96 protein-coding genes, 2 pseudogenes and 2 riboswitches (1 of these 100 only partly in view) are annotated in these 107,597 nt (G+C 61.7%); of the genes and pseudogenes, 46 read left to right on the forward strand and 52 right to left on the reverse strand.

Annotated elements, in window-relative coordinates; all coding sequences use genetic code 11:
* Positions 1-450, reverse strand: the start of a protein-coding gene (gene mraY / locus QRN54_RS32410) for a phospho-N-acetylmuramoyl-pentapeptide-transferase (RefSeq protein WP_003941316.1). Its footprint begins 627 nt before the window's first position; 450 of the gene's 1,077 nt are visible here — the first part of the coding sequence; the start codon lies at positions 448-450; its stop codon lies beyond the left edge, outside the window.
* An 85-nt stretch (positions 451-535) separates the two neighbouring features.
* Between mraY and QRN54_RS32415 the strand changes: the two genes are divergently transcribed.
* Positions 536-1,069, forward strand: a complete 534-nt coding sequence (locus QRN54_RS32415) for a MarR family winged helix-turn-helix transcriptional regulator (protein WP_054825961.1) — start codon at positions 536-538, stop codon at positions 1,067-1,069.
* Positions 1,070-1,161: 92 nt separating this feature from the next.
* On the opposite strand, the gene QRN54_RS32420 is transcribed toward QRN54_RS32415, so the two are convergent.
* From QRN54_RS32420 to QRN54_RS32470, 11 genes are all read right to left on the reverse strand, one after another.
* Positions 1,162-1,938 carry an enoyl-CoA hydratase gene (locus tag QRN54_RS32420; protein WP_285183990.1) on the reverse strand — a complete coding sequence of 259 codons (777 nt, stop codon included), beginning with the start codon at positions 1,936-1,938 and terminating at the stop codon, positions 1,162-1,164.
* A complete protein-coding gene (mmsB, locus tag QRN54_RS32425; protein WP_003941308.1) occupies positions 1,938-2,831 on the reverse strand; it encodes a 3-hydroxyisobutyrate dehydrogenase in 894 nt (297 codons plus the stop codon). Before mmsB ends, QRN54_RS32420 begins: the two co-directional genes overlap by 1 nt.
* A 23-nt stretch (positions 2,832-2,854) precedes the next feature.
* Positions 2,855-3,913 carry an enoyl-CoA hydratase/isomerase family protein gene (locus QRN54_RS32430; protein ID WP_042923165.1) on the reverse strand — a complete coding sequence of 353 codons (1,059 nt, stop codon included), beginning with the start codon at positions 3,911-3,913 and terminating at the stop codon, positions 2,855-2,857.
* A complete protein-coding gene (locus QRN54_RS32435; protein ID WP_007726145.1) occupies positions 3,910-5,070 on the reverse strand; it encodes an isobutyryl-CoA dehydrogenase in 1,161 nt (386 codons plus the stop codon). The genes QRN54_RS32430 and QRN54_RS32435 overlap by 4 nt, the downstream gene beginning before the upstream one ends.
* A gap of 14 nt (positions 5,071-5,084) precedes the next feature.
* On the reverse strand, positions 5,085-6,635 hold the full coding sequence (locus tag QRN54_RS32440; protein ID WP_042445510.1) for a CoA-acylating methylmalonate-semialdehyde dehydrogenase: 1,551 nt from the start codon (positions 6,633-6,635) through the stop codon (positions 5,085-5,087).
* 129 nt (positions 6,636-6,764) lie between these two features.
* Positions 6,765-7,487 (reverse strand): copper homeostasis protein CutC, encoded by a 723-nt coding sequence (locus QRN54_RS32445; protein WP_050655248.1) that lies wholly within the window; start codon positions 7,485-7,487, stop codon positions 6,765-6,767.
* A 1-nt stretch (position 7,488) separates the two neighbouring features.
* Positions 7,489-8,268 carry a glucosamine-6-phosphate deaminase gene (gene nagB / locus QRN54_RS32450; protein WP_007726140.1) on the reverse strand — a complete coding sequence of 260 codons (780 nt, stop codon included), beginning with the start codon at positions 8,266-8,268 and terminating at the stop codon, positions 7,489-7,491.
* Positions 8,256-9,497 (reverse strand): N-acetylglucosamine-6-phosphate deacetylase, encoded by a 1,242-nt coding sequence (locus QRN54_RS32455; RefSeq protein ID WP_285183991.1) that lies wholly within the window; start codon positions 9,495-9,497, stop codon positions 8,256-8,258. The genes nagB and QRN54_RS32455 overlap by 13 nt, the downstream gene beginning before the upstream one ends.
* On the reverse strand, positions 9,494-11,167 hold the full coding sequence (gene ptsP / locus QRN54_RS32460; RefSeq protein WP_285183992.1) for a phosphoenolpyruvate--protein phosphotransferase: 1,674 nt from the start codon (positions 11,165-11,167) through the stop codon (positions 9,494-9,496). The genes QRN54_RS32455 and ptsP overlap by 4 nt, the downstream gene beginning before the upstream one ends.
* Positions 11,167-11,436, reverse strand: coding sequence for an HPr family phosphocarrier protein (locus tag QRN54_RS32465; protein ID WP_065456343.1), 270 nt, complete (start codon positions 11,434-11,436; stop codon positions 11,167-11,169). The genes ptsP and QRN54_RS32465 overlap by 1 nt, the downstream gene beginning before the upstream one ends.
* A 2-nt stretch (positions 11,437-11,438) precedes the next feature.
* A complete protein-coding gene (locus QRN54_RS32470) occupies positions 11,439-12,782 on the reverse strand; it encodes a PTS transporter subunit EIIC (RefSeq protein WP_003941307.1) in 1,344 nt (447 codons plus the stop codon).
* Positions 12,783-13,109: 327 nt separating this feature from the next.
* Here QRN54_RS32470 and QRN54_RS32475 point away from each other — a divergent pair, with 327 nt between their 5' ends.
* The gene (locus QRN54_RS32475; protein ID WP_003941324.1) at positions 13,110-13,340 is read left to right on the forward strand and encodes a PTS sugar transporter subunit IIB; all 231 of its coding nucleotides are present in this window, start codon (positions 13,110-13,112) and stop codon (positions 13,338-13,340) included.
* The gene (locus tag QRN54_RS32480; RefSeq protein ID WP_019749215.1) at positions 13,337-13,795 is read left to right on the forward strand and encodes a PTS sugar transporter subunit IIA; all 459 of its coding nucleotides are present in this window, start codon (positions 13,337-13,339) and stop codon (positions 13,793-13,795) included. Before QRN54_RS32475 ends, QRN54_RS32480 begins: the two co-directional genes overlap by 4 nt.
* 55 nt (positions 13,796-13,850) lie before the next feature.
* Here the strand turns inward: QRN54_RS32480 and QRN54_RS32485 are convergent, their stop codons facing one another.
* From QRN54_RS32485 to QRN54_RS32495, 3 genes are all read right to left on the reverse strand, one after another.
* On the reverse strand, positions 13,851-14,600 hold the full coding sequence (locus tag QRN54_RS32485) for a GntR family transcriptional regulator (RefSeq protein WP_007726130.1): 750 nt from the start codon (positions 14,598-14,600) through the stop codon (positions 13,851-13,853).
* Positions 14,601-14,750: 150 nt separating this feature from the next.
* Complete coding sequence (locus QRN54_RS32490; protein ID WP_285183993.1) at positions 14,751-15,524, reverse strand: SWIM zinc finger family protein; 774 nt, start codon at positions 15,522-15,524, stop codon at positions 14,751-14,753.
* Positions 15,521-18,337, reverse strand: coding sequence for a DEAD/DEAH box helicase (locus QRN54_RS32495; protein ID WP_285183994.1), 2,817 nt, complete (start codon positions 18,335-18,337; stop codon positions 15,521-15,523). The genes QRN54_RS32490 and QRN54_RS32495 overlap by 4 nt, the downstream gene beginning before the upstream one ends.
* Positions 18,338-18,400: 63 nt before the next feature.
* Here QRN54_RS32495 and QRN54_RS32500 point away from each other — a divergent pair, with 63 nt between their 5' ends.
* The 4 genes and pseudogenes from QRN54_RS32500 to QRN54_RS32520 all read left to right on the forward strand — a co-directional run.
* The gene (locus QRN54_RS32500; protein ID WP_285183995.1) at positions 18,401-19,321 is read left to right on the forward strand and encodes an NADP-dependent oxidoreductase; all 921 of its coding nucleotides are present in this window, start codon (positions 18,401-18,403) and stop codon (positions 19,319-19,321) included.
* A 387-nt stretch (positions 19,322-19,708) separates the two neighbouring features.
* On the forward strand, positions 19,709-20,968 hold the full coding sequence (locus QRN54_RS32510) for a tyrosine-type recombinase/integrase (protein ID WP_011133407.1): 1,260 nt from the start codon (positions 19,709-19,711) through the stop codon (positions 20,966-20,968).
* On the forward strand, positions 20,965-23,451 hold the full coding sequence (locus QRN54_RS32515) for a tyrosine-type recombinase/integrase (RefSeq protein ID WP_011133408.1): 2,487 nt from the start codon (positions 20,965-20,967) through the stop codon (positions 23,449-23,451). The genes QRN54_RS32510 and QRN54_RS32515 overlap by 4 nt, the downstream gene beginning before the upstream one ends.
* 26 nt (positions 23,452-23,477) lie before the next feature.
* Positions 23,478-23,978 (forward strand): annotated as a pseudogene (locus tag QRN54_RS32520) (HNH endonuclease family protein); the annotation flags it as partial.
* 1 nt (position 23,979) lies between these two features.
* Here the strand turns inward: QRN54_RS32520 and QRN54_RS32525 are convergent.
* Positions 23,980-25,212: a metal-dependent hydrolase family protein gene (locus QRN54_RS32525; RefSeq protein WP_007726122.1), complete on the reverse strand. Its 1,233-nt coding sequence runs from the start codon at positions 25,210-25,212 to the stop codon at positions 23,980-23,982.
* 158 nt (positions 25,213-25,370) lie between these two features.
* On the opposite strand from QRN54_RS32525, the gene QRN54_RS32530 reads away from it, so the two are divergent.
* Complete coding sequence (locus tag QRN54_RS32530; RefSeq protein WP_007726121.1) at positions 25,371-26,006, forward strand: TetR/AcrR family transcriptional regulator C-terminal domain-containing protein; 636 nt, start codon at positions 25,371-25,373, stop codon at positions 26,004-26,006.
* Here QRN54_RS32530 and QRN54_RS32535 read toward each other — a convergent pair.
* The gene (locus QRN54_RS32535; RefSeq protein WP_020908339.1) at positions 25,993-27,567 is read right to left on the reverse strand and encodes a molybdopterin-dependent oxidoreductase; all 1,575 of its coding nucleotides are present in this window, start codon (positions 27,565-27,567) and stop codon (positions 25,993-25,995) included. The two genes, QRN54_RS32530 and QRN54_RS32535, sit on opposite strands and share 14 nt — an antisense overlap.
* Positions 27,568-27,694: 127 nt before the next feature.
* Between QRN54_RS32535 and QRN54_RS32540 the strand changes: the two genes are divergently transcribed.
* Both QRN54_RS32540 and QRN54_RS32545 read left to right on the forward strand, forming a co-directional pair.
* The gene (locus QRN54_RS32540) at positions 27,695-28,513 is read left to right on the forward strand and encodes a shikimate 5-dehydrogenase (RefSeq protein ID WP_285183996.1); all 819 of its coding nucleotides are present in this window, start codon (positions 27,695-27,697) and stop codon (positions 28,511-28,513) included.
* Between the two features lie 13 nt (positions 28,514-28,526).
* On the forward strand, positions 28,527-28,988 hold the full coding sequence (locus tag QRN54_RS32545) for a DUF6328 family protein (RefSeq protein ID WP_003941357.1): 462 nt from the start codon (positions 28,527-28,529) through the stop codon (positions 28,986-28,988).
* A gap of 1 nt (position 28,989) precedes the next feature.
* Here the strand turns inward: QRN54_RS32545 and QRN54_RS32550 are convergent, their stop codons facing one another.
* Positions 28,990-29,826, reverse strand: a complete 837-nt coding sequence (locus tag QRN54_RS32550) for a sulfurtransferase (RefSeq protein ID WP_285183997.1) — start codon at positions 29,824-29,826, stop codon at positions 28,990-28,992.
* 22 nt (positions 29,827-29,848) lie between these two features.
* Positions 29,849-30,472 (reverse strand): LysE family translocator, encoded by a 624-nt coding sequence (locus QRN54_RS32555; RefSeq protein ID WP_003941342.1) that lies wholly within the window; start codon positions 30,470-30,472, stop codon positions 29,849-29,851.
* A 102-nt stretch (positions 30,473-30,574) separates the two neighbouring features.
* Between QRN54_RS32555 and QRN54_RS32560 the strand changes: the two genes are divergently transcribed.
* From QRN54_RS32560 to QRN54_RS32570, 3 genes are read left to right on the forward strand one after another with little or no spacing between them, the layout of a single operon-like run.
* On the forward strand, positions 30,575-31,048 hold the full coding sequence (locus tag QRN54_RS32560; RefSeq protein WP_003941284.1) for an Lrp/AsnC family transcriptional regulator: 474 nt from the start codon (positions 30,575-30,577) through the stop codon (positions 31,046-31,048).
* Positions 31,049-31,084: 36 nt separating this feature from the next.
* Positions 31,085-32,323, forward strand: coding sequence for a benzoate/H(+) symporter BenE family transporter (locus tag QRN54_RS32565; RefSeq protein WP_116056446.1), 1,239 nt, complete (start codon positions 31,085-31,087; stop codon positions 32,321-32,323).
* Complete coding sequence (locus QRN54_RS32570) at positions 32,320-32,769, forward strand: acyl-CoA thioesterase (protein WP_285183998.1); 450 nt, start codon at positions 32,320-32,322, stop codon at positions 32,767-32,769. Before QRN54_RS32565 ends, QRN54_RS32570 begins: the two co-directional genes overlap by 4 nt.
* Here QRN54_RS32570 and QRN54_RS32575 read toward each other — a convergent pair.
* A complete protein-coding gene (locus tag QRN54_RS32575) occupies positions 32,766-33,794 on the reverse strand; it encodes a phosphotransferase family protein (RefSeq protein ID WP_285183999.1) in 1,029 nt (342 codons plus the stop codon). The genes QRN54_RS32570 and QRN54_RS32575 overlap by 4 nt on opposite strands.
* Positions 33,795-34,015: 221 nt before the next feature.
* Between QRN54_RS32575 and pdhA the strand changes: the two genes are divergently transcribed.
* Genes pdhA through QRN54_RS32600 form a run of 5 tightly spaced genes read left to right on the forward strand, consistent with a single transcriptional unit; the run spans position 34,016 to position 39,182 of the window.
* On the forward strand, positions 34,016-35,104 hold the full coding sequence (gene pdhA, locus QRN54_RS32580) for a pyruvate dehydrogenase (acetyl-transferring) E1 component subunit alpha (protein ID WP_285184000.1): 1,089 nt from the start codon (positions 34,016-34,018) through the stop codon (positions 35,102-35,104).
* Positions 35,101-36,078 carry an alpha-ketoacid dehydrogenase subunit beta gene (locus QRN54_RS32585; RefSeq protein ID WP_030536836.1) on the forward strand — a complete coding sequence of 326 codons (978 nt, stop codon included), beginning with the start codon at positions 35,101-35,103 and terminating at the stop codon, positions 36,076-36,078. The genes pdhA and QRN54_RS32585 overlap by 4 nt, the downstream gene beginning before the upstream one ends.
* Complete coding sequence (locus QRN54_RS32590) at positions 36,075-37,283, forward strand: dihydrolipoamide acetyltransferase family protein (RefSeq protein WP_215516002.1); 1,209 nt, start codon at positions 36,075-36,077, stop codon at positions 37,281-37,283. Before QRN54_RS32585 ends, QRN54_RS32590 begins: the two co-directional genes overlap by 4 nt.
* A gap of 10 nt (positions 37,284-37,293) precedes the next feature.
* Complete coding sequence (locus QRN54_RS32595; protein ID WP_042447902.1) at positions 37,294-38,499, forward strand: MFS transporter; 1,206 nt, start codon at positions 37,294-37,296, stop codon at positions 38,497-38,499.
* Between the two features lie 29 nt (positions 38,500-38,528).
* The gene (locus QRN54_RS32600; RefSeq protein ID WP_007726101.1) at positions 38,529-39,182 is read left to right on the forward strand and encodes a hypothetical protein; all 654 of its coding nucleotides are present in this window, start codon (positions 38,529-38,531) and stop codon (positions 39,180-39,182) included.
* A gap of 394 nt (positions 39,183-39,576) precedes the next feature.
* Here QRN54_RS32600 and QRN54_RS32605 read toward each other — a convergent pair whose 3' ends face one another.
* The 4 genes from QRN54_RS32605 to QRN54_RS32620 form a co-directional block, all read right to left on the reverse strand.
* Positions 39,577-41,007 (reverse strand): NAD(P)(+) transhydrogenase (Re/Si-specific) subunit beta, encoded by a 1,431-nt coding sequence (locus tag QRN54_RS32605; protein ID WP_214924605.1) that lies wholly within the window; start codon positions 41,005-41,007, stop codon positions 39,577-39,579.
* Positions 41,007-41,330: an NAD(P) transhydrogenase subunit alpha part 2 gene (locus QRN54_RS32610; protein ID WP_003941319.1), complete on the reverse strand. Its 324-nt coding sequence runs from the start codon at positions 41,328-41,330 to the stop codon at positions 41,007-41,009. Before QRN54_RS32610 ends, QRN54_RS32605 begins: the two co-directional genes overlap by 1 nt.
* The gene (locus tag QRN54_RS32615) at positions 41,330-42,439 is read right to left on the reverse strand and encodes a Re/Si-specific NAD(P)(+) transhydrogenase subunit alpha (RefSeq protein WP_285184001.1); all 1,110 of its coding nucleotides are present in this window, start codon (positions 42,437-42,439) and stop codon (positions 41,330-41,332) included. The genes QRN54_RS32610 and QRN54_RS32615 overlap by 1 nt, the downstream gene beginning before the upstream one ends.
* A 527-nt stretch (positions 42,440-42,966) precedes the next feature.
* Entirely contained in the window at positions 42,967-44,505 is a 1,539-nt protein-coding gene (locus QRN54_RS32620) for an AMP-binding protein (RefSeq protein WP_285184002.1), read from the reverse strand.
* Between the two features lie 191 nt (positions 44,506-44,696).
* Between QRN54_RS32620 and QRN54_RS32625 the strand changes: the two genes are divergently transcribed.
* A complete protein-coding gene (locus tag QRN54_RS32625) occupies positions 44,697-45,515 on the forward strand; it encodes a maleylpyruvate isomerase family mycothiol-dependent enzyme (RefSeq protein WP_214924599.1) in 819 nt (272 codons plus the stop codon).
* A 34-nt stretch (positions 45,516-45,549) separates the two neighbouring features.
* Entirely contained in the window at positions 45,550-46,173 is a 624-nt protein-coding gene (locus QRN54_RS32630) for a Type 1 glutamine amidotransferase-like domain-containing protein (RefSeq protein WP_003941379.1), read from the forward strand.
* Between the two features lie 57 nt (positions 46,174-46,230).
* Here QRN54_RS32630 and QRN54_RS32635 read toward each other — a convergent pair whose 3' ends face one another.
* Positions 46,231-46,557: a hypothetical protein gene (locus QRN54_RS32635; protein ID WP_003941297.1), complete on the reverse strand. Its 327-nt coding sequence runs from the start codon at positions 46,555-46,557 to the stop codon at positions 46,231-46,233.
* Between the two features lie 574 nt (positions 46,558-47,131).
* Here QRN54_RS32635 and QRN54_RS32640 point away from each other — a divergent pair.
* A complete protein-coding gene (locus QRN54_RS32640; RefSeq protein ID WP_007726096.1) occupies positions 47,132-47,401 on the forward strand; it encodes a GNAT family N-acetyltransferase in 270 nt (89 codons plus the stop codon).
* Positions 47,402-47,562: 161 nt separating this feature from the next.
* Entirely contained in the window at positions 47,563-48,789 is a 1,227-nt protein-coding gene (locus tag QRN54_RS32645) for an MFS transporter (RefSeq protein WP_039972654.1), read from the forward strand.
* Here the strand turns inward: QRN54_RS32645 and QRN54_RS32650 are convergent.
* A complete protein-coding gene (locus QRN54_RS32650; protein WP_007726092.1) occupies positions 48,782-50,350 on the reverse strand; it encodes a carboxylesterase/lipase family protein in 1,569 nt (522 codons plus the stop codon). The two genes, QRN54_RS32645 and QRN54_RS32650, sit on opposite strands and share 8 nt — an antisense overlap.
* A gap of 104 nt (positions 50,351-50,454) precedes the next feature.
* Positions 50,455-50,550: riboswitch (TPP riboswitch) on the forward strand.
* Here QRN54_RS32650 and QRN54_RS32655 point away from each other — a divergent pair.
* The 7 genes from QRN54_RS32655 (at position 50,538) to QRN54_RS32685 (ending at position 56,946) form a co-directional block, all read left to right on the forward strand.
* Positions 50,538-51,281 carry a TenA family protein gene (locus tag QRN54_RS32655; protein ID WP_007726090.1) on the forward strand — a complete coding sequence of 248 codons (744 nt, stop codon included), beginning with the start codon at positions 50,538-50,540 and terminating at the stop codon, positions 51,279-51,281. It overlaps the preceding riboswitch by 13 nt.
* Positions 51,281-52,309 (forward strand): ABC transporter substrate-binding protein, encoded by a 1,029-nt coding sequence (locus tag QRN54_RS32660; protein WP_030536827.1) that lies wholly within the window; start codon positions 51,281-51,283, stop codon positions 52,307-52,309. The genes QRN54_RS32655 and QRN54_RS32660 overlap by 1 nt, the downstream gene beginning before the upstream one ends.
* Positions 52,287-53,090 carry an ABC transporter permease gene (locus tag QRN54_RS32665; RefSeq protein WP_003941393.1) on the forward strand — a complete coding sequence of 268 codons (804 nt, stop codon included), beginning with the start codon at positions 52,287-52,289 and terminating at the stop codon, positions 53,088-53,090. The genes QRN54_RS32660 and QRN54_RS32665 overlap by 23 nt, the downstream gene beginning before the upstream one ends.
* Positions 53,091-53,098: 8 nt before the next feature.
* A complete protein-coding gene (locus QRN54_RS32670) occupies positions 53,099-53,893 on the forward strand; it encodes an ABC transporter ATP-binding protein (protein WP_030536826.1) in 795 nt (264 codons plus the stop codon).
* A gap of 288 nt (positions 53,894-54,181) precedes the next feature.
* The gene (locus QRN54_RS32675; RefSeq protein ID WP_003941373.1) at positions 54,182-54,739 is read left to right on the forward strand and encodes a LysM peptidoglycan-binding domain-containing protein; all 558 of its coding nucleotides are present in this window, start codon (positions 54,182-54,184) and stop codon (positions 54,737-54,739) included.
* Between the two features lie 165 nt (positions 54,740-54,904).
* Positions 54,905-55,387 carry a hypothetical protein gene (locus QRN54_RS32680; RefSeq protein WP_003941346.1) on the forward strand — a complete coding sequence of 161 codons (483 nt, stop codon included), beginning with the start codon at positions 54,905-54,907 and terminating at the stop codon, positions 55,385-55,387.
* A 212-nt stretch (positions 55,388-55,599) separates the two neighbouring features.
* Positions 55,600-56,946, forward strand: coding sequence for a T3SS (YopN, CesT) and YbjN peptide-binding chaperone 1 (locus QRN54_RS32685; protein ID WP_007726081.1), 1,347 nt, complete (start codon positions 55,600-55,602; stop codon positions 56,944-56,946).
* Positions 56,947-56,967: 21 nt separating this feature from the next.
* Here the strand turns inward: QRN54_RS32685 and QRN54_RS32690 are convergent, their stop codons facing one another.
* The 3 genes from QRN54_RS32690 to QRN54_RS32700 all read right to left on the reverse strand — a co-directional run bounded on the left by QRN54_RS32690 (position 56,968) and on the right by QRN54_RS32700 (position 60,812).
* A complete protein-coding gene (locus QRN54_RS32690) occupies positions 56,968-58,335 on the reverse strand; it encodes an acetamidase/formamidase family protein (RefSeq protein ID WP_161121639.1) in 1,368 nt (455 codons plus the stop codon).
* A gap of 113 nt (positions 58,336-58,448) precedes the next feature.
* On the reverse strand, positions 58,449-59,567 hold the full coding sequence (locus QRN54_RS32695) for a methyltransferase (protein ID WP_030536822.1): 1,119 nt from the start codon (positions 59,565-59,567) through the stop codon (positions 58,449-58,451).
* 129 nt (positions 59,568-59,696) lie between these two features.
* Positions 59,697-60,812: a Glu/Leu/Phe/Val family dehydrogenase gene (locus QRN54_RS32700; protein ID WP_060938982.1), complete on the reverse strand. Its 1,116-nt coding sequence runs from the start codon at positions 60,810-60,812 to the stop codon at positions 59,697-59,699.
* Between the two features lie 219 nt (positions 60,813-61,031).
* Here QRN54_RS32700 and QRN54_RS32705 point away from each other — a divergent pair, with 219 nt between their 5' ends.
* Together QRN54_RS32705 and QRN54_RS32710 are read left to right on the forward strand one after the other, a co-directional pair.
* Entirely contained in the window at positions 61,032-61,544 is a 513-nt protein-coding gene (locus tag QRN54_RS32705) for an Lrp/AsnC family transcriptional regulator (protein WP_003941343.1), read from the forward strand.
* 46 nt (positions 61,545-61,590) lie between these two features.
* Complete coding sequence (locus QRN54_RS32710) at positions 61,591-62,052, forward strand: 6,7-dimethyl-8-ribityllumazine synthase (RefSeq protein WP_003941401.1); 462 nt, start codon at positions 61,591-61,593, stop codon at positions 62,050-62,052.
* A gap of 56 nt (positions 62,053-62,108) precedes the next feature.
* Here the strand turns inward: QRN54_RS32710 and QRN54_RS32715 are convergent, their stop codons facing one another.
* Both QRN54_RS32715 and QRN54_RS32720 read right to left on the reverse strand, forming a co-directional pair.
* The gene (locus QRN54_RS32715; protein ID WP_285184003.1) at positions 62,109-62,315 is read right to left on the reverse strand and encodes a hypothetical protein; all 207 of its coding nucleotides are present in this window, start codon (positions 62,313-62,315) and stop codon (positions 62,109-62,111) included.
* Positions 62,316-62,443: 128 nt separating this feature from the next.
* Positions 62,444-62,971: a DUF3558 domain-containing protein gene (locus QRN54_RS32720; RefSeq protein ID WP_308190172.1), complete on the reverse strand. Its 528-nt coding sequence runs from the start codon at positions 62,969-62,971 to the stop codon at positions 62,444-62,446.
* Between the two features lie 180 nt (positions 62,972-63,151).
* Here QRN54_RS32720 and QRN54_RS32725 point away from each other — a divergent pair, with 180 nt between their 5' ends.
* The 3 genes from QRN54_RS32725 to QRN54_RS32735 all read left to right on the forward strand — a co-directional run bounded on the left by QRN54_RS32725 (position 63,152) and on the right by QRN54_RS32735 (position 66,698).
* On the forward strand, positions 63,152-64,828 hold the full coding sequence (locus QRN54_RS32725; protein ID WP_019749255.1) for an NAD(P)/FAD-dependent oxidoreductase: 1,677 nt from the start codon (positions 63,152-63,154) through the stop codon (positions 64,826-64,828).
* Between the two features lie 9 nt (positions 64,829-64,837).
* Positions 64,838-66,274 (forward strand): ATP-binding protein, encoded by a 1,437-nt coding sequence (locus tag QRN54_RS32730; protein ID WP_003941311.1) that lies wholly within the window; start codon positions 64,838-64,840, stop codon positions 66,272-66,274.
* A 70-nt stretch (positions 66,275-66,344) separates the two neighbouring features.
* A complete protein-coding gene (locus tag QRN54_RS32735; protein ID WP_003941317.1) occupies positions 66,345-66,698 on the forward strand; it encodes a UBP-type zinc finger domain-containing protein in 354 nt (117 codons plus the stop codon).
* A 1-nt stretch (position 66,699) separates the two neighbouring features.
* Here the strand turns inward: QRN54_RS32735 and QRN54_RS32740 are convergent, their stop codons facing one another.
* Positions 66,700-67,026 (reverse strand): hypothetical protein, encoded by a 327-nt coding sequence (locus QRN54_RS32740; RefSeq protein WP_007726060.1) that lies wholly within the window; start codon positions 67,024-67,026, stop codon positions 66,700-66,702.
* A 41-nt stretch (positions 67,027-67,067) separates the two neighbouring features.
* Positions 67,068-67,574 carry a DUF3558 family protein gene (locus QRN54_RS32745; protein WP_007726058.1) on the reverse strand — a complete coding sequence of 169 codons (507 nt, stop codon included), beginning with the start codon at positions 67,572-67,574 and terminating at the stop codon, positions 67,068-67,070.
* Positions 67,575-67,738: 164 nt separating this feature from the next.
* Here QRN54_RS32745 and QRN54_RS32750 point away from each other — a divergent pair, with 164 nt between their 5' ends.
* Positions 67,739-68,794 carry a 2,3-butanediol dehydrogenase gene (locus QRN54_RS32750; RefSeq protein WP_003941279.1) on the forward strand — a complete coding sequence of 352 codons (1,056 nt, stop codon included), beginning with the start codon at positions 67,739-67,741 and terminating at the stop codon, positions 68,792-68,794.
* On the opposite strand, the gene QRN54_RS32755 is transcribed toward QRN54_RS32750, so the two are convergent.
* The 3 genes from QRN54_RS32755 to QRN54_RS32765 all read right to left on the reverse strand — a co-directional run bounded on the left by QRN54_RS32755 (position 68,784) and on the right by QRN54_RS32765 (position 71,044).
* On the reverse strand, positions 68,784-69,107 hold the full coding sequence (locus QRN54_RS32755) for a 4Fe-4S dicluster domain-containing protein (protein WP_007726052.1): 324 nt from the start codon (positions 69,105-69,107) through the stop codon (positions 68,784-68,786). The genes QRN54_RS32750 and QRN54_RS32755 overlap by 11 nt on opposite strands.
* Entirely contained in the window at positions 69,104-70,693 is a 1,590-nt protein-coding gene (locus tag QRN54_RS32760; protein ID WP_007726050.1) for an FAD-dependent oxidoreductase, read from the reverse strand. The genes QRN54_RS32755 and QRN54_RS32760 overlap by 4 nt, the downstream gene beginning before the upstream one ends.
* A gap of 105 nt (positions 70,694-70,798) precedes the next feature.
* Positions 70,799-71,044 (reverse strand): hypothetical protein, encoded by a 246-nt coding sequence (locus QRN54_RS32765; protein ID WP_020908376.1) that lies wholly within the window; start codon positions 71,042-71,044, stop codon positions 70,799-70,801.
* Between the two features lie 223 nt (positions 71,045-71,267).
* Between QRN54_RS32765 and QRN54_RS32770 the strand changes: the two genes are divergently transcribed.
* Positions 71,268-71,648, forward strand: coding sequence for a helix-turn-helix domain-containing protein (locus QRN54_RS32770; protein WP_003941392.1), 381 nt, complete (start codon positions 71,268-71,270; stop codon positions 71,646-71,648).
* On the opposite strand, the gene QRN54_RS32775 is transcribed toward QRN54_RS32770, so the two are convergent.
* From QRN54_RS32775 to QRN54_RS32795, 5 genes and pseudogenes are all read right to left on the reverse strand, one after another.
* Complete coding sequence (locus tag QRN54_RS32775) at positions 71,645-73,438, reverse strand: AMP-dependent synthetase/ligase (protein WP_285184004.1); 1,794 nt, start codon at positions 73,436-73,438, stop codon at positions 71,645-71,647. The two genes, QRN54_RS32770 and QRN54_RS32775, sit on opposite strands and share 4 nt — an antisense overlap.
* Positions 73,435-73,878 (reverse strand): MarR family winged helix-turn-helix transcriptional regulator, encoded by a 444-nt coding sequence (locus tag QRN54_RS32780; protein ID WP_007726042.1) that lies wholly within the window; start codon positions 73,876-73,878, stop codon positions 73,435-73,437. Before QRN54_RS32780 ends, QRN54_RS32775 begins: the two co-directional genes overlap by 4 nt.
* Before the next feature lie 103 nt (positions 73,879-73,981).
* On the reverse strand, positions 73,982-74,113 hold the full coding sequence (locus QRN54_RS32785) for a putative transporter small subunit (RefSeq protein ID WP_003941363.1): 132 nt from the start codon (positions 74,111-74,113) through the stop codon (positions 73,982-73,984).
* 27 nt (positions 74,114-74,140) lie between these two features.
* Positions 74,141-75,793, reverse strand: a complete 1,653-nt coding sequence (locus QRN54_RS32790; RefSeq protein ID WP_285184015.1) for a sodium:solute symporter family protein — start codon at positions 75,791-75,793, stop codon at positions 74,141-74,143.
* 388 nt (positions 75,794-76,181) lie between these two features.
* Positions 76,182-77,575, reverse strand: a pseudogene (locus tag QRN54_RS32795) (plasmid pRiA4b ORF-3 family protein).
* Positions 77,576-77,804: 229 nt separating this feature from the next.
* Here QRN54_RS32795 and QRN54_RS32805 point away from each other — a divergent pair.
* Entirely contained in the window at positions 77,805-78,401 is a 597-nt protein-coding gene (locus tag QRN54_RS32805; protein WP_162114807.1) for a T3SS (YopN, CesT) and YbjN peptide-binding chaperone 1, read from the forward strand.
* A 1,569-nt stretch (positions 78,402-79,970) separates the two neighbouring features.
* Here QRN54_RS32805 and QRN54_RS32810 read toward each other — a convergent pair.
* Together QRN54_RS32810 and QRN54_RS32815 are read right to left on the reverse strand one after the other, a co-directional pair.
* Positions 79,971-81,794: a lipase family protein gene (locus QRN54_RS32810; protein WP_197494226.1), complete on the reverse strand. Its 1,824-nt coding sequence runs from the start codon at positions 81,792-81,794 to the stop codon at positions 79,971-79,973.
* Between the two features lie 1,314 nt (positions 81,795-83,108).
* Positions 83,109-84,209, reverse strand: coding sequence for an LLM class flavin-dependent oxidoreductase (locus QRN54_RS32815; protein WP_162114806.1), 1,101 nt, complete (start codon positions 84,207-84,209; stop codon positions 83,109-83,111).
* Positions 84,210-84,505: 296 nt separating this feature from the next.
* Between QRN54_RS32815 and QRN54_RS32820 the strand changes: the two genes are divergently transcribed.
* Positions 84,506-85,507: an MBL fold metallo-hydrolase gene (locus QRN54_RS32820; protein ID WP_285184006.1), complete on the forward strand. Its 1,002-nt coding sequence runs from the start codon at positions 84,506-84,508 to the stop codon at positions 85,505-85,507.
* Between the two features lie 42 nt (positions 85,508-85,549).
* Here QRN54_RS32820 and QRN54_RS32825 read toward each other — a convergent pair whose 3' ends face one another.
* Positions 85,550-86,470, reverse strand: coding sequence for a universal stress protein (locus QRN54_RS32825; protein WP_007729266.1), 921 nt, complete (start codon positions 86,468-86,470; stop codon positions 85,550-85,552).
* Positions 86,467-87,912 carry an amino acid permease gene (locus tag QRN54_RS32830; protein WP_003940657.1) on the reverse strand — a complete coding sequence of 482 codons (1,446 nt, stop codon included), beginning with the start codon at positions 87,910-87,912 and terminating at the stop codon, positions 86,467-86,469. Before QRN54_RS32830 ends, QRN54_RS32825 begins: the two co-directional genes overlap by 4 nt.
* A 160-nt stretch (positions 87,913-88,072) precedes the next feature.
* Between QRN54_RS32830 and QRN54_RS32835 the strand changes: the two genes are divergently transcribed.
* Both QRN54_RS32835 and QRN54_RS32840 read left to right on the forward strand, forming a co-directional pair.
* Positions 88,073-89,866, forward strand: a complete 1,794-nt coding sequence (locus tag QRN54_RS32835) for an alanine racemase (protein ID WP_285184007.1) — start codon at positions 88,073-88,075, stop codon at positions 89,864-89,866.
* 31 nt (positions 89,867-89,897) lie between these two features.
* Positions 89,898-90,740 (forward strand): hypothetical protein, encoded by an 843-nt coding sequence (locus QRN54_RS32840; protein ID WP_285184008.1) that lies wholly within the window; start codon positions 89,898-89,900, stop codon positions 90,738-90,740.
* On the opposite strand, the gene QRN54_RS32845 is transcribed toward QRN54_RS32840, so the two are convergent.
* Positions 90,741-91,715: a TauD/TfdA dioxygenase family protein gene (locus QRN54_RS32845; protein WP_134999875.1), complete on the reverse strand. Its 975-nt coding sequence runs from the start codon at positions 91,713-91,715 to the stop codon at positions 90,741-90,743.
* Positions 91,716-91,826: 111 nt separating this feature from the next.
* Between QRN54_RS32845 and QRN54_RS32850 the strand changes: the two genes are divergently transcribed.
* Positions 91,827-92,375: a nuclear transport factor 2 family protein gene (locus QRN54_RS32850; RefSeq protein ID WP_285184009.1), complete on the forward strand. Its 549-nt coding sequence runs from the start codon at positions 91,827-91,829 to the stop codon at positions 92,373-92,375.
* A gap of 3 nt (positions 92,376-92,378) precedes the next feature.
* Here QRN54_RS32850 and QRN54_RS32855 read toward each other — a convergent pair whose 3' ends face one another.
* Complete coding sequence (locus QRN54_RS32855; RefSeq protein ID WP_047269827.1) at positions 92,379-92,612, reverse strand: hypothetical protein; 234 nt, start codon at positions 92,610-92,612, stop codon at positions 92,379-92,381.
* Between the two features lie 280 nt (positions 92,613-92,892).
* Here QRN54_RS32855 and QRN54_RS32860 point away from each other — a divergent pair, with 280 nt between their 5' ends.
* Positions 92,893-94,386 (forward strand): stealth family protein, encoded by a 1,494-nt coding sequence (locus QRN54_RS32860; protein WP_020970156.1) that lies wholly within the window; start codon positions 92,893-92,895, stop codon positions 94,384-94,386.
* Positions 94,387-94,437: 51 nt separating this feature from the next.
* On the opposite strand, the gene QRN54_RS32865 is transcribed toward QRN54_RS32860, so the two are convergent.
* From QRN54_RS32865 to QRN54_RS32875, 3 genes are all read right to left on the reverse strand, one after another.
* Entirely contained in the window at positions 94,438-95,805 is a 1,368-nt protein-coding gene (locus QRN54_RS32865; protein WP_047269826.1) for an NtaA/DmoA family FMN-dependent monooxygenase, read from the reverse strand.
* A 20-nt stretch (positions 95,806-95,825) separates the two neighbouring features.
* Positions 95,826-97,172, reverse strand: a complete 1,347-nt coding sequence (locus QRN54_RS32870; protein WP_285184010.1) for an LLM class flavin-dependent oxidoreductase — start codon at positions 97,170-97,172, stop codon at positions 95,826-95,828.
* A riboswitch (SAM riboswitch) is annotated at positions 97,155-97,268 on the reverse strand. It overlaps the preceding gene by 18 nt.
* A 78-nt stretch (positions 97,269-97,346) precedes the next feature.
* A complete protein-coding gene (locus tag QRN54_RS32875; protein ID WP_204856379.1) occupies positions 97,347-98,252 on the reverse strand; it encodes a phosphodiesterase in 906 nt (301 codons plus the stop codon).
* A 339-nt stretch (positions 98,253-98,591) separates the two neighbouring features.
* Between QRN54_RS32875 and QRN54_RS32880 the strand changes: the two genes are divergently transcribed.
* Together QRN54_RS32880 and QRN54_RS32885 are read left to right on the forward strand one after the other, a co-directional pair.
* Positions 98,592-99,965, forward strand: coding sequence for a dicarboxylate/amino acid:cation symporter (locus QRN54_RS32880; protein ID WP_003940669.1), 1,374 nt, complete (start codon positions 98,592-98,594; stop codon positions 99,963-99,965).
* Positions 99,966-100,137: 172 nt separating this feature from the next.
* Entirely contained in the window at positions 100,138-100,497 is a 360-nt protein-coding gene (locus tag QRN54_RS32885; protein ID WP_003940648.1) for an excalibur calcium-binding domain-containing protein, read from the forward strand.
* Between the two features lie 52 nt (positions 100,498-100,549).
* Here QRN54_RS32885 and QRN54_RS32890 read toward each other — a convergent pair whose 3' ends face one another.
* Complete coding sequence (locus QRN54_RS32890; protein ID WP_285184011.1) at positions 100,550-101,677, reverse strand: alpha/beta hydrolase; 1,128 nt, start codon at positions 101,675-101,677, stop codon at positions 100,550-100,552.
* Positions 101,678-101,789: 112 nt separating this feature from the next.
* Here QRN54_RS32890 and QRN54_RS32895 point away from each other — a divergent pair, with 112 nt between their 5' ends.
* Complete coding sequence (locus QRN54_RS32895) at positions 101,790-104,972, forward strand: DEAD/DEAH box helicase (RefSeq protein WP_285184012.1); 3,183 nt, start codon at positions 101,790-101,792, stop codon at positions 104,970-104,972.
* A gap of 113 nt (positions 104,973-105,085) precedes the next feature.
* Positions 105,086-105,661 carry a TerD family protein gene (locus QRN54_RS32900; protein WP_003940660.1) on the forward strand — a complete coding sequence of 192 codons (576 nt, stop codon included), beginning with the start codon at positions 105,086-105,088 and terminating at the stop codon, positions 105,659-105,661.
* Positions 105,662-105,742: 81 nt separating this feature from the next.
* On the opposite strand, the gene QRN54_RS32905 is transcribed toward QRN54_RS32900, so the two are convergent.
* The gene (locus QRN54_RS32905) at positions 105,743-107,032 is read right to left on the reverse strand and encodes an IS1096 element passenger TnpR family protein (protein WP_285184013.1); all 1,290 of its coding nucleotides are present in this window, start codon (positions 107,030-107,032) and stop codon (positions 105,743-105,745) included.
* Positions 107,033-107,597: the final 565 nt, after the last annotated feature.

Raw genomic sequence — 107,597 nt, forward strand, 5'->3', positions numbered from 1 at the left:
CAGGTACTGGCTTCCGGGAGTGACTCCGTTGTTGTTGGAGAACTGCAGGAACAAAATGCCGAAGATGATGGCACTTGCCAGCTGACCGACAGTCTTTGCCGTCTTGTTCAGCCCGAGATTGCGCTTCTTGCGAATCTTGATGAAGTCGTCGAGAAAGCCGACGATTCCCAGTGACGTCGCCAGCGCGAGAACCAGCCAACCGGATGCAGACAGCCGCGGTAGCCGCGAGCCGAAACCGATGATGTGTGCCGCCAGGTAGCCCGCCCACATGCCTGCGATGATCGCGATGCCGCCCATTGACGGGGTGCCACGCTTGCCCTGATGGCTCTGCGGACCCTCGATCCGAATCTCGTGCCCGAGCCCCTGCCGCGAAAGCACACGAATGAGAAACGGAGTCAGGAAGAGCGCGACGAACAACGAGACGCCACCCGCTACGAGGATTGAAATCACCCGTGGGACTCTACAGACGTAAGCGGCTGCGACACACAATCAGACAAGGCACCCGACCGCTTGCCAACATGGGATGATCGAACCTATGTCTCCCCCCGCGCCGCTCCCCCTCGACCCCATCGAAGAGGCGCATCGTCAGTGGACGGAGCACGGGTGGAGCGACGTCGCCGACGGTATGGCTGCGGTCACGTCGGTGATGCGTGCACAGCAGATCATGATGGCGCGGGTCGAAGAGGTACTCAAGCCGCTCGGGTTGACCTTCGCTCGCTACGAACTGCTGACGCTTCTCACCTTCACCAGGTCGGGCGCACTCCCGATGGCCAAGGCGAGCGCCCGACTCCAGGTTCACCCCACCAGCGTCACCAATGCCGTCGACCGTTTGGAGAAAGCGGAGTTGGTCAGGCGGGTCCCGCATCCCAGCGATCGCCGTGCGACGCTCATCGAGATCTCCGACGCGGGTCGCGCGCTGGCCCTCGAAGCCACCGAAATGCTCAACAGCAAGGTGTTCGCTCACCCCGGACTCCAGCAGGACAAGCTCGAGCAATTGGTGACGATCCTCACTGAACTTCGCAAGACTGCGGGTGACTTCGACACCGGCGGCGCACCGACCAAGTGGTGAACCGACCACCCGTACACACAAAGAAACTGCCCTCACACTCTCGACGAGTGTGAGGGCAGTTTCAGCGCTGTGAAATTCGGCGCTGTTGAAATTCAGCGATGCTTGAATTCTGCCGACCGCTTCTCCACGAACGCGGTCATGCCTTCCTTCTGATCCTCCGTCGCGAAGGTCGAGTGGAACACCCGACGCTCGAAGCGGACGCCCTCGGCGAGGGTGGTCTCGAAGGAGCGGTTGACTGCTTCCTTGGCCATCATCGCAATCGGCAGCGACATCTCGGCGATGGTGGTTGCGGTCTTCAGGGCATCGTCGAGCAGATCGGCGGCCGGAACGATCCGGGCAACCAGGCCTGCACGTTCGGCTTCTTCTGCGTCCATGTTGCGGCCGGTGAGGCACAGCTCCATGGCCTTGGCCTTGCCCACGGCGCGCGTAAGGCGCTGCGAGCCACCGATACCCGGAATGACACCGAGCTTGATCTCGGGCTGGCCGAACTTCGCGGTATCCGAAGCGATGATGAAATCGCAGAGCATCGCCAGTTCGCAGCCACCACCGAGCGCGTATCCGGAGACGGCGGCGATCAGCGGCTTACGAGCTGCTGCGACGCGATCCCACGGGGTGAAGAAATCCTCGACGTATGCGTCCATGTACGTCTTGGACTGCATTTCCTTGATGTCGGCACCGGCGGCGAAGGCGCGCTCGGAACCGGTGATCAGGATGGCTCCGATGCCGCTGTCCGCTTCGAGGTCGGAAACCGCGGCGACGACCTCGTTCATCAGCTCGGAGTTCAGCGCGTTGAGAGCCTTCGGGCGGTTGAGCGTGATGACGCCGACGCGACCCTTACGCTCGAGGATGATGGTGTTGAAGTCGGTCACTACTGTCCTTCGGTCGAACGGTCACGGATGTCGTTGATGATGGCAGAGAAGTCCTGACCGCCACCGCCCGCGGCATGGAAGCGACTGTAGAGTTCGGCGGCCTTGAGTCCGATCTCCGCATCGACGCCGTTGTTGCGCAGCGCATTTGCTGCCAGACCCAGGTCCTTGTCCATCAGTGCAACAGCAAAGCCAGGCTGGTAGTCGTTGTTGGCCGGGCTGGTGGGCACAGGTCCCGGTACCGGGCAGTTGGTGGTCAGTGCCCAGCACTGCCCCGAGGCGTTGGACGCCACGTCGAAGAGCGCTTGGTTGCTCAGGCCGAGCTTTTCGCCCAACACGAACGCCTCGCTGATCGCGATCATCGAAATGCCGAGGATCATGTTGTTGCAGATCTTGGCTGCCTGGCCGACACCGGCGTCGCCGCAGTGAACGACCTTGCGGCCCATCACGTCCAGCAACGGTGACGCGGCTTGGAAGTCAGCCTCGGAACCGCCGACCATGAATGCCAGCGTGCCTGCGGTAGCCCCGACGACTCCACCGGAGACCGGTGCGTCGACGCTGCGGTGACCGGCCGCTTCGGCCTTGTCGTGTGCCTCGCGGGCGTCGGCGACGTCGATGGTGGAACAGTCGATGAACAGCGTGCCCGGTGTTGCCACCGGCAGCAGCTCTTCGTACAGACCCAGAACGTGCTTACCGCTCGGCAGCATCGTGATCACGACGTCGGCACCGCGAACGGCGTCGACCGCCGAATCCGCCACCGATGCACCGTCTTTGACTGCCTGCTCCAGCGCCGCAGGTGCCAGGTCGAAACCGACGACCTTGTGTCCGGCCTTGACGAGATTGGCCGCCATCGGGCCACCCATGTGACCGAGTCCGATAAATCCAATGGTGCTCATTAGTGATGCTCCTTCGGCGGTGATCAGTTGCCTTGCGGTTGAGGGGCGAGTCCGAGCTCGTTGTCGCCCAGCGGGGCGAAGTAGGCGTCGACGGATTCTGCCGTGACGTCGTCGAGAGTTGCCGGCAACCACTTCGGGTTTCGGTCCTTCTCCACGACCTGGGCGCGAATGCCCTCGACCAGATCGTGTGAGGCGAGCGCAGCGGTCGAGACCCGGAACTCCTCGTTGAGGACTTCTTCCAAGCTTGCTGCTTCCTTGGCATGCCGCAGAGATCGCAGGGTCACCGACAGTGCAATCGGGGACTTGCCGAGAATCTGCTCCGCTGCCTTCTCCGCTTCGGGGATTCCACTTGCGCGAAGACGCTCGACGATGGTGGATACGTCGTCGGCGGAGTACGCGGCGTCGATCCAGCTCTGCTGGGCCAACAGTTCCGACACCGGAGCCGGCTCCGCGTACTGCGCCACGGCGTCGGCAACCGAAGACGACGCGAGTGCGGCGATGAACGTCTCGATGTTCTCCGACGGGATGAAGTGGTCAGCGAAACCTGCTGCGATGGCATCGCCGGCGCTCAGTCGTGCCGTGGTGAGCGCGATGTGCGTCCCGAGTTCACCGGGAGCACGCGAGAGCAGGTAAGTTCCGCCCACGTCTGGAATGAAACCGATTCCGGTCTCGGGCATTCCAATCATCGAGCGCTCGGTCACGATGCGAATGTCGCCGTGTGCGGACACTCCGACGCCACCGCCCATGACGATCCCGTCCATGATCGCGACGTACGGCTTCGGGTAGTTCGCGATCTCGGAGTTGAGGATGTACTCCTCACGCCAGAAGTCGAGCGAACCGGTCTTGCCGTCCTTGGCGTCATGGTAGATCGAGACGATGTCGCCGCCGGCGCACAGACCACGCTCGCCGGCGCCCGTGAGTACGACTGCCTTGACGTCGTCGTCGGACTTCCATTCCTCGAGGGCCTTGGCCATCGCCTTGACCATCGAGTGGTTGAGGGCATTGATCGCCTTGGGACGGTTGAGAGTGATGAGCCCCAGTCCGTCACGCTTTTCGATCAATACCTCGAGCTCGTCGCTCATGCTGCTCCCTGCTTTCCCTGACCTGATGCGACCACGCTGCGGGCGATGACCACCCTCATGATCTCGTTGCTGCCTTCGAGGATCTGATGAACCCGGAGATCGCGGACGATCTTCTCGATCCCGTACTCAGCAAGATAGCCGTACCCGCCGTGAAGCTGGAGGGCCTTGTTGGCTACGTCGAATCCGGTGTCGGTGGCAAAGCGCTTGGCCATCGCGCACAACTCCACGACGTCGGACGCTCCGTCTTCGAGCGCGGCGGCGGCGCGCCACAGCAACGTCCTGGCCGCTTCGAGTTCGGTACGCATGTCGGCGAGCTGGAACTGCAGGGCCTGCGACTCGATCAGTGCCGAACCGAAAGCTTTGCGGTCCACCAGATATGCGACTGCCTTCTCCAGCGCTGCCTGGGCCCCACCGACCGAGCAGGCGGCGATGTTCAGCCGGCCGCCGTTGAGACCCTTCATGGCGATGCGGAAGCCGCTGCCCTCTTCACCGAGCATGTTGGCGGCAGGAACTCGCACGTCTTCGAAGATCACCTGACGGGTGGGCTGCGCGTTCCAGCCCATCTTGACCTCGTTGGCACCGAACGACAGTCCGGGCGAATCCTTGGGCACGATGAACGCCGAGATCCCCTTGGCACCGGCAGATCCGGTGCGCGCCATCACGACGTACACGTCGGAAGTGCCTGCGCCGGAAATGAACTGCTTGACGCCGTTGAGGATGTAGTCGTCGCCGTCACGAACGGCCTTGGTGCTCAAGCCCGCAGCATCGGAGCCAGCGCCGGGTTCGGTGAGGCAGTAGCTGCCCAGTTGATCCATCGAGCAGAGTCCGGGGACCCACTTGTGGCGCTGTTCGTCGTTGCCGAACTGGTCGATCATCCACGTGACCATGTTGTGGATGGAGATGTACGCGGCGATCGACGGATCGCCCTTGGCCAGCTCTTCGAAGATCCGGGCAGCGTCGACGCGACTCAGCTCACTGCCACCCACGTCTTCACGAATGTAGATACCGCCCATTCCCAGGGACGCCGCCTTACGGAGGACGTCCACCGGGAAATGCTTGGTCTGATCCCACTCCACTGCGTTGGGCGCCAGATGCTCGGCCGCGAAGTCGCGGGCAGTGTCACGAATCGCCCGCTCGTCATCGGTCAGAGTAAACATGGAAAGTGTTCCGATCAGTTCATCGTGGGGATGACGAAGTGGTTGTCAGGAGCGGAGTCTACGGAGCGACCCTCCTGACCTGCTTCCTTCTTGCCGGAAGGCCAGCGCTGCGTCACGGTCTTGGTCTTGGTGTAGAAGCGGAAGGAGTCGGGACCGTGCTGGTTCAGGTCACCGAATCCGGAGCGCTTCCAGCCACCGAAGGTGTGGTACGCGATCGGGACCGGGATCGGCACGTTCACGCCGACCATGCCGACGTTGACGCGAGCGGTGAAGTCACGCGCGGTGTCGCCGTCGCGGGTGAAGATGGAGACGCCGTTGCCGTACTCGTGTTCGGTCGGAAGACGCAGTGCCTCTTCGTAATCGGCAGCGCGGACCACCTGAAGGACGGGTCCGAAGATCTCTTCCTTGTAGATGCGCATGTCCGAGGTGACGTTGTCGAACAGGGTTGCGCCGGCGAAGAATCCACCTTCGTGGCCTTCGAGGGTGAAGCCGCGGCCGTCGACGACTGCCGTTGCGCCCTCGTCGATGCCGATCTGCACGTAGTTGTTGACGCGGTCGAGGGCATCCTGGCAAACGAGCGGTCCGAAATCGACGCCTTCGTCGTCACTGCGACCGATCTTGAGCTTCGCGACGCGCTCCTTCAGCTTCGCGACAAGAGCGTCCGCGGTCTCCTCGCCGACGGGAACGGCAACCGAGATGGCCATGCAACGCTCGCCGGCGCTGCCGTAGCCCGCACCGATCAGGGCGTCGGCAACCTCGTCGAGGTCGGCGTCCGGCATGACGATCGCGTGGTTCTTGGCGCCACCGAAGCACTGTGCGCGCTTGCCGTGAGCTGCGGCCGTCTCGTAGATGTACTGAGCGATCGGCGTGGAGCCGACGAAGCCGACGGCCTTGATGCGATCGTCGGTGAGCAGAACGTCGACAACTTCCTTGTCACCGTTGACCACGTTGAACACACCCGCGGGCAGTCCGGCCTCGAGGAAAAGCTCGGCCAGGCGCAGCGGCACGGAGGGGTCGCGCTCGGAGGGCTTGAGGATGAAGGCGTTACCGGCGGCGAGGGCGGGGCCGGCCTTCCACAGCGGGATCATCGCGGGGAAGTTGAAGGGCGTGATACCGGCGACGACGCCGAGCGGCTGACGCATGGAGTACACGTCGATGCCGGTGCCGGCACTCTCGGTGAATTCACCCTTGAGCAGGTGCGGAGCGCCGACGGCGAACTCGATGACCTCGAGGCCGCGCTGGATGTCACCCTTGGCGTCGGCGACGGTCTTGCCGTGCTCGGACGAGAGGAGGCGGGCCAGAGAATCCATCTCGGCCTGAGCGAGCTGCAGGAACTTCATCAGCACGCGGGCACGCTTCTGCGGGTTGAACGCTGCCCACACCTGCTGCGCCTCTTCGGCATTGGCGATGATGGCTTCGGTCTCGGCCTTGCTCGCGAGGGGAACGCGGGCCTGCACCTTGCCGGTGTTGGGATCGAACACGTCCGCAAATCGATCAGATGTCCCGGGAACACGCTTGCCACCGACGAAGTGCGTCAACTCGTGAACCGTCGCATTTTCAACCATTGTGCTAACCCGTTCCTTGCTCGTATGGACCGCCCAGGAGGCAGCAGTGAATATGTCTACCATCCTATAGTTGGATGTCCATGTATGTCTAGAGCCCAAGGGCTGTGCGCCTTTATTAACCGCGGGGGGTTAATAAAGGCGCACAGCGCGGAGCGCGGCTGCCGCTTCCTGCGCGACTACTGCATCGGTGACGTCGTATCCGTCCGATCCCCCACCAGGTCCGCCGGAAACTGCGACAACCTTGCGCGCCGAGAGATGCACCGCATCGACGCCGACGGCAGCGATTGCCGGGATGTCGTCGACGGTTATTCCGCCACCGGCCATGATCTGGATCCGGCCCGCGGCATGTTCGACCATTCGACCGATCTCGTCGAGTCCCTCATTGCAAGTGTCCGCACCCCCGGACGTCAGCACGCGGGTCACGCCCAGGTCGATCAGTTCGTCCAGCGCGGTCAGACGGTCGGTCACCACGTCCATCGCACGATGTACTGTCACCTCGACTCTCGCCCGGTCCACGCATCCGATGATGCGGCGCAGCACGACGGTGTCGATCGAATTGTCTTCTGTCAGCGCGCCGATCACGATGCCGGAAGCTCCACCGGCCACAGCAGCATGTACGTCGTGCTCCATCACCCACACTTCGTCGGGTGAGAACACAAAACCTCCGGCGCGCGGACGGATCAGCGGGTGAACCGCGATCCCCACTTCCGACACAGCCTCGATCACTCCGATGCTGGGCGTCAATCCCCCCGTCGGGCCGAGTGCCGCACACAACTCGACTCGAGTCGCTCCCACCGAACGCGCGATCCTCGCCCCCCGCACGTCCTGCACAGCCAGCTCCAGAACCGTCATGTCAGAAGGACTGCCACGACGGCTTGTGTTCGAGCGCATACCGGTAGTAGTCGGCAAGTTTGAGTGAACTGGCCGCAGCTTCGTCGATGACGACGGTGACATGGCGATGCAATTGCATCACCGAAGCCGGGCAGAAAGCAGACAACGGACCTTCGACGGCAGCGGCGATCGCGTCAGCCTTGCCTTCTCCGGTCGCGATCATCACCAGATGCCTTGCATCGCTGATGGTTCCGAGCCCCTGGGTGAGCACGTGATGTGGGACGTCGTCCACACCGTCGAAGAAGCGTGCGTTGTCGATCCGGGTCTGCTCGGTCAGCGTCTTCACGCGGGTTCTCGAGGTCAACGACGACCCTGGCTCGTTGAAGCCGATGTGGCCGTCGGTACCGATGCCGAGCAACTGCACGTCCACTCCCCCGGCCGCCGCGATGCTCTGGTCGTACCGGGCGATCTCCTGCTCCGGGCACGGCGCTTCACCGTTGGGACTGGACACCATCGCCGGATCCAGGTTGACGTGATCGACGAATTCCGACCGAATCACCGAGTAGTACGACTGCGGATGGCGTTTCGGCAATCCCAGGTACTCGTCGAGCAGGAATGCCCGAGCCAGCGAGAAGTCGAGTTCGGCATCGCGATGCCTCGCTGCCAGTTCACGATAGGTTCCGATCGGCGACGACCCCGTTGCGAGACCGAGCGTCGTCGCCCCGGCTCTGACGTAGCCTTCGACGATGTCCGCGACGGTCGAGTCGACCTCCGCGGGTGTCGGCTGAATTACGATTTCCATGATTTTTCCTTTCCGGCGGCTTTTCCGCCGAGTAGTACACGCCCCAGACGCAATTGACGATCGGTGACCAGGATGTCGGCTCGGCAGCCCACGGCCAGCGATCCGATCAGGTCGCCGAGCCCCAGCAGATGCGCTGGGCTCCGAGTTGCCGCTGCGACAGCATCTTCCAGCGCGACGCCGCCGTCGAAGACGGTGCTGCGCAGGACGTCGAGCAACCTCGCGGTCCCTCCGGCGATCGCGCCGACCGAGCCGTCGGTCGTCGCGAGCCGCGCGACGCCCGCCTGTACGGTGACGTCGAGCGCACCGAGTTGGTAGTCGCCGTCGTCCATTCCCGCAGCGGCCATCGAATCGCTGACCAAGGCGATCTGGTCCGGTCCGACAGCGTCGAAGACCATCGACACGGTCTCGGGCGCAAGATGCACACCGTCTGCGATCAGTTCCACCACCATCTCGCCTCTCGCGGCAGCCGCCAGGCACGCCGCGACGGGACCCGGAGATCGATGATGCAGGGGCGGCATCCCGTTGAAGAGGTGGGTCGCGCTGATCTGTCCGGCCCAATCCCCGTGCACCGCAGCATCGATGCGCGCCGACGTCGTTGCCGCGTCGGCATCGGTGTGACCGAAACTCGGCACGATGTTGCGATGACGCATGATCGCGAGCAACTCTTCGAAATTCTCGGTCTCGGGCGCCAAGGTCATGGACCGCACGGTCCCACGCGCGGCGTCACACACGACTTCGAGCAGATCCGGATCACCGGGAATGATCGCCGCCGGATCCTGGGCACCGCAGCGGACGCCGTTGATGAACGGCCCCTCGAGGTGGATACCCAGAAGTTCTCCGCGTTCGACCAGATCGGCGAGCATCGTTGCTTGTCGCACCAGATCTGCGCGCGGTGCGGAGACCAGGCTGGCCAGCATTCCGGTCGTGCCGTGCTCGCAATGGTGCGCCGCCGCGCGGCTCGCTCCATCGGCGTCGGTGTTCGGGAAACCAGCACCCGCGGCGCCGTGGCTGTGGACATCGATCAAGCCGGGCATGATCACCGCGTCGGTGCGTTCCGGAATGACGACGACGGGTGTGGACGCCACATAGTCCGCAGCCGAGCCGACCCAACTGATCTTTTCGCCGTCCACGACGACGACTCCGTCGTGAATCCTCCCGGCCGGAGATCCGATCACAGTTCCCCGCAATACGATCGGATCGCCGACAGTAGCCGAGCCTGATGTACTCATGCCGACTCGCGAATCCGCGCGACGGCCGCTCTACCCTCGATCGGGTTTCGCGCGCCCCGCGCCGCCGCGGCCATGTCCTTGCACACCGCCAGATCGAGAGAGGCCAGTTGCGCGCGAACTGCGCCCAATGCCGGGACCGACATCGACAGACTCGTCACGCCCAAACCGACCAGAACCGGAGCCAACAGCGGGTCAGACGCGGATTCTCCGCACACACCAACAGGTTTCCCGGCATCGGCGCCAGCCTGACCGACCATCGCGATCAGATCGAGGACCGCCGGCTGCCACGGATCGAGCAGTTGCGCCAGACCTCCGGCCATACGATCCACGGCGCAGGTGTACTGGCTCAGATCATTGGTACCGATACTGACAAAATCGAGGTGCTCGAGGATATCCTTCGCCCGCAACGCTGCAGCTGGAACCTCGATCATTGCTCCGACCTTGCCGATCCCCCGCGAACGCGCAAGTTCTGCAAAGTCTTTCGCCTCGTCGGCCGTAGCTACCATCGGCGCCATGACCCACAGATCGGCGCCCGTCGCATCGCCTGCCGCCGCGAGGGCGTCGAGCTGGCTGATGAGCGTGTCGGGATAAACCGTGCCGACACGGAGCCCGCGAATACCAAGGGCCGGATTCTCCTCGACCCCGAGATCGAGAAACGGCAACGGCTTGTCCGAACCCGAATCGAGAGTGCGGACCACCACCTTCTGTCCGGCGAAGTGCCCGAGCACCGACGCGTACGTCTGTGCTTGCTCCTCCACCGACGGTGCGTCGTGACGCCCGAGATACGAGAATTCGGTACGAAACAGTCCGACGCCCTCGCAATCCGCCGCTCCGGCCCGCGCGGCGTCCTCGAGGGTTCCGATGTTGGCCGACAACCTCACCGCGAACCCGTCACGCGTGCGTCCTGGACCCTGTGCCGAAGCCGACTGCTCTGCCACGAACGATGCTTCGAGGACAGCGCGCTCGCGCGTTTCTGCCGAGGGATCGATGGTGACCGTCCCGGTGGTGCCGTCGAGGATGAGAAGTTTCCCCTCCGCCAGCAGATCGGTTCCCGAACAGTTGACCACGGCCGGGATTCCGAGCGACTTCGCCAAGATAGCCGTATGGCTGGTCGGACCTCCTTCGGCAGTCAACAATCCGACCACGTCACTGGTGCCCAGCGTCGCTGTATCCGCCGGAGCGAGGTCGCGCGCCACCAGTATGTACGGGTAACCGGGAGTGGGGATTCCGGGCATCGGCTCCCCGCGAAGAACGGCCACGGCTCGCTGCCCGAGATCGCGCAGATCGGTTGCCCGTTCGGCCATGTACCCGCCGAGCGCCGTGAGCTTTTCACAGAAGGCGTCGAAGGCAACTGCGACGGCGTGTGCGGTCGGCAGCCCCGATTCCAGGTTCGCCTTGGCCGCCTTCACGATGCCCGCGTCGCGCGCCATCGCAGCCGACGTCGTCAGGATCTCCGCGGAGACGCCCTCGACTGTCTTTGCACGCGAGAGCAATTCCTCCGCGACGGCGTCCAGTGCCTCACGGATCCTGATCAGCTCCGCCTCGGGACTGCCTGTGATCGGGTCCGACGCCGAGGTCGGCTCAGGCGTGGAGAATCGCAACCACGGCGCGCAGACCGAACCCGCGCTCACTCCGATACCCGCGATGCGGTTGTCCACACTCGCCGTCATCAGGCGTCGTCCAGTTCGGATGCGAGAAGCTCTGCGAGCGAACCGACCGCAGCGTCGGCGCCGTCACCGTCAGCACGCAAGGTCACCGAATCCCCGAATGCTGCACCGAGAGTCATGACAGACAACATGCTGGAGGCATCGACGGGTTCGCCGTCGCCGAGCGCGATGGTGACGTCTACCGGTAGATCGGCTGCGGCGCGCGCGAAGAGCGCTGCGGGTCGTGCGTGGAGTCCGACGCGGGATCCGATTGTCGTGGTTGCGATCGCCATGTTCAGCGTCCTTCCAGTTCCTTGTCGAGCTTGTTTTCCAGTTCGGCGACGAGCGGGGCGTCGGTGCGGCTGTCACCTTCGGCAGCCAGTGCCAGTTCGGCTTCGAGCAGCGCTGGGTCGGGCTCACCTGCAGCCACCTCGACCTCTTCTTCTCGTCCTGGCGTGCGCAGATTCCACTTCTTGATGACGAAGCTGAAAAGGAAGTAGTAGATCACGGCGTAGCCGAGTCCGATCGGGATCAACATCCATGCGTTGGTTGCCTTGCCGAAGTTCAACACGTAGTCGAAGAAGCCTGCGGAGAACGTGAATCCGTCGTGAATCCCGAGCGCATTGACCAAGGCCATCGACGTTCCGGTCAGGAGCGAGTGGATGACGTACAGGGGCCACGCGACGAACATGAAGGAGAATTCGAGCGGCTCGGTGATACCGGTGAGGAATGCGGTCAGGCCGGTGGAGAGCATGATGCCGCCGACGAGCTTCTTCTGAGAAGGCTTGGCGTTACGCCAGATTGCGAAGGCTGCAGCGGGGAGGGCGAACATCATGATCGGGAAGAAGCCGGTCATGAACGTACCGGCGGAGGGGTCGCCGGCGAAGAACCGGTTGAGGTCACCGCGAACGATTTGACCGCTCGCGTCCTGGTAGTCGCCGATCAGGAACCACACGGCGGAGTTCAAGATGTGGTGCAGGCCCGTGGGGATCAGGAGGCGGTTCGCTGCGCCGTAAATGCCGCCGCCCACAACAGTATTGGAAGCAACTGCTTCACCGACCCAGTTGAGGCCGGAGTTGAACAAGGGGTACACGAATGCCATCAGGACACCGACCACAAGACCGGTGATCGCTGTCAGGATGGGAACGAGCCTGCGCCCGTTGAAGAACCCGAGATAATCGGGAAGCTTCGTTCGATAGAACCGCTGCCACAAGATCGCCGACAGCAAGCCCATCACGATACCGGCGAGCACACCGTAGTTGATCAGGGATTGATCCCCGTTCGGGTCCGTCTTCCCTTCGAGGACGATCGGCGACATCGCCTTGAACACGCCGTCGATCACCATGTAGCCGACGACGGCTGCCAAGGCAGTCGATCCGTCGGCCTTCTTGGCCCAGCCGATCGCGATACCGACGGCGAAGATCAGCGGCAGCCACGTGAAGACTGCTTGTCCTGCCGCAGAGATCACTGCAGCAGCACTGTGCATCGAACTGAATCGCCCGAGCAGGTCGTCCTGGCCGAGGCGGAGCAAGATTCCCGCAGCCGGCAGAACGGCGATCGGAAGCATCAAGCTTCGGCCGAGGCGTTGAACCCCGGCGAACACTTTCGATTCCTTCTTCGGGGTGTCTTCGAGAGTCATCAAGGACCTTCTTCGTTCGCCGGGCCGCGTCGCGATCGGCCGCTGGTTCTGGAAATTCGGGTGTCGTACACGTGCAGGTTTCGTGAAAATGCAGGTCACGGTTCTTGCTCGGAAGTGAGGCCTAAACCGTTTTGTCGAAACTGTTGTGGAGCCGGACTTCCAACGGGTACTGTCCGGTCATAACCAGTTGTAGTTTTACCTGGTGGAGGCGAGTTGTCAACACCCAAATGTGACATACGTAACCGGGATAGCCTTGACCAGCAACTAGTCAGCCCACCTGTACGACCGTTCAACGATCACGACCAACCCGACAATCAGGAGCAGCAAATGTCGAAAGCGGAAGCAATCATCAAGGGCCTCGGCGGCGCAGAGAACATCGTCGAGATCGAGGCCTGCATCACCCGCCTGCGTACCGAGGTCAAGGACGGAGCGAAGGTGAACGAGTCCGCTCTCAAGGCTGCCGGCGCACACGGCGTACTCAAGGCCGGAACGGTTGTCCAGGTCATCGTCGGGCCCGAGGCCGACACCCTTGCCGAGGACATCGAGGACATCCTGTGACGGTCGTCCTCGCCCCGCTCCCCGGTCGGGTCGTCGCGCTCGCTGACGTACCGGACCCGGTGTTCGCTCAGCAGATGGTCGGCTCGGGCGTCGCGATCGAACCCGCTCGAGGTCAGGGCCCGCTCACGGTCGTGGCGCCGATCAGCGGAAAGATCCTGAAACTTCACCCCCACGCGTTCGTGATCTTCGGCGAGAAAGCCACCGGCGTGCTGGTCCATATCGGCATCGACACGGTCAAGCTCGAAGGCGACGGATTCACCCTCATCGCCGCCGAGGGTGACACCGTCGATGCGGGTGATCCCATTGTCAGCTTCGATCCAGCGCACATCGACACGACCGGTTACTCGGCGATCTGCCCGGTAGTCGTGATGGATTCCAAACCGGACACCGTCGAATCCCCTTCCGTCGGTGGGGACGTCGCCACTGGCGACACTCTGTTCGACTGGTCGGCGTAACGCAAAGGGCGAGCACACCGGAAGGTGTGCTCGCCCCTTTCGCTTCGAACGATGACTATTGGTCGCCGCGCGTTTTGGGCCGCGCTTGGCCCTGGACTTCCATCTGCAACTGGTAGCGGTCGGACCGGTACCAACTGCGAGTGTGCTCGACCGGTGCGATCTCGCTGAACGACACTCGATCGAAGTACAGAACCGGAGCGCCTTTACGAGTGCCGAGGAGAGTCGCGATCTCCGTACTGGCACCATCTGCACTGACTGTCTGCTCTGCCCGATCGATCGGCTTGTCGTACTTGTCGGCGGTTGCCCGATAGATCGAACCCGTCAAGTCCATGTCGAGTAAACCCGGCAACAGTTCGGGATTGAACCAGCCGTCGTCCACGCTCACCGGCTCGCCGTCGGCAAGGCGCAAGCGCTTGACGTGGTAACCGTCGGAACCCGGTCGCATATTCAGTGCGGCAGCAGTGTTTTCGGGGACCGGCCCCTGTTCGCTGACCAGGACCACTGTCGTGGGGTGATGCCCCTGGGCGCGCATTTCCTCGGTGAAGGATGCAAGGTGCAGCTTGGATTGGACAGCACGGTGCGCAACGAAGGTTCCCTTGCCACGCACGCGAACGAGGTGTCCGTCATTGACCAGTTGCCCGATTGCCTCGCGAACGGTGATCCGACTGACGCCGTAGTCCTGCATCAGGTTTCGCTCGCTGGTCATCAAGTCGCCAGGCTGGAGCTCTTGGGTGCACTTGCGCAGGAGAATGGTGCGCAACTGTTCGTGTTTGGGTATTGCGCTGTCGCGCAAATGAACGGGCATCACAGCGACTGTCCCTCCGAGAAATGAATAGTCGTCTATTCGCCGACGACAACGACCTGAAATCGCAGGCAGGTCCCGACCGGACCGGTCCAATTAACGATACTGGAATTTACGACAGGAAACTAGCACCCAGTCCGGAGTTGTCCGATTTCAACCGTCCAACCGTCGGTAGATGGACCGTATTTCGTCCAAGGCGACGTTCTGCTGAGCCATGTCCAATCCCAATGCCGCAACCGCCTCGCGCAACCGCCTGATATCCAGATCGTCGATCGCCGCGCGAAAAGGCACCTTCGGTAGCGTAGGGAGGGCAGCCGCGATTCCGAACCAATTCTCGACGTCCACCGAAACAGTCGACTCGTCTTCCACTCCCCCGATCAACTGCTCCAGGTCGACCCCGCGAAGTCTCAGCAACCTGAGCGGATCGGTGTCGATTCGCTCCGCGGTCAAGAACGCCACGGCCGCAGCGTGTTTGCACGGCCAACCGACATCGGGGCAGGTGCAGTCGAAGCGAAACGCCGACGGACCGTCCGGTATCAGTTGAGCAGCAAGCATGTCCGGCACAACGCCGGACACCAGTGCGGCAAGACTTCCCGGCACTCGGCGGATCTTGGTGATGATGTCGTCGATATCCGATTGATCAAGGGTGTCGATCGACAGCGTGGAAACGAACGGTTGAAGTTGGCTGCCCTGAACCTCGGCCGTCACCACTCCTGGTTCGATGTCGAGCGCCAAGACCTGACCCGAACGCGCATACGTACGCCCACGCGTGACACGAGGTTTGTCGCCGATCTCTTCGACGACCCGAACAAAAGCCTTGCCCCAGAACGTCCTCCCGAACGCTGGACGAGGCTTGACCGGCGCGGGTGCTCGCCGTCGAGGCCCGGTGTACTCACTGAAATCGGGGCCCTTACCGCGCGGACTCATTCGCCCACCGCGTCGTCGCTGAGTCGCAACAACTCGTCCAGTTGCTCGACGCTCATCTCCGTCACCCAGTTCTCACCCGTCCCGACTGCAAGTTCGGCGAGTTCACTTTTACTCGCGATCATCGTGTCGATTCGCTCTTCCAAGGTTCCGACGCACACCATCTTGCGTACCTGAACGTTCTTTCTCTGACCGATGCGGAAGACACGGTCCGTCGCCTGGTTCTCTACCGCCGGGTTCCACCATCTGTCGAGGTGAACCACATGGTTGGCCGCCGTGAGATTCAGACCCGTGCCGCCGGCCTTGAGCGAGAGCACCATGATGGGCGGGCCGCCTTCACCTTGGAATGCCTCGACCATTGCGTCGCGCCCGGCTTTCGACACTCCGCCGTGGAGAAACGGAACTTCGGTGGTGAACCGGTCGGCCAGGTACGGCACCACCAATTCGCCGAACTCACGAAACTGTGTGAACAACAGAACCTTCTCGTCGTCGCCGATGACCGACTCGACGATGTCCTCGACCAGTCCGAGCTTTCCCGAACGGTGTTGCCCGCGGCGCATCACCGGCGAACCGTCGCGCAGGAAGTGCGCGGGATGATTGCACACCTGTTTGAGTTTGGTCAGCGCAGACAGGACGGCGCCCTTGCGCTTCATCCCTTCCGTCCCCTTGATCTGCGCCATCATCTCGTCCACCACGGCGCGGTACAACGCGGCCTGCTCTTCGCTGAGATTCGCTCGAACCGTCATCTCCAACTTCTCCGGGAGATCCGCGATCACGGCGGGATCGGTCTTCACGCGCCGCAGCACAAAGGGGGACGTGACGGCTCGCAGTCGCGAGACGGCAAGCTGATCTTTTTCCCGCTCGATCGGTACGACAAACCTTTTGCGGAACATCTGCTCCGAGCCGAGTACACCGCGATTGGCAAAATCGAGGATTGACCGCAGCTCGTCCAGTCGGTTCTCCACCGGCGTTCCGGTCAGAGCAACGCGATGATCCGCGGGGATGCTGCGAGCAGCTCTCGCCTGAGATGTCTTGGCGTTCTTGATGTGTTGAGCCTCGTCGAGCACTACGCGCCGCCAGTCGAGATCCTTGAGGGCCGCGACGTCGCGGGTCATGAGCGCGTAGGTGGTGATCACGAGGTCACTCTCACGAACTGCCTGTTCCAACTCCGCCCCGGTAGCGCGATCCGAACCGTGATGAACGTAGACGCGCAAGCTCGGCACGAATCGCGCCGATTCACGCTGCCAGTTACCCACAACCGACATCGGGCACACCAAAAGGGTTGCTGTCTTGGACTTCTCGTGCGCAAGTAACGCCAACAGTTGCAGCGTCTTACCCAGACCCATGTCGTCGGCCAGTACCGCGCCGAGCCCGAGGGCACTCATGTACGCCAACCAGTCGAGACCGCGTCGTTGATACGGACGCAAAGTCGCGTTGACCGTCGACGGTACCGCGACCTGCCGCGGAGCCACCGACTGGTCGAGCAGTGCCGAAGCCCATCCGGTTGCCTTCACTTCCTCGACCGGCAGGTCTTTGAGGTCGTCGGCGATCAAATCCTTGATCAGATCGACGATCGCTCGGTCCCCGCTCGCGTGCCGCTGACTGACAAAACGAGCCGCGCGGGCCAGGACGTCTTTGTCCGCCTGAACCCACTCGCCGCGCAACTGGACCAGATCGGACTTCGCATCGACGAGTCGGGTCATTTCCTCGGCGGTGAGTACCTTGTCTCCGAGCGCCAATTCCCAATCGTATTCCAGCAATTGGTCCATACCGACCGTACGATTCTCCGCAACGATCGGAGATGCCGCCGAGGTCACGCGCACACGCAGGGATGGAGACACCACGTTCCATGCGCGAGGAAGCAGCAGCGTGATCCCTCGCTCTCGCAGGACAATCGCGCCGTGTCCGACCAGGTCCATCACGACAGGTGTGGGCAGCAACAGGTCGAGGCTGTCCTCGTCACGCGGCACGTCGCGAAAACGTGGGTAAGCCTTGATTGCGTCTTCGAGTTTGCGGCTGCCGAGCTGGATACGTTTGGGATCTGCCCGGTGCAGTCGAACACGTTCGGGCGCTTCACCTTCAGGACGCAAACACACTTGCAGACGCCACAGCGCATCGTCGTCGGGATCGGAATTGTCGTCGAGTTCAGGCTCGATCAGCCGCAGAACCAAGTCCGGCTCTCCGGCGGTGAACGTCGACCCCCATTCGGCGAGTCCCTCGGCCGCTCGTACCGACACGTCGTCGAAAGCGTCCCCGGACAACACGGCCTGCCACAGCGGGGTCTGCACCACCGGATGTGAGTCCCCGAGAGCACGACGAACGATCGGGTCCGTGAGTTCGTTCGTGATGTCTTCGATCGTCGCCCTCGGCGAACCGACCGCCCGCTGCACCGGCGGCATCGCCACGACCAGTTCGCCGATCCAGGCGCGCTGGCGTTCCCCCACCGACAACTGCCAGCGTGGCCACCAACTTCCTTCAGCCCGCGTCAGTGCGGGGACCACCCGTCCGGCGCGCACCCACCGGTCTATTCCTCGCGCCACATGTACGAGAAAGTGCAGGTCTCCCGCAATTCGCTGATCGTCGGCCTTGAACCGCAGCAGGAGATCGACTGCGTCCGGCGGCGCCAACGCAACAGCTGCGTACTCACTGTGCAAAGGCCCGCCAGGTACGGGCGGCATAGCGACATTCGCACGATGACGGAACTTGCGGTGCAGGACAGCACTGACCGGATCACGGGGATCGTCGGTCCCGGCACCGTCGTGCCCGTCGACCCACAGTTTGAGCCCCGATCCCGGTGACCAGAGTCCATGCAGCATCCGACCATCCAATCAGGTGCCACCGACACCACTTCCGGCCTACCGGGCAATAGGCTGGCAGGCATGACGACGGCATACGGCTTCACCGAGTACGGCGGACCGGACACACAGTCCTACTTCGACGTCACCTTGCCCCCACCGGGTGCCGGCCAACTGCTGGTCTCGGTCCGCGCGGCGGGTGTCAACCCAGCTGACTGGAAAGTTCGTGCGGGTACTCGAAAAGACACTGTCCCGGTGACGCTGCCTGCGGTTCTGGGTCGCGAAGTGTCCGGTGTTGTCATCGGAGTAGGTCCGCGGGTCACCGAGTTCGAGGTCGGCGACGAAGTGTTCGGCGCTACCGCGACCGGCTTCGGCGGCTACGCCGCGTCGACATTGCTCAACGTCTCCTCGACAGCACACAAGCCGCCTACCGTGTCCTGGGCCGATGCCGCAGTGCTGACGGTTGCGGCAGGAACGGCCTACGACGCACTCCACGATCTCGGTCTGAAACCCGGGGCGACACTCCTGCTGCTCGGCGCCGGCGGCGGCGTTGGTCGCAGCACGATCGCGCTTGCACTGGCGCGGAGTATCAACGTGATCGGTGTCGCGAGCGAGTCCAAGAGAACCGCGATCGAGGAAGCGGGAGCACGTTGGGTTGCGTCGGGGGACGGCTTCGCAGACGACGTGTCCGCGTTGTCCCCAGTCGGAGTGGACGCGGTTTTCGACCTGGTCGGCGGGGACACTCTCACTCGCGGCGCTGAGCTCGCCCGACCGGACGCACCGATCCTGAGCATCGCCGATCCTCTGGCTGCGATCCGACTCGGCGGCGGTGGTGTCGAACGCCGAAGAACTACAGCAGTATTCACGGAGGTCGCGGCGCTCGTGGCCGACGGGATCCTCGACCCGTCCGTGTCCGGGCGGTACCCATTCTCCCGCGCTGGGGAAGCGCTCGCTGCAGTCGAAGACGGCCATGCCGCCGGCAAAGTGGTGATCGAGTTCGGCTGATTCCTGTCGGCCCCCGATGGTTCAATCACCGTCTACGACGGACGGCGTTGAATCACCGTCTACGACGGACGGCGTTGAATCACCGTCTACGACGGACGGGGCACAGGTGGTTGCACGGTTATCTGCGATCCTGTCGACGCTCGTGCTCGTATGTCTCGTCGCGTCCTGCGGATGGTTCGGGGACGAGCGTCTCGAGTCGGCCCCGGGCAGCCCGACACGATCGGAGCTCGAATCGCTGCTGTCCCGGACCGCGATTGTCGACACCCGACCACATCCGGGTGGATACCAGCGCGGCTGCGGTAACGGCGAGGCCCCGTTGACTGAACTAAATGCCGAATGGTGCAGGTCTGAAGGGGTGGGGTCGATGTGGGTCGGTAGCTTGCGGACATGAGCGAAGGGGAAAGTTCGAGAGATCTGTCGGGGCTTGTGGTGGCCCGAGTGGGTCGGTTGATAGCGACAGGTCAGGCGGCGGAGCCTTACGTCTTGCAGGGCAGCGACGGTGAACGAGTGGAGTCCGTCGAGGTGTTCTTCCGGGAGCTGATCGCTTCCGGGAGGTCGGTGGCGACGGTGCGTTCGTACGGTATGGATCTGCTCAGATGGTGGCGGTTCCTTCACGCTGTGGACGTGGCGTGGGATCGTGCCGATCGGGTCGATGCCCGCGATTTCAGTTGTTGGATCCAGTTGACGGCGAAGGCACGACAAGGATCAGTGGTGCCGGCCAGCGCCGAGGCGGCTGCTACTGCTGCGGCATCGCCGAATCCTGTCACCGGCAAACCGGCTCTGGGGGCCGGGTACTCGCCGGCGACAGTGGCGCACAGTGAGACGGTGCTGCGAAGTTTCTACGATTTTCATCGGGACGCGGGGACTGGCCCGCTTCTGAATCCGTTCCCTCTCGATCTCTCTCGCCGGTCGAGACGGGCTCATGCGCACCACAATCCGATGGATCATTGGGCACCTGAGCGTGTGGGGCGCTACCGGCCTCGGGTCTCGCAGCGGATTCCCCGAGCGATTCCCGAGGATCTGTTCGATAAGTTGTTCGCGGCGTTGTCGTCGGATCGGGACCGGGCGTTGGTGGCGTTCTGGATTTCATCGGGGGTGCGAGCGTCGGAGCTGTTGGGAGTCCGCGAGTGCGATGTCGACCCGGGGCAGCAGTTGATTACTGTGGTGCGCAAGGGAACACGTGCGGTGGAGCAGGTACCCGCGTCGGCGGACGCGTTCGTCTGGTTGCGGTTGTATCAGGAGCAGTTGCGGGGCGAGGTGCCACTCGGACGGATGCAACCGTTGTGGTGGACACTGCGAAGGCCTCGCCGCCCGTTGAACTACCATGCGGCGCATCGGATGTTCGAGCGTGCGAATGCTACCCTCGGTTCGGATTGGACTCTGCACGACTTACGTCACAGTGCAGCGAGGCGGATGGCCAACGACCCGCACTTGTCCTTGGTGGAGGTCAAAGAGGTGTTGGGGCACGCCCATTTGTCGACGACCGAAATTTATCTGACACCCGATAAGGACGAGGTGATCGCCAGCGTCCTGGCCCACCACGCTCGTACTGCTGATCAGCGGGAACATCCGCGGGCTCCGTCGCCGCCTCCTGCTCCTGGATACGATCCGGCAGCGTTGAGCGTGCTGTTCGGGAGGCCGTTGTGAGCACTGCCGTCAAGCACATGACCCGCCCGGAACGCTTCGAGGTCACACCGGTGCCGCATTCGAGGATTCGCCAACTGCACAAACAGTTTCCACCACGCGAAGGTGAACTCTGGTGGCCGCACACCGCTGCCTCTGCTGAGGAGGTCGAGGCCCGACTGAACTGCTCGGTGCTTGCTGAGGCTGCGGTCACCACCCGAGCCGGACGGCACCGGGGCGTGATCAAGATACTGACCTGGTTGGCTTCGGTGCCAGGCGATACCTGGCAAGCCCGGTGGCTCGCCAGCGGCGCCGAGAACATCCGCGGGTCTCGTTACGGCGCGACAACCTCCTGGGCCGATCTCCCGGTGGAATGGATTGCCGGACACGGGCGCCCTGTCAGACATGATCGCAACGACCTGGCTGCAGGACTGCTGATGTTGCTGTGCCTGGACGTGATCCGGCCGCAGTTGCCGTGGATGCTCTCCCGGGCGCACCCGTTTCTCGCGCCGATGATGGCAAAGCTGCGAGATCCGGACGGATTCGCGCGGTTGGACGAGCTTGCTGCCACTCAGCCGGATACCTCGCGAGACGATGCACGAATCGCAGCGACCAGAATCGCGACCCTGCTGGTATCCAAAGGCGGGACGGTCGCGGAGATCACTGTCGGCGATTGCGTGGAGCTGATCGAAACGATGGCGCAGGTGCACTCCCGCCGCGGTCAGAAGAAGATCGATTTCTACCTGCGACTACGTGCGATGGGCATCTTTCCCGAGGATGCACCACACAGCATCCGTGCGTTCGGCGCTCCGGTCGGACAGTTGACGATCGAACAACTCGTCGACCGCTACCCGATCGAGAACCAACCGATCCGAGCTCTGCTCATCGACTATCTGCGCGAGCGTCAACCCGCGCTGGACTACACCAGTCTCAACTCTCGTGCCCGAGGACTCGCCGGGCTGTTCTGGAGCCGCGTCGAGACACTCGCCCCCGGTATCGACACCCTGGCGCTGCCGCCTGACGTTGCCCGAGCATGGAAGGACGACCTGAGATCGATCACACGCACCGCCGTCGACGCGGCGGGACGAAAGCACGAAACAACTTCGCCCCGAAAGAATTACAAAGACAATCTGTTGCAAGTGCGTGCGTTCTATCTCGACCTCGCGCACTGGGCCGTCGAAGATCCGGCACGCTGGGCGCAGTGGGTGGCGCCCTGCCCGATCAGCGACGCCGAGGTCAAAAGAGGCAAGGAACTCAAACACCGTAAAGCGCGGATGGATCAGCGCACTCGCGAGCGATTGCCTGTCCTGTCGCAGTTGGTTCGGTCCGCAGCTGACCGCCGCGCGGCCGCAGCGGCTCTACTTGTTGCGGCGCAGAACACCGAACCAGGTGAGGTGATCGCGGGAACCGACGGAGAACTGCGACGATCCTTGATCCGTCGGGGAACTGGCCGCGTCGTATGGGCCGACAATACTGTTACCGGTGTTCGCCGCGATCTCACCTACGAGGACGAGGAAGCATTCTGGGCATTCGCCACTATCGAAGTGTTGCGGCTCAGCGGTATCCGTCATGAAGAGCTCCTCGAGCTCAGTCACCACAGCATCACCGAATATCGACTACCTAGTACCGGTGAACTGGTTCCGCTGCTGCAGATAGCTCCATCGAAGACCGATACCGAGCGGCTGATCTTGGTCAGTCCCGAGCTTGCGGAAGTCCTCAGTGCGGTAGTTCAGCGTTCGCGGCAACCCAACGGATCGATACCGCTCGTGGCTGCCTACGATACGCAGGAGAAGCTGTGGAATCCGCCGATGCCGCTGCTCTTTCAGCGGGGAATCGGAAACGAACGCCGAGCGATCCCACCGAGTTTCGTCCGCAAGCTCCTCATCAATGCGCTCACCGTGGCAGCTCTCACCGATGCCAGTGGCGATCCGTTGATGTTTCAGCCCCACGACTTCCGGCGAATATTCGTCACCGACGCGATCATGAACGGCCTGCCACCCCATATCGCACAGGTTATTTGCGGGCACAAGACAATTGACACGACGATGGGCTACAAGGCCGTCTACCCCTCGGAAACGATCGAAGCGCATCGAGCGTTCATCGCGCGTCGTCGTTCGATGAGACCCAGTGAGGAATACCGGACACCGACCGACGAGGAATGGGATGCGTTCTTGTCTCATTTCGAGAAGCGGAAAGTATCGGTCGGGACCTGCGCACGGTCGTTCGGCACACCCTGCATCCATGAGCATGCTTGCGTCAGATGCTCACTCCTGCGGCCGGATCCAACGCAGCGAGGCAGGCTCGAAGAAATCCGAGACAACCTCGAAGCCCGCATCATCGAAGCCAAACAGGAAGGCTGGCTGGGTGAAGTCGAAGGACTGCAGGTCAGCTACACCGGAGTCAGGGACAAGATCGCACAGGTCGATGCCACGATGAAACGAGGATCGGCAACAACTGACCTCGGAATGCCTGGATTCGGATCGATCTCGGGAAGGACTTCCACATGATTACCAAGCTTGAATTCTTGTTCAGAGAAGCCTGCGTCTTCGGCCCCGCGTGGTCCGACGACCAGGACGCTCCAGGTGGCCACGACGGGTGCGATACCCGCAACAACGTCCTGGCCCAAGATCTCTCGGACGTGGTGTTCAAACCAGGAACACGTGACTGCGTCGTACTGTCCGGCGCGATGACCGACCCGTACTCCGGAGATCGCATCGAATTCGAACGCAGCCAGGCCAAGTCCGTCCAGATCGACCACGTCTTCCCGCTCGCCGCGGCCTGGGACTTCGGCGCGAACACCTGGACTCCTGCGTTGCGGATGAGGTTCGCGAACGACATGTCTCTGAACCTGTTGGCCGTCAACGGCCCCGACAACCAGTCGAAAGGCGACAGCACGCCCAGTGAGTGGTTGCCGCCCAATCCTGCATACCGATGCTTTTACGCCGGCAAGTACTTGACCGTCGCGATTTCCTACGGCTTACCGGTCAGCCGGGCGGATCACTCGGCGTTGACAGAACTCGCCACTCGCTGTTGAGCTACCGGCCGTCCTTCACCACTCGACCGCTCTGAATGACGAGTGCGATGCGCTCACGATCGGCGAAGATGGACGGATCCGTCAACGGATTGCCGCGGAAGGCAACGAGGTCGGCGAACTTGCCGACTTCGATGGTGCCGACCTCGTCGGCGATACCGAGAATGTCGGCGTTGATCCGGGTAGCGGAAACCAATGCGTCCATCGGGGTTTCGACCTTGGCGCGCAGGACTAGCTCCATTCCCCGGCCCGTTTGATCGGTACCGATGAGGTCCGATCCCAAGCCCACTCTGACGCCGGCATTTCGAGCAGCAAGAAGCCCGTCGATCTGACCCTGCATCATCTGGCCGATCCGAGCCGAAATCGATTCGGGTAGACCTGCTGACGCCGCGCTGTCCGAGAGTGCCTGCACCACAGCCAACGTCGGCACCAACGCGACGTCGTGCTCGGCCATCAACTTGGCAGTCTCGTCGTCGATACCTGAGCCGTGCTCGACGCATTTCGCGCCGGCAGTGACAGCGTTTCGGATTCCCTCGTTGTTGTGGGCATGCACCGTGACATAGGTACCGCGCGCATTGGCTTCCTCGACGGCAACTTCGATCTCGTCGACCGTGAACTGGGTATCGGTGAGCTTGTCATGAGTGGATACCACTCCCCCTGTGACACACAGTTTGAGGAAGTCCGCACCCCTGCGGAACGTCTCGCGAACGTTCTTTCGCATTTCGTGCGGACCGTCGGAAAGCAGAGACATACACCGTAATCCGGGGATGTCATGATCGGACCAGTCCGAAGTCGGCTCCCATTCGGCCGCCAGGTGTCCGTGTCCACCGGTCTGGCACTGGATCGGGCCGCACTGAATGATCCGCGGACCCGGAATCTTGCCCGAGGCGACAACTCCGGCGAGTCCACCGTCGATTCCGCCGCAGTCACGAACAGTGGTGAATCCCCCGTCGAGGGTCGATGCGCAGGTCGCGAACATGTCTGCAGCGAGCTCGGCTACCGAGATCTGACGCCGCAGGCTCGGTGCGAGATCGCTCGATCCACCGAGATGAACGTGTGCGTCGATGAGGCCGGGCGTGATTGTCAGCCCAGCGCAGTCCAGCACCTCCGCCCCCGTGGGTGGCGTGCCACCGAGTGCACTGATGCGCCCGTTTTCCACAGCAACAGCGCAGTTCTCGATCGGGTCGGCGCCCGTCCCGTCGATGATCGTTGCACCGGTCAGCCATACGACAGACATATTGAATGTTCCTCCGACGTGTACCGATCGCCGGAAGATTCCGCCGACATACCGAATAGGGTTCGGTTAGTATGATGCATACCGGCTCCCGAAATCAAGGAGTTGTCATCACTCGATGAAGTCCGAGATTGCTGACGAATCCCTCACCAGGAGAATCGATGCCGCGTCCCACCCAGCCGATACTGTCCACGCGAAACATCACCGACGCGGCTCTGGATGCTGTCGACGCGACCGGCGACTTCACCATGCCCGGGATCGCCAAGCAATTGAACGTGACTCCGTCTTCGCTCTACACACATATTTCGGGTCGATCCGAGATCGTCGAACTCATGCGCATCCGCGTGATGTCGTCGATCTCTGTCCCCCACCCACCGGCAGGGTGGAGCGAACGGATCAGCGCGTGGGGGTGGGCCTATCGCCGAGCTGCGGTCGAGCACTGGCGCCTCATCCCGCTACTCATGACCCGCAGCGTCCGCACCGAGGTAACTTTTGATATCGATACTGCACTGGTTCAGGCATTTTCGGACGGAGGTTTCGATTCGGCCGACACTCGTCACGCAATCTCCACGCTGGACAGTCTGGTTCTCGGATCAGTCGTGAAACTCTCGACGCCGGATGTCGCATGGACCCAATCCTCCAACCCGAGCGAGATCACGCGCGAGGCTACGACCCCACTGCGAACCGACGACACGTTCGACTTCGGCCTGCGAACCCTGATCGCCGGATGGATGGCTCAGCGCGTTGTTCGTCTGTATACCGAACCTCATTCGGATTCCGACGTCACTTCACGGTGAACGACCTGGTGTGCCATCCCGTGGCGCCACCGGGAATCGGCGGAGTGCGCTCTTCCACCTGAACATTCCCGTCCAGATCCGTCGCTCTGACCTGCACCGTGTGCAAACCCGAGCCTGCATCCCACATCCACGACCATTGACGCCAGGTGTCGATCGAGTACTCCTGCGCCAGTGTCGCCGGTTGCCATTCACCGTTGTCGACGCGAACCTCGACCTTCTCGATCCCGCGATGCTGCGCCCAGGCCGTTCCCGCCACCAGCACCTGGCCCGGCTCGATGGGAGCCAGAGCTGCCGGCACCTCGATACGCGAGGACGTCTTGATCGGTGCCTGCGCACCCCAACCGCGCTGGGTCCAATAGGCCTCGACCTTGTCGAAACGCGTGAGTTCCCACTCCGTCACCCACTTGGTGGCGGAGACGAAACCGTACAGACCGGGAACGACCTGCCGAACGGGATAGCCGTGCTCGAACGGCAACGGCTCACCGTTCATCGCCACGGCGAGAATCGCGTCACGGCCGTCGGTGACTATCTCGACCGGGGTGCCGACTGTGAAGCCGTCGACGCTGGTCGAGAGGAGCATGTCGGCGTCGGGATGGACACCGACTTCGTCGAGCAGGTCCTTCATGGGATAACCGATCCACTTCGCGTTCCCGGCCAGAACGCCGCCCACCTCGTTCGAGACACACGTCAGCGTGATGACTCGCTCGATGGGCGTTCGCGCCACCAGATCGTCGAACGACAACGTCATCTCGCGGTCCACCATTCCGTGAATCCGCAGTTCCCACGAATCCGTTGTCAATTGCGGAACGAGGAGTGCAGTGTCGATTCGGTAGAAGTCGTCGTTGGGCGTGATGTACGTCGACGCACCCGCAATCGCGATGTCCGCACCCGCCGGAATCGGCGGCGCCGGGTCAGCGGCGGTGGGCACGACAAAATCTTCACGATTCGCTACTGCTCCGGCGATTCTCTGCCCCACGAACTTCCCGGCCGCACCCGCTGCCGCAGCCACTGCCAACGCCGCACCCGCAAGCAGGAGGAACTGACGACGAGGCAACCACGAGTCGGCGACGCCCGGCGAGAGCGGCACTTCGAGTTGTGTGATCAGCAACCGCAAGGTTGCGACGCCCGCCACCACACCGACCAGTGTCGGGAACACGTACATCGCGTCGGCAGTCGGGCGCTGCATCGCCGCATACACACCAACCGCGCCCAGAAGAACAAGGATGACACTGCCGATCGGGCGGCGTCGCCGTTCCAGGAGCCCGGCCACCGCACCGAGCAGAACGATCAAGATCGACATTCCGATGAACAGCGCCGGCTTGTCATTGGTACCGAAAGTGTCGATCGCGAACTCGCGAGCCCACGCCGGCGTTCGGTCGACGGTAGTCGCACCTACCGCGTAGAAGGGCGACGCGTCCGGGTTGATCGGCAACGCAACCAGTTCACCGACGCCCAGGACGACAGCCGCGGCCAAGACCCCGGAGATCGCGTGAGCAGCCCATCTACGACGCGGTGGACGAGATTCGGTGCTCGGGTGCTCGTCGATGTTCTGTGTGACCATGTCGTCTCGGCTCTGTCGGTGCGAGTGGTGCTTCGATCGGATACCCGACATTCGGCGCTGCGGGCCATCCGGATGGGTGCACTCCTCCATCAAGAACTACTCCGAACTCGCGATTAGAGTGGGAACGATGACCGTCGACCTCAACAAGGACACGCTCCTGTGCATGTCGCTCTCCGGGCGACCGAGCAACATCGGCACCAGATTTCACAATTACCTCTACGAGGAATTGGGCCTGAACTTCGTCTACAAAGCCTTCACCACCGAAGACGTGCCAGCCGCGATCGCCGGCATCCGAGCACTCGGGATTCGAGGCTGTGGGGTGTCGATGCCGTTCAAGGAACAGGTCATCGAGCACATCGACGTCATGCATGATTCGGCCAGCGCCATCGACTCCGTCAACACGATCGTCAACGAGTCCGGAGTGCTGCACGCCTACAACACCGACTATCAGGCGGTGGCCAATCTACTGCGTGACAACAACGTCGACACGAGCCTGTCCGTCGCTGTCGCCGGCAGCGGTGGCATGGCAAAAGCAGTCGTCGCCGCGGTGCGCGACACCGGATTCACCGACGTCACCGTGATCGCCCGCAACCAGCAAGTGGGGTCATCGCTTGCGAAGCAGTACGGCTTCGACTGGCAGGCCGAACTCGGTGAGCTTCGTCCAGGTGTGCTGATCAACGCCACCCCGATCGGTATGTCCGGCGGCGCAGAAGCAGATGCACTGTCGTTCCCCGAGCACGCAGTGCGCGCAGCCGATGTCGTCTTCGACGTCGTCGCGATGCCTTCGAAGACGCCACTGATCGCGTTGGCGACCGAACTCGGCAAAACGGCGATCACAGGAGCGTCGGTCATTGCCCTTCAGGCCGCCGAGCAGTTCGTTCTCTACACCGGTGTGCGCCCGAGCGCGGAGCAGATCCAGCGAGCGTCGGAATACTCACGGGCGTAGGAACCACGTCGCCGTGAACGAGACCGGGGAGACTCCACCTCAACAACTCGCGCGGAACTTCAACGAGTTGTTGCAAGAACTGCGCGTCGCGCTCTCTGGTGTGCAGATCCTGTTTGCCTTCCTGCTGGCCGTGGCATTCACCGAACGCTACGAGGAAGCGTCGGCGTACATCCGCGGCATCCACTTGGTGACAGTGATCCTTGTTGCCATCTCGTTCGGGTTCCTGATGGCACCCGCGGTCTGGCATCGCATGCTTTTCCGCCGTGGGCACCGCGAGAACATATTGCCCGTGGCCAACCGATTCGCCCTGTGCGGCATAGCCTTTCTGGCCGCCTCCATGACCGGCACGGTCCTGTTGATCGCCGAGGTCGCCGTCGGCGGAGTTGCCGCAAAGGTTTTGGCAGCGTGCGCCGCGATCATGTTCACGGCGCTGTGGTTTCTCGTGCCGTCATTCATCGATCGCACCAAGAGCTGACTCAGGCTCCGGTGTCGACGGCGCGAGTGCTGTCGTTGGACCACTGTGACCACGAGCCCGGGAACAGCGTCGCGTCGTAACCAGCGATCGCGAGCGCCGCGATCTCGTGCGCTGCAGTCACTCCGGATCCGCAGTACACCGCCACCTTGTCTCCGACGCCCAGTCCGGCGAATCGCTCACGCAGGTGGGTCGTATCCAGGAATCGCCCGTCGCCGGTGATGTTCTCGGCGGTCGGCGCGTTCACCGCACCGGGGATGTGCCCTGCGACGGGATCCATCGGCTCGACCTCGCCGCGGTACCGCTCCCCGGCTCGGGCGTCGAGAAGGACACCGCCCTCGCTCGTCCAGTTGCCGACACCGTCGATGTCGACAGTCGGCATGTTGCCGCCGGTGAAAGTCACGTCGCCCGGGCTGACGGACTCGCCGATACCGGCCGCCAACGGCAGTCCTGCGGACTCCCAGGCCTGCAGCCCGCCGTCGAGCAGTCGGACATCCGAGAGTCCGGCCCACCGCAGCAGCCACCAACCACGGGCCGCGGCCGTGTTGCCGGTGGCGTCGTAAAGCACCACCGAATCACCGTCGTCGATTCCCCAACGACGCGCCGCGGCCTGCAGGTCTTCGAGACTCGGCAGCGGATGCCTCCCCTCGTCCGGCGACGGCGGCGAGGCAAGTTCCTCTTCGAGGTTCACGAATACCGCACCGGGAATATGGCCGTCGCGAAAATGCTGCTCGCCGTTCGAATCACCCAGCGCCCATCGGACATCGAGCAATCGCGGCGCAGCGCCGGCCTCGATGAGAGCGGACAGTTCTTCGACGTCGATCAGCACGGGAAGTGTCATGAGCCCATCCTGACACGACCACTCATGCAACCCCGAAGAAGGCACCGAGGCCCACCAACAACACGCCTGTCACCACGTCGATTCGCTTGCCGACGCCAGGACGACGCAACTTCTTGCCGGCTCCGGCCGCCAACACCACCACGATCGCCCACCACAGTGCCGCGGCGACCACCGTCGCGCCCGCCAACATCAACGTCCGCAGCCCTGCGCCTTCACCCGGCTCGATGAATTGCGGGAGTAGCCCGAGAAAAAACAACAAAGCCTTCGGATTCAGCAGGTTCGAGAGGAAGCCGTAGCGAAATGCCGTGGTGACCGCGATCGGTTCTTTCGCTGCCGGAATTCCCTCGTCCGAGGCTCGGGCCTTGAAAGCACTTCGAATCGCGGAGATGCCGAGCCAGGTCAGATATGCCGCCCCGGCGTAGGTGAGCGCGGAGAGCAACTGCGGCCGTGTCGCCACAAGTGCGGAGAGACCCAGTGACGCGGCAGCGGTGTGAACGAAGAGCCCGGAAATCACACCGGCGGCCACCACCGCGCCGGTCCGACGATCTGCCAGAGAATGACGCAGGATCAGGACAAAATCCGGTCCCGGCGTGAACAGGACGATGGATAGCAGGGAGCCGAAAGCGAGCCATTGACCGACACTCATCCGAAATACCTCACACCCGAGCTGATTCGAGACACATGTTCATGCCAGGAGTGTGCAACTGGATCCGGGAAGTTCAAAACGACTTCGGATATAGTTCGGCAGATGACGAAGAATGAGCCTCTGGATCCGGTGGACTGGAAGATTTTGGCCGAATTGCAGAACGACGCGTCGATCACCAACAAGGTGTTGGCCGATCGAGTCGGTTTGGCGACGTCCTCGTGCCACGAGCGCGTACGACGCCTACGTGCCAACGGAACGATCAGCGGTATCCACGCGGTTGTCGATCCGGCAGCCGTTGGCCGGTCGATGCAGGCGATCATCGCCGTTCAACTGCGACCACACCGCCGCGACCTCGTCGACCGGTTCACCGCCGACGCCCTAGCACTGCCGGAAACGCTTGCGCTCTTCAACGTCTCGGGGCCCGAGGACTTCTTCCTCCACGTCGCGGTCCGTGACAGTGCTCATCTACAGCGAGTATTGATCGACCACCTCGCCGCACATCCCGAGGTCTGGCACGCCCAAACGCACCTCATCTACGGCAAAGCGGTCACCTCACCCATCCGACCGGACAGGTAAATCGGGTCTGGGGCGGGTCGGGCAGAATCACTGACCATGTCGGACTCCACAGATACCACCGAACCGGAAGCCGTTCGCAGCAACTCGCAACCGATGAGCGCAGGCATCGTCACGGCCCTCGTCGGCTTCACCAGTTCGTTCGCGGTGGTGCTCACCGGCCTCGCGGCTGTCGGTGCGGACGCAACCGAGGCGGCGTCCGGACTGCTGGTTCTGTGTGTGACCCAAGCGTTGGGAATGCTCTGGCTCTCACGCCGGTATCGGATGCCGATCACCCTGGCCTGGTCGACGCCCGGTGCCGCTCTGCTCGCCGGCGCCGGAGCGGTCGAGGGTGGGTGGCCGGCGGCGGTCGGAGCATTCATCGTCGTCGGAATCGCGATCGTGCTGACCGGACTGTGGCCGACGCTCGGAAGGATCATCTCGGCAATCCCGACGCCCCTCGCGCAGGCGATGCTCGCCGGGGTTCTGATGCCGTTGTGCCTGGCGCCGATCATCGCCGTCCGGGACGCACCGGCAGCGGTCGCGCCCGTCATCCTGGTTTGGCTTGCCGCGCAGCGCTTCTCCAAGCGATGGGCGGTTCCGCTCGCGTTCCTCACCGCAGCGGTCGTGATCGGGATCAGCCTCGTCACGTCGGATCGAGTGCTCGACGCCGGCGCCATGATTCCCCGCATCGATCTCACCGCGCCGTCGTGGACCTGGCAGGCAATGATCGGCATTGCGATTCCCCTCTACATCGTCACGATGGCTTCGCAGAACATTCCCGGTGTGGCCGTGATGAATTCGTTCGGATACACCGTTCCCTGGCGACCGTCGATGATCGTGACGGGTATCGGCACCATCGTCGGCGCACCGGCCGGTGGCCATGCGATCAACCTCGCGGCGATCAGCGCAGCCCTGGCCGCCGCCCCCACTGCACATCCGGATCCCAAACGTCGATGGATCGCTGCCTTCACCGCAGGCTGGGCGTATCTCGTTCTCGCTGCCGGCGCGGCCGCGGTGGCCGCTCTGGTAGCCGCCGCACCGGCCGGAGTCGTGGAAACTGTTGCCGGACTGGCGCTCCTGGCAACGCTTGCCGGCGCCCTCACGTCGGCGCTGAGCGAGGCGAGTGAACGTGAAGGCGCCGTGGTCACGTTTCTGATCGCCGCATCCGGGGTCAGTATCCTGGGAATCGGTTCGGCATTCTGGGCACTGTTGGTGGGGCTGATCGTGCGTGCAGTCCTACAGGGCACCACCCTGCCCTCACTCGCGCGACAGTCCTCACTACAGTCGAAGCCGTGAGCACAGCGCAGACGCCCCCGTCGATCAGCGAGTTTCCCGTTCTCTGGCCCGTCCCGACGCGGTGGGACGACAACGATCACTACGGCCACGTCAACAACGTGACCTACTACTCGTACTTCGACACCGCGGTCAACGCCTGGCTGATGTCTTCCACTGGAACCGACATCCGCACCCTGCCTGCCATCGGCCTCGTCGCCGAGACGTCGTGCCGGTACCTGAGCGAGCTGTCGTTCCCCGAGCAGTTGCAGGTGGGTATCTCCGTCGAGAAGCTGGGCACCAAGAGCATCGTCTACGCCCTGGCGATATTCCACGAGGTCGACGGTGGCAATTGGGAACCCGCTGCCACCGGCCGCTTTGTCCACGTCTACGTCGACGCCGACACCCGTAAGCCGGTGGAGATCCCGGCGGCCATCAGATCGGCAGCCGGGATCTTGACCGAAAACTAGCTCAGGCCGAGCTGATCTGCCGTCAAGACGGCGCGTGCAACGATTCCGTCGATCAGCGCGACCGTCGGGCCGCCGTGCTCGGCCTTGTTGCGCGGATCGTCGAGAATGCGTCGCAGCACGCCCTCTGCGATGATCGAGAGCTTCCACAGAGCGAGTACGTGCCAGTATCCGACCGCTGACACGTCGCGGCCAGTCGCCTCGACGTAGGCAGCGACCAGCTCGTCACGGTTCGGGAAGCCTTCCAGCGTGGACGCCATGAACGGACCGGCAACCTTGTCACCGGCTTCCGGCCAGTACGCGAGTAGCGCACCGAGATCCGCGAGCGGCTCCCCCAACGTGCACAGCTCCCAGTCGACGACGGCAACGATGCGCCCCTCGGCCGGATCGGTGATGACGTTGTTGAGGTGGAAGTCGCCGTGAACCAACGTCACTTCGTTCTGTTCCGGAATGTTTCGGTGCAGAATCTCGGCCAATCGGTCGACATCCGGAACATCGCGGGTCTTCGACTTCTCCCACTGCGCCGACCACCGCTTGAGCTGACGCTCGGCAAAGGGCTTGCGGCTGGCCAGGTCGTGCAGCCCGGTCTCTTCCAGGTCAACTCCGTGGATGCTGGCGAGGGTTTTGGGCATCGCCAAGCCGACCGCGCGACGCTCGTCCTCGGTCAACTTCTGAGCCACCGGAACGCCGTCGATCACAACGCCGTCGATGTAGCTCATGAGGACCAGCGGAGCGTCCGTGATCTCCGGATCTTCCGTGATGCCGAGGATCTTCGGAACCGGCACTTTGGTTCCCTGGAGCGAGGACAGGATGCGGTGCTCGCGCACGACGTCGTGCGCGGAAGCCAACAATGTTCCCAGTGGAGGTCTGCGCAGTACCCACCGTCCTCCGCCCGCATCCGTCACGGAGTAGGTCAGGTTCGATTGCCCGTTACCGATCCTCTCGAAAGTCAGTGGTGTCGTGGCGCCGACCCCCAGTTCGGCGATCCACGCGGAAACAGCTTCTTCGTTCAAACCGACTGCAGTCACCGCACCGATGCTAGCGGTTGAAGTCCGATCGGTTGGCCGTACCGACACGTTTGTTACTCGTCAGTTCGCAGCTCAGGTCTTGATACAGCATTGAAAATACTTGCGGATTTCCCAATCAGGGGGATCCTGATGGTAGAGCGACAACTGCATACAACACATCGGGATTGTGCGGCGTACTCACGAGGCGCGCCGGGCATGAGCAGAAACCGAGGTGAGCGAAGATGGTCGACAACCTCGATTATCCGGTCCAACTCATCCAACCGAACGGCGCACGGGTGTGCCGTCCCGAATTCGACCGCCTGATAACGGACATCGGGCCTGACGAACTGCTGTCGTTGTATCGCGATCTCGTCGTGAGTCGCCGCATCGACACCGAAGCTGTTGCCCTGCAGCGTCAAGGCGAAATCGGGTTGTGGGCTCCGATGCTCGGCCAAGAAGCCGCGCAGGTCGGTTCCGCGAGAGCGCTCGCCCCAGGCGACTTCGCCTTCACCAGCTATCGCGAACATGCCGTCGCGTGCTGCCGCGGAGTTCCACCCGAATTGCTGACGACTATGTGGCGCGGAATCTCCCATTCCGGTTGGGATCCAGAACAATTCAACGTCACCAATCCGGCGATCGTCGTCGGCTCCCAAGGTCTGCACGCCACCGGATACGCACTCGGCGCACACCTGGACGGCGCCGAGATCGCAACGATCGCCTACTTCGGTGACGGCGCAACAAGTCAGGGTGACATCGCCGAGGCAATGGGATTTGCCGCCAGTTTCCGTGTCGGCGTTGTCTTCTTCTGCCAGAACAACCAGTGGGCCATCAGTGAACCGGTATCCCTGCAGTCCCGTACACCCATCTCGCATCGGGCGATCGGTTACGGTATTCCGGCGATCCGCGTCGACGGTAACGACGTCCTTGCCGTGCTCGCCGTGACGCGCTCGGCGCTCAATCGCGCACGCGAAGGCAGCGGCCCGACGTTCATCGAGGCGATCACCTGCAGAATGGGCCCGCACACGACCTCCGACGATCCGAGCAGGTACCGCACCGATACGGATATGTCGGAGTGGAGAAGCCGCGATCCGCTCGAGCGAATGCGTCTGCTCCTCGGCCGTCGCGATCTTCTCGGAGAAAACGAACTCAGCACCATCGCGGCAGCCGCCGACGACGTCGCCGCTGGACTGCGACGCGCAACCATCGCGCTCGCCGATCCGCCCCCGTCAGCGCTCTTCGATCACGTCTACGCCGAGGCACACCCACTGATCGACGCTGAACGCGAAGAGCATCGCGCGTATCTCCGTAGCCTGGAAGGGGCTTCGTCATGACCGTCATGAATCTGGTGACCGCGCTCAACACCGGCCTTCGACGCGCACTCGAAGACGATCGTCGCGTTGTCATCATGGGCGAGGACGTCGGCCGTCTCGGCGGCGTATTCCGGGTTACCGACGCCCTGCAGAAGGACTTCGGCGACACCCGGGTGATCGACATGCCCCTCGCCGAATCAGGGATCGTGGGAACAGCTTTCGGTCTTGCCTTGCGCGGATATCGTCCGGTCTGCGAAATTCAATTCGACGGGTTTGTCTACCCGGCTTTCGATCAGATCGTCTCGCAGGTGGCCAAGATCCAGTACCGCACCCGAGGCGCTGCCTCTGCGCCACTGACGATTCGGATTCCCAGTGGCGGCGGAATCGGTGCGGTGGAACATCATTCGGAGTCGCCGGAAGCGTACTTCGCTCACACCGCGGGACTGCGGGTGGTGTACCCGAGCAATCCGATCGACGGTTTTCACATGATCCGCCAATCCATTGCGGCCGACGACCCGGTGATATTCCTCGAACCCAAACGGCGCTACTGGGATACCGCCGACGTGAATACCGATGCTGCGCCCGAGCTTCCGCTCCACCGTGCTCGCGTCGCCCGCTCGGGGAACGACGCGACAGTGGTTGCGTACGGATCCATGGTCACCACCGCACTCGACGCCGCGCGGATCGCCGAAGAAGAGGGCCATGATCTGGAAGTGGTGGATCTGCGTTCACTCTCCCCCGTCGACTTCGACACGATCGAGGCGTCGGTGAACAAGACAGGCCGGCTGGTCGTTGTCCACGAGGCTCCGAAGTTTCTCGGCGTCGGCGCCGAAATCGCAGCACACGTCGCGGAACACTGCTTCTATCAGTTGGAGTCACCGATCCTGCGGGTCACCGGATTCGACATCCCCTACCCGCCCGCCAAGCTCGAGCGTTTTCACCTTCCGGACGCCGACCGGATCCTCGCGGCGCTCGACCGAACGCTGGCAGCATGAGCACGGCGCACGAATTCCGGTTACCGGATCTCGGCGAGGGCCTGACTTCCGCCGATCTGGTCGAGTGGGCGGTCGGCGTCGGCGACACTGTGGCACTCAATCAAGTTCTCGCCCAGGTAGAGACAGCCAAAGCTCTTGTCGAACTGCCGTCGCCCTACATCGGTGTTGTCAGAGAACTCCTCGTCGAACCTGGCACTACCGTTCCGGTGGGTACTCCGATCATCCGTATCGAGGAGTCTTCAAATTCACCGTCTCCAAGTAATTCTCAGTCTCCGAGCGTGCTGGTCGGATACGGACCCGCGACCGAGAGACCGAGCCGCCGACGGAGCAAGATCACGCCGTACTCGCAATCCGCGGCGAGTACCGAGCGTCGGCCCGCAACCCCCGCGGCGCGGCGCGCGGCCCGCGAAGCCGGCATCGATTTGAGCGAAATCACCGGCAGCGGATTCGACGGTGCCGTCACCGCGGCTGACGTCGCAGACGCGCTTACCGTGCAGTCGCCTTCGGATAACGCGACACGCCTGGCCTCGTCCGGCATACGAAAACAGATGGCGTCGGCGATGGTTGCCAGCACCCGCGCTCCGCAGGCCAGCGTCTTCCTCACCGCCGATGTCACGCCTTCGATGGAACTGCTCGGCAGGCTCCGTTCCTCGGAGGCGTTCACCGGACTGTCTCTCACTCCGCTGACACTCGCTGCCAAGGCAATGGTGGCCGCCATCGCCTCGCACCCGATGGTGAACGCGCATTGGGACGAGGCCCGCGGCGACGCCGCCGTCGACGATGACGTGAATCTCGGCATCGCCGTCGCCTCCGAACGTGGACTGTCCGTGCCCAACATCAAGAGCGCCGAGACACTGAGCCTGGTCCAACTCGCACGCGCGGTGACCGAACTGACCGTTGCTGCCCGTGAGGGAAAGACGGACGTCCGTCACCTGACGGGTGGCACCGTCACGATCACCAATGTCGGAGTCTTCGGCGTCGACGGCGGCATTCCGCTTCTCAATCCGGGAGAAGCCGTCATTCTCTGTCTGGGCTCGGTGAGCGAGCGTCCGTGGGTGATCGAGCGCAAGATCGAAGTGCGGAGCGTCGTGACACTGACGTTGACGTTCGACCACCGCGTGCTGACCGGTGAGCAGGCCGCGAGATTCCTCTCATTTGTCGCAGAGATGCTCGCGAACCCGGACCTGTTGCTGACTCACCTGTAGAAAGGAACGAGTGAGCGTCAACCCCACCGACCGCGCAGTCCCCACCTCCGCCCTGGTGCGCGCCCGCGCCGGCATCTTCGGCATTTTCGGCATCAACGGATTTCTCCTCGCGATGTGGGTCGTCCACATCCCGTCCATCGAACACCGAGTGGGGATCAGTCACTCGACGCTCGGCTCACTTCTTCTCCTTCTTGCAGTCGGAGCCATTGCCGGCATGCAGTTGAGCGGCCCGCTCGCAGATCGATACGGCAGCAGACGCATGGTCGTCCTGGCGGGTAGCGGGCTGGCATTCGCCACTCTCGGCCCGGGGTTTGCCACGAACACCTGGCAACTGGGCGCTGCACTTGTCGTGTTCGGCTTTGCGAACGGCGCGTTGGACGTGTCGATGAACTCGCAGGCCGTCGAGGCCGAACAGTTGTACCGGCGCCCGATCATGGCGGCCTTTCACGGCATGTTCTCGGTCGGTGGCGTATTGGGCTCTGTCATCGGATTCGGCACTCTCGCACTGGATCTTCCGCCGTATGTCACGCTCAGCATCGCGTCGGCAATCGGCTTGCTGGCAGTCTGGTTGTGCTCGCGACCCCTTCTCCCTCACGTCGACGTGCATGCCGAAACCGCGTCGACTACCGGAAAGACACACGGCAGATTCTCGGCTCGCGTACTTGCCCTCGGAACCCTCGCCTTTGTTCTGATGCTGGCCGAGGGAGTGGCAAACGACTGGAGCGCGCTGCAGGTCAAGGAAGATCTCGGTGTTTCGAATGCCGTTGCCGCACTGTCGTTCGGCGCATTCTCCGCCATGATGACCGTCGGCCGGTTCACCGCGGATCGGATCAGCGCGGCGGTAGGCCCGGTGGCAGTGGTTCGCTACGGTGCGTTGCTGTCGTCCATCGGAATGCTGACCGTCGTGGTATCCGGCTGGCTACCACTGACGTTGCTCGGTTGGGCCCTGTTCGGCGCCGGCCTGTCGGGATGCATTCCGCAGATCTTCACCACGGCCGGAAATCTGGGCTCAGGTTCGGCCGGCACCAACATGTCTCGCGTCGTCGGCATGGGATACATCGGATTCCTCGCCGGTCCGGCAACCATCGGCTGGGTCACCAAGCTTGTGCCTCTCACCACAGCAATGTTGATCCCGTTTGCATGCGTCCTGGTCGCAGCGGGTTGTGCGGGTGTCGTTCGGCGCGATTCTCCGACCGCCTACAGACCTCACAGCTGATCCTCACGATCGGCACAGACTCAACAGGGATGCTGGTACTCGTGACCGTCTCGACCTCCACCCAGCACCCCGCTCCCTCCACAACCACTCGCTTCCTCGTCCTTGCCGCGATCGCCGTCGTAGCGCTGGGCGTCTTGTATTTCGTGCGACCCACCTCGCCCGGTTTGAGCGTCCCGGAACAGGTGCGCGCACTTGCCGAGTGGACGGTAGGCCGATTCGACGTCACCGCTGTACTCGCAGCCACTACCGCTCTGGCCGTCGTCTCGATGGTCCGCGGACTGCCATACGGCATCGGCGCGATCCTGCTCCTCGGAATGGGCGCCAATCTCACCAACGCGGCATTCGGTTCCTGGCTCCCCGATGTGCCCCAGGACCTATTGCCCAGCGGTCACGTCGCAGCGGCGACCGCGCTGTACTGCTCGGCGATCTTGATCTCCGCCCCGCAGTGGCGTCCGGTGGTCGCCGGGCTCGGATTCGTCGGAGTTGCTGCGATCGGTGCCAGCGCGCTCGCCGCCGAGCTGAGCGGCCTTTTCGGAGTGATAGCTGGCATTCTGATCACCCTGGTATGGGCCTGTGCCGCAGCCATTTTGATGGCACGATCGCCCATCGCCGCGAAACGTGAAGAGCTACGCCCGGATACGGCAGCCATCGCGTTCTCCAGGCACCGGAGCATCCGACTTTAGTCCTAAATCTTTGGGATTCAGAGATTTTCGCCGATAGCTCTCCCGCCACGGTTGGACATGACGTATGTTCTGAAATGTCCGAATCAAGTAGTTCCACAGCGAAGGAGTCTTTACCGTGAGCCTCGAAGATCTGAACCCGCTCGAACTGATCCAGAAGTTGATCGAACTACTTTCCGGCTTCTCTTCCGACCCCGAAACCCCCGAGGTTCCGTAAAACGTCGCCAGAGGCGCCTGTTCCGAGTTTCGTCTCGGGCCAGGCGCCTTTGTCGTTTCAGCACAAGAAGTCGTTTCAGCACAAGAAGTCGTTGCAACACACGACATCTTTGCAACACACGGCCACGAAAAAAGGCGTCCACTCGCAGCTGCGAGTGGACGCCCCTTCCGAGTACCAGCGCTAGAGCGCCTTGAGTTCCTCGGTTACTTCGGAGACCGACTTCTTGGCGTCACCGAAGAGCATCGAGGTGCCCTCGGCGAAGAAGAGCGGGTTCTCGATACCTGCGAAACCGGAGTTCATCGAGCGCTTGAGCACGATGACGGACTTCGACTGGTCGACGTTGAGGATCGGCATTCCGTGAATCGGTGAGCTCGGATCGTTGCGCGCCGCCGGGTTGGTGACGTCGTTCGCGCCGATCACCAAGGTGACATCGGTACGAGAGAACTCGTCGTTGATGTCGTCCATTTCCTTCATCGCGTCGTACGAGACATCCGCCTCTGCGAGAAGAACGTTCATGTGACCGGGCATACGGCCGGCGACCGGGTGAATGGCGTACTTGACCTCGACGCCCTTCGACTCGAGCAGTTTCGCCATGTCCTTGACCGCGTGCTGAGCCTGCGCGACGGCAAGTCCGTATCCGGGTACGACGATGACCTGGTTGGCGTAGGCCATCTGGATGGCCGCGTCGGCGGCCGAGGTCGCCTTTGCCGTGCGCACGACGCCGTCGGAGGATGCGGCTTCACCGCCACCACCACCGAAGCCGCCGGCAACGATGGCCGGGATGGACCGGTTCATGGCCTTGGCCATGAGGTTGGTCAAGATGGTGCCCGAAGCACCGACGATCATGCCGGCGACGATCATCGCCTGGTTGTTGAGCGCCAAACCTGCAGCAGCAGCTGACAAACCGGTCAGAGCGTTGAGCAGCGAGATGACGACGGGCATGTCCGCGCCGCCGATGGGCAGCACGACCATCAGTCCGAGGATGCCCGAGAGCACGAGCACGCCGACGATCCACAGTGAGCTGGTCGGGCCTTCCGGTGAGATCGCCTTGATACCGATGATCACCGAGAACGCGACGGCGGCAAGAAGCAGCAGAGCATTGAGCGGCTGCTGGAGCTTACCGATTCCGATCGGACGACCAGGCAGAGTTTCCTGCAGCTTCAGGAACGCGATCACGCTGCCCCAGAAGGAGATCGATCCGATCACCGCGGCAAAGAGCGAAGCGATGACGATGTGTACCGTCGGCGACTCGCCGTGCTGGAATGCGGTGAAACCGTCCGAGTCCAGGAACTCCGCGTACGCGATCAACGCGACCGTGCCGCCGCCGACACCGTTGAACAGTGCCACCAACTGCGGCATGGCCGTCATCTTCGTGCGGAGCGCCGGCGGAACGCCGAGCACGACACCGATGACAAGGCCGGCAGCGATGAGGATCCAGTTCCCCATCTCCGCATCACGAATGGAGATCAGAGTTGCAACGACGGCGATGAGCATGCCGACCGCGGCGATCTGGTTGCCGCGGACTGCGGTCTTCGGGCCGGTAAGACCCATGAGGCCGTAGATGAACATCGAGAACGCGACAATGTAGAGCGCATTGACCAGGTATTCCATTACTGGTCACCATCCTTCGACACAGACTTGGCGGCCGGCTTGGCCTTGAACATCGCCAACATGCGGTCCGTGACGACAAAACCACCGACAACGTTCACGGTTCCGAAGACGAGCGCGACGAACAAGATGATCTGCAGCCCGATCGAGGGATCGTGCACCTTGCCCAGGACGACCAACGCGCCCAGGACGACGATGCCGTGGATGGCGTTCGTGCCGGACATCAACGGGGTGTGCAGGGTGTTCGGAACTTTGGAGATCACAGCGAAACCGACGAACCCGGACAACACCAGGATCGCGATGTTCGCCAGAAGTGATGTGTACATCAGGCGCCCTTCTCTTCACGGGTGACGCACGCACCGGCCAGAACCTCGTCGGAGAAATCAGGCGCCAAGGCACCTTCCACCAACATGAGTTCGATCAGCGCGGAAATGTTCTTCGAGTACAACTCGGACGCATGCTCCGGCATGGACGCCGGCAAATTCAGCGGAGAGCAAATGGTCACGCCGTGCTTGACGACGGTTTGACCCGGCTCGGTCAGCTCGCAGTTACCACCGGTTTCACCCGCGAGGTCGACCACCACACTGCCCGGCTTCATGCCTTCGACCGCGGCAGCGGTCACCAGGCGCGGCGCCGGACGACCCGGAACCAGAGCTGTGGTGATCACAACGTCGAAGCCCTTGATCGCATCTTCGAGTGCCTGCTGCTGCTTCGCTCGCTCGTCGTCGGTCAACTCGCGGGCGTATCCACCCTCGCCCGCCGCATCGATTCCGAGGTCGAGCCACTGTGCACCCACCGAACGCACCTGGTCGGCGACCTCAGGACGCACGTCGTACCCGGTAGCGCGGCCACCGAGACGCTTGGCTGTCGCCAGCGCCTGCAGACCTGCCACTCCCACTCCGAGGACCAGAACCGTCGCAGGCTTCACCGTGCCCGCAGCGGTGGTGAGCATCGGGAAGAACCGCGTCGACTCCGATGCTGCCAACAGAACAGCCTTGTACCCGGACACGTTCGCCTGCGAGGACAACGCGTCCATCACCTGCGCGCGGGAGATACGAGGAATCGCCTCCACGGCGTATCCCTCGATGCCGGCGGCCTTCAACTCGGCGATGCGGTTGTCCGCATTACGCGGATTCAGGAAACCGATGAGCTTCGCGCCGGTACTGATCCGGGCGATCTCTTCTGTCGACGGAGGCGCAACCTTGACCACCACGTCAGCAGTCCACGGATCGCCGATTTTCGCGCCGGCAGCGGTGTACAACCCGTCGGGAATCAACGCCCCGAGACCGGCCCCGGACTCGACGACCACGTCGACACCCTTGCCGATCAAAGCGGACACAATTTTCGGCACCAATGCGACCCGACGCTCACCATCACTCGATTCTCGAGGGACGCCGACCGACGGACGCACTTGTGCGCTCTTCGATGTTTCCATTTTCCATTACCTTCTGCGGTTGGTGGTTCGCCTGCTGCGACGAGCGGCAACCAGCATGTGATGAGCGGAAGATGACCCGCTTTTGGGTGAATGGTGACTGATAGTAGCCAGAGTTAACGCGGCGTAGGGAAACCGACGACGCACTTTCTCCATCTGAATCGAGTCCGAACAGTATGTTTGGACATACCTGAAGAAGCCTACTGTGAGGCCGATCACACCGGAATGGCGGACTATTCCACTATTTGAAACGGCCGAAAGACGTAAAGGCATCAGAATGACGCGCCGAATAATCACCGTCGAGCGAGTTTACGAACCGGCTTCCGAATGTAACGCCGTCCGACTCCGCGTAGACCGACTCCGGCCACGCGGCCTCAAACGCGAAAACCTGCAGTACGCCTCGCACCGGCCTCGGATGCTCGACCCGTTGTTCTACTGACAGCAAGCAAGGACCTGCCATACGGTCACGCGCAGGTCCTTGCCGACTATCTCGCAGAATTACTCTGATGTCCTAGCATTTCACTAGAGCATCAATCGCTCACATATTGAGACCGCAACTTGTGCTTGACGAGCTTTCCTGTAGCGGTCCTAGGCAATTCGTCGGCAAAGTCAATGCTTCTCGGAGCTTTGAAATGTGCGACCTGACTGCGAACGTATTCCAGCAATTCCTCGGCGACATGGGCACCAGGCTCGATTCCCTCCGCTAGTTGGACAACCGCCTTGACCTGCTCACCCATTTCTTCGTCGGGAACACCGATGACCGCCACGTCGAACACCTTCGGGTGCAAAGTAAGGATGTTCTCGGACTCCTGTGGGTAGATATTCACACCACCGGAGATAATCGTGAACGCGGCGCGGTCGGTCAGATAAAGGAAACGCTCGGAGTCGATATAGCCGATATCTCCACTCGTCGTCCACGTCGGATGATCCGGATGCTGCGCGGCAGCCGTTTTCTCGGGATCATTGTGGTACCGGAACGGCAAAGTCTCCCGCTCCCAGAACACGGTACCGATCTCGCCGACCGGAAGATCGCGCCCGGCGTCGTCACAGATGTGCACGATCCCCATCACTCCGTCACGCCCGACGGAACCCGGATGCGACAAGGCCTGCTCACTGTTGATGAAGGTAGCGCCCGAACCCTCGGTCGAGGCGTAGTACTCGTAGATCACCGGCCCCCACCAGTCGATCATTGCCGTCTTCACTTCGGGCGGGCAGGGAGCAGCAGCGTGAATGGCGACCTTCACCGTCGAGACGTCGTAACGATCACGGGTCTCCTTCGGAAGTTTCAACATTCGAACGAACATCGTCGGTACCCACTGACTGTGCGTCACAGCGTATTTACCGATCAACTCCAGCGCGGTTTCGGCTTCGAATGCATCCATCAAGATCACGGTTCCGCCGACCGAATTGATCACGCCGCAAAAACGCAGGGGCGCCGCGTGATAGACCGGAGCCGGGCACAAATAGACTGTGTCGGAATCGAACCCGTACATCGGTGCGAACACCGCGGTGTACGGATCCATGGTGGTGTTCACCTCACCCTCCGGGAGATCTCCTTTGATCCCCTTCGGCCTGCCGGTCGTTCCCGACGAATACAGCATGTCAGCCCCACGCGGCTGCGAGTCGAGTGGAGCAGTGGACTGCGCATCGACCGTGTCTTCGTAGTCGTCGAAGCCCTCGAGGGCGCCGCCGTACACCAATCGGTGCCGCACGCGTGGAATCAGCTTCTCGTCCAACGGAACTGCTGCGGACGCCTGCCCCGACGCCACCAGAATTGTCGCCTCGCAGTCGTCGACGATGTAGGCAGCCTCCGCAGCCGTGAGATGCCAGTTCACCGCGGTGATGTAGAGGCCGGATCTCAACGCTGCCCAGTACACCTCGAACGCCCGGAGATCGTTGTTCGAGATGAGAGCGACGTGGTCCCCAGGCTTGGCACCTACACTTCGGAAGTATCGCGCCAACTGCGTCGACCGTTCGTCGAGTTCCCGATAGGTGATGGACTCACCCGTCGCAGGGCGAATGACGGCGGGCTTGTCCGGTGTGGACTGGACAAAATTTCCTGGAAACACGAAGACTCCTCTGTCGGTGACGACAACGCCGCGTGAGCCTGATTCGGCGTCGACAATCCTGGTCTACCACAGGAACTCTGCCACCCTCGGAGGTTTGGCGACACCGACTCGAAGCATGGGAATGCCCGCTCACTTATCCGCCGGGACATACAGTGAGGAGAACCGCACCGTCCGAAACAGGAGATGTCCACATGAGTGGTTGGCCCCAGGACTCAGTAGTCGACGCATTGACCGAGGAATGGAGAGTCATCGACGCACTGCTGGCCGAACTCGACGGCGATCAGTGGTTGGCACCGTCGAACCTTCCGGGGTGGACGGTTCACGACATCGTGTCCCATCTGATCGGTACGGAATCACTGCTCTCGGGCATCAATCCGCCGTCGATCAATCTGGACGTGCACGCATTGCCCCACGTCCACAACGAGATTGCGGCGTTCAACGAGCGCTGGGTCGAAGGCCTGCGGCGGACACCGCACTTGGACCTGCTGACCCGATATCGCGAGATCACCGCCGAACGAACCGAAGCGCTGCGCTCGATGACCAGCGCGGACTGGGACGCCGAGACACAAACACCGGTCGGTCTTGCGCCCTATGGCCGGTTCATGCGTATTCGGACCTTCGACTGTTGGATGCACGAACTCGACATCAGAGATGCAGTTGGCATTCCGGGTGAGGAAGGCGGATTGCGCGCGGAGACTGCATTCGGCGAAATCACCAGCGCGCTCGGATTCGTCGTCGGAAAACGAGGAAAGGCGCCAGAGGGAGCACGGATCACTTTCGAACTCGAAGGGCCACTTGCCCGTTCACTTCACGTCTCGGTCGACGCGCGAGCAACACTCGTTCCGGAGCTGGACGGTCCGGCGACCACGACCATCTCGATGAGCTCACCGCTCTTCACCCGAATTGCCGGTGGCCGCGTCCACGCGTCGGATCACCGAACCGACATCTCGCTTCGCGGTGACACCACGGTGGGCACACGCGTCGTCGACAATCTGGCGTTCACGATTTGAGGGCTGGGTGGGTAGGTCGCGAAGGTACTGAGAAGTGAAACTGTTTCTCTCGTCCTACCGATTCGGCGACCACCGCGAGGCCTTTGTCGATCTCGTAGGCCGCGGCGCTCGCATCGCAGTCATCGCCGCGGCTGCAGATTCGTGGCCCGTCAATGCCCGCAGTTCAGCAGTCACCAGCGAACTGACTCCACTACGGGCAGCCGGCTTCACCGCAGAGGAAGTGGATGTCCGAGACTTCCTGGGTGCACCGGAAGCACTGGAACTCCGGCTCCGCGATTTCGACTGCCTGTGGGTTCGCGGCGGAAACACGTTCGTCCTGCGAGCTCAGCTAGCTCGAAGTGGCGCTGACCGGGTCATCGAGATGCTGGTTCGTTCAGGCGTCGTGGCCTATGCGGGATACAGCGCCGGAGCGTGCCTGGCGACTCCGACTCTGATCGGGCTGGACGCGTCGGACGACCCCGCTGAAGTCATGCCAACGTGCGGTATCGACCCGATCTGGTCCGGGCTCGCGCTGATCGACTTCGCGATAGTGCCGCACGGCGGCGATTCGCTACTCGAAGATCCACAGGTGACTGCGCGGACGGTTGCGGCCCTGACCACGGCGGGCGTGCAATTCACCGTGCTCACCGATTACGAGGTGATACTCGTCGACCGTTGATGTAACGCAGACGGTTGATCTTGACGCAGACTGAGCAGTCGACTCGGCCCGACCGGATCAGCCGTGCTCTGCCACCGCGGTTCCGGCTGCCGGCGACTGACGCTCGAGCCTCGTCCACGCGATCTCCCAGCGCTTGACAGAGACCTCGTCAGCGTCCTCGAGAAGGGCGTCGAGGAGCAGGCGTGGATTTTCGCGCCATGCCAGTTCAGCGGCATGGACTTCCGCAGCCGAGAACAACCCGGAAGCCTCGAGATCACGAATCCATTCGCAGATCTCGCCTCGGTGAATCCGTGCGATGGTCTCGTATCCCAGACCTTCGTCAAGGAAGTCGTACGAAAAAATTGCGGCAAAGTAACTGTTCGACTCACGCTGCCCGAAAATCATGTGCGTTCCTTCCTCGAAGTTGTCCGACGAAGACTCGAAATCGAACCGTTGAGCAGCGACGCCAAAGTTTTTTTGGCGAAGTTGTAACGCTTCTTCTATCCCCGACGATTCAAACGCTAACCCCCCGAGCGGGTCTTTGGGATCACGTCCGAGAAACGATCTGATGACCAACGCAATACCCCTGGGGTTTCCGGCCGCTCGCACCCATCATCGACACGCAACCAGCGCGCCGCTGACCTGCAATTTGCCCGTTTCAGGCCCTCCACTTAATCCATCCGAACAGACGACAAAAAACTTTGTGACCGGTCCCACATATTGGGATAGTTACGATCGTGATGCATATGTATCACCCGTTGTGGGCACAAAAGTACGGGCAAATCGGCACGTACAGACCAGTTTTGTTCGTTCTCCATGGCGACGAAGGTCCCTTGAACGGTCGTCCAGTTGTAGTTGCGCTAAGTAACGGATCCCACGTCGGCAACCGATATTGCGGACGGCCTGCCAGGTAGCGTGCTCCAGAGAACGTAGACGCGGCGCGGCGCAACCGGCCGCCCTTTCGAAACGGAGCCCGAAGATGACCGAGACAGTGGCGCACAATCCCGCGGAAACGCGTTTCGAGATCCGAGTCGACGGCGAACTCGCCGGTTTCGCCGAGTACTCGGACCATTCCGGCGTCCGTGATTTCCACCACACGGTGACCTATCCGCAGTTTCGTGGGCGCGGGCTTGCCGCCATCGTGGTGCGTGAAGCGCTCGATCAGACCCGGAACGAGGGATTGAAGATCCTTCCGACGTGCTCGTACGTCGAGAAGTTTGTTGCGGAGAACCCCGTCTACCAGGCATAACCGAACGAGAACGGCCGGCGAAAAACCAGTCGCGAACCTGCAGACCCCGCTGCTAGCGTCGATGGTGCCGTCGTCGAAATCCTGGGCGGCACCATCTCGGGGAAGGAAAGAACGTGGTCGCCTCAGCAGATCGGCGTCCACCTGCGTCCCCGGACGTAGCTATCCCCAGCTATCTCCCTCTCGTACTGGTCAATCTCGCGACGCTGTTCTCGGCGATCGGCAACGGTATCGCCATCGTCGTGCTCCCCTGGCTGGTTCTCGAACGAACCGGTAAGGCTACCGACGCGGCGATAGTTGCCGGCGCAGCAGCCATTCCGCTACTCGTGTCGAGCCTGTTTTCGGGGACATTCGTCGACAAGTTCGGACGCCGTCGAACGTCGATGATTTCCGACGCTCTCTCCGCGATGTCCGTTGCAGCGATTCCGATCATCGCGGCCACCGCGGGCTTGACGATCCCGGTGATCGCGGCGTTGGCCGCACTCGGCGCCGTGTTCGACCCCGCCGGAATGGCGGCGAGGGAGTCCATGCTGCCTGCCGCGACTCGGACCGCCAAGTGGAAGCTCGATCGAACCAACAGTGTGTACGAGGCCAACTTCAACGTCGCGTATCTGATCGGCCCTGGCATCGGCGGTGTCCTCATCGCAACGATCGGAGCGGTGAACACGCTCTGGGTCACGGCGGCAGGTTTTGTGTTCTCGATAGTCGTGGTCGCCTTCATCCGGCTTCCCGGCGCCGGAGTGCCCGAACACGAACACCGTCCGAAATCGATCTGGCACGGCACACTCGACGGTCTTCGGTTCGTCTGGAACAACAAACTGCTGCGCACCCTGGCGCTGATCGACATGGCAGTCGTCGCGCTCTACATGCCTGTGGAGAGTGTCGTGTTCCCGGTGTACTTCACAGAGTTGGATCAACCGGCCCAACTCGGATCGGTGTTGATGGCCTTGGCGATCGGCGGCATCATCGGCTCTCTCGCCTACGCCCCACTGGCGCCGATCATGTCCCGGCGGCTGATCATGATTTTTGCCGTCGCCGTTCTCGGCATAGCGATGCTGGCCATGGCGCTCCTACCTCCACTGTGGGTGATCCTCGTACTTGCCGGACTGCAGGGCCTCGTCTACGGACCAGTCGGCCCGATCGCCAACTACGCCATGCAGACGCACAGCCCGGAGCACATGCGTGGACGCGTCGTCGGTGTCATGACGTCGACGGCCTACGCCGCAGGCCCGCTCGGCTACCTCGCGGTCGGCCCGCTGCTCGATCAACTCGGAATCGCGTCGACCTTTGTGGCCCTGTCGATTCCGATCATCCTGATCGCCGCAGTCTGTGCCTCTCTGCCGGTGCTTCGCGAACTGGATCGTCCGCGGCACTCGACCGACGTCAGTTGAACCCCATCACGTCGTTGCCCCAGGCGACGCGCAATCCGTGATCGGGGTCGCTGACGAGGGTGTCGGCGGAGTCGATCAACAGCGTCGACCGCTTCTCTTCCTCGTACGGCGCCCAGTGCTTCGAGCCGTCGAGGGCCGCCGGCACGGCATGCCTGGCGAAGGCCAACCATCGCCGTTGGATACGGCCGGCCACCTCCATCGCGGCCTTCCGACCGCCGAGCCAGAACGTGGGGTCGACGTTCAGGGTTCCGAAATTGCCGAATACATAAGGTAATTCGGTCGCGTGGCCCGCGCCGATCCGCGCCGCCTTGAGCATCGGCGTCGCGTGATCGAAGCGGTAGACCCATGTAGGGGAATGCCTGCAGTGCGCGTCTGCGATCCACAGGGTCGGCATGCGAAACGCAGCGTCCCGTGACAGTGCCAGCGCGCCACTCGGTTTCGCATGGTCAGGGTAAGCCGACATGATCTCGGCAAGTTTGGTCGCGGAGATGTCGGGGTGATCGTCGGCCAGTAATTGGAGCATTGCCTCGACGGACTGCGCACTCACCGGCATCAGCGGAGACTTCATGAACTTGAAGATCGACGCCTCGTCCTTGTTGGAACCGATGATCAGTGGGATTCGGTGCGCGTAACCCTTCTGGAAAGCCGCAACCGGGTAGTGCGGCACCAGATCGCGATCGACAACGGGTGCCATCGCCAAAGTTCCCGGAATCCGGGTCGGAATTTCGTTGACCAAATCATCGCTTGCCTTGACGAGCAGTTCCAGATCCGTGGTCAGCAGATCGCCTGCGTCTTCGGGGTCGATCGAGAGCAGTTCGAGAAACCGCTCCGCCACGGTCTTGGCGCGCTCGGCCCCGTAGACGGAGGTCGCGGGCGGACTCTGGGCAATCGCACGATGGAACAGACCTTCGGCGCTCGGACAGGTCATGAGCGTCGTGATGGATCCTGCGCCGGAGGACTCACCGAACACGGTCACCGCACTCGGGTCACCACCGAAGGCGTCGATGTTGTCTCGAACCCATTCGAGTGCCGCAATCTGGTCTCGCAGACCACAGTTCGACTCGAAAACAGTATCCGCGGTGGAGAATGCAGACAGGTCCAGGAATCCGAGTGCGCCGACGCGATAGTTGAAGGAGACGAGAACGACGTCACCGGTTTCAGCCAGATGACGGCCGTCGTAGATCGTTTGGGCGGCGGATCCGAGGCAGTAGGCGCCGCCGTGAATCCACACCATCACCGGTCGCGGCGTGCCGTCGGGTCGCGGGGCCCAGACGTTGATCGACAGGCAGTCCTCGTCGATTTTGAAGGCCCGATCGATCGGAACCGCCGGACTCTGGCCTTGCGGCGCGATCGGCCCGAACTCACGACAGTCGCGCACCCCGTCCCACGGCTGTGCGGGTTGTGGCGCTCGGAACCTCCGCTCACCCACCGGCGCCGCTGCGTAGGGCATGCCCTTCCACGCGAATACACCGCCATCCGGATACCCGCGGGCTTCTCCGCCTCGCGCCCGGATCACCAGAGTTCCGTCCTCGCCGAGATTTGGTCGAACGTCGGTCTCCATGTCTGAATCCCCTCCCGACCCGCGCGTGTGGCAATCAAGACCAAACCTACCAATCTCGGACGGGTGTGCGCCGAGTACACAACCCCTCGGTGTTAAGGTCGCCTAGTTCTGACACGGGGTGCTCCGCATGGGCGGGGCTGAGAACACACCCGGGAACCTGATCAGGTAATGCTGACGAAGGGATGTCATGGCTACTACGCAGCCTGCATACAATTCTGCCGAAAACTCGGTGGCCACAGCGCCGTCGACGGATCGGTTCACAGATCGACTCTGGGCCGAGACGAAGGCCCTCCGCGAGTCGATCGACTCACTGGAGTTCCTCCGCCGCCTCGGCGACGGAACATTGCCTCTCGACGCGTTCCGCACGTACATCGAGCAAGACAAGCTTTATCTCGAGGGGTATTCGAAAGCGTTGTCCCTGGTCGCGGCCCATGCCCCGGATCCGCAGTCCGCGGGCTTCTGGTCGAATTCCGCGTCCACGGCAGCGACAGTGGAATCTGCGCTTCACGACGGACTTCTCACCGGTGGAATTCTTCCAGCGGGATCGGGAAGGCTCGAGCATTCGCAGGCCTGCCTGGGATACGTCTCGTATCTGACGGCGACTGCAGCAACTGCGCCTTACCCGGTCTCCGCAGCGGCAGTACTCCCCTGCTTCTGGATCTACGCCGAGGTCGGCCGCGATCTTGCCGCTTCAGCGCGCGAGGTACTCGACGCCGATCCGTCGCATCCGTACGCACAGTGGGTCACGACCTACGACGCACCCGAATTCCACGAGTCGGTGGCGCAGGCCCGCGTACTGGTCGATGCTGCGGCCGAAGCTGCCACCGAGACAGAGCGTGAGGCGATGAGTGAAGCATTCCGCATCGCCAGCCGCTATGAGCTGATGTTCTGGGATTCCGCACTCCACCAGCAGCCTTGGCCGGCGTCGTGATGTCGTTTGCGGCGCTGCGCCGCACGCTTGCCACGTCTGCCGCGATCGCAGCCGCGTTCACAGTTCTGACCGGATGCGCCTCTGACACCGGCTCTTCCGACGGGACCATTCGGTTCGCACTCGACTGGACACCGAACACGAACCACACCGGTTTGTACGTAGCACTCCAAGAGGGCTACTTCGAGGACGCCGGCCTGGACGTCTCGATCCTGCCGTACAACAACACCTCGCCCGACACCCTGGTCGATGCCGGCAATGCCGAGTTCGGCATCAGCACACAGAGTCAGGCCACGTTCGCCCGTGCAGCCGGCGCCGCCACGACGTCCGTCATCGCGCCACTTCAGCACCGCGCCACCGGCATCGGCGTGAAGGCGGATCGTGCGGACATCACGCGCCCACGTGATCTCGACGGGAAGACGTACGCCGGGTTCGGCGATCCCGGCGAAGTCGAAACGCTGCAGCAGATCATCCGCAACGACGGCGGGACCGGGAACTTCACGACGGTCACGCTCGGAACTTCCGCGTACGAAGCCGTGTACTCGGGCCAGGCAGACTTCACCGTCTCCTACTTTGCTTGGGAAGGCCTCGAAGCGGAGCGAAACGGAACTCCGATGCGGTACTTCCAGTACACCGATTACGGCTTCCCCGATGCATATTCGATCGTGATCAACGGCAACCAGCAGTGGTTGAAGGACCATCCCGACGAGGCACGCAAGTTCGTCAAAGCCGTTCAACGCGGATATCAGACTGCTGCCGACAACCCGGACCAGGCCGCGCAGGATCTCATCGACGCGAACCCCGGAGCATTCACCGACGAAGACCTCGTGCGTGAGAGTCAGCGGATGCTCGCCGCCGACTACATGAAAGACGCCAACGGCGTTGTGGGCGCCCAGAATCTCGAAACCTGGTCGGGCTACTCGGGATTCCTCTTCGAGAACGGATTGCTCGCCGGACCCGACGGGAAGCCGTTGACCCAGAAGCCGGACTGGTCGGAGTACTTCACCAATGAGTATCTCGACGCGTCCTGACGTGAGCGGACGGTTGGTCTCGACCATGCGGCGGGCGCTTCCCGCGCTCGCCGTGGTGGTGCTCCTCGTGGCGGCGTGGCAGATCTACGTCGAGATCAGTGGGATTCGGCCGCAAGTACTTCCGTCTCCGGGGCGCGTTCTGTCCCAGGGGTGGGACAACCGCGAGATCATCTCCGGCCACGCCTGGTCGACATTGCAGGTCACGTTGGTCGGCTTCACTGTTTCATTGGTGTTGGCCTGGATTCTTGCTGTGGTCGTGGACTTTTCGCCGTGGTTGTCACGCGCGCTGGTACCACTTTTTGTCGTCTCGCAGACGCTGCCGATCATCGCCATCGCGCCGCTGATGATCATCTGGTTCGGCTTCGGGCTGTTGCCGAAGGTGTTGGTGATCGCCCTTGCGACGTTCTTCCCCATGACCATCGGACTCATCGAGGGATTTGCCGCGGCCGATCGGGAAGCGGGCGCTCTCCTGCGCAGTATGGGCAGCACTCGCTGGCAGGAGTTCCGATACGTTCGCCTTCCTTCGGCAATTCCGCGATTCTTCACTGCCCTGCGCATCGGCATCACGTATGCGGTCGTGGGTGCGGTGTTCTCCGAATACGTCGGCGCTACTTCCGGTTTGGGTATCTACATGAGCACCCAGAAGAACTCCTTCCGCACCGACCTGGTGTTGGCGGCCGTACTGGTGACCGCGTTGATCAGTGTCACGCTGTACTTGCTGACGTTCGCCATCGAGCGCATCGTTGCACCATGGGCGATGAACGAAAGGTCGCGGACATGACTGACCCGATGGTCGAGGATGCAATGGTCGAAATCCAGGACCTGACCAAGAGGTTCGACACGGCCGGAGAATCGCGTCTCGTGCTCGATTCGGTGTCCTTTGGCGCCGACGCGGGCGAATTCGTGTCGGTGATCGGGCCGAGCGGCTGCGGCAAGAGCACGATCTTCAACGTCCTGGCCGGGCTCGAATCCCCGACCGCGGGTTCGGTCCGTGTGGGCACGCGCGCAACGGAATCCGAACCAGCCACCGAGGTGCATACCGCGTACATGCCGCAGAAGGATCTTCTGTTCCCTTGGCGTTCGGTATTGGACAACACGGCCCTCGGTTTGGAAGTGCAGGGAGTCGGCAAGAAGGAAGCACGCGAGCGCGCTCGCGAGTTGTTCCCGGCGTTCGGACTGTCCGGATTCGAGGACGCCCGGCCGTCACAACTGTCCGGCGGCATGCGCCAGCGAGCGGCGATGCTGCGCACCGTTGTTCAGGGCAAACCTGTCCTGCTGCTCGACGAGCCGTTCGGCGCACTGGACTCGTTGACCCGCACCGAGATGCAGGCCTGGCTACAAGACGTGTGGCAGCAGTACCGGTGGACCGTGCTGATGATCACCCACGATATTCGTGAAGCGATCTATCTGTCCGATCGCGTGGTCGTTCTGTCGGCGAGGCCGGCAACGGTCAGGTGCGTCGTCGACGTTCCCTTGCCGAGGCCACGCGAACTGGACATGATCACCTCGCCCGAGTTCGCCGACGTCGAGCGTGAGCTGCTTGCCGTACTCCACGACGAGACTCGCAAGTCGCTACACCCCTAGCGGTTACTGACAATGCGCTGAGAGCGCGCCGATTTCACCTGCCGTTCAAGAGAAAGTGCATCGCAACGGTGCAACTTCGCGTAGGATGTCGCGGCGCGTTCGCCCAAAACGCCTTAATGTCAGCAAGATCCGAACGCTCGACACGCAATCCGTCAACGCTGCACAATTCTCTGTACTCTTCGGTAACGTACACTCGGTCGCCTACGAGACCAACGGCCAGAAGGTAACTGGACGGTAAAGCGGAATCGTGGAGGCACAGTCATCGCAACAGATTTGGAAAGGGACAGCGTGAGCACACTGCAGTCAGGTCAGAGCCTCGGAGTCGGCCAGGAACTCAAGTCCGACAACGGCGCATACACCCTCACCTTGCAGGACGACGGCAACCTGGTTCTGTCCGAGGGCGGACAGGCTGTTTGGGCCGCAGGCACCAACGGATCCGGCGCCAACCGCGCCGAGGTGCAGGCTGACGGAAACTTCGTCATCTACAAGGACTCCGACGCCGTGTGGGCATCGCAGACCGCAGGCAACGACGGTGCCTCCCTCTCGGTTCAAGACGATCGCAACGTCGTTCTGTCCGCCGGCGGAAATGCTCTGTGGTCGTCGGACACTGCAATCGCAGCGCCGGCCGCCGAGGCTGCCCCGGAGCCCGCTCCGGCACCCGAGCCCGAGCCTGCCCCCGCCGCTCCGGCAGCGCAGAGCTACACCGTCGAAAGCGGCGACACCCTGTGGGCGATCGCAGAGCGTTTCTACGGTGACGGCAACCAGTACCAGCGCATCGCGGATGCAAACGGCATCCCGAACCCGGATCTCATCAACGCCGGTCAGGTACTGACGATCCCCGCCTGATTCACTGCTTGACCTGGCCCTGGGTGCCGACGTCCGCGTCGGCACCCAGGGCCTTTTGTGTTCTACGCCACACAGATTCGCGTCCCGCCCAGCAGACCCTGATACTCCATTGCGGCATCTTTTCGCCTACAGTACTTCCGTACTGCTCCCGAAGGACAGGTGTGCATGAAAGACAGAACAGTCATGATCGGCGCTGTCGCAGTGGCCGCTCTTTCTCTGACATCAGGCCTCGTTTTCGGCGGAGCAGCCGGCGCATTCGGTGCCGGCGGCCCTGTGGTGAAGCCTCCCACTCTGGTCTCGTCGGTTTCCGTGGAGTCCGTCGCCGGGATCGAACCGGCCGCGTTCTACAGCTCGGTTGCAGTCCCCACGGTTGTCATCCCGCCGACGCCGACCTGGCGAATCGCCGACGAGACGACCGCTCCTCGCAATCAGCCGCTTGTGGTGACCGCGACAAGCACGAGCTCCGCCACCTCGACTACGACGGCCACCAGTACGACAACACCCGTCTCATCCACCACAACTGCGTCGGCTACCGCGACCTCGTCACCGACCGCGACGGCCACAACCACCAAGACCAGCACCACCCCCGTTGTCACGACCGGGTCCACGCCGCCCGTCGTCGAGGTCTCGCCCGTTCTCGCCGGATAACCCTCGCTCTTTCGCCCGCATACCCCCTGCGGTGACGGCGGTTACAGGCACACTTCAGTCGCCGCTCTCGAATAACCGATCTACCTGCAACTACCTTCCTCGCCGTCACGGTTCGTGGTCCGCTGCAATCCGGTCGACCGGAAAAGGACAGCAGCATTGTCGGAGCCTCGCGATACCGTATAGGTCTGAGCTTTTGCGGAAGGAGGTGGCTGATGAGCGCAATGGGCTTCGATCTCGATGTCAGTGTCGACCGGGCGTGGGCAGAATTTCAACGTCGCCTCGGCGATCACATTTCCATCATGGTCGACGGCGACGTTCTTGCCGTGGAATCGTCCACCGGCGACTTCGATCCAGCTGACGGCGCAGCGCCATGCGTTCAGTTCCTCGTGTGGGACGAGAACACAGTCCGCTGCGAGGTTCCTTCCAACGACTTCCTTCATCCGCGCTATCGACTCGAAGATGCCGACGAACAAAAGTTGATCGCACTCGGCTGGAATCCGCCTTCCGAGAATCTGGAGGATCCGAACAACTCCCCCGCCTTCTGCGTCGACAAGGCGCAGAACTGGGCCGATCAGCTCGCAGCGATGACTGTCGCTGCATTCCGTGATGTGTTCGGTGTGCACCACCCGGCTTTTCTATCCAGCGATCTCACCGGCAACGAGCAGACTCCGGATTTCGATCCGTCGGTCGTCGAGTCGACAGAACTTCCGACACTCGACCCCACCGCGGCCTACATGCCCAACGACATCGACCACCTCAAGGAGTTGGTCACTCTCGCTTTGCTTCCCATGCTCGGCACTCTTCCCGAGCGAGACAGTGACGGCGACATACCCATTCGTGTCGGTTCGACTGTCATGTTCGTCGGTCCACTTTCCGAGTCCATGGACGTGCAGTTGTTCTCGCCGCTCGTTCAGGACATCAGCAACCGCACCCGTGCAGCCGAGGTCATCGCCGATCTCAACCGCAAGTGGTCGCGCATCAAGTTCGTCTTGATCGACGACCGTCTGTCGGTGTTCCTCGAGGTGGCGGGTTCGCCATTCGTTCCCAAGCAACTCACCGATACGTGCGCCGCCCTGACGTCGTTCCTGCGTACCGTGGACGACGAGTTCGCCGCACGCGTCGGCGGAGACCTCTTCTTCGCGAGCAAGAGCGGTGACTCCTCCTCGCTGCAGCCCGATCTGACGGCCGAGGACCTGCCTCCCGAACTCGAGACCCTGCTGCACCTCGATCTGGACGTGGCCGAGGATCTCGACGCGGTAGCCGATGTCTGTGGTCGTGATCGCGATCTGATTCTTCAGCTCCTCCACATCAGCAACGAATGGCAGATTCAGCTGCGTAGTCAGGCTGTGGACGCCCACAGTCGCGGAGACGCCGAAGAGGCTGCGGGATACGAGGATCAGGTCGGCGGGTGGGAACTCATGGTCGACCGTCTTCGCGGGGCTTTGCGATTGGTGGTCCTGCCCAATTCTCGAACCGAGACGCCGGCAAAGCCGCAACCTGAGCAGATGGGCCTGTTTGCCGATCCCTTGCAACAGAGCCTCTTCGACGATCCGTCCTGACAACACGGATCGCCTTTCCCGCTATTCGAAGTGGGATTTGAAGATCTGTCCGTGGACGCCAACGGTTCGATCGACAACCTGCGAGACCGTGAAATCGGCTGCGGCAGAAAGATAGGCGTAGGCCGTCGCTCGATCCATTCCGCGATCATGCTCGAGGAAGTCGAGCGCGTTGACCACCGCGCGCCGCATGGCGCCGTTGAGGTCACTGTTCTGCCCATCGACCGAACCGTTGGGGTCGGACAGGCCGATCGGAATCCAGGCCTCCTCGGTCTCGGCGAACGGGTATCCGAAAGCCACCGATGGAGCGTCACCGGAATCCTTCTTGCACACGCTGAGTCGGAACGTGCCGCGCAGCGATCCTTCCATCGCCGTCAGCGCCGCCTCACCGTCACCCATGGCCATGTGGGGGTCACCGACGTAGAAGAGGGCGCCGTCAGCGAATACCGGCAAATAGAAGGTTGATCCGACACCGAGATGCCTGATGTCGATGTTTCCGCCGCCCAGGGTCGGAGGAATGGAGTTCGACGACGGGGATGTCGGGTCTGCATCCGCAGAATAGGCAACTCCCATCATTCCCATGAAGGGCCGCAGGGGAAACCGCACCTTCGACTGTCCGAAAGGCATCACGCCCTTGCCGTCTTCGATCGCCGTGAAAGTGGAAACACCGCCGTACTTCAACGGGTCCTTTGTTGCGCGCCCGTCTGTGGCGACCGGCGGCATGACTTCGTCCAGAGTGATTCCCGCTGGAGCGGTTCCGTCTGCTGTGACGGCGAGAGCGCCCTTGCCGTGTCTGCTCGACACAACGCCGTACGGCACGCGGGGAATGGCTTCGAGAGTCTCGATCTTGAGTACGTCTCCAGGCTGGGCGCCTTCGACGAAGACCGGGCCGGTGACGACGTGCGGTCCGTCCTTGTCGAAGTTTCGTTCGGTTCGGTTGTATTCGGCCGCAACGGCAATCGCATCCTCGAGCACGTCCTTCTCGGAAACGCCTTTGCTACCGAAGTATTCGAGAGGATTGCGCCCTTGATCCTCGAGAATTCCCTCGTGCGAGAGGGCGTCGATCGTGACGGTCTGGCCCGACTTCATCCGCATCACCTCGCGGGTGTGGATGTTGGGCACATAACCCCACATGACGTCCGACGGATCCGAACTCAGATAGTGATCGCCACTGACGTTTCCGCTGCCCGGTTGCAAAATCGGAATGCCATCGGCGAACGGTAGTGCAGAGGAGGACGATCCAGCCGGCAACGCGTTCGAGTGCGCGCATCCCGAAGCCACACCGGCAACTCCTACGCCCGCACCGAGGGCAGCGACTGCCCTCATGAATCCGCGTCGGCCAAGACCTTTCGTCAGGTCTTCGGCTGCGTTGCGGGCAAGAGTGTATTCCATCGAGATTCCTCCGGAGTGCGTGACGATGTGCGACTGCGAAGAAAGCTAGACCCGATTTGTTACTCGTTCATTACCATTTCATGGCAAGGAAATACCGCTGACTGAGAATGAATTCAGCGACGGCGAAGCCGCCAGAGCGAGGTCGTCTCTCGTGCCCGGGCAGCGTGAAGCGCATCGGTTCGGTCACTGACCTTTGCGTGCGTCGGTTTGACGTCCATGCGATCGACAACAGTGAGCCCACCGGCCGCAATCAGATCGTGCAGTTCGGATCGCGTTCGGAGACCGAGGTGTTCGGCAATGTCCGAGAGGATCAGCCACGCTTCTCCCCCGTCGTCCAGATGCGCTGCGACACCAGTCAGGAAGCCCTTCAGCATCGCTCCAGCGGGGTCGTAGACGGCGTATTCGATGGGCGAGGTGGCCTTGGCCGGAATCCAGGGAGGATTGCAGACCACCAACGGAGCGGTGCCTTCGGGAAAGAGGTCTGCTTCCACGACATTCACCTGATCGCCGTAGCCAAGCCGCGAGAGGTTGCTACGAGCGCATTGCAGTGCCCGGGGGTCCTGGTCGGTGGCCGTCACCGTCTGAACTCCACGCCGCGCCAGGACGGCAGCAAGAACGCCGGTGCCGGTGCCGATGTCGAAAGCCGATTCCGTCGACGGCAGTGGCGCAGACGCGACAAGATCGACATACTCCCCGCGGACGGGTGAGAACACTCCGAAGGCGGGATGCACTCGTGCGTCGAGAGCCTCGATGAAAACACCTTTGCGGTGCCACTCGTGAGCGCCGATCGCGCCGAGGATGTCACGCAACGAGCGAACCGAAGGCTCACCGGTAATCCCGAAAGCTTCGGTCAACGCGACTTGCGCGTCCGGGGCTCGCCGGAGTGGAATCGACAGATCTGCATCCAAGGGAATGAGCAGCATGCCGAGGATCTGCGCGCGGCGTCCTTGGGTCTGCCGGTGGAGATGGAAGGCTTTGGCTGGGTCGTCGGACGCTTGGCGCGGCTTGCGGTCGATGCGCGACGCGACGGCCTTCGACAGTTGGCGAGCGTTCTGAAAATCTCCGCGCCACAACAACGCCGTGCCTTCGCATGCCAAGCGATAGGCGTCGTCGGCCTTCATCGTGTCGTCGGCGACAACGATGCGCTTGGGCACCGGGGCGTTGCTCGTCGAACCCCAACGGGCCGATTGCTCGACGTCGTTCTCGGTCCACACTGCGAATTGTTCAGTCATGTAAGCCCTTCCGGCGTCCGACGCATAGCGGCCGGTCTACCGGCTGATGTGGTCCAGATCTGCAAAATCTGCTCGTCTGGTGTCCACACTAGTCGGGACCGGCCGCGCTACATGACTGCGAGAGGGATGTCAGCCCTTGGCTACGCGAGCTGCCTCGGCGATCCGAGCCTCGGCGACCGCGTCAGCAGCCTCGCCGGCGAGGATTCCGTCGTTCTTCGACTTCGCGAAGATCTCGGTGACCGTGTCGAAGATCTTCTCGACCTTGAGCTTGACCTCTTCGGCCGAGTTGCCCTTCAGCTCGCCGGCAACCTGGATGAGGCCGCCGCCGTTGGCGACGTAATCGGGGGTCCAGGTGATGCCGCGGTCGCGGAGGATGTTCTCGACCTCGGGCACGGTGAGCTGGTTGTTGGCAGCGCCGCAGACAACCTCGGCCTTGATCGAGCGTGCGGTCGTGTCGGTGAGTGTTGCGCCCATCGCACACGGTGCGTAAACGTCGAGATCAGCGTCGATGATGCTGTCGACGATGCTCACCTGCGGGAAGTCCGCCTTGACGCGATCGAGCGCTCCGGCGTTGACGTCAGTCGCCAACACGGTTGCGCCGTCTGCGAGGAGAAGCTTGATCAGCTCGTAGCCGACCTTGCCTGTGCCCTCGACACCAACAGTCTTGCCTGCGAGCGACGGAGTGCCCCAATGCGACTGTGCCGCGGCGCGCATCGACTGGAATACGCCGAGGGCCGTCATCGGAGCGCTGTCGCCGGAACCGCCGACTGTAGCGTTGCGGCCGACGACGAAGTCGGTGTTACGACCGATGATGTCAAGATCGTTGGAGTTGGTTCCGACATCACCAGCGGTGATGTAGCGGCCGCCGAGGGTCTGGACGAATTTTGCGTAGGCGCCGAGCAATTCGTCGGTCTTGGCCGTTGCGGGGTCGCCGATGATGACTGCCTTGCCGCCGCCGAGGTCCACGCCGGCAACCGCAGCCTTGTAGGTCATTCCGCGCGAGAGACGCAAAACGTCTGTGACTGCGGCGGATTCGTCGGAGTACGGGTAGAAGCGCGTTCCGCCGAGCGCGGGGCCGAGCGTCGTGGAGTGGATGGCGACGATGGCCTTGAGGCCGCTCGCGGGATCCTGGAAGAAGCTCACCTGCTCGTGGGGGTAATCGCGCAGGTAGTCGGCGCGATCAAACACGCCCGCAGTGTCGTCATGGGAAACAACGGAGTTCACGGGCTCGGCGGTGAGAGTCATTGTGGGATAGACCTTTCCGAAGGATTAACGGGGCGCAGTCGAAATATTGGGACGAATTGGCCATTGGGTACTATTGGGGACAAATAACCCAAAGAGAATCCCGCTGAGCAATTCGTGGAACCAATGCTCTGCCTGAGTTACGATTTGGTCAATGCAAATCTCTTGAACTAGTCAATTCGATCATCCAGTGACTCAAATCACTGAGGAGAGGTTCACAAAGTGCTCAGCATCGACAAGCTCGACGTCCAGTTGCTCGGACTGCTCAGCAAGGACTCGAGGATGAGTGTGGCCGAGTTGGCCAACTCGTTGGGCGTCGCCCGCAACACCGTCCAGTCGCGAATGAAGCGCATGGAATCCAACGGACTTCTCACCGGGTTTCGGCCGAATCTCAATCTCCCCGAGGTCGGTATCCCGATTCAGGCATTTGTCGGTCTGGAGCTCGAGCAGGGCAAGATCAGCGCAGTGGCCCGCAGTCTGACCGAGTTGCCCGAGGTGATCGAAATTCACGCCACAACCGGTCGCGAGGATTTGCTCGTTCGCGTCGCCACCTCGACGCACGCGGCCCTGCAGAAGTTGGCCGAGCAGATCGTGTCACTTCCAGGCGTCACGCATTCCACCACGACCATCGCTCTGACCAATCCCCTTCCGTATCGAATTCAGCCTCTCCTCGAGCACCTCACCAATGACGCCGGCTGGGGTCGTTCGACTGCCTTCCCCCGCCAGCAGGACTAGGACGGGTGGTCGCGTCGATGCTTCCCGGTGCGCTAGTTTCATGGTTATGAGTGAGATCCAGGGACAGCGCATCGCGTTCATTCAGGCGACGTGGCATCGCAACATCGTCGACCGTGCACGCGACGGATTCACCGACGCGATCGTCGAGCTCGGCTACCCCAAGGACACGGTTGATTTCTTCGAGGTACCGGGAGCTTTCGAGATCCCGCTGCATGCTCGACGGTTGGCCAAGACCGGCCGCTACCAGGCGATCGTCGCCGCAGGTCTGGTCGTCGACGGCGGTATCTACCGTCATGACTTCGTGGCGACGGCTGTCATCGACGGTCTGATGCGCGTGCAGCTCGACACCGACGTTCCGGTCTTCTCGGTGGTTTTGACGCCGCATCACTTCCACGAGCACGCCGAGCACGTCGACTACTTCAGCACGCATTTCGTGAAGAAGGGCGCCGAGGCTGCTCGCGCGGTCGACGCCACCGTCAAGTCGTTGAAGGCCCTGCCCACCAGCTAGTCGTTACCCAAGTCTCGCTGAGTCGAATGCCATCGACTCAGCGAGATTTTTTGTGTCTATCGAGGGGTGTCGACGCTCGCCAGTGCAGAGGCATTCGAGTCGTCGACTTCGCCGTAGCCGTCGACGCATTGCTGGAAGAAGTCCCGCATCTCGGTGACCACCTGGATGTGGCTGGTCAACGACTTCTCCAACGAATCTTCACCATCCTTAGCTTTCTTGGAGAATTTCGCGGCGAGGTCCTGCCCTGACTTGAGGGTTCCCATCCCCTTCACGTCTCCGATTCGCTCACACATGAGTACCATCGCTCGCAGTTCGTCGAGAAACGAATTGCAAGCGCATACAATGGGTTTCGCAACATCGGGCTCGACAATCACAAGCCCCCTCGCCGTGCTCACCGCGGGAGGTTCCCGTCGAGGTGTTCTGCGACGTCTGCAACCAATTCACACGCCGACTCTTGGTGCGTGACCCCGGCCTTTGCTTCGACATTTACCCACACCGAACCCTGCGTTGCCGCAAAAGCCACGTAGCACCCATCGGCTGCTGCATCGCTTCCTCGCTGGAACCGGATACCCGCGCGATCGCCAATAGTCATTTCAACAAACTCCGCATATTCCGGGTTTCGGGTCACTTCAATCTGGGTGTATCGGTTGGAGAGAACTGACACGAAGAACCACGTTCCCGTCCATGAGCAAATTCTCCATCCAGGCTGCTCAACTCCCGCGATATCAACTTCCTCGGTAGCCGGATCAAGCCCCACTTCTTCCAACACCGAGTCCGGAATGTCCTTGCACGGATCGAACAATCCCTCTTGGCCGGATGCAGGCTCAGCCGCCCCCTCCACGACTGAGCTGCATCCTGCCGCAGCCCACACCAACACCCCAGCCATGAGCAGTCGCCCAACCCCCACCGACCCCCGCATGACACCCCCTGTTGATGTGGACCCACTGTATTGGATGCACCGGAGGCTCGATCGGTTCCCGCAATCACGAAATTCCCAGTTCAGGTTCGCCGGTTCACTCAGAGCGCATCTTCAGCGATTGACGCTCAGCTCAGCAGTCGCATACTGGAGAGGTTGACTACGACTTCGGGAAGGCACCGAGTGAGCGCACCGAAAGCCCCGGCCAAACCAGCGATCCTCAGCGTCGACGACGATCCTGGTGTTTCGCGTGCCGTCGTTCGAGACCTTCGCAAACGGTACGGAGAGAAGTACCGAATCATTCGTGCGGAGTCCGGCGACCAGGCTCTCGAAACCTTGCGTGAAATGAAACTTCGCGGCGATGCAGTCGCTGTGATCGTCGCCGATTACCGCATGCCCGGTTTGAGTGGAATCGAGTTCCTCGAACAGGCAATGGACCTGTATCCCGTAGCTCGTCGCGTTCTCCTCACCGCGTACGCCGACACCGATGCTGCGATCGACGCCATCAACGTCGTCGACCTCGACCACTACCTCCTCAAGCCTTGGGATCCGCCGGAAGAGAAGCTGTACCCCGTCATCGATGCGCTGCTCGATGCCTGGGCAAGTTCGAGTCATCACCCCGCCGAGGAAACCAAGGTGATCGGCCATCGTTGGTCCGAGCGATCATCCGACGTCCGAGAGTTCTTGGCACGCAACCAACTTGCCTATCGCTGGTACATGTCAGACGAGCCGGAAGGCCAACGACTGCTCTCGGCTGCCGGTACCGACGAACTGCGGCTTCCCGTCGTCATCGCATCCAATGGGGATGTCCTTGTCGAGCCCACTGACGCCGAACTCGCCGACAAACTCGGGTTGAGTACCACCCTCTCCGAAGACTTTTACGATCTCGTTGTCATCGGCGGCGGCCCTGCGGGTCTGGGCGCTGCTCTGTACGGCGCTTCGGAGGGACTTCGGACGGTCCTCATCGAACGGCGGGCGACTGGCGGTCAGGCCGGCCAGAGTTCACGAATCGAGAACTACCTCGGCTTCCCCGACGGAGTGTCCGGCGCACAGTTGGCCGATCGGGCGAGGCGCCAGGCAACCAAGTTCGGCGCCGAGGTCATCACCGCGCGAGACGTCACCGGTTTGGAAATCAACGGCTCGGCCCGCACAGTGCGTTTCGACGACGGTTCGTCGGTCGACGCCCATTCGGTCATCTTGGCGACCGGTGTTTCCTATCGCCAGCTTTCGGCGCCGGGACTCGATACATACACCGGCCGAGGGGTCTACTACGGATCGGCCGTCACCGAAGCCGCTCGGTGCAGCGAGCAGGATGTGTACATAGTCGGCGGCGCCAATTCGGCAGGGCAAGCTGCGGTCTATCTCTCCCGCGGAGCTAGGTCCGTCACCATTCTCATTCGCGGCAACTCGCTCGAAGCCTCGATGTCCTACTACCTGATTCAGCAGATCGAAAAGAATCCGAAGATCACCGTGCGCACGTGCACGGAGGTAGTCGGCGCTGAGGGTGACGATCACCTCGAACGAATTACACTGCGTAACAGAGCCACCGGAGAAGAAGACACTGTCGATGCTCAGTGGTTGTTCATCTTCATCGGTGCCGCTCCCCTGACCGACTGGCTCGGAGACGTGGTGGTCCGCGACGGAAATGGCTTCGTTCTTGCCGGCCCGGACCTTCCGTCCGAAGGCGTCACACCGGACGGGTGGCCGCTCGACCGCGCACCACATCATCTCGAAACCAGTGTCCCCGGAGTGTTTGTCGCCGGGGACGTACACGCCGAATCGGCCAAGCGCGTCGCGTCGGCCGTCGGAGAGGGCGCGATGGCCGTGATGTTCGTCCACCGCTATCTCGCTCAACAATAGGGAGATTCGATGTCCATTCCTGAATGCAGCCCAGACTTGCTCCGCACCCTGTTCCTGTTCGAGAAGCTCACCGACGATCAGCTCGAATCACTCTGCCAGGCAGGCCATATCACCGAAATCGATCGAGGTCAGGTCTACCTCGAAGGTGAGCCTGCCACCTGCTTCTACGTCCTCATCGAGGGCGAGGTGGTGCTGTCCAAGCTGTCGGGCGGCGAAGACATCGAGATCAACAGGACCACCCAGCGCGGCGTCTACTCGGGAGGATGGACGGCGTATCTCGGCGATCGGGTACCGCAGGTGTACGCCGGTTCGATGCGGGTGACGACGCCCTCGACGTTTTTCGTCCTGGACGCCGACAAATTCGGCAATGCGATGCGCGAGTGGTTTCCGATGGCGGTACATCTACTCGAGGGTGTCTTCTTCGGCAAGAAGAACACCCAGCAGATCATCGACCAACGAGAACGACTGCTGGCGCTTGGATCACTGTCGGCGGGATTGACTCACGAGCTCAATAATCCCGCAGCCGCAGCAGTTCGAGCGACCGCGTCTTTGCGCGAGCGTGTCGCAGGCATGCGTCACAAACTGGGAATGGTTGCATCGGGCACCTACGACCGCGATGCCCTCGTCACTCTCATGCGACTTCAAGAGGAAGTTGCAGAGGTTGTCGCCAAGGCGCCGACGCTCACCCCCCTCGAAGCCTCCGATCGGGAGGATTCGTTGGGTGAATGGTTCGAGGATCATTCGATTCGAGAAGGTTGGGACCTGGCTCCGACCTTCGTGCAGGCTGGACTCGACACCGCTTGGCTCGAGAACGTTGCTGCAGCCGTTGACGAGTCCGTACTCGAAGGCGCAATTCGCTGGCTGAATTACACCATCGAATCCGAACTCCTGATGAACGAGATCGCCGACTCCACAACGAGGATTTCGACTCTCGTCGGTGCAGCCAAACAGTATTCTCAGATGGACCGCGCACCCTTCCAGACCATCGATGTCCACGAATTGCTTGACAGCACGTTGATCATGTTGGGGCAAAAGATCGGAAGCGGAATCGAAGTCGTCAAGGAGTACGACCTTGCGTTGCCTCCGATCGACGCCTACGCCGCCGAACTCAATCAGGTGTGGACCAACCTGATCGACAATGCGGTGTCTGCCATGGACGGATCGGGAACACTCACCGTTCGGACAAGCCGCGATGGCGACCGCGTGTGCATCGAGATCTGCGACACCGGCGCCGGGATTCCCGATGACGTCATCGACAGGATCTTCGAACCCTTCTTCACGACTAAGCCTGTCGGTGAGGGAACCGGTCTCGGCCTTGATATTTCATGGCGAATTGTGGTCGGCAAGCATCGTGGTGAGCTGCGGGTCACGTCGGAGCCCGGTAACACCCGGTTCAGAGTTTTGTTGCCAATCGCGGGCCCACCGCGGGATACGCGCGACGACTAGTCGCCCTTGCACGGCCGGTAGGCAAAGCGCACGATGAAATGACCGACTTCAGTCAGCGAGAGGGTGGACCATGACCGACGGACTTCCAGCGGGGATCGATCCGAGCGTGCCGCCTAGTGGCGCGGGATGCGTTGAATGCGATGCGAGCGGCGGTTGGTGGGTGCACCTGCGTCGATGCGCGCAATGCGGTCACGTGGGGTGTTGCGACTCCTCACCGTCACAGCACGCAAGCAAGCATGCGGCCTCGACAAAGCATCCGTTCATGCAGAGCTACGAACCCGGTGAGGATTGGTTCTGGAGCTTCGAAACCAACGAGGCGTACGACGGACCTGAATTGGCGGCGCCCACTTCACATCCCGTAGATCAGCCGACGCCGGGACCTAAGGGTCGTGTCCCAGCCGATTGGCAGCAACACATCCACTGACTCAGTTCGGTTGGTCGATCGACCTCAAAGTCGAGACGTTCGACGACTCCTGATCCAATGCGTTGTCGATGCAGGCTTGAAACTGAGCCTGCATTGCCTCCACGACCGCGATATGACTCGCCAACACATCGACGAGCGCATCCGGGCCGCCAACCGCCTTTTCCTCGAACTTAACCTGCAGTGCCCGGGCGGATCCGAGAGTGCCGAAGCCTCCCACTTGCCCGAGATAGTTCGCATCGTCCGACAGTGACCTGAACAGCGAAATTAGATCATCACACGCCTTCGCCAGATCCTCTGCGACCCTCTTCTCCAGATACAAACCGGACATCACATACTCCAATTCACTACGAGTCGAATCTCTTCCGAGCGTTATTCGGGAAGCAGCGGTAACACGGTCAGACCTACCCGCTCAACCAGTTCACACGAAGTTTCGGGGCGCTGGTCACCGACTTTCGCACCCACTCGAATCATCGCCGTGGACTGAGCAGTCGCGAAGGCGATATTGCACGCGGTGTCCGCCTTGTCATTGTGTTCCTGGAACATCAGGACCTCTCGGCCGGCAAGTTGAATTCGATGTAGATCGCGCATCACCGGATTTGCTTCGACGTCCGCAAGCGAGTGTGTTGTGGAAGTCAGACGGAGGAAGAACCAAGATCCTTCCCATTTGCATATATTGAACCCATCGATATGGGTGTTGACTATGTCAACCTCTTTTGTTGCCGGGTCAACTCCGACTCTCTCCAATTCCTCATTGCCGAGAACCTCACACGGATCAAACATCCCAATCACATCGACAGGGAAAGCCTCGCCCTCGACCGTCGAGGAACAACCCCCAACCAACAGCGCGGCCGCGACCAGGACCACTGCAACCCTCACTCCCACAGCACTCCCCCTCGTTCGCGACCCGCTCACAGTATTGGACGCTCCCCAGCACCGATCGGTTCCACCCCATTGCATTCCGTTGCAACCCTTCACCCACGCCGATAATCGGCCTAACGTCGATCTACCAGGGGATTCACAACGAAGTGAGGTGCGGATCAATGAAGGCAGCACGGTTCCACGGGCAGAAAGACATCCGGATCGAAGAGATCCCTGAGCCCGAATTGCGGCCAGGAACAGTCAAGCTGAAGGTCGCATGGTGCGGAATCTGCGGCACCGATCTCCACGAGTACCTCGAGGGACCGATCTTCATCTCCGCACCGGGCCACCCGCATCCACTCTCACACGAGAATGCGCCGGTCACGATGGGCCACGAGTTCTCCGGCACCGTCGAAGAGGTCGGCGAAGGTGTCACGGACGTCGAGGTCGGTGAAAATGTTGTCGTCGAGCCGTACTTCGTCTGCAACGAGTGCGCCCCGTGCAAGGCGGGCAACTACCACCTGTGTACGAAGATGGGGTTCATCGGCTTGGCCGGCGGCGGTGGCGGACTCAGCGAGAAGGTCGTCGTCGACCGTCGCTGGATCCACAAGATCGGCAACATCCCGCTCGACGAGGCAGCTCTCATCGAACCGTTGAGCGTCGCCCATCACGCCGTCGTACGCAGTGGAGCCGAAAGCGGCAACGTCGCCATCGTGGGCGGAGCCGGACCGATCGGACTCCTCGTTGCGGCAGTCCTCAAGGGTCTGGGTGTCACGACGATCGTCACCGAACTCAGCGAGGCCCGCAAAGCCAAGGCCCTCTCCAGTGGAGTCGCCGACTACGTCATCGATCCCACCACCGAAGACGTCAAAGCGCGCGTCCTCGAACTCAGCGGAGGCATCGGCGCAGACATCGGTTTCGAGTGCGCAGGCGTCAACGCAGTACTCGACACCATGCTCGACACGGTCAGGCCTGCTGGAGTTGTTGTCAACGTGTCGATTTGGGGCAAGCCCGCGACCATTGACATGCAGAAGCTGGTCCTCAAGGAAATCGACCTACGCGGAACCATCGCGTACGTACGCGACCATGAAGCGGTCATCAAGATGGTCCAGGACGGTGTCGTCGATCTGGCGCCATTCATCACCGGTCGTATTCAGCTCGAAGAATTGATCTCCGAAGGATTCACCACTCTGATCGAGCACAACGACACTGCAGTCAAGATTCTCGTCAGGTCGTAACCGGACGGGGCACCTCCGGGCCCACCGCAGTCAGGGACCCAGGTGCCCGCCCTTTGCCCCATCCGATCTTCTCTCGGTAGCGGCCGATGTGATCGTCCTCGATCACATCGGCCGTTTCCAACGGCGTGGATTGCGGATGCACATACAGCGCATCCGTCGGGCAATATGCCTCACACATGAAGCAGGTCTGGCAATCCGATTGGCGCGCAATCACCGGGACGCCCGACGGCGTCCGATCGAAAACATCTGTAGGACAAACGTCTACGCACTTGTCGCAACCGATGCAGTCAGGCGCGGACACCAGCTCGATCATGACGCCACCAATGCAGACCCGACAGGTTCCGACGTTCGGGTCCACACCGAATCCAAACCTCCGGTGAGAACGTGATGATGCTGCGTTCCATCGAGTTCGGGATAATCGTCACGCTTGCTCATTCCCCGAGTCTCGGTCCGCGCCAACGTCGAGTGGTACATCCAGCGACCGACGGCCGTGATCGCGGCAGCCTGCCGCGCCGCCATCCGACCTGCTGGATCCGCGCCCAGATCCGCACTCACTGCACCCCACAGCGATTCGAGCTCACCGAGCGCTGCGGATACTCGATCACCGCTGCGGAGGTAGTTCTTGTCGAAGGGAATCAGCTGCGCCTGAGCAGCTTTCACCACATCGTCGGCAGCAAACCCGGTTCGTACCGGATTACGCAATCCGACGGTTCCGGCTCCGCGAAGACCACTGGTAGACCCACGTCCGACCGACAGCGCATAGCGCGCAGCACCGCTTCCCGCCCACGAACCAGAAGACATCGCCCACGCGGCGTTGTGACTTCCCCCGCCGGTAAACCCTCCGCAGATTCGCTCGCGGGTCGCAGCGTCCCCGGCGGCAAACAGTCCTGGAACGGATGACGCGCAATCGTCATCGACGACGTTGATTCCCCCAGTGCCGCGCACCGTGCCTTCAGCGAGCATGCCGACCTCGAATTTGTCGGTGAAGGGATCGATTCCGCGGCGATCGAATTGCAGGAAGAAGTTGGGTTGCCCCAGCCTCATTCGACGCTGCACCTCAGCGTCGGCCCGATCGATCTGCGCGAAGACCGGCTCGTTCCGCAACGTGCTGGCGATGACGGACCTCCCCTTCGCCGAACCGGCACCTTCGAGCACGCTTCCGTCTGCGTGAAAGAACGTCGCGTACGCGTAGTAAGCCGTCTTGGTGATCGTCGATCCGGCCGCTGCGATTCCGTACGCGTTGGAGAACTCCATCCCAGAGAACTCCGCTCCGACTTCGGCCGCCATCAATGCACCGTCACCGGTATCGACGTTGGTACCCAACGCACCGGACAGAAACGCACAACCTCCACTGGCGACCACTACCGCGCCTGCCGAGACTCGGTAATCCTGTTGCTCGTGGCGTTGGTAGCCCGCCGCTCCGCGAACTCGCCCGGCGTCGTCCACCAACAACTCCAGCGCCGGCGAATGATCGAGGATCCGCACACCGGTTCGACGAATCCAGGTGCGCATCCGTCGCATGTACTCAGGCCCCTGCAAGCCGGTGCGGATCTGCTTGCCCGTGCTGGAGTCGACGGGGAACGGATATCTGCCCTCCACCGCGAGGAGATCCATGTTGGAGTATGTCTGCTCGAGGACGCGGTCCATCCAATGGTGGTCGGCAAGATATCCGCCGAGCGCCTCACGACCGGCCTTTGCCCGCTCACGGGCAGTCGTATCCGGTTCGACGTACCAAACACCCGTTCCGGAGGGGGCCGTTGCGCCGCTCGTTCCGCAGTAGCCCTTGTCGACCAGGACGACGTCTGCACCGGCCTTGGCCGCGCGCAACGCTGCCCACGCGCCGGCGGGGCCACCACCGATCACCAATACATCGGTGGAGAGTTCGAGGACGTCCGTCACTGGCCAGCTCCTGTCAGAGGTCTACGCAACACTTCTGTTGCCGCAATATTCCTCGAACGAACTACCCAGCGCCACAGTCAGAATCACTGTGAACTCAACCGGTCGCTACGACGCTTCCCGCTCCTCGTCGGTGCACAACGCGGAGTACTTGGCGAAGGCTTCCTGCAAGGTCAGCGATTTGCGTCGCTCGGCGATGTCGCGGGGCTTTCCCTGTGCAACACATCGACGAGCATGCTCGATCACAGCTTCACGAATGACGCTGGAAATGTCCGCGCCCGTGAGCTCTTGGAGGGTCTCTAGGGCCCTCAGTTCCTCTACGTCGAATCTCACCGTTACCGATCGTCTAGCCACGCTCAGGATGTTACTTGCGGGTACACCAAATTTGGTGAGTTACATATGCGTCGAGTCGAATATCTTTGGGCGCCAAAACCTTCGAATTCCGATCTACGTGGGTAAATAGTTTTCCACTCACGGCACTCATGTAATGCAACGCACACGGCCCTAGCCAGCGTGCCGACGGACACTGTCGCTGTCTATGCTTGCGAAACACTGCCTTCGATCGGAGATATACCGCGTGAGCATCGACCACATCGTTTCCGCAGTCGACGGCGATGCTGCCGAGCGAATCAAAACGGCCCTGGCCGAGAGAGCCGCAACCTCGACGGACACGACCACGCTGGTGTTCGACGGCGTGAGCATCGAGATTCCGCCATCGGTCGGCGACGCCGTCGTGCAGCTCCTGACCTACCTCGCTGCCGGCGACAGCGTCGCCCTCGGGCCCGTCGCAGAACTCCTCACCACCTCGCAGGCAGCAGAGATCCTCGGCGTTTCGGACACGTATGTACGTAAGCTCGCCGACGCCGGGAAACTCCCGATCGAACTACGCGGCACCCACCGCAGGTTCCGCCTCGATGACGTGATGGCTTACCGCGAGCAGTTCCCCAAACGCGCCTAGCTCTTCGCGTACATTCCTTCGATCTCTTTCGAGAACCGATCGACGACGACATTGCGCTTGATCTTGAGCGTCGCTGTCATCTCACCGTCTTCCTCGGTCAGATCGCGATCGAGAATGACGAACTTCTTGATCGACTCTGCATGTGAGACAGCGGCATTGGCGTCGTCGACGGCCTTCTGCAGCTCCGCTCGAAGGTCCCTGTCGTCACGTAGTTCGGCGACGGTGGCACCAGAAGGCTTGCCGTTCTCCACCTTCCACTTCTCGAACACCTCGGGGTCGACGGTCAGCAACGCCGTGATGTAGGTCTTCCCGTCGCCGACGACGACTGCCTGCGAGACGATGGAATGCGAACGGATACGGTCTTCCATCGGACCGGGCGAGACGTTCTTGCCACCCGCCGTCACCAGAAGATCCTTCTTGCGACCGGCGATGGAAAGGTAACCGTCGCTGTCGAGTTCACCGAGATCCCCGGTGCGCATCCAGCCGTTGACGAACGTCTCTTCGGTGGCCTTGTCGTTCTTCCAGTAGCCCTTGAAGACAACCCCGCCGTTGAGTTCGATCTCGCCGTCCTCGGCGATGCGAACCCCGTTGCCGCCCATGGGCTGTCCGACGGTTCCGATCCTCTGAGCACCTGGGACGTTGACGCAGTGCGCCGCAGTAGTTTCGGTGAGACCGTAGCCCTCGTAGATCGGAACTCCGAGCCCACGGAAGAAGTGCCCCAGTTCAGGAGTGAGCGCGCCGCCGCCGGAGATCGCGAACCAGCATTCGCCGCCGAGAGCCTCACGAAGCTTCGAGTACACGAGCTTGTCCGCCACTGCGTGCTTCGCCTTCAAGATCAGCGAGGGACCGCCCTTGTTGAGGGCTTGGCTGTACTCCTTGGCAGTGGCTTCTGCGAAGGCGAAGATCGCGCCGGGAATCTTTCCACCGGACTCCGCCTTGCGTGCTGCGCCGTCACGAACTTTTTCGAATACACGCGGAACACCGAGGATGGTGTTGGGCTTGTACCGCTCGAATTGAGTTGTAATGGTGGCAAAGTCGGACCAGTGTGCCTGCGAAGCACCAGCTTCGAACGTCGCGAGGGACACCGCGCGAGCCAGTACGTGAGCGAGCGGCAGGAAGGTCAGGACTCGGTTTCCCGGAACCGCCACCTCGCCGATCGATGCAGTGAGAATCCCGCGCACCTCGGACAGGAAGTTGCGGTGCGTGAGGATGCATCCCTTGGGACGGCCTGTCGTGCCGGAGGTGTAGACGAGTGACGCAAGATCGTCGGCCTTGATGCCCGCGAGCCGCTTCTTCAGCTCGGTGTCGTCAACGTCGGCACCCTGTGCGGTCAACTTCTCCACAGCGCCGTCGTCGATCTGCATGACGGCTTTGAGTGTGCTTGGCGCGTCCTGAAACAGCTGCTCGTGCGCGCCGGTTTCGACGATCGCGATGACGGCCTCGGAGTCTTCGAGGATCCAGCTGACCTGCCCCTGAGACGACGAGTCGTAGATCGGAACGGTAGCCGCGCCGGCGGCCCAGATGGCGAAGTCGAACAGCGTCCACTCGTATCGGGTCGCAGAGAGGAGTGCGACGCGGTCGCCTGCCTGCACGCCAGCGGCGATGAGCCCGTTTGCGACGCCGGTGACCTGCTCGGCGAACTCTTTAGCCGTTACATCTACCCAACCCTCGCCCTTGGGTCGGGAGAACACCGTCAGATCTGGCGTGCGCTCGGCGTGAGTGAAGACGGTGTGCACCACAGACTCATTGTCGGAGATGGTGAACTGGGCTTTGGCGCTGTACTCACTCACAGGGTGTCATCTCCGTTGGTCTGCGATTCGATGCTGATTCTGAAGCGGTGGAGTGCGCGGGCGAAGTCTGCGACCTCGGACTCGGTCCAATCGTGCAGCCTGCCGGCGACTTGGTCGAGCCGACGCGCGTCGGCGGCGTCGAGGTATTTGCGGCCAGCCTCCGTGAGGTGCAGCGGATTGCCCTGACGAACGGATCCCGGATCGGCATACACCCAGCCAGCCTCGATGCACCCGCGCACTTGGCGCGAGATGGTCGAGCGGTTGACGCCGAAGACTTCGGAGATCTCCGTGGCCTTGCATCCGTCATTGCGGCCGATGAAGGAGAGGAACGAATGCTGGGCGATCGACGGGTGGTCATCGGAATGCCGATCCCCCGTCATCAACTGCCGCGTCAGGTGCACCAGCTCGTCATGAACGGCTGGTGGACCGGTGAGCGCCATTGCTCCGTCGTGTTGCACTGGGCAACTATAACGCTGCCCCCAGTCCCGATTGCAATATGACCGCCGCCACCGACAAGAAGTCCGTCGGTGGCGGCGTGAAAAGTTAGACCAGATCCTCACCGTTGCGGCGAGCAGTTGCCCAATCCTTGAAGAATCCCTTGCTGATGACTCCCAGCACGACCAAGACCAACGCCGGCCAGATCAGAACATAAATGGTCAGTAGAGCTGTACTCATTCGTATTCCTTCCACTTGTCTCGACGGTTACTTTCCGGACGCTCCCACGGCAGGAAGCTCGTCATCGTCGAAGTCTCCCGTCCGCTGCTTGATCAGTTCGAAATCGAACGTCTCACGCTGATTGACGGACATCGCAAAGCACACGACGGTACTGACGGCATAGGCCACCAAAGATCCGCTGAGCGTTGGGTAGTCGTGGAGGAAGCCGATTGCGAACGGCGCGGACAGCACGATCGCCAGGCCACCGACGATCTGCGCAACCTTCAGGCCGAAGAATCCAAATGCCATGAGCCCCAGCACCACTCCGATACCGACAACGGCAACGATGTCGGAGAAGATCCCGAACATCCCATCCATCGGCACCCAACTGAATCGGACGGGCAAGAAGGCTGCAAGCGCCACCAGCACCGACACAGTGAAGGCCTTGTTGGTGACCTTTCCCCAATAGAAGCTCGCGATAACCGGGAACACCAGCGCGCCCCACAGCGCGCCGACGAACACCAACAGATCAAGAATGCTCAGTTGCAGACTTGCCAAGGAGATAGCCGCCGCCGTGGCAACTATCATCGTTACTCGGCCGATGAGCAGCATCCGTCGAGGGTTCGCATTAGCCTTGCCTGCGACGGCTTGGCCGTAAACGTCGGTCATCACGATGGACGAGAGCGCAGCAAGGTCCGAGTCTGCCGTCGATGACAGCGCGCCTATGATCATGACAAAGAAGACAGCCAGCAAAATTCCGGGCAGGTACGACGCGGCCATCTGCGGAATCAGATTGTTGACGTCACCATCCATCGGCTCGATTCCGAGGTATAGAGCGAGAACACCCAGCATTCCGACACCAATGACCGTTGCGCCGTATCCCACGGTTGCGGTGATGAAGGTGGGCTTGATCAGGTCTTCGCGGACCGCGAACAGACGTTGGGCAATGGTCTGGTTGCCGATTGCGTAGGCAAGAACTGCCGCGATGTACGGCGCCCCCTGTTCGAAGAAGGCAACGCTCGAGAAGAAGTTGCCCTGCTCAGCGGTGAGGTTGCCTGCGCCGGATTCGAAGGCTGCCGGGAACCCCGCCGCAAAGAAGATAAACGGCACCAAAACCGCTACCGCACCGAGCATTCCGATCAGCTGAACGAAGTCGGTCAACACCGAAGCGCGGAAGCCCGACCACAGCGTGTACAGCAAAACGCCCAACGCGACGATGAACACACCCTGAATGAAGTTGAACGGCGAAAGCAACGCGATCAGCAGACCACCAGCGAGGAAGTTCGACATCAAACTGATGAGACTGCCGACGATATTGGAACCCGCGAGCATCAGCTGACTCGAGCGTCCGTGCCGCGCGTACATGACCTCGGCCAGCGTGTGGGCTTTCGGCGCTACTTTGCGAATTCGCTGGCCAAACGGATAAATGAAGAGAATCATCAACGCGCCCCATAAACCGTAGTGAATGGGGCCGGAGATTCCGTAGGTGTAGCCAGAAGTGGCGGATGCATACATCGACGACGCCCAAATCCAGGTGGCCGTCATACTCGCGGCCGAAACACCAAATCCTAACTTGTTTCCGGCGGTCATAAAACCGTCGGCACTTTCCTGCTTCTTACCAATACGAAGAGAAATCAGAAAAGTTCCACCATAAAAAGCAACAAGCAGTGAAACAATTACCAATGTACTGAACTGGACCATGTCGGACCCCGTCACATGCCACATCCTTCGCACATAATCGGCAGAACAAAGCACAAAACCCCTGTTCAGGATCTTTGCGCTTCGTTTCTGCACGCCCTAGGAGCGACCGTCATACCAACACCGGTCACATATTCAATTGACTAGCAACACGCACTTCGTCTTTTCGGAAACCCAACCTCCACAAAATAATTCTTCTGCGCAAGCTTTTGGCTCGACCACGCAATTCAACAACTGAGAATCGACCATAGCATGATGGCAATTTCGAACAAAAACTCCGATATTTTCCCACCCGAAAATATTCACGTTTCCGCCGCGGTAAAATCGTGCGCTTCCAGCGCATATAACAACTCCGCATCGATTGAAATCGATGCTCGATTCGATCGCATACCTACATCGACAGGACCATCCTGGCAAACCGTCGGCCCCACTCTGGATCGGCGGAAACATGCTGGTCCAGCGGATTGGAGACAATCGCCCCGATCATTCGCAGGTACACGAGAGTGTCTCGCACCATCCACGTCCAATCGTCGTCCCCGAGTCGTGTTCCGTCTGTTGTCGACCAACCCAATGCCGTGAGGCCTTCGATCATCACTTCACTACGTTCGGACTCCGACAAGCCGGCAGCCAACGTAAGGAACAGAATTCGGCCGGCTTCCTGCGCCAACTCACCCTTTCCCAACGGCATGGCCGTCACGATGTGACGCCACAGCTCGCCTTCATATGCAAGCACTGACGCTCCGAGTCGAGTCAGAATCAAAGTGCCTCGGAGTTTCCGGACAAATCCCAGTGTCTTGGCGGCTTCCACGAGTACTGCCAATTGCGAGTCACTCCCTGCCGTGACATCGATCCAGTCACTGCCCCAATCGAGTTCGTCTCGGGCGTCCGCAACATGGTCCGAAGGAAGTGCCCCGGACGCCGTCAACGCAATCCCACCGACTCGCGCGGAGTTCAGCAGCCACAGCAGTTGGCAGGTTGCTCCCTCACGCATCACCTCGAAATAGTTGTCATATCCGCCACGAAGCTCCGATTTGGCAACTGCGGCAAACAGTTTCGGCGCGGAATGAACCGACAGTCGGCGCAAGAAGTTCTCGAACAGCGAGCTTTCCACGGGCGGTGATTTATGCAATGCCACTGCAATGGTGACTGCTGCATTGGACTCTGCGGAAACAAAACGTTCGGGATCGAACAGTCCGGTACTCGCCTGCACGTTCAGGAACTCGCGATACCCGATCGGACCGCCAGAATCCTCCGGCGGGCACGCTCTCTCGCCGTCGAGACAGGATGGCTCAGAAATCGGCTGGTCTTCGACAATCTGCTCGAGAACCAACGTGTGACTCCACCTTGCGCGGGCGTTGTACTCATAACGGACGTACTCCCCGACCGCGGTTACTGCCTCGTCGATCCGGACTTCGTCCTCACCAAACTCGTCTTCCTGGTATCCGTCGCGCTCGATCACCTCTGGCGCGATATATCGATCTGGGCCATTGCCCGTTGAATGATGGACACTCACCCACTGATGAGCGTGTTGATCTCCCCACCCATCACCGCCTGCACAATCGAATGAAGTTGGTCCAGTTCGATATTCGACGGAACCGAAAACCGTCTCCAAATAGGCGGCGTGATGCAATCGAGTTCGATCCGCATGACAAAGTTCGCCACCTCCGGCCGTCGACGCTGATTCCGCATCTGCCTCGGCGTAAGGACCTTCATCTGGCTTTGCGCCGCTTGATATGCAGCTACCAAACGCAGATGTGAAGCTCGCCGAACTCTCTGACCCGTCATGCATGGAGGCTAGATCCGAGATACTCACTGCCACAAGGTTGCCCGATTTGTCGGGGCTCGCATCTCGTCGCTGGTCGGCTGTCAAGTCCAGATCAACACGGACCTACCCAGGCATCTTTGATCATCCACTGCGCGGACAATAGTGTGCGCCGATTACCGTAGACCTGACAGCTACCGCACGAAAACAGTGCCCAGCGCCTGCTCGGACTGGCACAGAACATGAGGATCCATGAGCGACCAAGACACGACCGCCGACCAGCCCCTCCACATCAACGGCGCAATTGCCTTGGTGACGGACGAGCGCGACGAGTTGGTTCGCCTGTGCGTCCAGACCCTCGCCGAACTGCTGGGCAGTGAGCCTGCCACCGATGACGACGGCGACATTGTCGTGCCGGTTCACGGATTTGTCGTCTACGTGACCGTCGCCGACGACGGACCCCAGATCAACGTTTGGTCTTCGGTTCTGACCGGCCTCGGCAATCCCTCGCATGCTGCGACTCGACTCATCGAACTCGCGCAGGAATGGCCGCGCCTCCGCTTCGCCTTCAGCGGCGACCACCTACTGGTCTCCACGATGCTCGACGCCGATCCCTTCGCTCCGCAGCATCTGCTGAACCTGATCGACGAGGTTCACGACTTCACTCACGAACTCGACGACGATTTTGCTGAATCCTTCGGCGGAGACCTCGACTGCGACGCCGATGACGACAGCTACGCCGGAGACTGCAATCCCGGCGGTTGCGGCGGTGACTGTGACTGTGCGTGCGGCGATGAAGCAGACGGCGAGCTCAGCATCAGGGCGGTCACCTCGACGCCCAGCAAGTAAGCAATACCTCACGGCTAGTTTTGCGTGCGTGCATCTCTGCGATTGCAGAGATTCGCGCACGCTTACGTTTGTCGTCGCTCCACGGGACGACCGAAAGCGACCGAATGAAAATCGACTGCGCGGCAGGAACGACGACGGAAAGATCGTCACTGCCGGTTTCGCGACTGTGCAGCGCAATGACCTTCGGCCTGGCAGCGAACTCATCCAACAGACCACGACGGGTTGGCCTGCTATTCCTTTGTGCGGCTTGGCCGATCGCTCATATCAGTCGCCGATTTAGACGCCGAACGCGCCTGAATCGCGAAAAACATTCGCCTACAGCTACTTTCGTCGGCGTAATTTCAACGACGCAACGCCCCCTAGATGTCGCAGTACCAACCAGACGACTGGGATTGCGGGCGAGGCCGCCCCAAGATCAGCCTGAGTACGGCTCGCACGCAGGTCCGGTGATGTAGCCCTGCTCGCAGCCGTGCTGCGTTTGGATATCACCGCTGGTCGGCTCTTTGCCACACTTAACACCGCAGCGTTCGTATCCGTTTACGACACCATCACCGTTCCGGTCTTCGTCAGGGTCATATGGGTAACCACCTCCGGGATTCGTGTTCGCCTCCGCACGCATCTCCGCACAGGCCGGATCGGTCGTGGAGTACGAGCCATCGGTGTACACCGCAGTTCCCGGGTAATCGCAGTACCGTAGAACCCTTTCCGAAGCTTGTGTAGTTGCCGGAGGCACATAGGTGTCGCAGGATGCCTCGTAGCCAGTGGTGTTATCGGAGTACAACGCGGTACCTGACTGGTAGAGGGAGAGATCGCCGCATACGAAGGTGATCGGCGCGACCTCGGGTGTGCTACTTGGGGGAGGTACTACGGACTCAGTTGCCGGGACGGCTGTTGACGATGAGCTTGATGGGGTTGTCGACGGCAAGTCTGTGCCTGGGCCGCCGCAAGCAGAAAGACTGAACGACGAGAGCAATGCGCCAACAGCGAGGATAAGCGCTCTCTTCATGTCAGTCTCCTGTGCGTTCCCGCACGCTGTTGTGTCGAACGAGCAACTCCGGCGATCATCGCCGTTAGCATTCTCCGCATCGTGCCGCCTTCACGCGGTAGCGATTCGGCTCACATTGATAATCGGCAGACGAGAAAACTCGTTACGGAGTTGCGAGTTCTCTCGCCTGTGATCGACAACATCGCGCCAGCACCGAGCCCCCGAACGACCGCCCGAACGAGAAGTTGAGCGCAGCCAGCTTTCCCGCTTCGGATTCGGCGTTCACCAGTTTTCGGTAGCACTCCTTTGTGTTGGCGGCACTCGTGACAGTGGTCGGCGTATCGACTAGTTCCGACGCTGATTGACCGATCGAGAGCCTTGACAGGAGGAAGCGAGTTGCGCGTTACTGCGTATCCGTACTGACCAATGGCCCAGTGCGCTTCATTGATCTTTGCGCAGACCGACACTGGCTCCGCAACCTGTCCGCCGGTAATCGAAGCAAGAGTGTGGTCAATTCCGTATCACTAGTAAGTGAGGCAAGTACCTTCGCGACTTAAATGACGTTCACCAGCCACTGAAACGCGTTACGTCAGCGCTGTGAAGTCGACGAGTTCCTTTTCAATGTCAGCTAAGGGCTTCTCTCCAGTTGCTGCTTCGATGGCTCGCGGCGCCAATCCTCGATCGAGCATGAATGCCATCAGTTTCGTGATTGTCGACTTGGCTGCCTGCAGCTGAGTCAACTGCCCCGACTTCGGATCGCTGAACGCCGTCAGGCGGTTGATTCGGGCGGAGAGTTTCGTCTCCACATCCGCCAACTGGTACCAGAGCGCTTCGTCATGAGGAAGGCCGAGCATCTTGCGTGCATGCTCGGTCGATACCCGCAGGATCAACGTTGTCGAATCCGTGATCGGCTGATCGGGGGCACCGCCGCCTACCGCCGCGCCCGCGGCCACCGCCGCGCCCGCTCCGGCCAAACCACCAAGCATTCCGAGACCACCGATCATCCCTCCCGGCCCGAATGCTGCAAGCCCGCCGACGATAGCGGCGCCACCTGCCGCGGCAGCCGGCGCTGCGAGCATAAGCCCGACAGGTCCGGCCGCGACCAAGGCGAGACCGACTGCGGCTGTAATTACCCTGCCCCAGGGGACGCCACCGCGACTGTCCAAGCATTTCTGGACGTCTTCGAGGGCGGTGCTCACTGTCTTTCCGAGCTGACGCACGAACCCCAATTCGACGGCGATGTCGGCGAGTGCGTCGCGGGGGGCGTTGCCAATTTCGAGTTCATACGGATCGATGATGTTCGTCAGCGCGAGCACCACCAACTCGCCGACCACTTCGTGGATCTCCCATCGATGCGGAATCATCGGCAATTGACCATTGCTCAGTTGCTGTAGTTCGACTGCGACGGGCTGTCCACTCACTGACGCGGCCTGCTCTATTTGAGCGACGATGTTGTCCTGGACGATGTCGAGTGCATGTCGGTAGCGTTCGGCCAGCGCTTTGTCTTTGAGGTTGCGGTGGACCGCATGCGCGTAGTGCAGCATCAACAACACCGAGGCCTCGTTGTCATTGAGACGAACCGCGATATCCGATGTGCGGATGGCGATTTCCTTCGAGGGGTACAGAAGATCTGCAACCAGCATGGCGAGGGCGCGATGTCCGAGATACGCCCCAGAGGCATGGGATGCGCCGTTGTCGATGACGAAATCCTGGGCGCCGGGAAAGGTGGTCGCCAGCCCCCTGCCGCCGGTGACGACGTCGCCGACATCGAGGAAGTTCGACCAGTCATCGACCCGGCCGTACGGAAACTTCTTGAGCAATCGCTCGCTGCTGTCGTGAACGGCCTGCACATTCGCCGGGCTACCGATGGTGATGAACCTGCGGACATGGACATTTTCAGGAAGGTGGTCGAGAAGATCGATCGCGATGACGCTGCCCAGGCTGTGGCCGATCAGAATGATCTCGCCAGAGGTGGGCAGATGGTCAAGGATGTGCCGCAGGATCGCTCCGCGGACCGGTTCCTCCCGAACGTACTTGCGTACTTGCTGCAGATCCAAGAGTGATAGCGATCCGATCGCGGCCTGCTGCAGTGGAGCGAGAACCTGCCCGGGCACACGATGGAAACCGAAGGTACGGACCCCGCCCTCGAGACCCAGAATCCGCTGGACTCTCGCCTGGCGCCGCTCAAAGCCGCGGCGACTGGCCGAGTCGTCGCGCGGTTTGTACGTCACCGGGGGCAGCTTCGCACCAATACCGTTTGTTGTGAGGAACGAACTGTAGTGAGGTGCGATGACCATATCCCGATTGACCGCGCCGAAACCGGCCTGTTCGAGACCGCGGTCGAGACCTTCGAGCCAACTCGATTTCGGATCGCCGTCACCGATTCCGTGCAGAAATACAATCTTCACAACCATGTCCCTCTCGAAGGTCGAACCCTGGTATCACCTAAACCACTACTGTTGTTCGCTACAAAGATTCGAAAAAGATGAGCACCGCCGAAAATCTCGAACGGATTCTCTGCGCTAACTTCGCAATACCGTACAGAGGAGGACCGACACCTCCGCGACCAGCTTGCCAAATCTCGTTCGCGACCACAGCATTAGGTCAGCCAATTATCGAGATCGGCTTCGCTCGAATGGGGTCCTCGCGATTATTTGCGGGTATGTCGCGGTATTCGTCATGCGGCTACGTCAACGATCAAGTAATCGGGGATCGCAAACCATCCACAAGCATAAACTGTGACAATGGGTCGGATCGTGCGATCCGAACCTGAACATTCCCGAACGTATATGTGACAGCGCCCGATGCGGCGGATCTGAAGGCCGATGCAGAAAATCCGTACTGAATCTCGGGCACCCCTTGAGATCTGCGACGGCGAATTCCATACCGGCTGGTTATATCCGGCTCGCGCTGCCACTGGAAGTAACCGGGTAATCAACTCGATGCAACGTGACCGCTCCGGAACTGCTCTCAGCTTGCTCACCAAGACCCACCGGCACCTGCCTGGTTGTCGCTTTGAGAGCCGAGGTTTCGGTGTACTTGAAGGCTCCGCAGTTGTCATCGTTGTCGTAACTTCAGTCGACGCGTTGTCAGTGTATGAGCCACGCTGTCAACGCCAGGGCCTCGACGCTGAGCGTCGCAGCCGGCTATTTTCGCATGGCGGTATATCGGCGAGCTCCGAGTCGTTTCGGCTGGCCCGCACTCGCCGCAATGCGGCTGGATCTCACTTCACTTTTCAGAGAACGAAATCGAGGTCAGTCGCCCACCTCGACACCGTAACCGGGACAGCAATAGCGCCAAGTCCGTGGTTATGCCCCTGACCTGCCGCCCGACGGCGCCAAACATCTGCGCGGCGGATAGATCGGCAAGAACCATCGTTCGTTCGACAGTCCAAGGCCGAGTACAGAAATGGCAAGTTTTCCGTCGGGACCCTAAACCGACTGAGACTGCTCCTAAGTCGCCGAAAGAATTGTCGCCGTCGACTGCTGCTGCGGGGACAGCAAGTTGGCGACCCGCAGGTAGAGCATCGAAATCTACGCGGACACTCGGCCCACTATCACTCGCACTGCCGACGGAGAGCTTGACTGCGCCGTCCTCATCCACGGTGTTGCTGTAGAAGACAGAATCCTGATCCGAAGCGGCTTTACTGCCTCCGCCCGGGAGGAAGACGACCATATGCCGCGCAAACTGAAGCACAAATGGCACAACCGAAATCTGACGGCTCAGGCGACGGCGGTAAAACCCTTCGCCCGATCTTTGTCGGCCGAGGTCCACAGCGTCGTCGACAGTTCGGCCTTCACCAGCGGGATAACCTCCTCCGCAAATCGGCGCAGCGTGTCCTTCTGCTGCTCGAAGTCGAGCACGTGATTGACCGACACCGATTGGAAATCGTGGCCGTAGCTCTGGTGGTAATCGATGATCTTCTCGGCGACCCGCTCCGAAGACCCGACCAACGCCGGCCCGCGGTCGACGGCTTCCTCGATCGTCCGGAAGCTCGTCGACTTTCCGACCGCTTTGGGGTCGTGCTTGCGTTTGTCAGCTTGCGCAACGGCGCCCTCGTAGATCGGACGGAACTCTTCGATGGCCTGCTCGGTGGTATCGGCGAGGAACAATCCACCCGAACCCGAGCCGACGTACGCCTTGGACGGGTCGTGCCCGTACGCCAGGTACTGCTCGCGGTAGTGGTCGATCAGCACTTTGTAGTTCTCACGAGGCTGGAAGGCGTTGGCGGTGACGATGGGGTCGCCCCACTTCGCCGCGAGTTCGACGGCCTCGAACGAGGTAGCCGATCCATGCCAGATACGGAACGGGCCGTCATACGGACGCGGTAGCGTCGTCGCGTCCTCGAGCGATGGTCTGTGAGTCCCCACCCACTTGACGTTTTCCTCGCTGATCAGCAGTTTGAGGAGTTCGTAGTTCTCGGTGAGGTATTCGTACTGCTTGGCGATGTCCAGACCGAGGAGCGGGTATTGAAGAACCTCGTTGCCCTTGCCGATCACGATCTCGAGGCGTCCCCGGCTGAGTTGATCGATGGTTCCGAAATCTTCGGCGACTCGGATCGGGTCGAGTAGCGAAAGGACCGTGACACCCGTCGAGAGCAGGATTCTGTCCGTGGCCTGCGCAATCGCCCCCAAAACGACGGTTGGCGCCGACGAAAGAACCGGCCCGGCATGGCGCTCACCCACCGAGAACGAATCGATACCCAGTTCTTCGGCGAGAACCGCCAGTTCGACGACGCGGTTGAGCCGATCGGACGGGGCAACTTCCTCGCCGGTCACTGGATGGGGTGGGTTGAAAATGATGTCCAGAACCTGAAAACGCATGACCCGTCTTTCTCGATAACCGCACAGCGCGCCTGTCCCTCGGAGGCTAGTGCGCGACTCGTCGACGGATCCGCCATCCGAGGACGCCCCTGACACGGCGAAATCACGAAAAACCCTATTCAACAACTACTTTCGACTCAATGGCATCATTCGGTCGATAAAACTCTCCCCGATCCGAAGTCGACCGAAAACATGCCGCACTCCCGCCAGGCAGGACCTGTGTCACCAACCAAACGAGCGCACGGTAAACATGAAGTACTAAGAGTGCGTTCCCTTATCGTTAAGAGGTACTTGATATGAACGGTGCGGCAGCCATCGGTGATGGCATATTTCAGATTCCTGTCCCGATCACGGACAACCCGCTCGGGCACACGCTCGTCTACGCCATGGAATCCCCCGGCGGACTGATCTTGGTCGACGCTGGTTGGGGCGACGACAACGGCTGGCAGGGCCTCAACGCCGGGCTCGCCGAGATCGGGCATTCGGTGACCGACATCGAGGGCGTTGTGGTCACGCACTTCCATCCGGACCACACCGGACTGTGCGGACGGGTCCGCGAGGCATCCGGCGCCTGGATCGCCATGCACGAGGACGACCACTACCTGTTCGATCAGATGGCCACTGCGCGTAACGAGGAGTGGATGGCGTACCAGCTCGACAACATGGAACGTGCCGGAGCGCCCGCAGCTGACCGTGATGCCTTCCGACTGGCTGCCGCGGGTGAGTCTCCGGTGGGCCCCGAGTCGGCTCCCGACCGCCTTCTCGCGGACGACGAGATCATCGCACTCACCGGCCGAGGCCTCCGCGTTGTCTACACCCCCGGCCACACGCCTGGTCACGTCTGCTTCTACCTCGACGACGCCGACGTCATGTTCACCGGCGACCACGTCCTGCAGAAGACCACACCACACGTCGGCAATTTCGTGTACCCACTCGACGAGCGAGACGCCCTCGCCGACTTCCTCCACTCGCTCGCACGCGTGCAGAACATGAACATCACCCGCGGTCTCGGCGCTCACGGCATTCCGATCGACGACGTCGGTGGCCGCGCCGGCGAGCTGATCGAGCATCACCAGGAGCGACTCGATCACCTGCTGCAAGAGTTCGCCGACGACAAGCTCACCGTGTGGGACGTCGCGGCAAAGATGAAGTGGTACAAGCCGTGGGCCGAGATCTCCCCGATGGGAAAGACGATGGCGTTGTCCGAAGGTGCAGCTCACCTTCGCCATCTGGTTGCCCGAGAGCAGGTCTCTCAGGTTCCCGGCTCCGAGCCCGCGCTCTTCGCTCGCTCCGTCTGAAAGATCAGGGCCGACAAGCACTCCGCTCGTCGGCCCTGATCTCTATTCCGCTTCGGCCTGATCGACTATTCGGGTCGACGCCGATCGCGGCACCACTACCACCGGAACCGGTGAGTACCGCACGATCTTCGCCGCCCGACTGCCGAGGAACACCCGCGCCAGTGGACCTGCCTTGCTCGAGCCGACAGTCAGAACGTCACCTCGGTCCCACTCGACGCCCTCGAGCGCCTCGGCCCAGTTACGACCATGGCTGATAACCGATTCCATGACGTCGGGTGTTTCGGGCAGTGCACGCACGCGCTCGAAGGCAGCGTTGGTCTCACGCTCGACCACCTCGGCCCACTCAGAGATGATCGGTGAATCCCCCTCGGTCCCGAGCGTGGTCGTGTACTGCGCGTTCGCACGAACTGCAAACGCCGCCAATCTGAGTCCGGCATCGACACGCGCAGCCACAGTCGCGGCGGCGAGCACCAGATCGTCCTGATCTGGTGTGCCCGAGTATGCGGCGGTGACGCGGCGAACCACCTCACCGGGCTTGGTTCGAAATCCCCTCGGCGCCAGGGCGACCGGAACGTCGGAGCTGTGCAGCAAGCGTGAGGTGACACTGCCAAGAGCCACGTGACCGAACACCCCGGCCGTAGACGAATCCAGGACGATCATCTTGGCTTCGTGCTCGTGAACGAGATCGAGCAGGCCACTCGACGTCGACTGAGCCTCATGCACGACATAGGTTACGTCGACGTCGGAGGGCATGTCTGCCCGCGCTTTCGCCAGTGCCGCTTCGGCTTCGGCTCGCAACTGCTGGTGGTATTCGGCGTCGACACGCGCCATCCCGGGCGGTGGCGGCGAGGGAATCACCGCGCAGATCACCAGCGGTTCACCGGACGAACGCGCCAACAGCGTTGCCAGATGGACGGTTCCGGAGCTGTCACCGTCGGGTGCGTATCCCGCGAGCAACGTCATGACTCGGACTCCGATCCCAGTTCGGCGCGGTTCTTCGCCCCGAGGCGCGAGTGCTTCATTCCGTAGGCGAAGTACCAGATGATCGCGACGGTCACCCAGATGAGGAACACGTAGATCGTGACGGTTCGGAGGTCCTTGATGATCCACAGGCAGCCCAGGATCGAGAGGATCGGTGTGACCGGATAGCCGGGAACTTTGAAGCTGCGCGGCAGGTCCGGGTCACTGCGCCGCAGGATGATGACCCCGATCGAGACCACAAGGAAGGCCACCAGGGTTCCGATACTGGTCATTTCGGCGAGGAAGTTGATGGGAATGAAACCGGCCAGAATGCTGATGACGACGCAGACGATAATGGTGTTGGGCACCGGCGTCAGAGTCCGCGGGTTCACCTTGTGGAAGATCGACGGAATCATGCCGTCGCGTGACATCGCGAACAGGATGCGGGTCTGACCGTAGATGACCACGAGCGTGACGCTGCAGATCGAGATCACCGCACCGGCGGCCAGAAGTGTTCCCGGCCAGGTAGATCCGGTCACCTGTTCGAGAATGGCGGACAGTCCGGCTTCCTGACCTTCGAACGATGCGGAATCCTGTGCACCGATCGCGACGGCGACAACAGCGATGTAGATCGCGGTGACGGACACGAGCGCAATGAGGATCGCGAGAGGGAGATTGCGACGAGGGTTCTTCACTTCTTCGCCGGCGGTGGACACAGCGTCGAGGCCGATGTACGAGAAGAAGATGATTCCGGCGGCGGACATGACGCCACTGAATCCGAACGGTGCGAAGTCGGCGAAGTGATTGCTGTTCCATCCGGCGATGCCGACCACGATGAAGAGCAGCAGAATTGCGAGTTTGATCGAGACCATGATGGCGTTGGCCTTGGCCGATTCACTGGCGCCGCGAATGAGCAGAACACCGCACAGGCACACCAGGATCACTGCGGGCAGATTGATGATGCCGCCCTGCTCCGGCGCTTGTGACAGCGCGTCGGGGATCTGGAACCCGAAGAGGTTGCCAAGTAGCTGGTTCAAGTACTGCGACCATCCGACGGACACCGCCGCGGCCGAGACTCCGTACTCGAGAAGCAGACACGCGCCGACGGCCATGGCCGGAAGCTCTCCGAGCGTCGCGTAAGCGTAGGAATACGACGAGCCCGACGCCGGGACAGCTCCGGCCAACTCCGCGTAACAAATCGCCGTGAGTCCCGCGACGACACCGGCAACAACGAAGGAGATGATCACTGCCGGACCCGCAACCGGGACTGCCTGCGAGAGGACGAAGAAGATGCCGGTGCCGATCGTGGCGCCGATGCCGAACATGGACAACTGCGCCAAACCGATACTGCGGGTCAGCTCGCCGCCGTTGGTATCTGCGCCGGTCTCCTGGTCTATCTGCAAAGCCGGCTTGCGCCGAAGTACGTGTTTGACGAGAGTAGCCATCGACGCTCCTCTAGAGTGCCTGGTAGGAAACTGTTGTATCCTCATACTGCACGTAAGTGTCCTGCGACACAACAGTTGGAGCAAAGTTGCCCAGCTCACGCCAACCGTCCGGTCTGGAATGCCCGGATCGTGAACCGCCTTCGGAGAAAACAGGGAGATCATGACCGGACCGACCATCACCGTCGACCTGCGTCGTATCGAACAGAATGCGCGCGTCCTCGTCGAAGCGTCCAATGCCAAGGGTATTGAGGTGGCGGGCGTCAGCAAATCTACATGTGGCTCCCCCAAGGTGGCGCGAGCAATGGTCCGCGGCGGCGTCGCACAGATCGCCGACTCCCGCCTGGACAACCTGGCCCGCATTCGCCGCGACGGCATCACCGTTCCCCTGATGCTGATCCGCGCGCCGTCGCTGAACGAGATCGACGACACGATCCGCTACGCGGACATCAGCCTCAACTCCGAGTTGACGACGATTGCTGCTCTGGGCAGAGCAGCACAAACGCGAGGAGTCTTCCACGACATCGTGCTGATGATCGACCTCGGAGATCTCCGCGAAGGGATCCTGCCGGCGGAGGCGTTGGACGTAGTCGCTGAAATCCTTCCCATCGAGGGCATCAGACTGATCGGAATCGGCGCGAACCTCGCCTGCGTCGGCGGCATCCAACCGACCGTCGACAACCTGTCGAATCTGGTCTACCTAGCCGACGAAATCACGAAGCGGTTCTCGATCGAACTGCCGATCGTTTCCGGCGGCAATACGTTCTCGCTGCCACTACTCGAGACGGGCACGATGCCCGAGGGGATCAACCATCTGCGTTTGGGCGCCAGCATCGTACTGGCCGAATCACCTACTCCCCCAGGACTGTACGAACTGCTGAACAACGATGCCTTCACTCTCACCGCGGACATCATCGAGGCCAAGGTCAAGCCGTCGCGGCCGTATGGAGTCTCAGGCGAAGACGCATTCGGCCGACGCCCCGTCTTCGACAATGAGGACAAGCCGAGCCGACGCCTGATCTTGTCCATCGGCCGCGAGGACATCTCGCCGGAAGGCTTGACCCCGATCGATCCGCGCCTGAAGGTGATCAGCGCCAGTAGCGATCACCTTCTCGTCGACGCCGGAGAAACAGGTGACGAATACCGACTGGGTGGCACCGTCGACTTCACGATCGATTACGGCGCGCTCTTGATGGCGATGACATCGCCCTACGTCGAAAAGCGCTACGTTCTGGGCACCGAACCGATCGATGCCAATGCGACCGTCGAATTGATCGACCTCGAAACTACCGGCCTGGCAAGCCATCTCCTCGATCACGGTCTACGTGAGGACATGTCCGGAATCGGTTTCGACTGCATTCAAGCAGAGAATGCCGCTGCGGATCTCACAACGCTGCCGCTGTGGCTCACTGCCGAAGCCTGGCAGAACACCAGAATTCCGATCGCCACCGAACCTGGAACCGATTTGGGTGCAATCATTTTCGCTTCACACGGTGACATCGAACAATTGCTGTCGTCGGCGGCGGATCTGCACGGCCCCAGTTTGGAGAACACCGTCTTGGTGGGCGTCAAGAACGCCACGGTCGATCACAAGCGCGCACTCGACGAGTACGGGGTATTGCTGGTGACGATCGACGAGATCGATCGCCATGGCATGGCGGCCTTGATGCCTCGCGTCCTCGCCGCGGCGGGCCAGGGTGTGAACGGCGTCCACGTCCATTTCGACATGGACATCATCGACGGACGTGTTCTCGGAGTCGACGACACGACACATCTGGGCGGCCTCACATTCCGAGAAGCGCACCTCGCCGCCGAATTCATCAGCGAGACCGGCCTGACGAGATCGATTTCGATCGGCAGCGTCGCGGCAGCGGATTCCGATCCCCTCGGACGGCAAGCGACCTTCGTCGACGGACTGGTTGCATCGCTGCTCGGGCGCAAGGTGGTCAAAGCCTGACGCTGTCGGCAGCCCTTGCGAGAATCGTCCGATGATCACGCGGAGCTCCGGTCAGCACGTATTCATCGCACTCGGCACGCCATGGATCGATGCCGTGGTCGCGTTTCTCGAACCCCGAGCCCGTGTCGATCCCTGGATCATGCACGGAAAGATGGCCATCGGTGACCTGCTGGTCACGGTTCTCGACACCACTCCTCGCACGCTGCTCTGCATCGAGACCGTGGCTGCGCCCTTCGACGGCACGTCGCCGATGGAAGTCGATGAACGCCCGTACGAACTCCACGGTTTGCCCACCGTTCCAGAACTCGAACAACGATGGTCCATCACGTTTCCCACGGATCCTGGGCCGGTCGACGACGCACTGGCCGACCGGATTCTCACGGCCGGCCAGTCACACTATGCGCACTACTTCGGCGACATCGACACGCTGGATCCGACGTCCACAGCTGCCCACGCCCGAACGTTGATGAGCGAGCGGGGCAACTGCACAGGTTGCAGCTCACCGATGCCGTTGCGAAAGTTCAACAGCAGCGATCGCCTTCACTTTCATTCCGCATCACGGATCTTCAGGCAGGCTGAACCTGGTGACGACTACCCAGCCGTCCTGTGCCGCAAGTGCACCGGAAGGATGGCCACGTCTGGGCACACCAACTTCATCGACTACATGCTGGCGAAGAATCCGTCGTGCCCACTCTGCGGTGCACACAGAACCGCTCAGTGTGCACCGGGGATGCCGGTCCATCCGTTCGATCACCTACCGTGGCTCGCCGTAACTGGCTGCGTCGTGGGACCGGACACCCCGGAATGGACGTGCCGAGCGTGCAGTCACTCATGGGGACAGATGTTCCCGCCGGATCACCCGCAGCACGACTGATCAGTTCGCGGCGAAGCCGGGAAGCCGATCGATGTCCGCGATGATCGAATACTCCGCGGCGTCACCCTGGAGGATTCGACTCTGCTCGCCGTGGACGTCGACGGGGACGTCGCCGGCCAATGTCACTCGGTGCACACTGCGCGCCTGAGTCCCGTAGTCGGCGATACCGTAATGCTGAGTCGCCTGGTTGTCCCAGATCGCCAGGTCGCCGGCCGACCAGTTCCATCGAACAGTGTTTTCCAACTTGATGATTCGTGCCTGCAGGATCTGGTAAAGAGCTACCGACTCCGACGGCTTGAGCCCGACGAACTCCTTGAAGAAGTGACCGAGCAGGAGGGTCTTCTCCCCCGTCGCCGGATGGATACGCACCACCGGATGTTCGGTCTCGTAGATCTCACGGGTGAATTCGGCGTAGTAGGCCTGGCGCTGCGCGTCTACCGGGTTCGCCTGATCGACAACCTCGGCATAGTCGTAGGCATTGGTGTGAACGGCCCGCAAATTCTCGACCAAGACCTTGAGTGAAGACGGCAGTTGGTCGTACGCGGCGGTGGTCGACGCCCACGTGGTCGCTCCGCCGTACTCGGGAATGGTCGTCGCTCGCAGAATCGAGGCTTTCGGGATGCGGTCGACGAACGTCACGTCCGTGTGCCAACTGTTGGCGGCACGGTCGAGCACCAACAGCTTGTCGCCCCTGGACTTCACCGTCGGATGCGGGGTGGTCTGGGTGCCGAGGGTTCCGGCGAATTCGTACTGCGACGTGTCGTCGAGATGCTGCTGCCCACGGAAGAACACAACCTTGTGCGCTGCCAGCGCATAGTTGATCGCGTAAGCGGTCTCTTCGGACAAGTCGCCGGAGAGATGGACGCCGTCGATGCGGGCGCCGATCAGCTCGCCTACTTTGTGGACGGTGATTCCGCCGGCAGCGTAGATCTGCTCCGGGGTCTGGGTGACACGTTCGAGTTCGGTGACGGACATGGCGATCTCCTGTGAGTCGGTCAAGCCTACGGGCGCGGCAGTCGTCATGGCGCTGCCTACTGTGAACACTCAATCATTTACGCTGCGCGCCCGAATACGGTTGAACTCGAGGTGATCTCAAAGTTCACCGCTCCCTCGCCGGAGAATACTGCCGCTCACTGGGACGAGGCCGTCGTCGTTGTCGTCATGAGCTGTAGCGTGCGATCTGCCGCACCCACGTCTACGGAGGACAGCATGCAACCCGAGGGCCCTGCCGAACAGATTCGTTCAACGCTCGCTCGCATCGCGCATCTTGCCGATACCGGCTCGGTCGAGGATTACGTGGAGCAGTTCACCCTCGAGGCCGAATGGAACATGCCGGCCAACCCCGATCGCGGTATCCCCGCACAGGTACGACGTGGCCGCGAAGAAATTGCTGCTGGAGTAGTCGAGCGTCGAGCCGCCGGCATACAAGGCCCGGGCACATTCACACGCCACGTCACCACGGCGATCGCCGTGGACGTGACCTCGGAAACGACAGCCCGCGCGGATGCGGTGTGGACGTTCTACGTCGACACAGCCACGTCGCCCGAACTCAGCGGCGTCGGGAGCTACGCGGACGAGTTCGAACTCGAAGACGGGCGGTGGCGACTGTCGCGACGAGTGATCTCGCGCGGCTGACGGTCAGTCTTCTTCGCCGGTGATCGCCTCACACCAGTCTTCGACCTGATCGATCCCCTCTTCCGTCCATTCCGGGCTCATGTCTTCGAGTGCATCGAAGACCACCTCGCAGGTCAGCATCTCTGGTGAACCCTCCGACCCCGCTGCCTCGGTTCGCTCCGCAGACGCTGTCGCAACTGGGCCGGCGGCCAGCGCAACCGCCACCGCGCCTGTTCCGACCATCGCTTTCACACGCATCGGTTCTCCTCCTTCACTCTCGCTTCGGTCCTCGGGGTACCCGACTCGCCCCGCGCTACCCATCCCCGTCACTCATGTCCGACTTTCGGCGCCGACGGCATAGACTGAGCTCGTCGCCACCACGCTCTCGCAGCGTCGGGGGCGACAGATACACAGCTGGATCAGAATCGGAAGGCATCCCATTACAGAATCTCCCGCTCCGCACGACATCTACTTCGTACCCCCGGAGCAGGACAGCCCCAATCCTGTGGAGCCGGCGTCGGCCGCGTCACGCGCACGGATGGGCGAGCTACCCGAGACCGTCCGATTCAAGAATCGTTTTGCCCTCGCGATCACGACCACCACGCCGCTCGAAGCGATGGTCGAAGATCTCCTCTTCATCCGCGACATCCTCGACGCCGCAGGAATCGAGTATCTACTCGTCCGCGGAAACGACGAGCGCCCCGTGATCGCGGTGAGCTGGACCGAGCGCAAAAACCTGCGGCAGGCACTTGTCGAGGGATGCGCCAACGCACCCTTCTATTCCAAAACCGTCGACGCGAAGAAGAGTCCAGCGCTCCTTGTCGCGGACGGTGCCCTGTCGAAAACCAACAAGTCACGGATCTTCCGCTTGTTCCGTCCGAGGGTTCACGTCGCAAGCGGTATGAACTACGGCGCGAACATCGGCGTTCAGATCGAATTGTGGTCGATTTCCGACGAAGAAATCGTCCTACCCGTCGAGAACTCACTGACACGACGAACCGTCCTCCCCGAAGAAGCTGTCCGAGGAACCGTCGAGCGATTCGGCCGGATCTGGCCGACCATCGAGAACATGTTCGCCGATCATGCCTCCGATATCAGCTTCGATATCGATCTTGTCTTTTCCTGGGTCGACGGTTCTTCCAAAGAGTTTCAGGCTCAGCGCGCCAAGCGCATGCAGAACTACATCGTCGGCGAGGGCGACGAATCAGAAGCGCGCTTCCGTCAGATCGACGAGCTCAAATACGCACTTAGATCTATCCACATGTACGCGCCGTGGATCCGGCGGATCTTCGTCGCAACCGATTCCGATCGTCCGGACTGGCTTGCCGACGATCCGCGAGTCACGTTCATGCCCAGCGAAAAGTTCTTCGCCGATCCAAGTGTGTTGCCCACCCACAATTCTCAAGCTGTCGAGTGCCAGCTGCACCATATTCCGGGTCTGGCAGAGCATTTCCTCTACTCCAATGACGACATGTTCTTCGGTCGCCCCGTCGGCCCTGACATGTTCTTCTCCCCCGGTGGGATCAGCATGTTCATCGAGGCCGACACCAGAATCGGATTGGGACACAACGACAACGACCGCAGCGGGTTCGAGAATGCGGCCCGCGTCAACCGCCGTCTGCTGCAGGACCGCTTCGGTCTGATGACCACCAGACATCTGGAGCACGCAGCGACGCCACTACGCAAGAGCGTGATGGCCGAGATGGAACGCGAGTTCGCCGAAGACTTCGCGGCCACTGCAGCAAGCACCTTTCGCGCGAGTTCCAATATCTCGGTGACCAATTCGCTGTACCACTACTACACGCTCATGAGTGGACGGTCGGTGGTGCAGAAGTCCGCAGCCGTCAAATACGTCGATACGACGGTCAAGGCCGGTTTGCGCGACATGGACTCACTGCTCGCCAAGCGCTCCATGGACTTCTTCTGCCTCAACGACGGCAGCGCTCCGGAGATCGATCTGGAACTTCGCACACGCAAGATCACGGAGTTCCTGGAGAGCTACTACCCCATCCCGGCGCCCTGGGAAGCCTAGACGAAACGAGGGCCCAGCCGATTTCGGCTGGGCCCTTGCTACTTCGGTCGATCAGCGTGCTGTCACATGCTCCCGTTGCACCGGAATGGGCAGTCCGAGATTGTCACGCAACGTCGTTCCTTCGTAGTCACTGCGGAGGACACCTCGATCCTGCAACAGCGGCACCACGTCGTCGACGAACTCGTCGAGGCCGGTCGGCACGAGGTGCGACCCGAGGATGAATCCGTCCGAACCGTCGTTGCTGACAAACGAATCTATTTTCTCGGCAACCTGCTGCGGTGTACCCACGATCGGTCCACGCTCGAACTGATCGATCACCACTTCGCGCAGATTCAACTTCTTGCTCTCGGCGACCGCGCGCAGTTTTGCGACGGTCGCGAAACGATCTTGGTGAATGAAGGCGCGGCCCTGGATGATCGGCGGAGCCTCGGGATCCGGAGCGATATCGGGTAGTGGTCCTTCGGGGTCGTACTTCGACAGATCGAGATTCCAGATCTGTTCGAGCAGAACCAAAGCGGTCTGGCCGGTGACCTGCTGGTCGCGAATCTCTCGGTACTTCTCGATCGCATCTGCCTCCGAGGTGCCGAGAACAAAACTCGCCGACGGCAGGATCTTGATGTCGCCCGGGTCACGTCCGGCCGCAACGGCACGTGCTTTGATATCGCGATAGAAATCGGCCGCCTCGGGCAACTGACCGTACGGTGAGAAGATCGCGTCGGCATTGCCGGCAGCAAAATCGCGCCCCTGCGGCGACACCCCGGCCTGCAGAATAACCGGGCGCCCTTGCGGGCTACGCGGCACTGTGAATCGGCCGTTCACGTCGAAATGCGATCCATGAAAGACGAATTCACCGGCATCCGGTCGCGCGAGAAAGCGCCCTGATGCCTTGTCGGCCACGATGTCGTCGCTTCGCCACGAATCCCACAGTTCACGCACCAGCGCTACGGTCTCCTCCGCACGCTCGTATCGTTGCGCGCGGTCGAGGTATCCACCGCGGCGAAAGTTCTGGCCGGTGAATGCGTCGAACGAGGTGACGACGTTCCAGGCGGCACGCCCTCCGGACAACTGATCGAGCGTCGCGAATTGGCGGGCCAGTTCGTACGGCTCGTTGAACGTGGCATTGATAGTGCCGGCCAATCCGAGGTGTTCGGTTACCGCCGCCAACGATGCAAGGACCGTGAAGGTGTCCGGCCTACCGATGATGTCTTGGTCGAAAATCTGTCCCGCACGCTCACGAAGGGCGAGGCCTTCGGCGAGGAAGAAGAAGTCGAACTTCCCACGCTCGGCGGTTCGAGCGGTGTGCTCGAAAGAATCGAACTCTATCTGGCTGCCCGCCTGCGGATCCCACCACGCAGTGTGATGGTTGACGCCGCCGAGGTAGGCACCCAGGATGACCTGCTTACGCTTCTGAGAACTCATGAGAATCTATTCCTCGTCTGTCAGGCGGCCGGAGTACCGGCGGCGTAGCGGTTGGGAACGTCGATGGGTAGACCAAGGAGTCCGCGAAGATTCGCCTGCGGATATTCGGTGCGGAATACGTTGCGTCGCTGCAATTCAGGCACCAGCTCACCTGCGATGGCGTCGACGTCGTCCACGACAACGCCCGGCCGCAAACGGAAGCCGTCGATTCCCAACTGCTGCCACCGGAGAACAAGATCCGCCAACTCCGCAGCAGAGCCGGTGAAGGTCAGTGCGTCCGAACGGTATTCGGCGCCGGCCTGCGCGTCGAGGCGAGCGAGCCGTTCCTTTCCGGTTTCTTCCGGCGTATCGAAGAAGACGACGATGTCGGTGAAGACCCGAAGCGGTTCGCCGGTGCGCTGCACGTGTTCTTCGGCTGCTCGCACTTCACCCAGGATTGCCGTGACCTGCTCGTCGTCGAACGGCGTCACGAACACCAGATCGGCCGTCCGCGCCGCCAGCTCGTACGCGACCCGCTGATGAGCCAATGCGGTGACGACGGGATGCCCCTGCGGCGGGCGCGGAGTCACCGACGGTCCACGGACCGAGAGGTACTTTCCCTCGAAGTCGATGTAGTGCAGCTTGTCCCGGTCGATGAATCGGCGCTGCTCCACATCACGGATCTCGGCGTCGTCCTCCCAACTGTCCCAGAGTCTCCGGACGACGTCGGCTGCCTCCGCAGCTTCGTCGAACAGCGCGCGCACGAAGTCCGGGAGGACGCCTGAAACGATCAACTGACGGTCGGCATCGGTGAGCGCTGGGATGTCGCGACGCCCGAACTGTGCTGCCTCGGATTCCGACGCCGACACCTTCACCTGCCATCCGGCGCGACCGCGCGAGGTGTAGTCCAGCGTGGCAACGGCTTTAGACACGTGGAACGGTTCGGTGTGAATGGTGGTGATGGTCGGGATCAAGCCGATGTTGCTCGTGATCGGTGCCAGTCGGGCGGCCACGAGATGTGCGTCGAGCCGAGCGCGCACCCGGTCAACCGCGTCGTCGACAGGCTCGAGTGGGTTGGCCGGCACCGAGAGACTGTCCTCGATGGTGACGAAATCGAGCAGACCACGCTCGGCGGTCGACACCACGTCAGTCCAGTACGACGCGCTGAACAGCTCACTCGGGCGCGAGTGCGGCTCTCGCCAGGCCGCTGGGTGCCAACCGGCACCGTCCAGCGCTACGGCGAGATGCAGCGGAGCAAGATGAGAAGAAGGGGTCGAGGTCATCGGCGCATACTCCTGTTCGAGAACTACTCGGGAGCGCACAGTGCCGACCGCAGAAACCGTCAGCACCCGACTGACGGTTCTCGTGGCGACTGCCGCTTGCGACACGCACCGCGCGTATCGCCAGGTGTGATTCCGGGGCACCCCATCGGCATGAAGGGTTGCCGTCCAGCTAGCCGGTCCTTGTTGCTGGAGCTCTGCACCTACCTCGACGGTAGTGAGTACGCGACCGCCCGGCAATCACCCGGAACTGCGCGTGGGTGCCGGAAACCGCCTGCCACCTCAGATGATCGAGCGTGCCGCCTTTTCGCTCTCGAGGATTCGAATGCCGGCAGCACTGAGTCTCCGGGCACCCTCGGCCGCATCGACGGGCTCACCGACCGTCACGTGCGCACCGAGTGGAACGACCGAATGAACAATTGTCTCGTCGTACACGTGCACCAGATTGCACCCCTGAGCACCGTCACGACCACGCTGACCACCGACTTCCACGTTCAAGTCCTGGGTGTAACACGTCGACGACGCCACGGAAACCGGAATGCCGGCGAACGTCGCCGTCGTCGAATAGTGCAGATGCCCAGCAAGAATCGCTCGGACGTCGCTGCCACGCAAGACGTCCGCCAACCGGGACTGATCGCGCAACTCCACCAGAACCGCGAGATCCTGAATGCACGGAACCGGCGGATGATGCAGCGCCAGAATTGTTCCGTCGGGCGCCGGCACCGCCAATTCTGCTCGTAGCCAATCCAATTGACGATCCGAGATCTCACCGTAGTGGTGACCGGGAACCGACGAATCCAGGGTGATCACCCGCAGTCCGTCAAGGTCGTAGACGTTGTCGACGGGATCATCGGTGGCGTCCTCGCCCAACAGCAGAGATCTGAACGTAGGGCGGTCGTCGTGGTTGCCCATCGCCCAGACGACCTGCGCATCGATCTCGGCCGCCACGGGTTCCACGATGGCTTTCAATTCCGCGTATGCGTCGGGGTGTCCCTGGTCGGTCAGGTCGCCGGTGAATATCAGTGCATCCGGGCGTGCGCCCGAGGCCACGATCCCGCTGAGCACTTCCCGCAATCTCGTCGACGCATCCACGGCGTCGTACAACTCCCCCTGAGCCACCAGATGCGTGTCACTGAGGTGCACCAGGAAATGCTTCGGACGCGGGTACTCGGCATTCCGAACGCTCATCGGTCTCTCGCTTCCGCTTGCCGACGCGTAGGCGCCGGTGCGGCACCTACTGATCGTCGAGACTAGTCAACCGACCAACAGTGACTGATCGGGGCACACCCGACGAACACGAAGCGAACTCCCGCGGCGACCCTCGGGATCGAGTAGTTGAAGCTGCGAGTAGTGTGTGGACAGTGTTGTTCCTGACCAGTCGGCGTTACGTCGACCTTCGCCTGCAGGCGAGCGCAATGTGTACGCGCTCGCTCTGACCTGACGCGTACCAGGAAACATTTCTTCGAATCTGCCCGGCCTCTGGTGCCGCGCTGCGTTTCGCTCCCTTGATTTTCGAAAGGCATAGTCATGCCCAGCTCCACCTCCACCGGCGTGCCGGAAAAGTCCACGTCCCGTTTTCCGTCCTGGGCGACGGCATTCGGACCGCAGATCGTCGCCGGTCTCGTACTCGGTGTCATCATCGGTCTCGTCGCCCGGGCAATGCCTGATGCGGCCGACGGCAATGTCAACTGGTTGGTCGGCACCGTGCAGACCATCGGTTCGAGTTACGTCAAGCTGCTCACCGTTGCGGTGATCCCGCTGGTGTTCACCGCCATTGTCAGCTCCATCGCCAATCTGCGCCAGGTCGCCAACGCCGCTCGTCTGGCTGTGCAGACCTTGCTCTGGTTCGCGATCACCGCTTTCATCGCTGTGATCATCGGCATCATCGTCGGCCTGATCACCGATCCCGGTTCACGGACCGACGTCGCCGCCGAAGCCGCGAAGGAACCCAAGAGTTCCGGCTCGTGGTGGGCGTTCATCACCGGACTGGTTCCGAACAACTTCCTGGGGTTGGGTGCAAAGACTTCCGTCGCCGAAGGCGTGGCGACTACATCGCTGAGCTTCAACGTCCTGCAACTGCTCGTCATCGCCGGCGCAATCGGCATTGCTGCACTCAAGATCGGTCCCAAGGCTGCTCCGTTCCTCGAGTTCAACGCATCGCTTCTCGCGATCGTTCAGAAGGTCCTGTGGTGGATCATCCGACTCGCCCCGATCGGCACCGCTGCGCTGATCGCCAACGCTGTCGCCACCTACGGCTGGGATGCAATCGGCTCGCTGGGCGTCTTCACCGCCGCCATCTACATCGGTCTGGCCATTGTCTTCTTCGTGGTCTACCCCATCCTGATTGCCGCACACGGTCTCTCGGTTCGAAGCTTCTTCTCCGGTGTCTGGCCCGCAACTCAACTCGGGTTCGTCTCGCGCTCGTCGATCGGCACCCTGCCGCTGACCGAACGCGTCACCGAACGCAACCTCGGTGTTCCGCGTGAGTACGCCTCGTTCGCCGTTCCGCTCGGTGCCACCACGAAGATGGACGGTTGCGCCGCAATCTATCCCGCGATCGCGGCAATCTTCGTCGCCGGCTTCTACGACGTTCCGCTGACCTTCACCGATTACCTGCTGATCGTCGTCGTTTCGGTCATCGGCTCGGCAGCAACGGCCGGAACTACGGGTGCGACAGTCATGCTCACACTCACACTCTCCACCCTGGGTCTTCCCTTGGCCGGCGTCGGACTGCTCCTCGCAGTCGAACCGATCGTCGACATGGGCCGCACCGCAGTCAACGTCACTGGCCAGGCACTGGTCCCGGTCATCGTCGCAAAGCGTGAGGGAATCCTCGACAAGGAGCGCTTCGACGCTCCCCGCAACGGTGATCCCTTCGCCGAGGAACTTGTCGACGCGTAATCCTCGATGACAACAGCAGCGTCCCCGCACCTGAGCAATACGGTGCGGGGACGCTGCTTTTCACCCCAGATTTCACCCTTACCGAAATAAACCATTTGGTCGTTATGACCAGTATGCTCAGCCGGCACAGCCCTCAGAAGTGGAAGGGCTGCCCAGTTGAACACGAGGTCACATGAAGCTCCGCCGTCTGGCATTCAGCGTCGCAGGTTGCGCCGCAATCACTCTGGTTGCCGCACCCGCCGCTCAGGCATCCACGGTTTTCGATTTCCTACCGATCGAGATCGCACGCATGATTCCGACTGGCTCTGCCGACGCAGTCCAGCCGTTCCTTCCCCCGGTCTTCGCACCGCCGGCGCCGCCCGCTCCGCAAGCGCCCCAGAACCAGCCGGCGCCGCAGAACACTCCCGCACCAGCGCGGTACTACCAGAACTGCACAGCCGTTCGTAATGCCGGCGCAGCTCCGTTGTACCGGGGCCAGAACGGATACGCCCCGCATCTCGACCGGGACAACGACGGCATCGCCTGCGAGTGATCCAACGCTCGGGTTGTGGTGCATCCACAACCCGAGCACTGTTGTCGAACCGTCAGACGCCCAATGCTCGGGACAGAGTCGGCCACGCCTTCGGCAGTCGTTCACGCCAATACGCCCACGCGTGCGTGCCGTTCGGCTCGTAATCCACCTGCGCCGGAATCTTCAGCTCCTGCAACCGAGCGTCGAACATCTTGGTGCAGGCGTGGGCGGCAACCTCGATGCCGCCGCCGATCACCAGACGCTCGAGCAGTTCAGGAGTCTGCAGAGTCTCGTCGGACCCGGGACGACCATTGGCCGTCGACACGTAGATTTCCTTGCCACGCAACTTCTCTGCGTTGATCAACGAATCGTGTGCCTCCCACTCCGGGCCCCCTGGCACACCCCAGATCTTGGCCGGATCTCCACTTCGAGACGATATCGTGGCCTGGACGGCAGTTCGGCCGAGCGGATCCATCGTGGAATAGCAGCCGCTGAACACGGCAACGCCGCGGTACATGTCCGGAAAGCGTTGGGCGAGCATCATTGCGCCCATCGCGCCCATGGAATTGCCGGCAATCGCGTTGATTCCGTTGGTCTCGAGTCGCGCGTCGATCAGCGGTGGCAACTCCTCGGTGATGAAGGTTTCCCACTTGTGCAGTCCCAGCCGCGGATCCGGATTCTCCCAGTCCGAGTACAGGCTCGCGATTCCGCCATTGAGCATCACGACGTTGACGTTCTTGTCGGCGAAGAACGCCGGGGCGCCGCCGATCGTCATCCATCCGCTGCTTTTCTCTCCGGCGTCGACACCCTCGAGCATGTACAGCGCTGGGCGCGGAACCGAATTGTCAGCGGGTAACAAAATCTCGACGCCGACCTCGCGTCGAAGTGCGGGCGACGCCACCGTCAGCCTGATCGCCTGTGGTGCGGTCACCTTCTCGCCGACGATGGCCGGGACGACGATGTCGTCGCGCAGGTCCGGTTTGGGGCCCGGATCCTCCTGAAGTGGTCCCGGGATCGTCGACCCCGAGCTCACGCTTCCCTCGACGCTGCCCAGACTTCCCGAGCTTCCCGAACTACCCGAGCTTCCGGAACTCGGCGCTGCCGTCGACAGTCCGCCCAATTGCAAAGAAAGTGCACAGACGGCCAAACACACCGCACCTGTGCGCGCAGATCGAATCCACGCACGCCGCTCAGTCCTCATGAAACTCCCAAACCAGTCAAAGATGTTTCCGTGAACATACCGTGCAGTTCGGACTTTCTTGGACAAACGACCACGACAAGATCTGTCGGTCGCCGCTACTAGGCTGGCCCCCGTGCAACCGGATTCAGTCAGGGCCCTCGACCTCGACCGAATTCGCGCTGTCGTGGGCACAACCACCTACGAACGCGGACTTGTCTACCTGCGGCAGAATGCAGTCGAATCCATCGGATGGAACGACACCGCTGACACCTTGACCGGCGCTGTATCGGGAACTGCGCGAGAGCCGTACACCTGCACGATTTCGTTAAGTCGCAGCGCGGCCGGTACAGCAACGTTCACGCGTGGCATCTGCACGTGTCCCGTGCGGATGAACTGCAAACACGTGGTCGCGTTGGTACTCGCAGCGGTGGCCGAGGCGAACACGACGCCACGACAACTCGGATGGGACCGCGCGCTCGAGGAGTTGCTCCGACCAGACCCCGACGGCCGCACAACTCCCGGACTCGGCATTCAATTCATCGCGCGAACCAAAGGCGCATCGACACGGCTCCTCGTCAAACCAGTGCAACCAGGAGCGAGAGGGTGGATCTCCGGCGGACTCGCCTGGAACAAACTCGGAAGCACTTTTCAGTTCCCCGCAGATCACCTCCGGGTTCTACGCGACATACATCTCCTCCACAGCGCCGGCAACTACTACCGAAATCAAAATGCCGCGGAAATCGATCTTGCCGGGTTCGCGAGCCCGCAACTCTGGTCGCTTCTTCGTGAGGCCATCAGCGTCGGAGTTTCACTCGTTCACTCGAAAGCCGGCCTCGGCAACATCTCCCTACTCTACGACGCCAACATCTGCCTCGACGTCCACGGAGCGGAAGACAACAACCTCCGTCTCACTCCCCGAATTCAGACCGATGGGCACATCGTGACTCATTCCGACTGGGGACTGGTCGGCACGCCGGCACATGGCGTCTTCGCGCTCGACGCCGCCAACGCGATCACTCTCGCACCACTGCACACGCCGATAACTCACCAATTGAGGCAGTTGATCGACTCCGGAAAATCGGTCGACATACCCGCCGAGCATCGGGATGCATTCACGTCGCGGTTCGTGTTCAAACTCGGAAACCTCGCTCCCGTCATATCTTCCGACGGTGCTTACAACCCACCGACTGTGTCCGGTCCTCGGCTACAACTGATGGCCACTTACGCGGACAACCACCGCATCGACATCGAATCGGCATGGAAGTACACCGTCGATGCCGACGAACTGATCATTTCTACCGCAGACACAACCACCGACGAGTCCGAGATCCGCAACCACGTTGCCGAAGATGCCATTGCCAAGAGCCTCGGTGCGGCCGCGGCGAAGGCCACTCTCGCGGGAACTTTGACCGGCCTCGATTCCATGCAGTTCACACTCGACCTCCTGCCCCAACTCGAAGCGCACGACGCCATCGACCTCAAGGTTGCAGGAACCCCTGCCGACTACCGGCCTGCAGACGACGCTGTCGTGATCGGCCTCAGCACATCAGCCCCCGACGGGGACAGCGGATCCGACTGGTTCGACCTCGATGTCACCGTCGATGTTGCGGGACAAAGCGTTCCGTTCACAACACTGTTCTCTGCTCTGAGCAAGGGCGAGACTCACATACTGCTACCGGACGGCGCCTTCTTTCGGCTCGACGCACCTGAACTACTCGGCCTGCACCGTCTCATCACCGAAGCGCGGTCGCTACTCGATCGGCCTACCGGCAAACTCGGGATCAGCAAATTTCAGGCCGGACTGTGGGAAGAATTGACGGCGCTCGGAAGAGTCGAACATCAAGCAGCAGCATGGAAGAAGCAGATCGCAGGATTGCTCGGCAGTTCGGGCATCGATCCCGTCGAAGTCCCGGACACGTTGACGGCAACGCTACGTCCCTATCAGGTCGACGGATTCCGTTGGCTCAATTTCTTGCGCCAGCACAGCCTGGGCGGCATACTCGCCGACGACATGGGCCTGGGCAAGACACTGCAGACCCTCGCAATGATCTGCGCTGCAAGGCAATCGAATCCAGCCGCGCCTCCCTTTCTGATCGTCGCTCCCACCAGCGTGGTCTCCAACTGGAAGTCCGAAGTGGCGAAGTTCGCACCGACCCTCCACACCGCTGTCATCACGGATACTCTGCGGCGCAGAAGAACCGACCTGGCAACACTCGTCGACGGGGCGGATATCGTCGTGACGTCGTACGCTCTCTTTCGCCTCGACACCGATGCGTATTCCGCCGGCCGCTGGTCCGGACTGGTGCTCGACGAAGCCCAATTCGCCAAGAACCACAAGTCCAAGGTCCACCAGTGCGCGAGGGCGGTGAACGCACCGTTCAAACTCGCGATCACCGGTACACCCATGGAAAACAATCTCATGGAGTTGTGGTCGCTCCTCGCAATCACTGCACCAGGACTGTTTCCCAGCCCCACGACCTTCACCGACGTCTACCGCACTCCCATCGAAAAAGACGGTAATGCAGAACGATTGGCGCAACTGCGACGACGCGTCAAACCGCTGATGGTGCGGCGCACCAAGGAACAGGTGGCTGCAGACTTGCCGCCCAAGCAGGAGCAGGTACTCGAGATCGAGTTGCATCCGAGCCATCGCGCGATATACGACACCCACCTGCAACGCGAACGGCAGAAGATTCTCGGACTGCTCGACGACGTCGACAAGAACCGATTCACGATCCTGCAATCGCTGACGCTGCTACGCCAACTCAGTCTCGACGTCTCGCTGGTCGACGAGGAAAGCGGACCCGTCCCATCGGCCAAGGTCGACGCTCTCGTCGAGCAATTGGACGACGTCATTGCCGGCGGACACCGTGCGTTGATCTTCAGCCAATTCACCGGGTTCCTCGGTTCTGTCCGCAACCGACTCGACGAGGAAAGAATCCCGTACAGCTATCTCGACGGTTCGACGCGCAATCGCGGTGAAGTGTTGGAGGAGTTCAAGTCTGGTGCAGTCCCCGTCTTCCTGATCAGCCTCAAGGCTGGTGGCTTCGGCCTCAATCTCACCGAGGCCGACTACTGCTTCATTCTCGACCCCTGGTGGAACCCGGCCGCCGAGGCACAAGCGGTCGACCGTACTCACCGCATCGGGCAGACACGAAACGTCATGGTCTACCGCCTCATTGCCAAAGACACCATCGAAGAGAAGGTCATGGCGCTCAAAGCCAAGAAGTCGGCATTGTTCTCGAATGTCATGGACGCCGAAGGCACACTGGGCACCGGACTCGACGCCGAGGATCTTCGCGCGCTGTTCGAGTGAGGTGCCTATTCGGTCGAACCGCACCTACCCGCTCACGGTAATGTGAGTCGCGAACGGACAACACAGAACTCCCGAACGAAGAAATCCACTTCGTTCGAACGAGAGGAACCTGAATGGGCGTCACACTTGCCAAGGGCGGCAACGTATCTCTGTCGAAGGCCGCACCCAATCTGACCAAGGTCGCAGTCGGTCTCGGCTGGGATGCACGCAGCACCAGTGGTGCCGACTTCGACCTCGACGCCAGCGCGTTGGTCACCGGCCCGGAACGCAAGGTCCTTTCCGACCTTCACTTCGTCTTCTACAACAACCTTCGCTCGCCCGACGGATCCATCGAGCACACCGGCGACAACCTCACCGGTGAAGGTGACGGCGACGACGAGGTCATCAACGTCGACCTCCCGGCTGTACCGCCCAACGTCACCAACATCTTCTTCCCCGTCTCGATTCACGACGCCGATGCGCGACTCCAGTCCTTCGGACAGGTCACCAACGCCTACATCCGCGTCGTAGATCTGTCGAACGGCTCCGAACTGGCACGCTACGACCTCTCCGAAGATGCATCCACCGAGACAGCCATGCTTTTCGGTGAGCTCTACCGCCACAATGGCGAATGGAAGTTCCGTGCAGTCGGACAGGGATACGCATCGGGACTAGCCGGAATCGCCCGCGACTACGGCGTGAACATCTGATCTCTATCGGTACACGAAACGGGGTTCGATTCGGCATTGCCGGATCGAACCCCGTTTCGGTTGTCTGCGTCGACGCGCGAGTTAACGCCGCAGGATCGCCCTCGCGAGGTGAACAGCCCAGGGCGGGTCCGCTTTGCTGCCGAACTTCCCCAACTCGTACCCCGTAGCGCCGATCAATCCGAGCACCTCTACGGTGCTCCCGGACGTGTCACGTCTGGAAGTCTGAGCTCCAGCCATCAGGATGCTCGACGACCGAATCGACTCCAGCGCTCCCGCGACGAAACGATGACGATCCGCCGGCGACATGCCGGCGGCTACGGCAAGGAGGACGAGGAGTTCCACCGCTCTCTGCGAGCCGCCGGGCGCAACCGGAACTCCCTCGACGATCACCGACCACGTCATTGACGCGTCCCGCTCTGCCGACTGTCCCCGCTTCGTCAGAACAATCTGCCCTTTGTGCTTTCGCACCAGGCCGAACTTCTTGAGCACTGCGAAGAGTGATCGCCCTTGGGGAAGGTTTACAGGTCCCAGTTCAGGTTCGTCGAGCATCGCGTCGACCGTCGTGAAGAAATCATCGGCACCGATCCCTTCGACACCGATCAGAGCCAGAACCGCTTGAATGCGTTGGCCCGCCTCGACGTGGACCAACTCCCCGATTGCCGACTGATCGTCAATGCCTGCTCGGGCGAGGACCGCGTGCAGTTCCGGGACTCGCGAGGGTCCCAGGCATTCGACGAGCTTTGCAATGTCGTACGACGCAGCGATCTCGTCCGGTCTAGGACTATGCAGTCGATTATTGACCTCAGCGATCTCGAATCGTGTCGGCTCGAATTCAGTTTGTGGCCATTCGAGGGTCCATTCATGGGAGCGCAGCTTCTCCGAAGCGAGAACACCGAGGAGTTGCTCGTACTCGTCAGGTCCGACACATTCCTCCGGCGGACAAGCACCGCGACCCGCGGCACACACAACTTGGAACCCGTCGGGCAGTACTTCGGAAGATTCAAGTGTCAGCGTGTGGCGCCAGTTCCCGAAGCGTCCGTAGCGATAACTGATTTCATCGCCAGGCGAGACCATGACCTCGTCCAGGCGTACCGCGGACTCTACGATCGCCGCTCGGCCGGCCCGACGCTGCTCGGCGTTGCTCCCGGAAGCTACGTACTCTTCGACCTCGCCGGGAAATCGGCTGCCGGACTTGGACCACGCGTGCGATTGACGGTCACTCCACCCCATTGCCCGTTGAACCACCGAATGCAGGTCATCCAGATTCAGATCCGACGCGACGAGGATTCGTCGCCAGATCTGAGTGGAAACATTGTCGACACTGATGCGTATCGCGTATTGCGCCGGTACCGCGCGTCTCTTCGAACGCAACGATCGCGCAATCTGAATGCCCCCACGCCCTCCGCCAGCTTCTTGTACAAACCTTTGCAGTTCTTCAGGTTCCGTCGGAACGAGTCGCAAATGCGACACCCTCGAGCTGCTCAACCCCACCATGAGACTCAGCCTAGGCCAAAGTGCTAGGGACGAAGGCACAAAATCGGAGAGTACTTCGGACTTATGAGACGGTTCACAATCTATACCTTGGCTAACAAGTCGCTACGTGCGTCGGCGGCGGCATCTTCCTCGCCCAATTCCTGCCCTGATGGTGAACGTACCGTTCCCCTCGCCTAAGAGGGTGAGCGTGTCGTTCACTCGATCCCGGACGCGGTGGTGAGCCCACTGTGCTCCCGCCCCTGATGGTGTGAACGGTACGTTCGGTCGATCTGAGGCGACGAACGTACCGTTCACTCGATCAGAGGGTGCCGGCGACGGGATGTTTCGGGGTGTTTTGGGTACGAGAAAGCCCCCCAACCAGTACTGGTTGGGGGGCTTCTCTACATTGTGTTCGGCGGTGTCCTACTCTCCCACACCCTGTCGAGTGCAGTACCATCGGCGC

It is taken from the genome of Rhodococcus sp. MEB032 (assembly GCF_030208925.1).
Lineage (GTDB): Bacteria > Actinomycetota > Actinomycetes > Mycobacteriales > Mycobacteriaceae > Rhodococcus_F > Rhodococcus_F qingshengii.

Coding starts and splice junctions, on each gene's coding strand:
- QRN54_RS32415 (WP_054825961.1), top strand. CDS start 536: ATGTCTCCCCCCGCGCCGCTCCCCCTCGACCCCATCGAAGAGGCGCAT.
- mmsB (WP_003941308.1), bottom strand. CDS start 2,831: ATGAGCACCATTGGATTTATCGGACTCGGTCACATGGGTGGCCCGATG.
- QRN54_RS32430 (WP_042923165.1), bottom strand. CDS start 3,913: ATGAGCGACGAGCTCGAGGTATTGATCGAAAAGCGTGACGGACTGGGG.
- QRN54_RS32435 (WP_007726145.1), bottom strand. CDS start 5,070: ATGTTTACTCTGACCGATGACGAGCGGGCGATTCGTGACACTGCCCGC.
- QRN54_RS32440 (WP_042445510.1), bottom strand. CDS start 6,635: ATGGTTGAAAATGCGACGGTTCACGAGTTGACGCACTTCGTCGGTGGC.
- QRN54_RS32445 (WP_050655248.1), bottom strand. CDS start 7,487: ATGACGGTTCTGGAGCTGGCTGTGCAGGACGTGCGGGGGGCGAGGATC.
- nagB (WP_007726140.1), bottom strand. CDS start 8,268: ATGGAAATCGTAATTCAGCCGACACCCGCGGAGGTCGACTCGACCGTC.
- QRN54_RS32455 (WP_285183991.1), bottom strand. CDS start 9,497: ATGAGTACATCAGGCTCGGCTACTGTCGGCGATCCGATCGTATTGCGG.
- ptsP (WP_285183992.1), bottom strand. CDS start 11,167: ATGACGGCGAGTGTGGACAACCGCATCGCGGGTATCGGAGTGAGCGCG.
- QRN54_RS32465 (WP_065456343.1), bottom strand. CDS start 11,436: ATGGCGATCGCAACCACGACAATCGGATCCCGCGTCGGACTCCACGCA.
- QRN54_RS32470 (WP_003941307.1), bottom strand. CDS start 12,782: ATGACTCTCGAAGACACCCCGAAGAAGGAATCGAAAGTGTTCGCCGGG.
- QRN54_RS32475 (WP_003941324.1), top strand. CDS start 13,110: ATGTCGAAAGCGGAAGCAATCATCAAGGGCCTCGGCGGCGCAGAGAAC.
- QRN54_RS32485 (WP_007726130.1), bottom strand. CDS start 14,600: ATGCCCGTTCATTTGCGCGACAGCGCAATACCCAAACACGAACAGTTG.
- QRN54_RS32490 (WP_285183993.1), bottom strand. CDS start 15,524: ATGAGTCCGCGCGGTAAGGGCCCCGATTTCAGTGAGTACACCGGGCCT.
- QRN54_RS32495 (WP_285183994.1), bottom strand. CDS start 18,337: ATGCTGCATGGACTCTGGTCACCGGGATCGGGGCTCAAACTGTGGGTC.
- QRN54_RS32500 (WP_285183995.1), top strand. CDS start 18,401: ATGACGACGGCATACGGCTTCACCGAGTACGGCGGACCGGACACACAG.
- QRN54_RS32510 (WP_011133407.1), top strand. CDS start 19,709: ATGAGCGAAGGGGAAAGTTCGAGAGATCTGTCGGGGCTTGTGGTGGCC.
- QRN54_RS32525 (WP_007726122.1), bottom strand. CDS start 25,212: ATGTCTGTCGTATGGCTGACCGGTGCAACGATCATCGACGGGACGGGC.
- QRN54_RS32530 (WP_007726121.1), top strand. CDS start 25,371: ATGCCGCGTCCCACCCAGCCGATACTGTCCACGCGAAACATCACCGAC.
- QRN54_RS32535 (WP_020908339.1), bottom strand. CDS start 27,567: ATGGTCACACAGAACATCGACGAGCACCCGAGCACCGAATCTCGTCCA.
- QRN54_RS32540 (WP_285183996.1), top strand. CDS start 27,695: ATGACCGTCGACCTCAACAAGGACACGCTCCTGTGCATGTCGCTCTCC.
- QRN54_RS32550 (WP_285183997.1), bottom strand. CDS start 29,826: ATGACACTTCCCGTGCTGATCGACGTCGAAGAACTGTCCGCTCTCATC.
- QRN54_RS32555 (WP_003941342.1), bottom strand. CDS start 30,472: ATGAGTGTCGGTCAATGGCTCGCTTTCGGCTCCCTGCTATCCATCGTC.
- QRN54_RS32560 (WP_003941284.1), top strand. CDS start 30,575: ATGACGAAGAATGAGCCTCTGGATCCGGTGGACTGGAAGATTTTGGCC.
- QRN54_RS32565 (WP_116056446.1), top strand. CDS start 31,085: ATGTCGGACTCCACAGATACCACCGAACCGGAAGCCGTTCGCAGCAAC.
- pdhA (WP_285184000.1), top strand. CDS start 34,016: ATGGTCGACAACCTCGATTATCCGGTCCAACTCATCCAACCGAACGGC.
- QRN54_RS32585 (WP_030536836.1), top strand. CDS start 35,101: ATGACCGTCATGAATCTGGTGACCGCGCTCAACACCGGCCTTCGACGC.
- QRN54_RS32590 (WP_215516002.1), top strand. CDS start 36,075: ATGAGCACGGCGCACGAATTCCGGTTACCGGATCTCGGCGAGGGCCTG.
- QRN54_RS32600 (WP_007726101.1), top strand. CDS start 38,529: ATGCTGGTACTCGTGACCGTCTCGACCTCCACCCAGCACCCCGCTCCC.
- QRN54_RS32605 (WP_214924605.1), bottom strand. CDS start 41,007: ATGGAATACCTGGTCAATGCGCTCTACATTGTCGCGTTCTCGATGTTC.
- QRN54_RS32610 (WP_003941319.1), bottom strand. CDS start 41,330: ATGTACACATCACTTCTGGCGAACATCGCGATCCTGGTGTTGTCCGGG.
- QRN54_RS32615 (WP_285184001.1), bottom strand. CDS start 42,439: ATGGAAACATCGAAGAGCGCACAAGTGCGTCCGTCGGTCGGCGTCCCT.
- QRN54_RS32625 (WP_214924599.1), top strand. CDS start 44,697: ATGAGTGGTTGGCCCCAGGACTCAGTAGTCGACGCATTGACCGAGGAA.
- QRN54_RS32635 (WP_003941297.1), bottom strand. CDS start 46,557: ATGATTTTCGGGCAGCGTGAGTCGAACAGTTACTTTGCCGCAATTTTT.
- QRN54_RS32640 (WP_007726096.1), top strand. CDS start 47,132: ATGACCGAGACAGTGGCGCACAATCCCGCGGAAACGCGTTTCGAGATC.
- QRN54_RS32650 (WP_007726092.1), bottom strand. CDS start 50,350: ATGGAGACCGACGTTCGACCAAATCTCGGCGAGGACGGAACTCTGGTG.
- QRN54_RS32655 (WP_007726090.1), top strand. CDS start 50,538: ATGGCTACTACGCAGCCTGCATACAATTCTGCCGAAAACTCGGTGGCC.
- QRN54_RS32660 (WP_030536827.1), top strand. CDS start 51,281: ATGTCGTTTGCGGCGCTGCGCCGCACGCTTGCCACGTCTGCCGCGATC.
- QRN54_RS32665 (WP_003941393.1), top strand. CDS start 52,287: ATGAGTATCTCGACGCGTCCTGACGTGAGCGGACGGTTGGTCTCGACC.
- QRN54_RS32670 (WP_030536826.1), top strand. CDS start 53,099: ATGGTCGAGGATGCAATGGTCGAAATCCAGGACCTGACCAAGAGGTTC.
- QRN54_RS32680 (WP_003941346.1), top strand. CDS start 54,905: ATGAAAGACAGAACAGTCATGATCGGCGCTGTCGCAGTGGCCGCTCTT.
- QRN54_RS32685 (WP_007726081.1), top strand. CDS start 55,600: ATGAGCGCAATGGGCTTCGATCTCGATGTCAGTGTCGACCGGGCGTGG.
- QRN54_RS32690 (WP_161121639.1), bottom strand. CDS start 58,335: ATGGAATACACTCTTGCCCGCAACGCAGCCGAAGACCTGACGAAAGGT.
- QRN54_RS32695 (WP_030536822.1), bottom strand. CDS start 59,567: ATGACTGAACAATTCGCAGTGTGGACCGAGAACGACGTCGAGCAATCG.
- QRN54_RS32700 (WP_060938982.1), bottom strand. CDS start 60,812: ATGACTCTCACCGCCGAGCCCGTGAACTCCGTTGTTTCCCATGACGAC.
- QRN54_RS32710 (WP_003941401.1), top strand. CDS start 61,591: ATGAGTGAGATCCAGGGACAGCGCATCGCGTTCATTCAGGCGACGTGG.
- QRN54_RS32715 (WP_285184003.1), bottom strand. CDS start 62,315: ATGGGAACCCTCAAGTCAGGGCAGGACCTCGCCGCGAAATTCTCCAAG.
- QRN54_RS32720 (WP_308190172.1), bottom strand. CDS start 62,971: ATGCGGGGGTCGGTGGGGGTTGGGCGACTGCTCATGGCTGGGGTGTTG.
- QRN54_RS32730 (WP_003941311.1), top strand. CDS start 64,838: ATGTCCATTCCTGAATGCAGCCCAGACTTGCTCCGCACCCTGTTCCTG.
- QRN54_RS32735 (WP_003941317.1), top strand. CDS start 66,345: ATGACCGACGGACTTCCAGCGGGGATCGATCCGAGCGTGCCGCCTAGT.
- QRN54_RS32740 (WP_007726060.1), bottom strand. CDS start 67,026: ATGTCCGGTTTGTATCTGGAGAAGAGGGTCGCAGAGGATCTGGCGAAG.
- QRN54_RS32750 (WP_003941279.1), top strand. CDS start 67,739: ATGAAGGCAGCACGGTTCCACGGGCAGAAAGACATCCGGATCGAAGAG.
- QRN54_RS32755 (WP_007726052.1), bottom strand. CDS start 69,107: ATGATCGAGCTGGTGTCCGCGCCTGACTGCATCGGTTGCGACAAGTGC.
- QRN54_RS32780 (WP_007726042.1), bottom strand. CDS start 73,878: ATGGCGCTCACCGGTCCACCAGCCGTTCATGACGAGCTGGTGCACCTG.
- QRN54_RS32785 (WP_003941363.1), bottom strand. CDS start 74,113: ATGAGTACAGCTCTACTGACCATTTATGTTCTGATCTGGCCGGCGTTG.
- QRN54_RS32790 (WP_285184015.1), bottom strand. CDS start 75,793: ATGGTCCAGTTCAGTACATTGGTAATTGTTTCACTGCTTGTTGCTTTT.
- QRN54_RS32805 (WP_162114807.1), top strand. CDS start 77,805: ATGAGCGACCAAGACACGACCGCCGACCAGCCCCTCCACATCAACGGC.
- QRN54_RS32815 (WP_162114806.1), bottom strand. CDS start 84,209: ATGCGTTTTCAGGTTCTGGACATCATTTTCAACCCACCCCATCCAGTG.
- QRN54_RS32820 (WP_285184006.1), top strand. CDS start 84,506: ATGAACGGTGCGGCAGCCATCGGTGATGGCATATTTCAGATTCCTGTC.
- QRN54_RS32825 (WP_007729266.1), bottom strand. CDS start 86,470: ATGACGTTGCTCGCGGGATACGCACCCGACGGTGACAGCTCCGGAACC.
- QRN54_RS32830 (WP_003940657.1), bottom strand. CDS start 87,912: ATGGCTACTCTCGTCAAACACGTACTTCGGCGCAAGCCGGCTTTGCAG.
- QRN54_RS32835 (WP_285184007.1), top strand. CDS start 88,073: ATGACCGGACCGACCATCACCGTCGACCTGCGTCGTATCGAACAGAAT.
- QRN54_RS32840 (WP_285184008.1), top strand. CDS start 89,898: ATGATCACGCGGAGCTCCGGTCAGCACGTATTCATCGCACTCGGCACG.
- QRN54_RS32845 (WP_134999875.1), bottom strand. CDS start 91,715: ATGTCCGTCACCGAACTCGAACGTGTCACCCAGACCCCGGAGCAGATC.
- QRN54_RS32855 (WP_047269827.1), bottom strand. CDS start 92,612: ATGCGTGTGAAAGCGATGGTCGGAACAGGCGCGGTGGCGGTTGCGCTG.
- QRN54_RS32860 (WP_020970156.1), top strand. CDS start 92,893: ATGGGCGAGCTACCCGAGACCGTCCGATTCAAGAATCGTTTTGCCCTC.
- QRN54_RS32865 (WP_047269826.1), bottom strand. CDS start 95,805: ATGAGTTCTCAGAAGCGTAAGCAGGTCATCCTGGGTGCCTACCTCGGC.
- QRN54_RS32875 (WP_204856379.1), bottom strand. CDS start 98,252: ATGAGCGTTCGGAATGCCGAGTACCCGCGTCCGAAGCATTTCCTGGTG.
- QRN54_RS32880 (WP_003940669.1), top strand. CDS start 98,592: ATGCCCAGCTCCACCTCCACCGGCGTGCCGGAAAAGTCCACGTCCCGT.
- QRN54_RS32885 (WP_003940648.1), top strand. CDS start 100,138: ATGAAGCTCCGCCGTCTGGCATTCAGCGTCGCAGGTTGCGCCGCAATC.
- QRN54_RS32890 (WP_285184011.1), bottom strand. CDS start 101,677: ATGAGGACTGAGCGGCGTGCGTGGATTCGATCTGCGCGCACAGGTGCG.
- QRN54_RS32900 (WP_003940660.1), top strand. CDS start 105,086: ATGGGCGTCACACTTGCCAAGGGCGGCAACGTATCTCTGTCGAAGGCC.